The following is an 86,336-nucleotide window of genomic DNA, read 5'->3' on the forward strand; positions in this document are numbered from 1 at the left end:
GGCAGGAGCAGCGCTACTCCTACCAGGAGGAGACCGGCCAGGGCCCCGCGCTGACCTGAGGCCCCCCCCCCCGGCCCCCCCGCCCCGGAGAAAGGCCCCCCCCCCCCGGGTGGGGGGGGGGGCCCGACGCGCGTCACGCGGTGGGAAACGGCGCCTCGGGCAGCTCGCGCGCCACCCGGGCGGCCAGCGCGCGCACCGCCGCGTCCGCCGGGAAGGCGCCCACCAATGCCTCGACGGTGCGCCGCAACCGTACGATCAGTCGCTCCGAGCGCACTTGGAAGGCGATCTCCAGGGCCGCCGCGGCCTGTTCCACCGCGGCCCCCGGGTTGCGCTCGATCAGGAACACGGTGGCCAACCCCACCCGGGCGAGTGCCAGGCTGCGCACGTACTCGTCGGTGCCCATGAGCAGCCGCACCGCCTCGCCCAGCCGCTCCTTCGCCGGGGCCACGAACTCCGGCCTGGTGTAGGCGAGATCCCGGAACGCGTGACCGCTCTCGGCGAGCAGTTCGGCCCGGTCGAAGTAGCGGATCCAGTCCGGCTCGAACTCCGCCCTGGTATCGGCCAGCGCCTGCTCGGCCAGCCCCAGCGCGCGCCGACATCGGTCCGCGTCGCCGAGCGCGGCATACGCCCGGCCCTCCAGCGCGTACAACATCGCCTGGAGCGCGGTGCCGCCGGTGTCTCGGCTGCCGTACTGCGCCAGGTGGATCAACTCCAGTGCGTCCTCGGACAGTTCGTAGTGGATCATCTGCCGCGACATCACCCCGAGCACATTGGCCCCGAACGGCGCGTCGTCGCACTCCTTCGCGGCGTGCAGCGCGAGCACCATGTACTTCTGCGCGCCCGGCTGCAGGCCGGTGTCGTAGGACATCCACCCGGCCAGCAGCGCGAGTTCGGCGGTCAACCCGAGCAGCCGGGCGCGCACGGCGGGCGGATGTTCGTCGCGCAGCAGGTCGGTGAGCCCGTTGAGCTGCCCGATCACCGCCTTGCGCCGCAGTCCGCCGCCGCCCTGCATGTCCCAGCGCCGAAACAGCCGGACCGTCTCGTCCAAGTGCTCGGTCGCACCGGCCGGCAGCCGCGCGAAGCGCCTCGGCCTCGCGCCCCGCGCGCTCCCCGGGCGGCCCGGGACCACGGCGGGGAGCGATACCGGCAGCGGTGCCGACCAGCGCTGCAGCGGCTCGACCAGGTCCCGGCCCGCGGCCAGCCGCAGCGCGGGGCCGACGAACTCCTGGCGGCCCAGCAGCAGATCGCCGCGCGTGTACTCGCCGAGGATGTCCACCACCGTCTCGAAGGTCCACGGCAGGTCCACGCCGAAGTCGCCGTGCGGCTCGTCCGGCTCGCGCAGCCCGAGTTCGTCGATGCTGACCACGCGCCCGAAGCGCCGGGTGAACAGCTCGGCCAGGATCTGCGGTATCGGCTCGCGCGGCTGCTCGCCGTCCAGCCAGCGGCGCACCCGCGAGGTGTCGGTGCTGACGTGCGGGGCGGAGATCGCCTTCGCGTGGCGGTTGACCTGGCGCGCCAGTTCGCCCTTCGACCAGCCGCTGCGCGCGAACCAGGCCGCGAGCCGATCGTTGGGCTGCCGCCCGCCGTCCGGCTCGGGTTCGTCGGCGCACCCGCCGTCCCGCGCTCGCGTCGTCGCCACCGCATCGCCCCCATGCCCTCAGCGGTCCGGCCGGTCAGGCGTCGGGCCCCGATGGGAAACCGTACGCGCAGGCCCGTTCGCCGAACGTATTCCGACTCGCGCGCAGGTGTCGGTCGATACCGCAAACGCCACGCTTCGCCACCCCGCGCGCCCGGGACGCGCTACGGGGGAGGCCGCGTTTGACTGATCGGCGACGCGGTGTCACCGACGGCTGCCCGTTGCCGCCGTTCATATCGCGCGGACACCACGATCGTCGAGGTGACCTTATGCGATCACAGCGTAACCAAAAGTAATGAGTGCCGTTGGGGAGGACATGGACATCATGCTCGGATCGCGCCGGCGCACGCGGGCCGCACTGTGGCAGGCGGTGGCCGAGTTCGCGGAGGAACGCGGCTGGCCGGTGGCCCAGGGGGCACATCTGGTCCGCGACGGACGCGGCACCCACTGTTCGTGCGGCCGCCGTACGTGTGCCGCGCCGGGCATGCACCCGGCCGACCCGCGCTGGTCCGAACGGGCCACCGCGTCACCGGCGGCGGTGCGCTACCTGTGGTCGCAGTGGCCGGACAGCACCGTGGTGGTCCCCACGGGTCGGGCCTTCGACGCGATCAGCGTGCCGCGCGCGGCGGGCGCGAGGGCGCTGGTCCGCCTGGAACGTATGGGCACCCCGCTGGGCCCGGTCCTGGCCACCCCGACCGGCCGGCTGGCGTTCCTGGTCGCCCCCGGAGCCGCCGCCGAACTCCCGCATCTGCTCTACCAAATGGGCTGGGACGACGCCGACCTCGACCTACGCTGCCACGGCACGGGCGACTACGTCTTCGCCCCACCATCCCCCATGGGCCTGCTCGGCCCGGTCGAATGGATCCGCCCCCCATCCCCAGGCACCCCAGTCCTCCCCGAAGCCCGCCTGCTCCTGGGCACCCTCGCCTACACCTGCCACCGCCAGGACACACCCCCCACAGGCCGATCCCTGTGGCTGGCCTCCTAACCAATCCAGCCCACCCGGCACTTGAGAACACCCGGCCGGAGACCACCACAAACGGCAGTCTCCGACACCCAAAACACCCGGCCCCTCAGCCCGTCCGGCGCTTGAGGACACCGGGCCGGAGGCCACCACCCAACCGCCGCCTCCGGCGCAAACGGCACCCGAACCATCCAGCCCGTCCGGCGTTCGAGGACACCGGGCCGGAGGCCACCACCCAACCACGGCCTCCGGCGCAAACGGCACCCGAACCATCCAGCCCGTCCGGCGTTCGAGGACACCCCGGCGCGGGCGAAGCCCAACCGCAGCCCGAAGACCCGCGCGCTCCGCGCCAAACCGCGCCTACTCCCCAATGAGCGCGTCCACGAACGCCGACGGCTCGAACGGCGCCAGATCGTCCGGCCCCTCCCCGAGCCCGATCAACTTCACCGGCACGCCCAACTCCCGCTGCACCGAAACCACGATGCCCCCCTTGGCGGTCCCGTCCAGCTTCGTGAGCACGATGCCGGTGATGTCCACCACCTCCGCGAACACCCGAGCCTGGACCAGCCCGTTCTGCCCGGTCGTGGCATCCAGCACGAGCAGCACCTCGTCCACCGGCCCGTGCTTCTCCACCACTCGCTTGACCTTGCCCAGCTCGTCCATCAGCCCGGTCTTGGTGTGCAGCCGCCCGGCGGTGTCCACGAGCACCGTGTCCACGCCCTCGGCGATGCCTTCCTTGACCGCGTCGAACGCGACGCTGGCCGGGTCCCCGGCCTCCGGCCCCCGCACGGTACGCGCGCCCACCCGCTCGCCCCACGTCTGCAACTGGTCGGCCGCCGCGGCCCGGAACGTATCCGCCGCGCCCAGCACCACGCTGCGCCCGTCGGCCACCAGCACCCGGGCCAGCTTGCCCGTCGTGGTGGTCTTCCCGGTCCCGTTGACGCCCACCACCAGCACCACGGCCGGCCGGTCGCCCGCCTCTCCCCCGGTGTGCCGGGCGGTCTTCAGCGTACGGTCCAGGTCCGGCCCGACCAGCGTGAGCAGCTCCTCGTGCAACAACGCCCGCAGATCGGCCGGCGTCCGAGTACCGAGCACCTTCACCCGGGTACGGAGCCGGTCCACCAGCTCCTGCGTGGACGCGACGCCGACGTCGGCGGTCAGCAGGGTGTCCTCGATCTCCTCCCAGGTGTCCTCGTCCAGGTGCTCGCGCGCGAGCAGGGCCAGCAGCCCTTTGCCCAGCGAGGTCTGCGAACGGGCCAGCCGGGCCCGCAGCCGGACCAGCCGGCCGGCGGTGGGGTCGGGAATCTCCAGCAGCGCCGGTTCCGGCTCGGCCGGCACCACCACCGTGGTCTCCGGCAGGTCGACCGTGGCGACGGTACGCCGCGGCGCCTCGACGCTCGGGGCGGCCTCGTCACCGACACCCGGCTCGACCGGCGTGCGCGGCGGCGCCGGCGGGACGCCCTTGCGGCGCGAGCCGACCACGAACCAGCCGGCGGTGCCGAGGACGACAAGGGCAATGACGACGATCAGGATCACAGTCTCCATAGGACCTCCAGTCTCCCAGACCACCCGGTGGCGAACCGCGACCGGCCGCCTCCGGCGGGTCCTCGCCCGGCGGGCGCTGCGATCACCCGGAGACCGTTGAATCCTGACACTGCGTCAGATAGCTTGCCGATGCCAAGCACCGTCCGGCCGACGACACGTGTCCGAGACGGCTCGGCCCGACCCGGAAGGTGTTCACGGTCCATGGCTGTCACGAATCTGCGGTTCAACCAGGTGCTCCCCGGTCTCGACCGGCAGGAGATGTCCGCCCGCTATCGGGCCACCGTCGAGATGGCGGCCTTCGCGGACAAGAACGGGTTCGACATGATCAGCCTGGAGGAGCACCACGGCGCGGACAACGCCTGGAGCCCGTCACCGCTGAGCACCGCGGGCGCGATCTTCGGCGCCACCGAGCGCATCGGCGTGATCGTCTGCGCGCTGCTCGCCCCGCTCTACGACCCGATCCGGCTCGCCGAGGACATCGCCGTCCTGGACAACATCAGTGGCGGCCGGCTCTCCCTCGTCGCGGGCATCGGCTACCGGCCCGAGGAGTACGCGGCGCTCGGCAAGGAGTGGAAGCGACGCGGCAAAATCCAGGACGAGGTCCTGGAGACCCTGCTCAAGGCCTGGACCGGCGAGCCGTTCGAATACCGCGGCACCACCGTACGGGTGACCCCGAAGCCGTTCACCGACCCGCACCCGATGGTCATGGTCGGCGGCACCGCGAAGGCGTCCGTGCGCCGCGCGGTCCGGCTGCGCCTGCCGTTCTACGCGGCGGCGCCGATCCCGGAGCTGGAGCAGTACTACTACGAACTCGCCGCGGAGGAGGGCTTCGAGGGCGGCTTCGCGATCCTGCCGCCGGTGAAGACCCGGATGATCCACTGCACCGAGGACCCGGACAAGGCGTGGGCCGAGTACGGCGAATACTTCCTGCACGAGGCCACCACCTACGCCGGCTGGCAGACCCCCGACATCGCCTCCGTCGTCGAGTCGTCGGCCACCACCGTGGCGGCGCTGCGCGAGGAGGGCATCTATTGCTGCCTCACCCCCGACGAGTGTGTCGAGATCGGGCAGGTCGGCGGCCTCACCGACGCGCTGATCCTGCACCCGCTGGTCGGCGGCCTGCCGATCGACGCGGGCTGGGCCAGCCTGCAGCTGTTCAACGACAAGGTCATGCCGCGCAACGTCCCGGCGTGACACCCACCGAGGGCCCCGCTCCACCCCGGAGCGCGGCCCTCGTCCGGTCCGGGCCCGTCCGCACCGCCCGGGTGTATTTCAGCGCACCGCCCCGCTCATCGGCTCGGCGTGCTCCGTCGCCTCCCGTCGGTCCTCCTGCCGCAACCGCTGGCTGATCACCGTCGTCACGCCGTCGCCGCGCATCGAGACGCCGTAAAGCGCGTCGGCGACCTCCATCGTGCGCTTTTGGTGGGTGATCACGATCAGCTGCGAACTCTCCCGCAGCTCGGCGAAGATCCCGATCAGCCGCTGGAGGTTCATGTCGTCCAGCGCCGCCTCGACCTCGTCCATCACATAGAACGGACTGGGCCGGGCCTTGAAGATCGCCACGAGCAGGGCCACCGCGGTCAGCGAACGTTCGCCGCCGGACAACAGCGACAGCCGCTTGACCTTCTTACCCGGCGGCCGAGCCTCGACCTCGATACCCGTGGTCAGCATGTCCTCCGGGTCGGTGAGCACCAACCGCCCCTCGCCGCCGGGGAACAGCCGGGCGAACACCCCCACGAACTCCCGCGCGGTGTCGTGGAAGGCCGCGGTGAAGACCTGCTCGACCCGCTCGTCCACCTCCTTGACCACGGTCATCAGATCTCGGCGGGTCTTCTTCAGATCCTCCAACTGCTCGGTCAGGAAGTTGTGCCGCTCCTCCAGCGCGGCGAACTCCTCCAACGCGAGCGGATTCACCTTGCCGAGCTGTACATGCGCCTTCTCCGCCGCGCGCAGCCGCTTCTCCTGCTCGGCCCGGACGTACGGACGCGGCCGCGCCTCGGCCGAATCCGGATCGCGCGTCTCGCCCTCGGCGGGCAACGACGCGGGCACGAGGCGGTCCGGGCCGTACTCGGCGACCAGCCCCTCCGCCTCGATCCCGTACTCCTCCAACGACCGGGCCTCCAACTGCTCGACCCGCAACCGTTTCTCCGCCCGCAACATCTCGTCCCGGTGCACCGAGTCGGTCAACTTCTCCAACTCGGCGGCGAACTCCCGGGACCGACCCCGCTCGCGGGCCAGATCCGCCTCGCACGCGGCCCGCGCCGCCTCCGCCGCCTCGCGCTCGCCGCCGGCCCGCGCCAACGACGCCTCGACGTGGCGCAACAGCGTCTCCGCGCCCACGAGCACCGCCCGCGCGATCCGCGCCTCCACCGCCAACCGCTCCCGGCGCCGCGCGGCCGCCGCGCGCGCCTCCCGCTCCGCCCGCGCGCCGCGGTCCAGCGCGTCGGCCCGACCCGCGAGCGAGCGCACCCGCTCCTCGTGGGTGCGCACCGCGAGCCGGGCCTCCATCTCGGCCTGCCGCGCGGCGCTCGCCGCGCCCGCGAGCCGATCGCGCTCGGCGTGGTCCGGCTCCTCATCGCCCTCGGCCGCGTTGTACTCCTCGGCGCTCTCCAGCCGGGCCGCCAACTCCTCGGCCTTCGCCTCCTCCTGCTCCCGCGCCGCCTCGGCCGTGGCCACCGCGCCCGCCAACCGCTCGGCCTCACCCGCCGCCGCCCGGGCCTGTCCGCCGAGCCGACCCAGCTGCTGCGCGGCCGCGGCCGCCCGGCGCTCCGCCTCGCGCCGCTCCGCCCGGGCCCGCTCGACCGCCGCCGCGGCCTCCCGCCGGCCCGCCACCGCGTCGGCCAGCGCGTCCTTGGCCGTGGCGCACCCCCGGGCCAACACGTCCAGCCGCGCGACCGCCTCGTCCACCGCGGCCTGCACCTCCAGCAGGCTCGGCGCACCGGCCGACCCGCCGGACGCGAAGCCCTCGCCGACCAGATCCCCGTCCCGGGTCACCGCCCGCACCCCGGGCACCGCCCGGACCAGGTCCGCCGCGGCGCCGAGGTCGTCGACCACCGCGACCCGATCGAGCAGCACGGCCAGCGCCCCGCGCAACGCCTCGGGAACGACCACCAACCGCGTCGCGTACACCGCTCCCGCCGGCAGCGCGGGCCACCCGTCCGGCCCCCCGGCCGCCGGCTCCTCCGCCGCGGCCCCGGCGAGCACCAGCGCCGCCCGCCCCGCGTCGTCCTTGCGCAGCAGCCGCAACGCGTCCACGGCCGGCTCCACGCCGTCCACCGCGACCGCCTCCGAGGCCGCCCCCAGGGCCGCCGCCACCGCCTGCTCGGCGCCGTGCTCCACGGTGATCAGCGCGGCCACCGTGCCGAGCACGCCAAAGAGCCGGTCACCGGCCGCGAGCAGCGCACCGCTACCGTCCCGGCGGCGCAACGCCGGCTCCAACGCCTCCTTGCGCGCGGTCACCGCCGACCGCTCCCGCTCCACCGCCTGCTCCGCGTCACGCGCCCGGGCCAACTCCTCCTCCGCGGCGGCCAGCGCCTCCTCGGCCGCCGCCAACCGGGCCTCGATCGCGGCAAGCCCGGACCCGCCGGCACCGTCCTCGGGCGAACCCTCGACCCCGAGCCGCAGCTCCTCGTACTCCTCGCGCGCCGCGACCGCCCGCTCCCGCGCCTCGTCCCGGGCGCCCGCCAGCCGTCCGATCTCGGCCTCCGCGGCGGCCACCCGGCTGCGCGCGGCGCCGACCTGTCCGACCAGCCGGGCCAGTCCCTCCCTGCGGTCCGCGAGCGCCCGGGCGACCACCTTGAGCCGGCCCTCCTCGGCGACCAGGGCCCGCTCCAGCTCGCCGCGGCGCTCCACCGTCTCGGCCAGTTCGACCTGCGCCGACTCCAGCGCGGCGGCCAACTCCGCCTCCTGCTCGCGGATACGCTCGGCCTCGCGCTCCATCTCCTCCGGGTCGCGCCCCCGCCGCTCGTCGGCCGGCGCCGCGCTCGCGTGCCGCAGCCGCTGGCCCGCAAGCCCCGCCGTCCCACGCACCCGTTCGGCCAGCGCGGACAGCGTGTACCAGGTCTCCTGCGCCCGGGCCAGGCGCGGCGCCATCGCCCGCACCTCGGCCTCCAGTTCGGCCTCCCGGGCCTGGACCACGCCCAACTCGCGCTCGACCACCGTGCGCCGCTCGCGCAGCGCCGTCTCGTCGGCGACCTCCTCGGCCAGCGCCCGCCGCAGTGCCACCAGGTCGTCGGCGAGCAGCCGCAGCCGCGCATCCCGCAGATCGGCCTGGATCGCCGCCGCCCGCCGGGCCACCTGGGCCTGCCGGCCGAGCGGCTTGAGCTGCCTGCGCAGCTCGCCCGTCAGGTCCTGGACCCGGTTCAGGTTCACCTGCATCGCGTCCAGCTTGCGCAGCGCCTTCTCCTTGCGCTTGCGATGCTTGAGGACGCCCGCGGCCTCCTCGATGAACGCGCGGCGCCCGGTGGGGTCGGCCTGCAACACGGAGTCGAGCCGGCCCTGGCCGACGATCACGTGCATCTCCCGACCGATCCCGGAGTCGGAGAGCAGTTCCTGGATGTCGAGCAGCCGACAGGTGCTGCCGTTGATCTCGTACTCGGAGCCGCCGTTGCGGAACATCCGCCGGGTGATGGTGACTTCGGCGTAGTCGATGGGCAGCGCGCCGTCGGTGTTGTCGATGGTCAGGCTCACCTCGGCCCGCCCGAGCGGCGGCCGGCCGGCGGTGCCGGCGAAGATGACATCCTCCATCTTGCCGCCGCGCAGCGTCTTGGCGCCCTGCTCGCCCATCACCCACGACAGCGCGTCGACCACGTTCGACTTGCCGGAGCCGTTGGGCCCGACCACGCACGTGATGCCGGGCTCGAAGCGCAGCGTCGTCGCCGACGCGAAGGACTTGAAGCCACGCAGGGTCAGACTCTTGAGGTGCACGCGACAAAAGGGTAGTCGGCGGTGCCCACACGATGGCCGCGCTCCGTCGACGGGACGGCGTGTCGAGTGCCCCGTATGGGGGTATCAAACGCTGGAAGCGAGCGGGTGGGCGGGCAAGGGGGATCGGCGGGGACAACACACGGGGCGGTTGGCGAAAACACCGGGCGCGCGAATCGGCGGGCGCGCCGCACACGGGTCGCGCGGGGACCGAAGGCACAGCGAACAAGGCACAGCAAGGCACAGCGAACGGGGTCGGAAACGACAAAGGGACGCCTGAAGGCGTCCCTGGTTATCGGTTACGGACCTACGCTCGCGACAGCGCGGGTTCCGCCGTGGAGACGTCGAAGCCGGCAAGCAGCTCGTCCGAAGCGGCGGCGTTGAGCGCGTCGTTGCGCTCCTGGGCACGGACAAGTTCCGTTTCCAGGTCACGAACACGCTGCTGGAGCCGTCGATTCTCGGCGAGCAGTCGGGGATCGGGGCCACCGACGTAACCGAGAAGCGCCTTCGCCATGAGAGGGTCCTCCACGCTGAAAATGAATGACCACGCAGATTCGCGGGTCTAAATGTGGCACCCGGCCGCAAGGCTCCTGATAGGGTGCGCGGGCTTCCAGCGTCGCACCAAAAGCGCAGGAGGTCAATATCATAACGGCACGATAACGGGACCTTCACCCGATCAACGCAGTTTTCCTGCGGACTGGGGCGACGGTCGTCGTGCTGGGTGTACGAGATCATCTTTCGACGCCGGCGTCAAGAAGATTGCGGTTGTCCGCCAACTCCCGACAGCCGTGCCCTAGAGTCACACCGGCACCACACCCGTTCGGGTGAATCGACCTCCCCCTGCCGGAAGGTGACTCGACCCTCCATGGCCCGGCACAGTCGCACTCCGACGTCGGCACGCCCGCATCGACGACGCGCGAGGTCGCGACGGCGACGACTCGCGCCCCTGCTCGCCCTGTTGGCCGTACTCGCCGTGGGCGGCACGGTGGCCGGCATGGTCGTCTCGGAGCACGCCGGCGAGTCCTCCACGCGGCACGCGAGCGGCCCCGACGGCGACCGCGCCGGGCGGCCCCTCGACGGATCGGGGCCGGCCGGCCTCGCGGGAGCCGACCGCACCGGCGACGAGGCGTCCCGCAGCCTGCTGCCGGGCGCGGCGACCACCGGCCGCACCGCCCTGCCGGATCCCGGCGCCGGCACCGCCCCCACAACGACCGCGCCGCCGAGCACTCCGAGCACCGCCGGCACCGGTACCGGCACGCCGAGCCCGAGCACCCCCACGCCGAGCAAGCCCGCGGCGACGCCGTCCACGAGCGCGCCGAAACTGCCGAGCGACCCCGAGGAGCGGGTGCTCGCGCTGGTCAACGACGAACGGGCGAGCGCGGGCTGCGGCCCGGTCAAAAACGACGCGAAGCTGGTCGCGCTGGCCCGCGCGCACAGCGCCGACATGGCCGCCCGCGACTACTTCGACCACAACACGCCCGACGGGCAGACCCCGTGGGACCGGGCCGAGAAGGCCGGCGTGAGCTACCTGGGCGCGGAGAACATAGCGCGCGGCCAAAAGACCGCCGACGCGGTGATGCGCGCCTGGATGAACAGCCCGGGCCACCGCCGCAACATCCTCGACTGCTCGCTCACCAAACTCGGCGTCGGCATCCACGAGGGCACCGGCGGCCCGTGGTGGACCCAGGAATTCGGCCGCTGACCCGCTCCGCGCACCCCGACACCTCAGGGCACCCCGTTACCGCGGGCTCCGGTCAGCAGGGGCCCACCCCGAGTCGATCCGCCAGCAGGCCGAACACGCGCAGCCCCGACTCGCCCTGGTTGCGCGCGAGTACCCCCTCGATCGCCGGCCGGGTGGTGGGCCGACCCGCCGCCCGGGCCCAGCGCACCGCCGCCGCGGCCACCTTCGGCCGGGCCCGGACGAGCACCTCGGCCACCTCGTCGCGCAGTTCGGCGTAACGCGCCGGCCGAAGCAGGTCGCCGTCGCCGTCGAAGACGTCGTCGCCGGTGCGCGCCGCCTCCAGTTCGAGCCGACTCATCGCCAGATGCGCCGCCGCCTCGCCGGGGTTGAGCCAGGCCTCCCACTCCCCGGCCTCGCTCACCCCCTGGACGTGCGCCACGTGCGTCTCGAACACCCAGCACACCAGCACCGGCGAGTCGGCCTTGGCCGCCAGCGCGGCGACCCACGGCCGCTCGAACGCGAACGGATCGTCGTCGTGCCGGACATGCGTCGCGGTCCAGCCGTCCGGCGACTCCCACATCGTTCGGGCCGGGTGCGCCGCGACGTCCACGTGCGGCGCGAACTCGGACAACGGTCGTGCCCCACGCACGACGACGATGTCCCCGTTGAATGCCATGACACGCTCCCTGACTACCGTGCCTACGCCCCGACCGTCGCCCTGCGTGGCGCGCGCTGACAGGACGGACAGAAGTAACTGCTGCGATTCATGAACGAGATGCGCCGGATCGGCGTCGCGCACCGGTTGCACGGCTCACCTTCGCGGCCGTAGGCGTCCAGGCCGCGGGAGAAGTAGCCGCTCTCCCCGTTCACGTTGACGTACAGACTGTCGAACGAGGTGCCGCCCGCCGCGAGCGCGTCGTTCATCACGTCGCGGGCCGAGGCGAGCAGCAGTGTGGTCTGCGCGAGGGTCAACCGTCCGGTCGGGCGCGCGCCGTGCAGTCGACTGCGCCACAGCGCCTCGTCGGCGTAGATGTTGCCGATGCCGCTGACCAGCGACTGGTCCAGGAGCGCGCGCTTGACCTCGGTATTGCGCCGGCGCAGCGCGGCGTGGAAGAGCGCGTCGTCGAACAGCGGATCGAGCGGGTCGCGCGCGATGTGCGCCATCGAGGGCGGCAGTTCGGCGCCGCCGCGCTCGACCGCGAGCCCGCCGAACGTGCGCTGGTCGACGAAGCGCAACTCGCGCCCGCCGTCGGTGAAGCCGAAGCGCACGTGCAGGTGTTTCTCCCGGGGTGCCTCGGCCGGTTGCACGAGCAGTTGGCCGCTCATCCCCAGGTGCGCCAGCAGCGCGTCCTCGGGCTCGTCGGCGCCGGGTGCCACCAGCGGCAACCACAGATACTTGCCGCGCCGGCGCGCGGCGTGCACGCGGGTGCCGACCAGCGCGTCGGCGAAGTCCGCCGAACCGGCGAGATGGCGGCGGATCGCCCGCTCGTGGGTGACCTCGACACGTGCGATGGTGCGGCCCACCACCCACGTCTCCAGTCCGCGACGGACGACCTCGACCTCGGGCAGTTCGGGCACGTGGGCACTCCCCCTGGAGACGGCGCGACTGAGGAAGCCGGACCCGATGGGGCCGGTTCGGGAATGCGAAAATGCCTGCCGGTAGGTGAGGTCGTGCCGGGCGACCACGGGGGTCGTCGACCGGTTCGAACTTACCTATCGGCAGGCATTGGCTCGGAGACTAGGCGGTGGCCGGCGGGGTGCCGGAACCGTCTCCGTACTTGGCGCGGATCGAGTGCCAAGCGCTTTCGGCGGCCTGCTGCTCCGCCTCCTTCTTGCTCCGTCCGACGCCGGTGCCGTAATCGACGCCGGCGACCCGGGCCAGGGCCGTGAAGGTCTTCTCGTGGTCGGGGCCGGTCTCGGAGACCACGTACTCGGGGACTCCGATGCCCGCCGCGGCGGTCTGCTCCTGGAGGCTGGTCTTCCAGTCCAGGCCCGCGCCGAGATTCGCCGACTGCTCGATCAGCGGATCGAACAACCGGTGGATCAGCTCGGTCGCCGCGTCCAGGCCCTGGTCCAGGTACACCGCACCGAGGATGGCCTCGAGCGTGTCGGCCAGGATCGAGGACTTGTCCCGCCCGCCGGTCCCCACTTCACCGCGGCCGAGCCGGATGAAGGCGCCCAGGTCCAGTCGCCGACTGACGCCCGCGAGGGCGCGCGAGTTGACGACCGCGGCCCGCAACTTCGCGAGCTGGCCCTCGGGCAGGTCGGGGTGCCTGCGGTAGAGCGTGTCGGTGACGACGAGGCCGAGCACCGAGTCGCCCAGGAACTCCAGGCGCTCGTTGGTCGGCAGCCCGCCGTGTTCGTAGGCGTACGAACGATGGGTGAGGGCGCGTTCCAGAAGGGCGGCGTCGAGCGACCAGCCCAGCCGCCCTTCCAGATCCGCGTACTGCGCGAGTGATTCCGTCACCGGAACTACCACCGGCCTGATCAGACGTCGAGGACCTGGCGGCGGTTGTAGGTGCCGCAGCTCGGGCACGCGATGTGCGACAGCTTGGGCTCACGGCAGCGCTCGCAGGTCACCAGGTTGGCGGCAGTGGCCTTCCACTGGCTCCGGCGGTGCCGGGTGTTGCTGCGCGACATCTTCCGCTTCGGAACAGCCACGGCTACTTCTCCTGGTTCTCGTCGGCGCCGGAGGCGCCGTCAACGTCGGCTTCGGCGGAAGGTCCGTCGAAGATGCTGGTCAGCTTCGCCCACCGGGGGTCGGCGAGCTCGTGACTGTGGTCGGGGTCCTCCGCGAGCAGCGCTCCGCATTCGGAGCACAGACCCGGGCAATCCTCCCGGCACAGCGGCGAGAGCGGCAGTGCGAGCACCGTCGCGTCCCGCAGGACCGGCTCCAGGTCGAACAGGTCGTCCTGCAGCCGGAGGGCGTCCTCGTCGGCGTCCGTGTCCGGGTAGACGTACAGCTCCTGGAAACGCACCGTGAGCTCGCGCTCGAGCGGTTCCAGGCACCGGACGCACTCACCGGTCAGCGGCACCTGCGCGACGCCGGTGACCAGCACACCCTCCATGACCGCTTCCAGCCGGACACCCAGCCGGATCGGGACACCTTCGGGAGCGCCGATCACATCCGCCACACCCATGTCCACCGGGGCCGGCACGGTGCGGGACACCTTCAGCATGGATCCAGGCCGGCGCCCCAGCTCGCGTGTGTCGACGACGAGCGGTTTGCGGTGATCCAAGCGGTCCAGGGTGTCCTACCTCATGCAATGCCACCTCCCGTCGCCGGGAGGCTCGAATGGTCAGGGTGCCGACCCTCGGGGCACGCGAAAAACACGCCTCGGGCAGGGTCGGTCCGTAAGAGTATCGCAGCCCGCGCGCCAGGCCCCAAACGGGGCCATTCGAGCGGGCCGCGCAAAGCGCCGGACCGGGTCGGGCGAGCCGGCTACTGCCGGCCGCCGTCCTGCTGGAACTGGCGCACGTCGATCAGGCTCGTGTCGAAGAAGCTGGTCTCGTCCAGCGACTGGCCGTAGCCGCCCTGCGGGTCGTAGGCGGGCTGCTGTCCGGTGTTCGGCCCGGCGTGGTGTTGTGCCTGGTCGTGCGGGCCCGGATACTGCGGCTGCCCGTGCTGATCGTACTGGCCCATGTCGTACTGGCCCTCGTAGCCGCCGGCGTAGCCGTTGTCGACGCCCGTGCCCTGCGCGTAGGCGGGCTGTCCGTAGCCGGGCTGCGCGTAGGTGTCCTGGCCGTAGGGGCCGGTCTGCGCGGGCACGGTCGGCGCGGCGGGCGGCCCGCTCGGGTACTCCGGCCGGCCGGGCTGCTGCGGCTGTTGCTGCTGCGGAGCGGCGAAGGTCTCCTCGTGGCCGTCGAGCTGGGCCTGGAGGCTGCCGGGGCGGGCCTTGGCCTGCGCGTCGGCCAGCTCCTGCGCCTGCATGTACTCGCCCAGCTCGTCGGAGGGGCGCCGGCCGCGCATCTTGTCGCGGCCCCGGCCGATCGCGCCGAGCGTCTTGGTGAGCACCACCTCGAAGTTGGCCAGCTTCTGGTCGACGTAGTCGTCGGCCTCCTCGCGAATGCGCTGGGCCTCGCGGCGGGCCTCGGTCAGGATCCGCTCCGCCTCGCCGTACGCCTCGCGCGCCACCTCGGTGTCGGCGACCAGCGAACCGCGCTCCTCGCGCGCCTTGGCCAGCACCCGCTCGGCCTCGCGGCGCCCCTCCTCGATCACCGACTCGCGGTCGCCGAGCACCCGGCGGGCGTGCTGGAACTCCTCGGGCAGCAGGTTCTTGAGTTCCTCGAGCCGGGCCACCACGTCCGCGCGATTGACCACACAGGACGCCGACATCGGCATCGAGCGGGCGTTCTCCACCAGGGCGATCAGTTCATCGAGCTTGGGCTGCACGTCCACGGGCTTGCTCTCTCTCCTCAAACCGACGGTAGCCGTCGTGTTCGCCGGCATCGCGTGACGGACCGACTCGCCCCGGGCGGTCGGCCCGGTGACGAGGCACGTGCCGCGTCAGCCCTGCGCGAGCCGCTCGGTGAGCCGACGTAGCACCGTCTCCGGCACCAGGCCGGACACGTCGCCTCCGTACGTCGCGACCTCTTTGATGAGACTCGACGACAGAAAGCTGTAGAGGGGGTTCGTCGCGACGAACAGGGTCTCCACTTCGGTAAGACCGTAGTTCATCTGGGCCATCTGCAACTCGTAGTCGAAGTCGGTGACCGCGCGCAGCCCCTTGATGATGGCCGGGATCTCGCGCTCCTTGCAGAAGTTGACCAGCAACCCCTCGAACGCCTCGACCCTGACGTTCCCGTACTGCTCGACCACCTCGTGGAGCATGTCGATGCGCTCCTCGATGGTGAACAGACCGGAGCGTTTGGCGCGATTGAAGCCGATCGCCACGTAGACCTCGTCGTAGAGGCTGGAGGCCCGGCCGATGATGTCCAGATGACCGTTGGTGACCGGGTCGAACGAACCGGGGCAGACGACTCGACGCAACGGAGGTTCCCCTCGAAATCGGGTGCCGGCGGGTGCGGACCCGACGGTCCGGCCGCCTGATCAGGCTTGCGCGGCGCGACCGTACCAGAGCGTTCCCTCGCCGTAGCGACGGGATCTGATCTCGACGAAATCGGCGGGCCACGCGAATGGCCCACCGCGCGTGGCCCGTTCGACCGCGATCAGCGCATCGGCCGCCAACCAGCCGTGTTCGGCGAGCGTGTCGAGCAGCGCGCCCACCTCACCGTCGGTGACCGCGTACGGCGGATCGAGGAAAACCACGTCGTACGGCTCGCCGGGGCACGGCGTGCCGGCCGTCTTCTCCGCCCGGGCCGGCCGCAGTTCGGCGCCGGGCAGGCCGACCAGGCGGATGTTCTCCCGGACCACGCCGGCCGCCCTGGCGTCGGACTCGACCAGGAGGGCGTGCGCGGCGCCGCGCGACAGCGCCTCCAGGCCGACCGCGCCGGAGCCGGCGAACAGGTCGAGCACCCGCGCGCCGTGCATGGTGCCGCGCAGCGACTGGAGGGTGGAGAACAGCCCCTCGCGGGCCCGGTCCGAGGTCGGTCGGGTGTTCTCCCCCGGCGGGGTACCGAGCCGGCGACCGCGCGCCGCGCCGGCGATCACCCGGGTCATCCGCGCGCTCGCGGACGGGCGACGGCCGTGTGGGCGGCGACGGGGACGGGTTCGGCGTACGTATCCGGCATGGCGTCCACGCTATCGACTGGTCGCGACCGGCGGCATCCGGGCCCGAACACCGTGCGTGACGTGTCATACACGCAGGGGTTCCCGATCGTATCGTGGCGAGCGTCGCGACCGGGCGCGGCCGGGGGCGGGCGTGTCCCCTCCCCCGGCCGCGTCCGGCCCGTGCCCGGGCGGCCCCGGCTCACGTGCAGTCCGGGACCTCGGTCTCGTTGCGGGTGCGCACGCCGGGCAACCAGCCCTCGGCGCCGGTGCCCAGGACCACCACCCGGTACCAGTGCCGGGAGGCGACGCCGGTCTCGTCGGTGACGCGCGGGCCGTCGGCGAGCAGGCAGACCAGGAGCACCCGGTCGCCGTGCCAGACCCGTTCGGCCAGGTCGGCCGTCCGCGACGACAGGGCCGGTTTGTGGAAGACGCCGAGCGAGCACTCGATCGTGCGCAGCGCCCGGCACGGCTCCTCCGAGTTGTACACCTCGCCCTGCACGCTTGCCGCACGCGCGGCGGGCGGCTTGGGAGTCGGCCGCTCGGCGGGGTTGTGCCGGCCCGCCAGGAACGCGCTCAGGCCGACCACGGCGACCACCACGACGGCCGTGAGCACCGTCGCGAACACCCCGCGCCACCTCGGGCGCGGGGCCGGCCGGCGCGTCACCCGCGCGGCGAGGCCGGGCGGTTCGACGCAGTCCGCGTCCGCGTCGCGCAGCCGGACGCGCAGTTCGCGGACCGCGTCGTCGGGGTCGTCGAGGTCGGGGGGCGACGGATTCACCGGGTCACTCCTTCGTGCCGATCCCGGCGGCGGAACCGGCCGGTGGGGCCGCCCAGGCCGGCGCGCAGTCGGGTCAGGGCGCGCTCGCGCGAGCGGGACACCGTCCCGCGGTGCACGCCAAGGATCTCGGCGGCCTGGTCGATCGTGTAGCCGTCCAGGTCGACCAGCAGCACCGCCGCGGCCTGTTTGGCGGGCAGCGAGCCGAGCATCCGCACCGCCTCCCACTCGGCCTCGCGCCGGGCGATCGGGTCGGCGGCGCCCGCGTGCGTGTGCTCCGGTTCGGGCGGTTCGGCCAGCAGCACCTGTCGGCTGCGCACCCGCCACATGTCGCGGGTGACGCTGACCAGCGCACGGAAGGCGTACGCGTACGGCTCCGGGTGGCCCAGGAGCCGGTCGGGTCTGCGGGCCAGTTTCAGGTAGGTCTCGTGCACCGCGTCCTCGGCGCCGCCCTCGCCGGCGAGCAACACGGCCCGTCGGTACAACCGAGGGAGCAACCCGCAGAAGAGCGCGTCGAAGCCCTCGTCCCCCGTACGTGCGTCCATGGCCCATTGGTAACCAACCGACCGGGCGTCGCGCGTGCTCCGAACGGGTGATCGCGGGGGGCGCGTCGGAGCGGAGCGAGGGCGGTCAGCCCTTGTCGAGGTACTCCGCGCGCTCGTCGTCGAGGATGCTGGCCAGCGCGCTGCGCAGGTCGGGGTGCTCGGTCAGGTCGGGGTCGGTCGTCACGATCGAGCTCGCCTCCTCGCGGGCGGCCACGATCAGCTCCTCGTCCCGGACCACCTCCAGCATGCGCAGCGAGGAGCGGGAGCCGGACTGCGCGTCGCCGAGCACGTCGCCCTCACGGCGTTGTTCGAGGTCGATCCGGGACAGCTCGAAGCCGTCCAGGGTCGCCGCCACCGCGTCCAGGCGCTCGCGCGCCGAGGTGCCGCCGGGCATCTCGCTGACCAGGAGGGTCAGTCCGGGGGCGCTGCCCCGGCCGACCCGGCCGCGCAGCTGGTGCAGTTGGGAGACGCCGAACCGGTCGGCGTCCATGATCACCATCGCGGTCGCGTTGGGCACGTTGACGCCGACCTCGATCACCGTGGTCGCGACCAGCACGTCCACCTCGCCGGCGGTGAACCGGCGCATCACGTCGTCCTTGTCCTCGGGCGCCATCCGGCCGTGCAGCACGGCGATCCGCAGACCGGCCAGCGGGCCCTGGCCGAGCGCGGCCGCGACGTCGAGTACGGCCAGCGGCGGCCGGCGCTCCTCGGCCCCGCCGTCGGCGTCGGCGCCGATGTCCTCCGGGTCGTCCAGGTACGCCTCGGCGGGCAGGTCCTCGTCCCGCTTGCGGGCGCCCTTCCGCGCGGCCTTCGTCCCGGCCTTCTTCTTCGCCTTCGGGTCGTCCTCCTCGTCACCGATCCGCGGGCAGACCACGTACGCCTGATGGCCCTTGCCCACCTCCTCGCGCACCCGCTCCCAGGCGCGGTCGAGGAAGTGCGGCTTCTCCTTCGCCGGGACCACGTGGGTGGCGATCGGCGAGCGTCCGGAGGGGAGTTGGGCCAGGATCGAGGTCTCCAGGTCGCCGAACACGGTCATCGCCACGGTGCGCGGGATCGGCGTCGCGGTCATCACCAGCAGGTGCGGCGGCCGTTTGCCCTTGCCGCGCAGCGCGTCGCGCTGCTCGACGCCGAAGCGGTGCTGTTCGTCGACCACCACCAGGCCCAGGTCGTGGAACTCGACCTTGTCCTCGATCAACGCGTGCGTGCCGATCGCGATCCCGGCCTCCCCGGTGACCAGATCGAGCAGCGCGGCCCGGCGCGCGGCCACCCCCATCGACCCGGTGAGCAGGGTCACCTTGGTCCCGACCTCGGATCCGCCCAGCATCCCGGCACCCTCGGCCAGCGGCCCGAGCATCTCCACGATCGACCGGTAGTGCTGCTGGGCCAGCACCTCGGTGGGCGCCAACAACGCCGTCTGCCCGCCGGCGTCCACCACGGTGAGCATCCCCCGCAACGCCACCAACGTCTTCCCGGCCCCCACCTCGCCCTGGAGGAGGCGGTGCATGGGGTGTTCGGTAGCCAGGTCGGCCTCGATCTCGGCGCAAACGTCCTTCTGGCCGTCGGTGAGTTCGAACGGCAGGCGGGCGTCGAAGGCGTCGAGGATGCCGTCGGCGCGGCGGGGGCGGGCCACCGCGGACTGGGCGCGGGCGTCGCGGCGGCGGCGGGCCAGGGCGATCTGCAGGACGAACGCCTCGTCCCACTTGAGCCGGTCCTTGGCCGCGGCGACGTCCTCCCAGGAGGTGGGGCGGTGCACCCGGACCAGGGCCTCGGCCAGGCCCGGCATGCCGCGCCGGGTGCGCATCTCGACGGGCAGCGGGTCGCCGATCTCGCCGAGCGTGTCCAGCGCCATGCCGACGCACTGGGCGATCTTCCAGGACGGCATGCTCGCCGCCGCCGGGTAGACCGGGATCAGCGCGCCGGCGAACAGGTTCGCCACGCCGTCCTCGTCGTCCTCGCCGATCAGCTGGTAGTCGGGCTGGCTGAGCTGGATCACGTTGTTGAACCGGCCCACCTTGCCCGCGAACAACCCGCGCCGGCCGGGCCGCAGTTCCTCCTCGCGCCAGGCCTGGTTGAAGAAGACCAGGGTGAGTTTGCCGCGCCCGTCGGTGACCTCGACCTCGAGCAGATTGCCGCGCCGATTGCGGAACTGGCGCTTGGTCACCTTGGCGATCTCCGCCATCACGGTGACGTGCTCCTCGGGCTCCAGGCGCGAGAGGTCGGTCAGGCGCCCGCGCTCCGCGTAGCGCCGGGGGTAGTGGCGCAGCAGATCTCCGACGGTGTCCAGCTTGAGGGATTTGGCCAGCACCGTCGCCGTGCGGTCGCCGACGAGTTTCTTCAGCGGTTCGTCAAGGCGCGACATGCCGCCCAACGGTACTGGGCGGTGGTGTCATCGACATGTTCCAACCGCCGGGTGGGCGCCTACTCGACCCCGATCAGCAGCGGATACACCTCCTGGCCGCCCTCGTAGACCATCACGTCCACGCCGAGCCGAGTGGCCCGCAGGTGGCGCTCGATCGCGGCGGCCAGGCCCGGCGGGCAGGCGCTGCCGGTGACCAGGGTGACCAGTTCGCCGCCGCCCGCGAGCATCCGGTCCACCACCACGGTGCCGGTCTCGCGCTGGTCCTGGCCGATCACCGCGATGTCGCCCTCGATCACGCCGAGCACGTCGCCCGCCTGGCACACGCCGGCCATGGTCCACGACTCGCGGACGGCGACGGTGAGCGCGCCGTAGCGGGTCGCGCCGGCGGCCGAGGTCATCCCGACGATGTCTTGGTCGAAGCGCCGACCCGGCTCGTGCACGGCGAGCGCGGCCAGGCCCTGGACGGCCGCCTTTGTCGGGATCACCTGGACCCGCACCCCCGCCGCCTGGGCCTGCTGGGCGGCCACCCCGGCCACCGCGTGGCAGTCGGCGTCGTTGGGCAGCAGCACCACCTCGCGCGCCTCGGTCCGCCGGATCGCGTCCACCAGCACGCTCGTGGACGGCCCCCGGCCGGGCCCGGCCTGCACGACGTGCGCGCCGTTCTCCGCGAACAGCGTGGCCAGGCCGTCGCCGTGGGCGACCGCGACGATCCCGCGCGTCGGCGCGGGTTCGGGGGCCGCGGTGCCGACGAGCACCCGCTCCAGGTGGGTGATCCGGATCCGGTGCGGGCGGCCCGCGGCGATGCCCGCCTCGACGGCGGCGCCCGCGTCGTCCACGTGCACGTGCACGTTCCACAACCCCTCGCCGCCGACCACCACGAGCGAGTCGCCGAGCGCGCCCAGCCGCTCGCGCAGCGCCGGCAGCGCGTCGTCGGGCGCGTCGAGCAGGTAGATCACCTCGAACCCGGGCCCACCGCCGGCGTCCTCCTCGGATCCGACGGGGTCGGCGTACGGGACCGGGACGGGCGTGTGCACCTGGTGCGGGTGGATCCGGTACGCCGAGCGCTCGCCGGTGACCACCGCGAGCAGCGCGTCGAGCAGCACGGTCAGCCCACGCCCACCGGCGTCCACCACACCCGCCCGGCGCAGCACGTCCAACTGCTCGGGGGTACGCGCCAGCGCGCCGCGGGCGGCGGTCGCGGCGGCGCGCACCACCGGTCGGATCTCCTCGCCCGCCCCGGCGGCGGCATCGGCCGCGGCCCGGGCCACGGTGAGCATGGTCCCCTCGACCGGCCGGGCCACCGCCGCGTACGCGGCGTCGGCGGCGGTGCGCAGCGCGTGCGCGAGGGCGAGCCCGGCGGGCACCTCCCGGCCACTCGCGCGCGCCGCGACCTGCTCGGCCTCGAAGCGCTCGGCCATGCCGCGCAGGAGTTGGCTGAGGATCACCCCGGAGTTGCCGCGCGCGCCCATCAGCGCACCGTGCGCGAGCGCCCGGAAGGCGGTCGGCAGATCGGGTTCGGGCAGGTCGGCGCCGAACAGCGCGTCGACCTCGGCGGTTCCCGATTCAAGGGTCAGGAACAGGTTCGTGCCGGTGTCGCCGTCGGGCACGGGATACACGTTGAGCGCGTCGATCTCCTCGCGCGCCCGGCCCAGCAACTCCAGTGCGACGCGACCCCAGCGGCGTACCGCCGGACCGTCCAGCTCTCCCAGCAGGCCCTGCACGCCCACCTCCTGTACGAATCCGATTGTGCGCGTCCCGTTCGCCGGCAGGCTATCGAGACGGGGAGCGGTGAAGCGGCCGACCCGGATGGGTTAGGCTTGGCGGGAAGCATGGCGAGATCGACCGATTGCCCATGCCCGGATCATCCCGGGTTCGCGCATCGCCTGGTCCGTCGGTTACTCTTCTGCGGTTGTCCGGCATTCGCCGGCACGCGTTCGTACGCAATTCCCATTCGTCTTTGGAGTGTTCCCGTGGCTGCCAACTGCGACGTCTGCGGCAAGGGGCCGGGCTTCGGCAACAGCATTTCGCACTCTCACCGCCGGACGCCCCGTCGCTGGAACCCCAACATCCAGACGGTGCGTGCGAAGGTCGGTGCCACGCCGAAGCGCCTCAACGTCTGCACCTCGTGCATCAAGGCGGGCAAGGTTTCCCGCTAGTCGCGCGACTGCTCGACTTCTCGAAGGGCCGGTTCACCTCTGGGTGGACCGGCCCTTCGGCATGTCCGGGGCGGGTCGCTACGGGACCGGGGATCGGCCGTGCCCCCGGGCCCGTGCGTCGCTCAGAACCGGTCGCGCCACCGCCAGGCGTGGTCCACCGGACCGATGCCCTCGCCGAGCGGGAAGCCGGCCCGGATCGCGCCGGTGACGTACTCCTTCGCCGCGGCCACCGCGTCCGGCACGGTGTCGCCGAGCGCGAGCCGCGAGGCGATCGCACTGGCCAGCGTGCAGCCGGTGCCGTGGGTGTGCCGGTTGTCGTAGCGCGGGCTGGTGAACCACCGCTCGTCGGTGCCGTCGAAGAGCAGGTCCGCGGCCTCGCCTTCCAGGTGGCCGCCCTTGACCAGGACCCAGCTCGGGCCGAAGCCGAGCATCGCCTCGGCCGCGCCGCGCATGTCGGCACGCTCGCGCACCTTGTGGCCGGTGAGCAGCTCGACCTCGTACAGGTTGGGGGTGACCAGCGTGGACACCGGCAGCAGCCGGGTGCGCAGGGTCTCCAGCGCGTCGTTGGCGAGCAGCGTGTCGCCGTGCTTGGACGAGGCCACCGGGTCGACCACCACCGGCACCCGTACGTCGCCCAGCAATTCGGCGACCACCGCCACCAGGTTCGGCGACGCGAGCATCCCGGTCTTGATCGCCTGCACGCCGATGTCGTCCACCACACTGCGGAACTGGGCCCGCACCGCCTCGGCCGGCAGCTCCCAGTAGCCCTGGACGCCGAGCGAGTTCTGCGCGGTCACCGCGGCGATCACGCTCATCCCGTGCACGCCGTGGGCCAGCATCGTCTTCAGGTCGGCCTGGATCCCGGCGCCGCCGCCGGAGTCGGAGCCGGCCACCGTCAGCACACGCGGAGGAGTCTGCACCATGCCGTGCAGCCTATCCGCGCCCGTTTCCGGCCCACTTTCCCGCCCCCGACGGCCCCGACCGATCTTCGACCCACGACCCTCAGCCGCGGTCGAAGTGATCCCACCCGCCGGCGACGTCGGGGTCGCGCCCGTCCACGGTGACCCCCGTGCCCGTGTGCACCCGTCCGATCACCCGCCAGCGCGCCGGCAGCGCGGTGCCCGCCGGGAAGGTCGCCGCGAGCGCGTGGTCCTCACCGCCGGTGAGTACCCAGTTGAGCGGATCGGCGCCGAGCGCACGCGCCACGTCGCGCATCTGCGCCGGTACGTCCAGCCGGTCGGACAACACGTCGATCCGCACCCCGGACGCGCGCGAGACGTGGCCCAGGTCGGCGAGCAGACCGTCGCTGACGTCGATCATCGAGGTCGCGCCCAGGACCGCCGCGCCGGGCCCGGCGTCGTAGGGCGGCTCGGGCCGGCGGTGCGCCTCCACGAACGCGCGCGGCGCGCGGTGCCCGTGGCCCAGGATCGCCAGCCCCGCCGCCGACCAGCCCAGCCAGCCGGCGACCGCGACCACGTCGCCCGGTCGGGCCCCCGAGCGCACGACCGGGGCGCGCCCCTGGAGGTCGCCGAGCGCGGTCACCGCGACCGTGACCGTGTCGCCGCCGACCACGTCGCCCCCCGCCACACCCGCCCCGACCACCGCGCACTCGTCGCGCAGGCCGTCGTACAGCTCCAGCGCCCACCCGGTGGGCAGGTCGGGCGGCCCGCACAGCCCGATCAGCAGCGCGGTCGGCACCGCGCCCATCGCCGCGACGTCCGCCAGATTCTGCGCGGCGGCCTTGCGGCCCACGTCGTACGCGGTCGACCAGTCGCGCCGAAAGTGCCGACCCTCGACGAGCAGGTCCATGGTGGCCACCACCCGACCGTCGGCGGCGGCGACCACGGCGGCGTCGTCGCCCGGCCCCAGGGACACGTGCGGCCCCGTCGGCACGCGCGCGACCAGCGCCCCGATCAGGCCGAACTCGCCGAGATCGCCCAGCGTCCCGCTCATCGCCGCTCTCCTGCCATGCCCATCAGCCCTGATCCGCCTCGTCGACGATGTTTGTTCCGGGTGTGTCTTCGGGATGCCTGTTCGAGATGCCGGTTCGGGATCCGGCACCTGTGATGCATCGGCTACCGCTGTGGTCGCCGAGCCCCGCCGGGCCGACAATGGTCGCAGCAGCGGGGATCCCGTCAAGATCCCATCATCCTGCGCGCCGGGAGGCCGTGGTGGTACAGGCATACATCCTGATCCAGACCGAGGTCGGCCGTTCGGCGTCGGTGGCCAGAGCCGTCGCCGCACTGCCGGGGGTGACCCGGGCGGACGACGTCACGGGCCCCTACGACGTGATCGTGCGGGCCGAGGCCACCGACGTGGACCAGTTGGGCCGCCTGGTGGTCGCCGAGGTGCAGCGCATCGACGGCATCACCCGCACCCTGACGTGTCCGGTGGTCAATCTGGGCTGACCCCGACGAAGGAGTGCCGCACCCGACGCGCCCGGGCCCTGTCCGGCGGCCCTGTCCGGCGGACCCGCCGAGATCCGCCGGACAGGGCCTAGGATCGAGGGCGTGCTCTCTCCCCATGTTCTGGCGTGCCTGTTTCCGGTCCTCGCGCTGACCGCGACGGGATGCGGCGACGGGTCGGGGCGGATCGAGGTGACCGCGCCGACGCCGGCGCCGGGGGCGGCGACCGAGGCGTGCCGGGCCCTGCACGACGCGCTGCCGAGCAAGGTGATGAACGCCGGGCCGCGCGAGGTCTCGCCGAAGTCCCCGCTGATCGCCGCGTGGGGTGATCCGGCGATCGTGCTGCGCTGCGGGGTGGGGTTGCCCGCGTCGATGCGGGTGAGCGACCCGACCAAGGTGAACTCGGAGCCCGCCGACTCGGTCGAGGTGAACGGGGTGACGTGGGCGTTCTCGAACTACGCCGGCGGAGTGCGCTTCACCACCGTCTACCGTCGGGCCAACGTCGAGGTGTCGGTGCCGAAGAAGTTCGCCGAGCCGGCCGCGCCGCTGGTCGACGTCGCGGACGCGGTCAGCCGCGCGGTGCCGGCCACGCTGGACCTGTCGGAGCAGTGAGCGGCGACCGAAGCGTCGGCCGCCACTCACGTCTCGGGTCCTAGCGCAGCAGCGAGTTCGGGCGGCGCAGTGCCGCCGAGATCAGCCGGTCGACCAGTTCGGGGTAGTCCACGCCGGTGGCCCGCCACATGCTCGGGTACATCGACACCGGCGTGAAGCCCGGCATCGTGTTCACCTCGTTGATCACGAACTGCCCGTTCTCCAGCAGGAAGAAGTCCACCCGGGCCAGGCCCTCGCAGGACAGCGCCTCGAAGGCGGCGATCGCGAGTCGCTGCACCTCGGCGGTCTGTTCCTTGGTCAGCGCCGCCGGCACGTCCAGTTCGGTGCCGTTGTCGGGCAGATACTTGGCGGCGAAGTCGTAGAACTCGTGGTCGCCACCGACCCGGATCTCGGCGGGCAGACTCGCCCGCGGTCCGTCCTCGAACTCCAGTACGCCACACTCGATCTCACGGCCCGTCAGCATGCCCTCGACGACCACCTTGGGGTCGTGCCGGCGGGCTTCCTCGATCGCCGCGTCCAGGTCCTCGATCCGGTGCACCTTGGTGATGCCCATGCTGGAGCCGGCCCGGGCGGGCTTGACGAACACCGGGAAGCCCAGCGAGGACACCGCCTCGCGCACGGCGGCCGGGTCGCGCTCCCATTCCCGGGGGCGGACCGTGGCATACGGGCCCGAGGGCAGGCCGAAGCCGGCGAACAGGGCCTTCATGTATTCCTTGTCCATGCTCGCCGCGCTGGCCAGCACACCCGACCCGACATAGGGCACCTGGGCCATTTCCAGGAAGCCCTGGAACGTGCCGTCCTCGCCGTAGGGGCCGTGCAGGAGCGGGAAGACCACGTCGATCTCGCCCAGCAGCTTGGGCAGCATGCCGGGTTCGAGCACGGTGATCTCGCGCGCCGTGGGGTCGGCGGCCAGGACCAGCGTCGCGTTGGACTCCGCGACATCGGTGACCTCGGGCAACCGGTCGCCCCGGATCGCCAGCCGGGTCGGATCGTCCCCGACGAGCATCCAGCGCCCGTCGGTACCGATCCCGATCGGCAATACGTCGTACTTGGAGCGGTCGATCGCGGCCAGCACACTCCCTGCGGTGACGCAGGAGATCGCGTGCTCGGAGCTGCGGCCGCCGAAGACGACCGCGACGCGGGGGCGCGAGGAGAAGTGGGGGGTGCCCGAAAGGTCGTTCATGGTCGAACAACCCTATCCCGGCGCGCGTTCGAGCGCAGGGACGGCCCGCCGCGACGACGCCGACCGGACCGCGACGAAGGTGCCCCGACCCGGTCGACGCCGCCGGTCACGACTCGTAGCGTTCCGGCTTGGCGGAGCGGGAGAGCAGGGCCATGCCGACCGTCGGGGGCTTGCCGCCGTGCATGATCGACACGACCACGTCGGTGATCGGCATCTCGACGCCGTACCGACGGGCCAACATCTGTACCGATTCACAGGACTTGAAGCCCTCGGCGATCTGCCGGCTGTCCCGGACCGCCTCCTCGATCGGCGTGCCGCGGCCGATCTTCTCGCCGAAGGTGCGGTTGCGCGACAGTGGCGAGGTACAGGTCGCCACCAAGTCGCCGAGACCGGCCAGGCCCGCGAAGGTGTGCGCGTCCGCGCCCATCGCCGCACCCAGGCGGGCGGTCTCGGCCAGACCGCGGGTGATCAGCGTCGCCTTGGTGTTGTCGCCCATGCCCATGCCGTCGGCCATCCCGACGGCGAGCGCGATCACGTTCTTGACCGCGCCGCCGAGTTCGCAGCCGACCACGTCGGTGTTGGTGTACGGGCGGAAGTAGGACGTGTGGCACGCCTCCTGAAGTCGCCGGGCGACGTCTTCGTCGGTGCACGCGACCACACTCGCGGCGGGCTGGCGCTGGGCGATCTCCATCGCCAGGTTGGGGCCGCTGACCACCGCGATCCGACCCTCGGGCACACCCGCGACCTCGCGGATCACCTCGCTCATCCGGTTCGCGGTGCCCAGTTCGACGCCCTTCATCAGGCTGACCAGGATCGCGTCTTCGGACAACAACGGCGCCCACGCGGTGAGGTTGCCGCGCAGGGTCTGCGACGGCACCGCCAACACCACGAACTCCGCGCCCTCGGCGGCCTTGGCGGGATCGGTGGTGGCCTCGATGCCGACCGGCAGCGCGATATCGGGGAGGTATTCCTCGTTCTCGTGCCGCGTATTGATCGCATCGGCCTGCTCCGGGCGCCGCCCCCACATCACCACGTCGCACCCCGCCTCGGCGAGCACGATCGAGAAGGCAGTCCCCCAGGACCCCATGCCGAATACCGCGCAGCGCGTCATGCGCGACCGCCCGCGGTGCCGGCGGTGCCGTCGGTCTCGGTGTCCGTCGGCTTGGCGTCCGTCGGCTCGACCTCGACTCCCTCGACTCCCTCGGCGCCCTCGGCGCCCTCGACCGCACCCTTGCGGCCCGGTCCCCGGCGCACGCCGGCGTTCGGCGGGGCCGGTTCGTCCCGCAGCTTGACCAGCAGCTCGGTGATCGACTCCATGATCCGGTCGGTCGCGCCGCGCAGTACGTCGGCGGTCAACTCGCGCCCCCGGAACTCGTCCAGGTCGACCGGCGGGCCGGCCAGCACGTGCATCGTCTTGCGCGGCAACAAGCGGGGTCGTTTCGTGTACGGCGGCAACAACTCGTGCGCGCCCCACTGCGCGACCGGAATCACCGGCGCACCGGTGGTCAGCGCGATCCGGGCCGCACCGGTCTTGCCGAGCATCGGCCACAACGTCTTGTCCCGGGTGATCGTGCCCTCCGGGTAGACCGCGACGCACTCGCCCTTCTCGACCGCCTCCACGGCCGCGCGGAACGCGAGCGCGGCGTCGGCGGAGTCCCGGTACACCGGGATCTGCCCGGCGCCGGCCAGCACCCGCCCGACGAACGGGATCTTGAACAGGCCGGATTTGGCCAGGAAGCGCGGCACTCGGCCGGTGTCGTACTGGAAATGCGCGTAGGTCAGTGGGTCGACATAGGAGATGTGGTTCACCGCCGTGACGAACCCGCCCGACGTCGGGATGTTCTCGGTGCCCCGCCAGTCGCGTTTGGTGAACAGCAACAGCAGGGGCTTGACCACCACGACCGCCAGGCGGTACCAGAAACCGATCCTTCGGCGGGCCACCGGCGTTCCTCCCGTTCATGTGGTTCAAATTCGTAAGTGTGTCGGCGCGGACGCACACCGCGATGTTCCGCGGCCGTGTCGCTCCTCACACCATCGACGTTCCCCGCGTGCGGCGTGGAACATCGATGCTGGCGGAACATCGATGCTGTACGGCGGACCCCATAGTTTCCCCTGGGCCTTCCGCATTGTCGAGAAACGTCCTCGTCGACCGATGAGGATATGGGCTTACGGTACGGATGCGAGGATCTTGCCGATGTCCCCCGCCACGGATTCCACCGCCCCGCGCCGCGCCGCGGACCCCGGCGACCACGTCCGCTCCGCCCCGCCCCGATGGCGGCTCGTGGTGCCGGTGAAGCCGCTGTCGATCGCCAAGAGCCGCCTCGCCGGCGCGATCGGTCCCGGCCATCGCCCCGAACTCGCCCTCGCCTTCGCGCTCGACACCGTCCGCACCGCGCTGACCTGCGACCGGGTGCACGGGGTGCTCGTGGTCACCGACGACGACCGGGTCGCCGCGGCGATCCGGGGGCTGGGCGCCGACGTCGTGGCCGATGTCGGCGGCGGGCTGAACGCCGCGCTCGCACACGGGGCCCGGATCGCCGGCGCGGCCCGACCGCGCACCGGCGTCGCGGCACTGTCCGCCGACCTCCCGGCGTTGCGGGCCGAGGAGTTGGATCGGGTGCTGGCCGCCGCGACGGGTGTGCGGCGGGCGTTCCTGGCGGACACGGCGGGGGTGGGCACCACGTTGCTCGCGGCCGCACCCGGGGTGGCGTTGGCGCCGGGCTTCGGCGGCCCCTCGCGGGCCCGTCACCTGGCCTCGGGTGCGGTCGAACTCACGCCCTACGACGTGGATTCGGTGCGCCGGGATGTGGACACCGGCGAGGATCTGCGGGCCGCGATCGGGCTCGGGGTCGGCGCGGCCACCGCCGCGGTGCTCCCGTCCGTGCCGTTTTCGCCGCGTGCCGCCGCCTCCTGACGCCGCGTCGGTTCCGCGGCGGGTCGGACGGCGGTGACAATGGGGGTATGCAGGGCACCGTGTACACCTTCGAGACCGACTCGCGTGAGGGCGTCGTGCTGCTCGACGACGGCTCTCCCGTGCCCTTCGACGCGGCGGCGTTCGACGCCGGCGGGATGCGTTTCCTGCGCCCCGGCCAGCGGGTTCGGATGACCCTGGACCCGGCCGGCGGACGGGTGGTGCTGGTGACGCTGTACACGCTGCCGGATCCGCCGCGCTGACCTCGCCGGCCGCACCGCCCGCGACCCGCGCCGACGGACCGGACCACGATCGAACATACGGCGACGGGCCGAAACCCCGGGGTGGGGTTCCGGCCCGTCGCCGTCGTACATCTACCGCCGGCTCACGAAGTCCGTCGCGTCAGGCCTTCTTGGCCGCGCGCTTGGTCGCGGTCTTCTTGGCCGCGGGCGCCTTGGCGGCGGCGGGCTTGGCCGCGGCCGGCTTGGCGGTCGCGGCCTTCGGCGCGGCCTTGGTCGCCTTCGCCTTGGTCGTCGGAGCCTTGGCCGCGGCCGGGGTGCTCTTGACGGCCTTGGTGGTGGTGGCCTTGGTGGTGGTCGCGGCCTTGGCGGTGACCTTCTTCGCCGCGGCCGGCTTGGTCGCCGCCTTGGTCGCGGGCGCCTTGGTCGCCTTCTTGGCGGCGGGCTTCGCGGTCGCCGGGGTCTTGGCCGCGGCCGCGGTCTTGCGCGTGGTGGCGGCCGGGGTCTTGACCGCGGCGGCGCGCGAGGTCGCCGGCTTCGCCGACGCCTTGGTCGTCGCGGTGGTCTTGCGAGTGGTCACCTTCGCGGCGGGCGCCGCGGCGTCCGTCGCGACCACGCGCGGAGTGGGGCTGCTCTTGGCAGCCGCGCTCTTCACGTTGGGCTTCGGAAGCTTCTTCGTCCCGCTGGTGTAGTCCTTGAAGCCCTGGCCCGCGCGGAAGCGCGGCACCGAGGTCTTCTTGACGCGCACCCGCTCACCGGTCTGCGGGTTGCGGGCGTATCGAGCCGGACGGTCCACCTTCTCGAACGAGCCGAAGCCCGTGATGGACACCCGGTCTCCCGCCGTCACCGCACGAACGATGGTGTCGAGGACGGCATCGACTGCCTCTGCGGCGGCCTTGCGGCCACCCAGTCGGTCAGCGACCGCCTCGACGAGCTGCGCCTTGTTCACGTCTTCCCCTTCGGAAACCGATGCCGGGACAGTTCAGCCGGCATTGGGCACGCTAAGCATCCAAAAGTGCCGAAGCAATTACCGAACGGGCGAATCACCCTTGTGTCGCAACGGATTCAGGCTTCGGCGGTGTCCCGCGAACTCGCGGGCCCCGCGTCCAACTCGTCCATCAACTTGGTCAGTCGCCGGTCGGCGTCCGCCAAATCATGCTTTGCCGCGTCGGTGATGACCAACAAGCGGCGGATTAGCGCCACTTTCGCCTCGTTCGGTAGTCGGAGCCTACGCACCCGGGCGTGGGCGACCTTCAACCGGGTGGCCAGTTCGGCGAAGAGTTCCACTTCTTCGAACTCGTTCACGTGTCGGCCTTGGTGCTCCACACCGCAATTGTGACAGCTCATCCGGCTATGGGCACAACGGGGCGGCCATTGGGGCGAATCCCGAACACGCGAACGGCGGGACGCAACCGCGTCCCGCCGTTCATTTTCGGCCGATCGGCCTATTTTGCAAGGGAGTTCGTGATCAACCCACCGGCTGGGTGCGCGGCAGCCAACTCGGTCGGTTCGCCTCGAACGAGGTGATGTCCTCTTCGTGACGCAGGGTCAGACCGATGTCGTCCAGCCCCTCGAGGAGGCGCCAGCGGGTGTAGTCGTCGATCTCGAAGTCGGCGACGATCTCGCCCGCGCGCACCTGACGACCCACCAGATCGACGGTGATCTCGGCGGTCGGGTCCGCCTCGGTCAGCGCCCACAGGCGTTCGACGGTCTCCTGCGGCAGTACCACGGTCAGCAGCCCGCCCTTTTGCGAGTTGCCGCGGAAGATGTCCGCGAAGCGCGCCGAGATCACCGCCTTGAACCCGTAGTTCTGCAGCGCCCATACGGCGTGTTCCCGGGAGGACCCGGTGCCGAAGTCGGGACCGGCCACCAGGACCGTGGCGCCGGCGCGCTCGGGCCGGTTCAGCACGAACTCCGGGTTCTTGCGCCAGGCTTCGAACAGACCGTCCTCGAAACCGTCGCGGGTGACCTTCTTGAGCCAGTGCGCGGGGATGATCTGGTCGGTGTCCACGTTGCTCTCGCGCAGCGGGACGGCCGTTCCGGTGTGGGTGGTGAAGGCTTCCATGGCTCAGACTCCTGCGGTGCTCAGGTCGGCGGGGGCGGCCAGGTGGCCCAGCACGGCGGTCGCGGCGGCGACCTGCGGCGAGACCAGGTGGGTACGGCCGCCCTTGCCCTGCCGTCCCTCGAAGTTGCGGTTGGACGTGGACGCGCTGCGCTCGCCGGGGGCGAGTTGGTCGGGGTTCATGCCCAGGCACATCGAGCAGCCCGCATAGCGCCACTCGGCGCCGAACTCGGTGAACACCTTGTCCAGGCCCTCGGAAACGGCCTGGAGCGAGACCCGCACCGAACCCGGAACGACCAGCATCCGCACACCGTCGGCGACCTTGCGGCCCTTGACGATGTCGGCCACCTCGCGCAGGTCCTCGATCCGGCCGTTGGTGCACGAGCCGACGAAGACCGTGTCCACCGCGATGTCGCGCAGTTTCTGGCCAGCCGTCAGACCCATGTACGCGATGGCCTTCTCGGCCGCCGCACGCTCGACCGGGTCCACGATCGCGACCGGGTCCGGCACCGACTCGGCCAGCGGCGCGCCCTGGCCGGGGTTGGTCCCCCAGGTGACGAACGGCGAGAGTTCGGCCGCGTCGATCACCACTTCCTTGTCGAACACCGCGTCCTCATCGGTGACCAGGCTCCGCCAGTACGCGACGGCGGTGTCCCAGTCGGCGCCCTGCGGCGCGTGCGGGCGGCCGTCCAGGTACGCGAACGTGGTCTCGTCCGGGGCGATCATGCCCGCCCGGGCGCCGGCCTCGATCGACATGTTGCACACGGTCATCCGGCCCTCCATCGAGAGGTTGCGGATCGCCTGACCGCGATACTCGATGACATAGCCCTGACCGCCGCCGGTGCCGATCCGCGCGATCACCGCGAGGATCAGGTCCTTGGCACCGACCCCCTCGGGCAGCGCGCCCTCGACGGTCACCGCCATCGTCTTGAACGGCGCCATCGGCAGTGTCTGGGTGGCCAGCACGTGCTCGACCTGGCTGGTGCCGATGCCGAACGCCAGTGCGCCGAACGCGCCGTGGGTCGCGGTGTGGCTGTCCCCGCAGACCACGGTCGTGCCCGGCTGGGTCAGCCCGAGCTGCGGGCCGACCACGTGCACGATGCCCTGTTCCACGTCGCCCAGCGAGTGGATCCGGACCCCGAACTCGGCGGCGTTCTTGCGCAGCGTCTCGATCTGGGCGCGCGAGACCGGGTCCGCGATGGGTTTGTCGACGTCGAGCGTCGGCGTGTTGTGGTCCTCGGTCGCGATCGTGAGATCGGTGCGCCGGACCGGGCGGCCGGCCTGACGCAGACCGTCGAACGCCTGCGGACTGGTCACCTCGTGCAGCAGGTGCAGGTCGATGTAGAGCAGGTCCGGCTCGCCCTCCGCGCGACGCACCACGTGTGCGTCCCAGACCTTCTCCGCGAGTGTCCGTCCCATCGCTGTCCCTCCGGCCGGCGCCATTGCCGGCGCTGTGTGTCCCTCGTGTCGCGCGGGTGCGGCTGATTCCGTATCCGCGATCGACGCCCTGACGCGTGCCCACGTCCCGACGCTTCCCGGCTGTTCTCCGGTGGTCGGCTCGGCGCGTTGCGCCACTGTGCCGGCACCGGGCCCGAGGGTGGACTTGCGTCTCGTAATCCGAGACGGCAATATCAAGGCATGGACAATTCTAGCGGAGTCGGCGTTCTCGACAAGGCCGCTGTCGTGCTGGCCGCGCTCGAAGCCGGTCCCGCCACGCTCGCGGGACTCGTCGCCATAACCGGTCTTGCCCGGCCCACGGCGCATCGACTCGCGGTCGCCCTGGAGCACCACCGTCTGGTCGCCCGCGACATGCAGGGTCGCTTCGTGCTCGGCCCGCGGCTGGCCGAGCTGGCCGCCGCGGCCGGCGAGGACCGGCTGCTCGCCGCCGCGCACCCGGTGCTCGCGCACATGCGCGACATCACCGGCGAGAGCGCGCAGCTCTACCGGCGCCAGGGCGACATGCGCGTGTGCGTGGCCGCGGCCGAGCGGCTCTCCGGCCTGCGCGACACCGTCCCCGTCGGCAGCACGCTGCCGATGAAGGCCGGTTCGGCCGCGCAGTGCCTGCTCGCCTGGGAGGAGCCGGAGCGGCTGCACCGGGGTCTGCAGGGCGCGCGGTTCACCGCCACCACGCTCTCCGGCGTGCGGCGCCGCGGCTGGGCGCAGAGCATCGGCGAACGTGAGCCGGGCGTCGCGTCCGTCTCCGCCGCCGTGCGCGGCCCCAGCAACCGCGTGGTGGCCGCGGTGTCCGTCTCCGGCCCGATCGAGCGGCTGACCCGGCACCCCGGGCGGCTGCACGCGCAGGCCGTGATGGAGGCCGCCGCCAAGTTGTCCGACGCACTGCGCCGGGCCCAGGTGGAGGTCTGACCCCCGTCGACCCCGGACGCCGCCGAGCGTCCGGGCCGGCGCCGCCGGGGCGATCGCCGACGCGGCCCGCGCGGGGTGTACCCCCGACCCTCCGCGTCGGCACCCACATCGGCGCCGCGTCGGCACACCGTGCCCGGGAAACAAAGAAGACCTCCCGCGAGTGCGAGAGGTCTTCTTCTTCGAGGTAGCCCCGACGGGATTCGAACCCGCGCTACCGCCTTGAGAGGGCGGCGTGCTAGGCCACTACACAACGGGGCCTCGTATTGCCGGTGTTGCTCCGAGCCGCCTGCGAGGCGACACGGTGACGATCTGGTAGCCCCGACGGGATTCGAACCCGCGCTACCGCCTTGAGAGGGCGGCGTGCTAGGCCACTACACAACGGGGCCAGATCGCAATCATCAACTCTTACCAGCGACATCGCCCGAAGGCGATGCAGCTGGGGTACCAGGACTCGAACCTAGACTAACGGAACCAGAAACCGTCGGGCTGCCAATTACCCCATACCCCAATGCTCGGTCCTTCGCCTTACCCGGGGGTTTTTGCGAGGACTTCGCTCCGCGCTGCTCCCTTGCGGGGCGGCACGAGAAGAACTTTACCCGATGAGGCGCGCGTGACCAAAACGGGTTACCGGTCCCCCGTTCGAACCACCACAAGTCCGGCCGGCCCGCCCACGACGTGCGCGGAAGACCCGTTCAGCCGCGCTTGACCACGGTGTTCGTGAGGGTGCCGACGCCACCCACGGTGACCGAGACCCGGTCGCCCACGTGCAGTGGTCCGACCCCCGCCGGCGTGCCGGTCAGCAGCACGTCGCCGGGCAGCAGCGTCATCGCCTGGGTGACGTGCACGATCAACTCGGTGACGGTGCGGATCATCTGCCCGGTGCTGCCGGCTTGGCGCACCTCGCCGTTGACCGTGCACGCCACGGTCAACCCCTCGCCCTCGGTGACCTGGTCGAGCGTGATGTCGGTCTCCACCCAAGGGCCCAGCGGGCAGAAGGTGTCCATGCCCTTGGCCCGGCCCCACTGGCCCTCGGTGCGCTGCAGATCGCGCGCGGTCACGTCGTTGGCGCAGGTGAAGCCGAAGATCACCTCCGCCACCCGCTCGGCGGGCACGTCGCGGCACATCCGGCCGATCACCACGGCCAGTTCGGCCTCGTGGTGCACCTCGTCGGAGATCTGCGGGTACGCGATGCCGTCGCCGTGTCCGATCACGGACGTGGACGGCTTGAGGAAGGTGATCGGCGCGTCCGGGAGCGCACTGCCCATCTCGGCGGCGTGCGCGGCGTAGTTCTTGCCGATCGCCACCACCTTGCTGGGCAACACCGGCGCGAGCAGGCGCACCGAGGACAGCGCGTGTTGCGCGCCGGTGGGCCGCAGTTCGCCGAAGGGGTGGCCCGCGAGGGCGTGTACGACCAGTGACTCGGGTCGGTCGGCGTCGCCGGTCACCACCCCGAAGGAGACGGAATCGTCGGTGGAGAACCTGGCGATGCGCACGATGGGGTCACCCTTGCCGGAGAGTCACGAACGAGACGTGCCCAAGGCTACGCGGGCGCGACCCGGGTCGGCGTCGCGCCGCGGCGGATGCGCAGGTGACGGGCGTGACGGGGGAAGGGTGCGAGGGGCGTGCGGCCGGCGGTGGATCCGGGACGTCGGCGGCTCAGGCCGAGGTGTCGGCGTCGGTCGGGACGTCCATCAGGTTCGTCCGCCGGGGGTTCGCGGTGCGCACCTCGGCGATGACCGACCGGGCGGCCTCTGTCGTGCGCTGACGCGGTAGCACCGCGTCGACCTGCGTACGCCTGGGGTTGGCCGTGCTGGGGCGGTGCGTGCTGATGGTGTCCACGGTTCCCGGTTCTCGCTGTTCTCGCTCGTTCTCGTCCACAGATGCGCGCGGGGTGCGATGTCGTGCACCCTGTGCAGTCTTGCCCGCCAAGATTACCCGTGGTTACGTCGGGGGTGGTCACGGGTCACCCACGGCTGCTGCTCACCGACCGCACATCACGGTTTACACCAGGTGTTCGAGCCGGCACATCAATATGTGATTTTCACCTCCCCGGAACCTCGACAAACGTATGGCATTTTGCCCCTGATCGTCCGTTAATACCGGCTGAATGCCGCCCGAAACGGCTTAATCGCCGAGATCGGGTTGAATCACGGTTTGTCCGGACCCCGCTATCTTGTTGCGGCCCCGTGGCTGTGCTGAAATGCCTGCGACCACGGGGGTGGTTCCCAACAAGCGGAGTTCCTTCACCTTGTCGCGCGAGCGCGACGGAGGTGCCCTGGGAAGAACGCGAATCCAGGGATTTACGCGCACACGAGCCTCGCCTTACCGGCGGGTCTAACGACTGGTCACAAGAGGTTGCGACGCTAGTGCAGGGACGTCGGAAGAAGCAGCACGACTCCGCAGGGGCCCCGGCCACGGCCGGCCCCGCCACGCCGGAGGTGCGAGCCCCGCAGCAAGCCAGCGGACCCCAGGACGCCAACGAGACCCCCGACTCCGTCGGGGACTCCCTAGCCGGCGCCGGGGCAGCCCGGCCCGCCGGGACGGCACCGTCCCGGCTCAAGTTGCTGTTCTCGATCAGGAACTGGCGCATCCGCACCCGGATCACCGCGCTGCTCCTGCTCCCGGTCGTGGTCGCCGCGTTGCTCGGCGGCCTGCGTATCCAGTCGTCGATCGACAAGACGCAAGAGATGGACACGGTGCAAAAGGCATCGGCCATCATCGACCAGGCGTCGACGCTGGCCGCGTGGCTGGAGCAGGAACGCGACCTGCTCGCGCAGGCGAGCGTGGCTCCGTCGGCGGATCTGACGGGCGAGGTGAACAAGGCCAAGAAGACCACCGACGACCAGGTCACCGTCTACAACGCAAGCGCCGCGAAGCTGAACACCGACTCGATGCCGGTGCTCGGTGCCACGCTCAAGGACATCGGCCACTCGCTGACGGAGTTGAACCGCACCCGTCAGGACGCCTTCAAGACCAGCACCCGCAGCACCATCGACGCCTACAACAAGATGATCCTGCAGCTGCTGCAGATCAACCAGGAGGCGCCCGAGGTCACCCGTGACGCCGACCTGATCCAGGGCGCCCGCGCGCTGGGTTCGTTCGGCGAGGCGAAGGCGTACGCGTCCTCGCAGCGCGCCGCGGTCGTCGCGTACGCGCTCAAGCCGAACGACCTCCCGCTGGAGGCGGGCGAGACGCTCGCGCGACTGAACGAGGGCGAGCAGAACGCGATCCGCGCGTTCATCAGCGTCGCCCCCGCCGACTGGAGCGCGCTGTACAAGTCGGGCGTCAGCCGGGACAAGATCACCCTGGTCGAAGAGGCCTTCCAGCAGTTCAAGGGCATGGTCGGCGCCGCGGTGTCCGCTCCCAAGCCCGGCGGCAACGCCAAGCTGGACAACATCGGCGAGTTCAACCAGCAGACCTGGTGGACGCTGTCCACGGACAAGATCGGCGCGCTCGGTCAGGTCGAGGCCCAGCTGGGCAAGAAGCTGACCGCCACCGCGAAGGACCTGCGCGACCAGGCCCGTACCGACGCCCTGGTCAACACGATCCTCGTCGTCGGCGCGCTGTTGATCACCATCCTGCTCGGTGTGATCGTGGCCCGTTCGCTGGTGCGTTCGCTCAACACGCTGCGTCGGTCCGCGCTCGAGGTCGCCGAGGAGCGGCTGCCCGAGACGGTGCGCCGACTCTCCGAGTCGGACCCCGGCGACGTGGACCTGGCCATCGAGCCGATCGGCGTGTTGTCCCGGGACGAGATCGGCCAGGTGGCGCGCGCGTTCGACGCGGTGCACGCCGAGGCCGTACGACTCGCCGCCGAACAGGCCCTGCTGCGTGGCAACGTCAACTCGATGTTCGTCAACCTCTCGCGCCGCAGCCAGAGCCTGATCCAGCGTCAGCTTGCGCTCATCTCCGACCTGGAGAACCGCGAGGCGGACCCGGACCAGCTGGCCAACCTGTTCAAGCTCGACCACCTCGCCACCCGCATGCGCCGCAACGGTGAGAACCTCCTGGTGCTCGCGGGCGAGGAGCCGGGCCGGCGCTGGACCCGACCGGTTCCGCTGGTCGACGTGCTGCGCGCCGCGGCCTCCGAGGTGGAGCAGTACGAGCGGGTCGAGTTGGGCGCGCTGCCCACCACCGACATCGCCGGCCGCGCGGTCAACGACCTCGTGCACCTGCTCGCCGAGTTGCTGGAGAACTCCACCACGTTCTCCAGCCCGCACACCAAGGTCCGCGTCACCGGCCACATCCTTCCCGACGGCCGGGCGCTGATCGAGATCCACGACAACGGCATCGGGCTCACCGGCGACGACCTCGCCGACGCCAACCAGCGGCTGGCCCGTCCGCCGGTGGTGGACGTGTCCATCTCGCGTCGCATGGGTCTGTTCGTGGTCGGCCGACTGGCCACCCGCCACGGCATCCGCGTCCAGCTCCGGCCGGGCGAGGGTGGCGGTACCACCGCGCTGGTCATGCTCCCGATCGAGCTCATCCAGGGCGACCGCCCCGGGGGCGGCGACGGGTGGAGCAAGGGCGGCGACAAGACCGCGGCCGCGGTGTCCGGCTGGAGCGAGGAACTGCCCTCGGCCACGCCCGCCGCGCCGGCCCTGCCCGGTCCTCGGGTCGGCAGCCGGGCCCAGGAGCGCAACCGGCGGCGCGAACTGCCGCAGCGCAGCGCCGAGACGCCGGTGCAGCCGGTCAACCAGCCGCCCCAGCCGACGCCGGCCGCGGACAACCGGCCCGCCCAGGCGCCGGTGCAGCAGGAGCCGTCCTACGGCAGCACCCAGTCCTTCGAGGCGCCGTCCTTCCAGGACGCCTCGACCGGGCAGGACACGCCGTACCCGGGCACGGTGAACCCGTTCGCGAGCGAGCCGGGCGTGCACAGCACCGGTGCGCACCGCGCCCCGAGTTCGCCGCCGCCGGCCACGCCCGGTCGGGACAACCCGTTCGCCCCGGTCGGGCCGTCGGCCCAGGACACGGGCGCCTTCCCGGCCGCGCCGCCGGCGCCGATGTTCGGCACCGCCGAGGACCACCTCGGAGCCGAGGCACAGCAGGCGCAGTTCGGCACGGACACCGGGTCCTTCCCGGCCGCGCCGCAGTTCGGCGACGGCACCGTACGCGCGGGTGACACCTCGCAGTTCGCGTCACCGTTCGGATACGCGGACGAGCCGCGTCCCGAGGCCGACATCGACCCGCTCGACCCGCTCGGCTACGAGCAGTCCGGGCAGTTCGGCGGCCCGGGTGCGGAGCTCGCACCGCGCCGGGACGAGCCGCAGCGCCCGACCTGGGGCACCGAGTACGACGAACTCACCCCGGTGGCGCCGCTGCCGCCGATCGAGCCCGTCGCGCCGCCGGCCGAGGTGCCGTCCGGCTACGACGCGCCGCGCCGGGAGGAGTTGACCCGTCGCGACGAACTGCCGCAGCGGGCGCCCGAGTCCGGAGACGAACTCGGGATGGACACCGGCGACGCGCTGCCCGTGCTGCGCGGTCCGGCGCAGACGCGTCCCCTGCCGGTGCGGTCGGAGCAGGACGAGCACGCCAGGGCCGAGCAGGTGCGCGGCCCGCAGGGCGATGTGCGTCCGGCGGTCTCACCGTTCGAGCCGGCCGGTCCGGGTCGTTCGGAAACCGGTCCGTTCGCGCCCGTCGGTGCGCAGGAAATCGCCGAACAGGTGCCTGCTCCGTCCGAGTTGGACATGAGTGCGCCCCCGAGCACCGGGGACGACGGTAGGCTTCCCATCTTCGACACACTCGAGTCGGACTGGTTCCACCGCCAGGGCAACCGCGGCGGTCGGATGCGTGCCGCGCAGGTCCGTTCCACGCCGCGAGGCGGGGAGCGAGCCGTACCGGCAGGCGAGCAGGCGCTCCCGGATCCGGGTCCGTTGGGCGATCTCGATCGTCGGGTGCCGATGGCGACCAATCCGCCGCAGGCACCGGCCGAGCCGGCACCGGCGTTCGGCGGTGGGCGTCAGCAGCCCGCCACCGACATGTTCGGGACGCCGACGGAGCCGGACGAGGTCGTCGAGCAGTCCGCCGCGGTCTCCCCCGCCGGCGGCCCGCAGGGGCCGCAGTCGGGTTGGTACTCCGCGGGTGACGACGGTTGGCGCGCGGCCGAGGCCGCTCGTGAGCCGTCCTCGGGTGGCACCACCGGAGCGGGCCTGCCCCGACGTGTGCCCCGCGCCAACCTGGTGCCGGGCGGCGTCGAGCAGTCCGGCGGGGCTCAGGCCCCGGGTCACACGGGTGCGGGCTCTGCCGCGGCCGGGTCCCGTCGGGAGCCGGGTCGACCGACCGCGCCGAGCGGGCCGGGCCTGTCCCGGTCGCCCGACGAGGTCCGTGGACGGCTGACCAACTTCCGCCGGGGCATCCAGCAGGGTCGCACCGCCGGGGCCGGGGGATCCGCCCCTCGACCTCGTGACGAGAACAACCAGGAGCAGGCATGACTGAGAAGTCGTTGAGCCAGGCCGCGCAGAACCTGAACTGGCTGATCACGAACTTCGTGGACAACACCCCCGGGGTGTCGCACACGGTCGTGGTCTCCGCGGACGGCCTGCTGCTCGCCCTGTCCGAGGGCTTCCCTCGCGACCGGGCCGACCAGCTCGCCGCCGTCGCATCGGGTTTGACCAGCCTGACCCAGGGTGCGTCCCGTATCTTCGAGGGCGGGCACGTCACCCAGACGGTCGTGGAAATGGAACGGGGTTTCCTCTTTATCATGTCGATTTCGGACGGCTCCTCGTTGGCCGTGCTGGCGTCGCCGGAGTGCGACATCGGCCTGATCGGCTACGAGATGGCCCTGCTCGTCGATCGCGCGGGCGCCGTGCTCACGCCGGCGCTGCGCGCCGAACTCCAAGGTGCACTGCCGCGATGACACCTTCGGATATGTCCGATCACGGGGACCAGGAGTTTCACGAGACCCTGGTCCGCCCGTATGCCATGACCGGTGGTCGTACCCGGCCTCGCTACCAGCTCGCGCTGGAGGCCTTGGTCACCACGACACCTCAGGTGGCCAATCCACCCGGCCTGTTGCCCGAGCACCAGCGCATCTGCGCGCTGTGTCGGGAGGTCAAGTCGGTAGCCGAGATCTCGGCTCTGCTCACCATCCCGCTCGGTGTCGCCCGCGTCCTCGTCGCGGATCTCGCCGAAGCCGGCCTGGTGGTCATCCACCAGCCCGGGAACGACCAGGGGCAGCCGGACGTCACGCTGCTCGAAAGGGTGCTCAGTGGACTTCGCAAGCTCTAGCCCGGGCCCGGTTCCCGCCAGGTCCTCCACCACGTCGGCGAAGATCGTCGTCGCCGGCGGATTCGGCGTGGGCAAGACCACGCTCGTCGGTGCCGTCTCGGAGATCGCTCCGCTGCGTACCGAAGCGGTCATGACGTCCGCGAGCGCCGGGGTCGACGACCTGTCGGCGACGCCGGACAAGCAGACCACCACGGTCGCGATGGACTTCGGTCGCATCACGCTGGACGAGGATCTGATCCTGTACCTGTTCGGTACTCCGGGTCAGCACCGATTCTGGTTCATGTGGGACGACCTGGTCCGCGGCGCGATCGGCGCCGTGGTTCTGGTGGACACCCGCCGACTCGCCGATTGTTTCCCCGCGATCGACTACTTCGAGAACAGCGGTCTGCCGTTCATCGTCGCGTTGAACTGCTTCGACGGATTGCAGACCCACCACGCGGAGGATGTCCGCGAGGCATTGCAAATAGGGCCCGACACCCCGATCGTGAGCTGTGACGCACGGCGCCGCGAATCGGCCAAGTCGACCCTGATCACGCTGGTCGAGCATGCTCTGATGGCTCGCCTGCGCTGACCTTCGGTACACGTTCCACCTGTTTTTTTCGTATTTTGCACCAGCACACCTCAGGCGAATCCCATTGCGGGGTTCGCCTGAGGTGTTGTCGCCGTGCGAACGGCCCGGGGAGGATTCCCGAGGGTTGTACGGGGAATTCGACAAACGTGTGACAGGACGCGGCGACATGCCCGGCCGAGTCTCCGCCTCGGCCCACACATTGCTAGGGTCCTTCCATAGCCATCTGTTGCCCAATTGATATCAGAACGTTTTGAGGCGCAGGCCCAACAACGAACCGAGGTGGGGTTCGGTGGACGACAACAGCAGGCGCGCGGCACAAGCGGCCCGCCTTCCGATGGTCGACGGAACGACCGAATCGGGGCTGCCGCGAAGGCCCCCGCAGGCGAACCTGCTGCCGGGCGCGGCGGCCGAGGAGTTCGGCCTCGATCGGGAGCTTTCCGTCTCCCGGGAACCGGAAGAGGTCCGGGGGCGCCTGGAACGCTTCGCCGTCGGACGCGAGTTGGCACGTCTCGAGGAGAGCGAACCGCTGCTGCCGCCGAACCCGATGACCGCGGCCAGTCCGCTGGCCTCCTCCCCCGTGCGTCCGCCCGCCCCGCCGGCTCCGCCTCAGCCCCGGACGGTGACGCCGGCAACTCCCGTGCCGCCCACCGCTCCACCCACCCCGCCCGCTCCGTCCGTGCTGCCGGCCCCGCCGCCGGGAGCCCTGTCGCCGCTGCCGGCGGGTTGGGACGAACCGTGGGGCGACGGGTGGCGTTCGTTCCGCCCCGGCCGCCCCTGACGGTTCGTCACATCGGCCGCTACGCGCCGTCCGGACCCTCGGTGTGTCGTACACCGGGGGTCAGGCCCGCCTTGAGCAGTCCGTAGGTGTACGCGTCCTCCAGGGCCTGCCAGGACGCCGCGATCACGTTCTCCGCGACACCGACGGTGCTCCACTCCTGCTTGCCGTCGGTGGTCTCCACCAGCACGCGCGTGATCGCGTCGGTGCCGTGGCGGCCCTCCAACAGTCGGACCTTGTAGTCCATCAGCTCGAACGTCGCGAGCTGCGGGTAGATGCGCTCCAGGGCCAGCCGCAGCGCGCGGTCGAGCGCGTTGACCGGGCCGTTGCCCTCGCCGGTCGCCACGATCCGCTCGCCCTTGGCGTACAGCTTCACCGTCGCCTCGTTGACCGGGACCCCGTCGCCGCGCTGTTCGCTGATCGCGCGCCACGACTCCAGGGTGAAGAACCGCGCCCGGCCCAGGCTTTCATCGCGCAGCAGCAGTTCGAACGACGCGTCGGCGGCCTCGTAGGTGTAGCCCGCCGCCTCGCGCTCCTTGACTTGGTTGACCACCCGGCCGACCAGGTCCTTGTCGTCGGAGAGGTCGTAGCCCAGCTCGCGGCCCTTGAGTTCGATCGAGGCCCGGCCGGCCATGTCCGAGATCAGCATGCGCATGTCGTTGCCGACCCGGGCCGGGTCGATGTGCTGGTACAGGTCGGGGTCGACCTTGATCGCGGACGCGTGCAGACCGGCCTTGTGCGCGAACGCGGACACGCCCACGTAGGGCAGGTGGGTGGACGGGGCGAGGTTGACCACCTCGGCGATCGCGTGCGAGATCCGGGTCATCTCGCGCAGCTTGCCCTCGGGCAGCACGCGCATGTCGTGCTTGAGTTCGAGGTTGCCGACCACCTGGAACAGGTTGGCGTTGCCGACCCGTTCGCCGTAGCCGTTGGCGGTGCACTGGACGTGCGTGGCACCGCCCTCGACGGCCGCGAGGGTGTTGGCCACCGCGCAGCCCGTGTCGTCCTGCGCGTGGATGCCGAGGCGGGCTCCGGTGGCGGCGTGCACCTCGGTGACGATCTCGCGGACCCCGGTGGGCAACATGCCGCCGTTGGTGTCGCACAGCACGACCACCTCGGCGCCCGCGTCGTGCGCGGCGGCGACCACGCTCAGCGCGTACCCCGGATTGGCCCGGTAGCCGTCGAAGAAGTGCTCGCAGTCGACGAACACCCGGCGGCCCTGCGCACACAGGTGCGCGACGGTGTCCCGGACCATCTCCAGGTTCTCGTCGAGCGTGGTGCGCAGCGCGAGCGAGACGTGTTTGTCGTGCGACTTGGCCACCAGGCACACGACCGGCGCGTCGGAGTCCAGCAGTGCCTGCACCTGGGGGTCCGCGGCAGCGGTGGTACCGGCCTTGCGGGTCGAGCCGAAGGCGACCAGGACGGCGTTGACCAACTGCAGTTCGTCCTTGGCCCGGCGGAAGAACTCGGTATCGCGCGGCACCGCGCCGGGCCAGCCGCCCTCGATGAAGCCGACGCCGAAGTCGTCCAGATGGCGGGCCACGGTGAGCTTGTCGGACACCGTGAGGTTGATGCCCTCGCGTTGTGAACCGTCCCGGAGCGTGGTGTCGAAGACGTGGAAGGCGCTCGGGTCGGTCGTCGTGGGGTGCATGGGTTCTCCCATCGGTCAGAAATGGCGGGCCCGCGCGCGGGTGCTCACCGCGTGGATGGTGCGGCAAACAAAAAGACCCCTCGCGGTCGCGAGAGGTCTGCGTGCGGGCGGTGGGCGGTTCGCTCACCCCTTGTGGGGGGATCGGCCCGTTGCCGGCACGCTGCGGCTAATAATGAGCCACTGCTGCATGGTTCCGATTTTGGCATACTCGGCGGCGCGTGGTCGGGCGGTCTCACTATGTGGTCGGTGCGGATTTTTGTATACCCACCCGCTCCACCCGTTGCGTCGGGTGGACGAGCTGCGGACTACTGCGAGGCGCGGGCGCGCGGGCCCCGGAGGCCGCTGCGGATCCGGCCGCTCCCCGGCGCGTCGGCGCCCACGATGTGATCGTCGACCGGTGATCGACGAGCGTGCGAGGAGAGCGGCCGGAGGCCGCTGCGGCGTAGCCGCACCGCGCGAAGCGCGATTTACCGGAGCGGCCGGAGGCCGCTGCGGCGTAGCCGCACCGCGCGAAGCGCGCGTTCCGGAGCGGCCGGAGGCCGCCTAGATGTTATGCGTCCAGCCGTGCACGTCGTCCGCACGGCCCGTTTGGATGTCGACCAGGGCCTTGCGGAGTTCCATGGTGATCGGGCCTGCCTCGCCCGTGCCGACGGTCCAGTTCGCGGTGGTGGACTTGACCGAGCCGACCGGGGTGATCACCGCGGCGGTGCCGCAGGCGAAGACCTCGGTGAGGGTGCCGTCCGCGTTGCCCTCGCGCCAGTCGTCGACCGAGATCTGCGCCTCCTCCGCCGCGTAGCCACGGTCGGCGGCCAGCCGCAGCAGCGAGTCGCGGGTGATGCCGGGCAGCAGCGAGCCGGTCAGGCGCGGGGTGACGATCCGCGCGTCCTTGCCCTCCCCGTACACGAAGTACAGGTTCATCCCGCCCATCTCCTCGATCCAGCGACGCTCCACCGCGTCCAGCCAGACCACCTGGTCACAGCCCTGCTCGATGGCCTGGGCCTGGGCGACCAGTGACGCGGCGTAGTTGCCGGCGCACTTGGCCGCGCCGGTGCCACCGGGCACCGCGCGCACGTACTCCTGCGAGAGCCAGACCGAGACCGGCTTGACGCCGCCCGCGAAGTACGGGCCCGCGGGCGAGGCGATCACCACGAACAGGAACTCGTTCGAGGGACGCACGCCGAGTCCGACCTCGGTGGCGAACATGAAGGGCCGGATGTACAGGCTCTCCTCGGGCGCGCCGGGCACCCAGGCGATGTCCTGGCGGATCAGCGCGTCCACCGCGGCCACGAACAGGTCCTGGGGCAGCTCCGGCATGGCCAGGCGGCGCGCGGAGTGCTGGAAGCGCTCGGCGTTGGCGTAGGGCCGGAAGGTGGCCACGCTGCCGTCGGGGCGGCGGTAGGCCTTGAGCCCTTCGAAGATGGACTGCGCGTAGTGCAGCGTCATGTTCGCGGGGTCGATGTCCAGGGACGCGTAGGGGGTGAGCTGCGCGTCGTACCAGCCGCGTCCGGCGCTCCACTTGATCGTCACCATGTGCTCGGTGAACACCCGGCCGAAGCCCGGGTTCTCCAGACGCGTGGCGCGTTCGGCGTCGCTCAGCGGATGCGAGGTGGGCTTGAGGTCGATCGACAGGGGTGCCTGGAGGGAGGGCTCCTGCGGGGCGGCAGTCGTCATGGCTGGTTCTCGTCCTTCACCGTGGAGTATGGCGGGGCCGGGGCTGCGAGTACCCGGCTTCCCGCACATGGACGTACTGGAAGTGTCCCGGGAACCGCACCCGCGTTCCACCCGGTGAGACGTTAACGCAGTCGACCGGGATCCCGACAGGCGCGGCCCCCGTCCCGCCGAACGACCGATTCGCCGGTCCGGCAGGGGGCACGCGTCGACGGTCCCGGTCGACGGACGTGGTGGTGGCCGGCGAATCAGCCGGCTACTCGGGCGGCGAGCGCGTCGCCGATCTGCGACGTGGTGCGCGCGCCGAGGGTCGCCCGCTCGGCGAGGTCGGCGTACACGGCGGCCTCGACCCGGCGGGCCTCCTCGGTCCGGCCGAGGTGTTCGAGCAGCATGGCCACCGACAACACCGCGGCGGTGGGGTCGGCCTTGCCCTGGCCGGCGATGTCCGGCGCGGAGCCGTGTACCGGCTCGAACATGGACGGGAACTCGCCCGACGGGTTGATGTTCCCGCTGGCCGCGAGGCCGATGCCGCCCGCGATGGCGGCGGCGAGGTCGGTGATGATGTCGCCGAAGAGGTTGTCGGTGACGATCACGTCGAAGCGCTCGGGCTGGGTGACCATGAAGATGGTCGCCGCGTCCACGTGCAGGTAGTCGGTGGTGACGTCGGGGAAGTCGGCGGCCACGGCCTGGAAGATCCGCGTCCACAGGTGTCCGGCGTGGACCAGCACGTTGTTCTTGTGCACCAGGGTCAGCTTCTTGCGCGGCCGGGCCTGGGCGCGGGCGAACGCGTCGCGCACGACCCGCTCGATGCCGAACGCGGTGTTGACGCTGACCTCGGTGGCCACCTCGTGCTCGGTGCCGGTGCGCAGCGAGCCGCCGTTGCCGGTGTACGGGCCCTCGGTGCCCTCGCGGACCACCACGAAGTCGATCTTCGCGTCGGGTCCGAGGGGTGAGACGACGCCCGGCGCCAGGCGGGCCGGGCGCAGGTTGACGTGGTGGTCGAAGGCGAAGCGGAGCTTGAGCAGCAGGCCCCGCTCCAGGACCCCCGAGGGCACGCTCGGGTCGCCGATGGCGCCGAGCAGGATCGCGTCCCGGTCGCGCAACTCGGCGAGCACGCTGTCGGGCAGCGTCTCTCCCGTGCGGTGGTACAGGCGGGCACCGAGGTCGTACTCGGTGGTCTCCACCTTGACGTCGGCGGGGAGTACGGCGCCGAGGACCTTCAAACCCTCCGCGACCACTTCCTGGCCGATGCCGTCACCGGGAACCACTGCGAGACGAATGCTGCGAGACATGCGGGGACCCTACCTTTCGTCCCATGGGCCGACATGCGGCGTCCGGATGATGGGACGCTCAGCGCTCCTCGTCGGCCGGGCCTCCGTTGTCGCGCCGGTCGAGGGCGCGCTGGAGGGCTCGGGCGGCGTTGCGGCGCGTGGTTTCGTCCATGACTGCACTTCCTTCACAAGGCCGGTGATTACACGGTGTGCGACGGACACGTGCGAGGGCCTTGTGGGCGTGCCGAAATTTCCTGCCGTACGGGGATTTCCGGAAACGGAAGGAGCCGTCTTCCTTCACGGTAGGCGACGAACGACATCGATGTCTGCAATTTACTCGGAGTTCCTACTATCTGAGACCGACAACCCCCACCCGGCGTAGCGGAACGGCGTCGGCGCACCGAGGCGCGTCGACAACGAGGAAGGGCCCGGGCACCCCTTGGGGTATCCGGGCCCTTCCTCATCGAGTCCGCCGTGTCGCTGGACCGGTTTCGTCCGGTCGACCGGACGAAACTCAGTCCTCCAGGTTCACCGAGCGCACGAACGCGGCGCCGATCTCCTCGGCGATGGCGTTCAGGATCTGCGGCTCGACCGTGGTGTCGACGGTCAGCGCGACCAGCGCCTCGCCGCCCTTGGCGGCGCGGGCGACCTGCATGCCGGCGATGTTGACGCCCGCCTCGCCGAGGTGGCGGCCGATCACGCCGACCACGCCGGGCTTGTCGGCGTAGCGCAGGAAGACCATGTGCGCGGTGAGCACCAGGTCCACGTCGAAGCCGTGCACCTCGACGATCTTCTCGATGTTCTTGGGGCCCGCGAGGGTGCCGGAGACCGAGATCTCCTCGCCGTCGGCGAGCGTGCCGCGCACGGTGACCAGGTTGCGGTGGTCGGGGCTCTCCGAGCCGGTGGTGAGCCGGATCTCCACGCCGCGCTCCTGCGCGAGCAGGGGGGCGTTGACGTAGGAGACCGATTCCTCCACCACGTCGGCGAACACGCCCTTGAGCGCCGCCAGCTCCAGCACCTTCACATCGTGCTGGGTGATCTCGCCACGCACCTCGACGTCGAGGCGGACCGCGACGCCGCCGGCCAGGGCGGTGAAGATCCGGCCCAGCTTCTCGGCGAGCGGCAGGCCCGGACGTACGTCCTCGGCGATCACACCGCCCTGCACGTTGACCGCGTCCGGCACCAGTTCGCCGGCGAGCGCGAGCCGGACCGACTTGGCCACCGCGACGCCGGCCTTCTCCTGCGCCTCGTCGGTGCTCGCGCCCAGGTGCGGCGTGGCCACCACGTTGTCGAACTCGAACAGCGGGCTGTCCGTGCACGGCTCCTTGGCGAACACGTCGAGCCCGGCGCCGGCGACCCGGCCCTCCTTGAGCGCGGACGCCAGCGCGACCTCGTCGACGATCCCGCCGCGCGCGGCGTTGACGATCCGCACCGTCGGCTTGACCCGGCGCAGCGCGTCCTCGCCGATCAGGCCCAGCGTCTCCGGGGTCTTCGGCAGGTGCACGGTGATGAAGTCGGACTGCTCCAGGACCTCGTCCAGGGTGAGCAGTCGCACGCCCATCTGCGCGGCGCGGGCGGGCTGCACGTAGGGGTCGTAGGCCACGATGTTCATCCCGAACGCGGACATGCGCTGCGCGACCAGGACGCCGATCCGGCCCAGGCCGACCACGCCGAGGGTCTTCTCGGACAGCTCGACGCCGGTGTACTTGCTGCGCTTCCACTCGCCGTTCTTGAGCGCGGCGCTGCCCTGCGGGATGTTGCGCGCGACCGAGATGATCAGGCCGCAGGCCAGTTCGGCGGCGGTGACGATGTTCGAGGTGGGCGCGTTGACGACCATCACGCCGGCCTTGGTGGCGGCGGGGACGTCGACGTTGTCCAGACCCACGCCGGCGCGCGCGACGACCTTGAGCCGCCGGGCCGCGGCGATCGCCTCGGCGTCCACCTTGGTGGCGCTGCGGATCAGGATGGCGTCGACGTCGGCGATCGCGGACAGCAGCTCACCGCGGTCGGCACCGTCGCAGTGGCGGATCTCGAAGTCGGGTCCGAGGGCGTCGACGGTGGCCGGCGACAGTTCCTCGGCGATCAGAACGACGGGCTTGCTCACGGTTTTCCTTCGCCTGCTGCGATGACGGATGGTCGCGCGCGAAGCCGCACGACGGGTGGCCTGACGCGTGGCCGATCCTACCGCCGCCTTGTGAAGGACTTCACAGATGTCCGATGTGTGGACGCAGGCGTGCGAGGCACGGTTTCTGACGATCAGTCAGGTACAGGTGCCGATCGGCGGCCTCCCCGGGCGACCCGGGGCGGTGCTCAGTCGGCCGCCAGGAACCAGCCGATGGTGACCCGGCGCTGCCCGTTGAGGTCGAGGATGACCACCTCGCCGGACCCGGGCCGGGGCAGCGGCGCGGTGCCGCCGTAGGGCAGCAGGCGCGCTTCGCCGTCGTCGACCTGTACCTCGGCCACCGGCGCGTCCTGCGAGCCGCGCCGCCAGGTGACCCACCAGACGCCGTCGTCGCCACACTGGAATTCGAGATGCACCCTGGACACGAACAGCCAGTCGGCCGGTGTCACGAGGTGGCAGCGGGTCGCGTCGCGACCGACCGCCAACGTCGCCCCCGGCCGGCTCGGCGCGCTTGCCATCAGCATGGCAACCGTCGCCGCGTCGTCCGCCCCCGACGTCGACGCCATGTTGAGATCGAGCACCGGTTCCTCCCCCACGCTCCTGGTCGTCAGATCCTCGGTCCGTCCCCCGTGCCGTCCCACCCCTCGGGCCGGCCCGCCGTTCAGTCGATCGAACCGCCGCGCCGGGCGCACGGGCACGGTTCGCCACCCACAATGCCGCAGACGACCGCGGTCTGCGCGATCAGGTCCCACCCGCCGTGGACGTGCGGCGTGGTGTCCAGGTAGTCGGGTCCCAACAGATGGTTCAGCTCGGGGCAAAGCTCCGAACTGTAGAAATCCCTGCGCAATTCGGTCTTGCAGCGCTCGACCGTGGCCTTGGCCATGTACAACATCTCGCACAACTCGTCGGTGGTGCGCGGACGCTTGGTGGCCCGGCCGTGGATCCAGTCGCACGACATCGCCGCCAGCACCTCAAGACGCACCCCCTGCAGCTTGGCGCGCAACTGATCCGGGCCCACGTCGATCGTGTCCTGGATGCCGCCGAACCCGATACCGCCCGAGTCCGACGGCCGGATCGGCTGCATCGCGCGCCACGCGAGCACCACGCTGCGTCGGCGGGCCAGATCGCTGACCAGGATGCTGCCGCTGGTCCGCGCCGGCAGCGGCAGGATCGCACCGTACGGCATGTCCTGCGAGGTCTCGCCGCGCTTGATCCGCACGATCGCCACCGGTGTGTCCCGTGTCCCGCGCGGCCATTCCACCGTCCAGCCGCGGTCCTCGCTGTACTCGAACACGAGGTGCTTGCGGGAGACGAACAGCCAGTCGTGCGGGGTCAGCAGCGGTCGACACGTGCTGGGATCGCGGCCCACGAACACCCGCGCGCCCGCCACGGCGGGCGTGCGCACGCTCTTGGGGCTCGGCAGCGGATCACGTTCCGCCTCGCGGCCGTCCTGCAACGCCGTGAACGACATGTTCAGTTCGAGCATTTTCCCCTCGCCCCCTCCCGGGTCCCACCGCTCACCTGGTACCCGCGTGCGGGGCGTCGGCACCACACGGACACGGACCGCGTCCCGTTATTCCGTGGGTGACCGCCGTCTGCGCTATCAGGTCCCAGCCGCCGTGCACGTGCCGCACGGTGTCGAGGTAGTTCGGACCGAGCAGGGAGTTCAACTCCGGGCACAGGCCGGAGCTGTAGAACTCGCGACGCAACTTGGTCTTGTACCGCTCGACCGTGGCGGCGGACAGGTGCAGCAGGTCGCACAGTTCCTTGGTCGACTTGGCGCGTTTGACCGGACGGCCGTGCACCCAGTCGCAGGACAGCGCGGCCAGCACCTCCATCTCCGTCTCGGAGAGGCGGTTCTGCAGCACGAACGGCGCGACGTCCTGGGTCTCGGGCACGCCGACGTCCGGCTCGGTCGGCTCCTCGCCGGGGCGTTGCGGCAGGGACACCCGCCACTCCACCAGGACCCGGCGTCGCCGGGCGAGGTCGGTGACCACCACCCGGCCCGGGCGCAGCGAACCCAGCGGCAGCGTCGCGCCGTAGGGCACCGGTTCGGACACGCCCTCGCGGTCGATCTGGACCAGCGCCACCGGGCGCGGATGCGAACCCTGGAGCCATTCCACGCTCCAGCCGCGTTCCAGGGAGTAGACGAACTCCAGGTGCACGCGCGATACGAAACGCCAGTCCTTCGGCGTGACCAGGCCACAGCGCGACGGGTCCCGGCCGATCGCGATCTTCTTGCCGGGCTCGCTTTGCACCTTCACCGTGCGCGGCCGGGCCAGGTCCGACTCCTGCTGGTCGGCGTCGTCCGACGTCGCCACGGTGAGGATCAGTTCGAGCATCGCCATCCGTCCGGTCTCGTGCCCCGCCCTGGGGCATCGCCCATCTTCGCCCGGTGAACCGTCACCAGGCCGTTCCGCCGTCCGACCGTAGGGCCCCGGGGGTACCCGACGCATCCTCCGATTGTTCCCTGGGGTCGGCGCCGGAGCGATGACCTTCCGGAACGGGCAGTGCGTCGCATTCGACCACGACCGCCGTGGCGTCGTCGTCACCGCTCTCGACGGCCGTCCTGGTCAAGGTCGTTGCGGCGTGGAAGGGGTCGCCGTGCACCAGGTCGGCGACCGTTTCGTCGGGTAGGTGGCCGACGCCGTCCGTGGCGAGGACCACACGGTCCCCGGGGTGCAGTTCGATGCGTTGCAATTCGGGTTCGGGCGCCTGGGAGCCGCCGAGGGGGGTGGAGGTGAGCAGCCAGGGGCGGCCGAACTCCGCGGCGTTGCCCTGTTCGGTGAGCCGGAACGCCCGACCGCCGCGGACCAGCCAGCACACGCTGTCGCCGCAGCCGGCCAGGTGCAGCCGGCCGTGTTGCAGGACGGCGGCCACCACGGTGGTGCGCATGCCCTCGTACTGCGCGACCCCGTGCCGGCGCACCGCCAGGTCGGCCACCGCGATCGCCGCGCCGAGCCGGTCGCTCCAGCCCGCGGCCAGGTCGGCGGCGGCGAGTTCGGACACCAGGGTGCGGACCGCGACGTCGGCCGCGTACCAACCGGCGGGGTGGCCGCCGAGGCCGTCGGCGACGATGAACACCTCGCCCGTCGCGGCGTAGCGGTCGTCGTTGTCCCGGGCGGTCAGCTCCGGGCCCAGGCCGCGCCGTTCGCGGCGGGCGGCCCGGCGGCGGCCGGGGTGGGAGGAGGTGGACCAGGCGGACGCCTGCACGCCGAGCGGCGGCCCGCTGCGGGCGCGGATCTCCTCCTCGGTCGCCTCGGCGCGGCGCAGGCTGTCGCTGCGCGAGGTGGTGGGCACGTCGAGTTCGTCGGGCTCCTCGACGGCGTCGGCGGCGGGCACGGCGACCGGTAGCAGTTCGGTCTGCGAGTCGGGCGTCGGGGCCGCCTCCGGAGCGTGGGGCGTTTCGGGTACGCGCGCCGCGTCGGGTGCGTAGGGCGTCTGCGGCACGCGGGCCGCCTCGGGCGTGTGCGGCGGCTCCGGCACGCGCGGCGGCTCCGTGGGCATCGGCGGCACCGAGGGCGGGGGCGGCACCGCGTGCGCGGCGGGGACCGTGGTGTCGGTGGAGCCGGCGGCGGCGATCGTGGGCGGCGGGGGCACCGCCGCGGCCCGGGACTGCGCGCCCACCGCGGGCGGGGTCACCGTGTGCGGCACCGGGTCGGGCGCGGGCTCGGCGGCCTCCCCCTCGGCCTCGAAGGTCTCGGCCGGTCGGGGCGCCCGGTCCCACGGGGATGCCGCCCGCGCCGCGCCGTCGTGCTCGCCGACCGCGGTCGGCGCGTGGTCGGGATCCGGCCGCTGCGCCGGTTCGGCGTCGTGGTCGAATTCCGGCCGGTCCGCCGGGGCCGGCGGATCGTCCGTCCCGTCCGCGAAGGTGTCGTCGAACCCCCGCGGCGCCCGTGCCTCGACGACCGGTTCGGCCGCGGGCTCCGGTGCGACCGGCGCCCGGGTCGGCGCGTCCTCGAAGTCGAGGTAGAGGTCACCGAAGATGTCGTCGTCGACCACGGCCGGCCGCTCCGCGCGCAACTCGTCCTGCCGCAGCGTCCGTTCCGGGAAGCCACCGCGAGCCGGCACGGTCGTCTCCCGACCCGAGTCCCCTCTGCCCCTCATGTGTCTCACGCTCCACGATGTCGGACCGGAACGGCAAGTCCGGTGCGGCGATAGCACTGCCTCGTTCAAGCATGCTGCCTCGAATGCACCGGTGGCATGTGAACCGGAGGCCAATTCCTTCGGGTTTCCCGGATCCGCCGGCTTCGACGCATCCGGATCGCGCGGGCGACGGTCCCCCGCGCGCGCCCCGGCACGGCGCCCGGCCGGCGCGCACCGACACCCGACGCGCACACGGGTTCGACGCGGGGTTCGCACACGAGTTCAGGAAGGCCCGGTCCGGACCGCTTCCGAGCCGTCCGCGAGCAGCCCCGCGAGCGCGGCCCGGCCGCGCGAGAGGCGGGCCTTGATGGTCCCCTCCGGCGCCCCCTCGTGCGCGGCGATCTCGGCGACCGACAGGCCGCCCATGTGGTGCATCACCACCGCGCGCCGCTGCGCCTCGGGGATCTGCCGCAACGCGGTGACCAGCGCGACCGATTCGGGGCCCGGCGCGGGCAGGTCGCGGTCCGGACCGTGCCGGATCCAACTCTTGAGCGCGGTCCGGGTGCGCCGCCAGCGGCTGACCGCAATGCGCTGGCCGACGAGCCTGATCCAGGCGACCGGGTTCTCGTACGAGCTGATCCGGTCCCAGTCCTTCCAGGCCCGGATGTAGGCCTCCTGCGCGGCCTCCTGGGCCTCGCCGAGATCCCCGGTCAGCGCGTACAGGTGGGCGACCAGGGCGCCGTGGCTCTCCGCGTAGAACACGTCGAAATCGGGGCGATCGCCCTTGTCCCGTCCCATTGTGTTCCCCCGCGTCCCGTCGCGGCGTGTTTCGTCCTGCCGTGACCCGGTACTTTATCCGGCCCCGGGCGGGCATCCGATCCCGGTTCGGGTCGCCGAATCCCCGGCCCGGGTTTCTCTCCCCCACCCACGCACGCGAAGCAGTGATCGGTTCCGTGTACCGGCCAACCGAGTCCCGGCGAGGCATACCAGCGTCACCGTCAGACCGGCGCCGAACAGCGCCCGGCGCATGCGCCTGCGCCGGGCGCACAGCGTCCGGATCGAGGGGCGCCCGGCGCCCGGAGCGGCGGCGAGGAGGCGACCCACATCACGTTCGAGCGCGCCGAACACACCGGCGATCGCCTCCTCCTCGGTCATGGTCGCGCATCCCCCGTCACTCACCCTGCCGGGCCGTGTGACACGTCCGGTACGGTGCACACGCGCGCCGGCGCGCGGGGGTTGCGCCCGGGCGCGCGGTCGCGTGGTCGGTCGGGCGGATCGCCCTCACGGCCGGCCCATCGCCTCCCTGGCCCGGTCCTTGCCGACGGTGAAGTTGACGTTCGAGGTGGTGTCGTAGCCGGGCAGTTCGTGGTCCCGACCGTGTGTGTGCGCCCAGTCGGCGGCGATCTGCTGCATGTAGCCGCGCCCCCACGCGTGTTGGTCGGCGATCTCGCGGTCGGCCTGTGCCGAGGTGTCCACCTCGCTGTGCTGCGCGGCGTAGTCGGCGGTCAAGGTGACCACCCGGGACAGCGGCTCGGCGACCATGGTCGGCAGCGGGCTCATCTTGACCGCGCCGGCGACCACGTTGGCGGCGCCCTTGCCGGTCCAGGTGGTCTGGTCGTTGTACTCCTTGTCGCCGACCACCTGCTGGTGCCGCATCGCCTCGGTGCGCACCTCGTCCAGCATGCCGACCACCTGGGCCGAGTCGGCCAGATGTTGGTCGGCGGAGATGCCGGCGGGCGGATTGCCGGTCGAGATGCGTTCCAGGCCGACCGCGATGAAGGCGTGTTCGGCGTCGGCCATCTGCCGGAACGCCCTGGGGTCCTCGGCGAGGACCGCCATGGTGCGCATCAGGTCGTGGTCGGGGGTTCCGCCGAGGAACACGGCCCGAGCCTCGCCCGAGTTCGGGAACAGCGGGTCCGGGCCCGAGGATCCGCCCGCGCGGTCGTTGCGCAACTCGTTGTGGATGTCGGGCATGTACGAGGCCACCGCGTTGGTGACACTGTCCCGGTAGTCGGCGAAGTGCCCGCCGGGGCCCTCCTGACCCACGGTGTGCATCGCGTCGGCGAAGATCCGCGCGCCCGCCTCGGTGTGCGCGCCGCCCGTGGTCGTGCCCGCCGGATGCCCGGTGGTGGCAGCCTCGAACGCCTGGCCGAACAGGTCGGCCGGCGAGCCGGGCCCGGTCTCGTTGCCCCAGTCCCGCTGCTTCATCAGGTAGTGCAGGTTGTCGCCCGACTTCGGGTCGAAGACCTGCTCGGCGGCGCTCGGATCGCGCCCGAGCGCGTGCATCAGACCGGACAGCTGATCGAGGTCGTGCCCGTCGGGTCCCATCGCCGCGGCCAGTACCGGGAAACGGTCGGACGTCAGCGGGACGGGCTCGTGCGGGTGGTAGCCGTCCCGGTCGAAGGCGACCATGTCCTTGCCCACGTCGGCGAGGAACCGCGTGTCCCAGTCCCCCTGGTGCAGCCAGTTGCCGATCAGCTGGTATCCGGCGAGGTGGTGCTTGGGGATGTCCCGGAGTTCGTAGGACTTGCGGCCGGCCGCCTTGAGCCCGTCGATCCAGGTCTGCGTCACGTGCGGCTGACCGGTGGACTGCGTGGCGGTGGCCAGGTTGGCACCCAGCGAGTCCTGGATCGCGCGCAGTTTGGCGATGGTGGATTCGGGAATGTTGACGCCGGTCCCGTTCCGGCCCTTGTTCACCACGTCGGTCTCGAGCTGCAACAGCCCTTCGGGGCCCAGGGTGTTCAGCAGGTTGGTGGCGAAGATCGACGACTTCTCGTTGCCGTGCAGGAGGTTGCGCAACTCCTCGATCTCCTCCGGCGTCAGCGAATCGACCCGCTTGGCCAACTCCGCGGCACGGATCGAGTCCGGCAGTTCGCCGCCGCCGACCGCGTTCGCGTTGAACGAGGTGCCGCTGGTACCGATGTCGCCCTTGAGCGCCGAGGCGGCCCGCGCGTCGGCGTCGGTCGCGTCGTCGAGCGCGCTCTCGAACCTGTGCCGGAACTCCTCCGCCAGTCCCCGCATCCGGTTCGTGTGCGCCTCGATGTCCTGCGGATCCGGCTGGTGCCCCTGCGCCTTGAGCGGTCCCCACGTGAGCGAGCCGTCGTTCGCCACCGTCAACTCGTGTGCCTGGGCGTCGGCGATCGCGTCGGTCAGCCGCTTCTTCGCCCCGCCGATGTCGTCCGCCGCGTCGCGCAGGATCGCACAGATCGCCCGGAGTTCGGTCTTGCCGCCCTCGAACACCTCGTCCAGGCCACGGTATCGGGCCAGCGTGGCCTTGGCGGAGGGCCCGTCCCACTCACCGGTGACCGTCAACGCCCTCGCGTCGACCCGGATCAGCTGCTGGTTGTGGTCCAACCAGGACGCGAAGTCGTAGAACTCCTGGGCCGATTCGCGTAGCGCCTCGGTCCGCAGGTCGCGCAGCTGGGCAAAGCCGACCACGGTCAACTCACCTTCCCGGCAAGGGAGATGGTGACGGCGTGCTCGTTGCGGTCGTAGTTTTCGGCGATCGAGTACAGCCCGTCGGAGATCTCGCCCAGATCGGCGGTCAGCCGCGTGATCTGGTCCTTCCACCGCGCGGTGGTCAGCGGGGCGGCCAACTGCCACCCGGCAAACGCGGTCCTGGCACTCAGTGCGTCCGGCACCGACCGTAGGGTGTTCACCTCGCCGGCGGCCACGTGCAACGTCTTGGCGGAGGCCCGCAGTTGTCCCGCCTCGACCTTGGTCTTGTCGTTCGGACCGGTGGTGCCGCCGTTGCCGGGCGGGATCACGCTCTGCGGCATATCGGGGTTCAGTACGGTGCGGATCTTCGAGGGATCACTCATGATCGCCGAGTCAAGCGATCCCCGGATGGCGCTCGAAACCGACGCGTGGTGAAGCCCGCGTGAACGGCGAGGGCCCGATCCGGAAAGTGCCCCGGACCGATCCGGTCCGGGGCACCCATGCCGCCGTGTGGCGGGCAACTCGTCGAGGATCAGGCCTCGTTGGTCACCCAGCTCATCATCTTGCGCAGCTCCTTGCCGGTGGTCTCCAGCTTGTGCTCGGCGTCCGCCTTCACGTACTCCTTGTACTTGGGCAGACCCGCCTCGTACTCCGCCATCCACGCGGTCGCGAACGAGCCGTCCTGGATCTCGGCGAGGACCTTCTTCATCTCCGCCTTGGTGTCGGCGGTGATGATCCGGGGGCCGGTGATGTAGTCGCCCCACTCGGCGGTCTCGGAGACCGACCAGCGCATCTTCTCCAGGCCGCCCTCGTACATGAGGTCGACGATCAGCTTCAGCTCGTGCATGCACTCGAAGTAGGCGATCTCCGGCTGGTAGCCGGCCTCGACCAGGGTCTCGAAGCCCGCCTTGACCAGCGCCGAGGCGCCACCACAGAGCACCGCCTGCTCGCCGAACAGGTCGGTCTCGGTCTCCTCGGTGAAGGTGGTCTTGATCACGCCGGCGCGGGTGCCGCCGATGCCCTTCGCGTAGGAGAGCGCGAGCGCGAGGGCCTGGCCCGACGCGTCCTGCTCGACCGCGACGATGCACGGCACGCCGCGACCCTCTTCGTACTGCCGGCGCACGAGGTGGCCCGGGCCCTTGGGGGCGACCATGCACACGTCGATGTTGGCCGGCGGCTTGATGAAGCCGAACCGGATGTTGAAGCCGTGCCCGAAGAACAGCGCGTCGCCGTCCTGGAGGTTGGGCTCCACGGCCTCCGCGTAGACCTTGGCCTGGACCGGGTCCGGGGTGAGGATCATGATGACGCTCGCCTCGGCGGCGGCCTCGGCGGGGGTGACCACGCGCAGACCGGCCTCCTCGGCCTTGGTCCGGCTCTTCGAGCCCTCCAGCAGACCGACCCGCACGTCGACGCCGGAGTCCCGCAGGGACAACGCGTGGGCGTGGCCCTGGCTGCCGTAGCCGAGCACCGCGACCTTGCGGTTCTGAATGATGGACAGGTCGGCGTCGTCGTCGTAGAACAGCTCGGCCACTTCGGGGTTCTCCTTCAAGACGGGTGTTTCCGGGGGCCACGCCCCGCTCGTCATCTTCCCAAATCACGAGCGGGCCGCGGGTCCGCGGTCTGCAATGTGGACCGTGCCGGACCGGGGGTTGGGGGGTCCGGCCGAGCCGGTGTCAGGCCGAGCGCTCCACCGACCGCAGCGAGCGGTCGGTGATCGAGCGGCCGCCGCGGCCGATGGCCACGACGCCGGACTGGACGAGTTCCTTGATGCCGAACGGCTCCAGCATGCGCAACATCGCGGCGAGCTTGTCGGGGCCGCCGGTGGCCTCGACGGTGACCGCCTCCGGCGAGACGTCGACCGTCTTGGCGCGGAAGAGCTGGACGATCTCCACCACCTGCGAGCGGGTCTCGTGATCGGCGCGCACCTTGACCAGCAGGAGTTGGCGCTGCACCGACGCGGGCGGGTCCAGCTCGACGATCTTGAGCACGTTGACCAGCTTGTTCAGCTGCTTGGTCACCTGCTCCAGCGGCAGTTCCTCGACCACGCTGACCACGATGGTGATCCGGGAGATGTCCGGATGCTCGGTGGTGCCGACCGCGAGCGAGTCGATGTTGAAGCCCCGACGCGAGAACAGGGCGGTGATCCGGGCGAGGACACCGGGCTTGTTCTCGACGAGGACCGAAAGGGTGTGCTTGGACATGATCGCTGGACTCCTATGCCTTCCTGATGCCCTGTCGGCCTGTTCAGTCGTCCGAGTCGCCGAAGTCGGGACGCACGTCGCGCGCCGCCATGACCTCGTCGTTGGAGGAACCGGCCGCGACCATCGGCCACACCATCGCGTCCTGGTGGACGACGAAGTCGATGACCACGGGCGCGTCGTTGATCGACATCGCCTTGTGGATGGTCTCGTCCAGCTGGTCCGGGCTCTCGCAGCGCAGTCCGACGCAGCCCATCGCCTCGGCGAGCTTGACGAAGTCGGGCAGCCGGCGGCTCTGCAGGTCGGTGTTGGAGTAGCGCTCGTTGTAGAAGAGCGTCTGCCACTGGCGGACCATGCCCAGGGTGCCGTTGTTGATGATGGCGACCTTGATCGGGATGTTGTTGACCGCGCAGGTGACCAGTTCCTGGTTGGTCATCTGGAAGCAGCCGTCGCCGTCGATCGCCCACACCGTGGTGTCCGGCATGCCGGCCTTGGCGCCCATCGCGGCGGGCACCGAATAACCCATGGTCCCGGCGCCGCCGGAGTTGAGCCAGGTGTACGGCTTCTCGTAGCGGATGAACTGCGAGGCCCACATCTGGTGTTGCCCGACGCCGGAGGCGAAGATCGTGTCCGGCCCGGAGATCGCGCCGAGGCGCTCGATCACCAGCTGCGGCGACAGCGAGCCGTCGGCCGGCAGGTCGTAGCCCAGCGGGTAGGTATCGCGCCAGCGGTTCAGCGCGGTCCACCATTCCTGGTAGTCGCCGAACCGGCCGGCCTCGTGCTCGGCCTGGACCGCGACCACCAGGTCGGCGATCACCTCGCGGGCGTCGCCGACGATCGGCACGTCGGCGGTGCGGTTCTTGGAGATCTCGGCGGGGTCGATGTCGGCGTGCACGATGGTGGCGTGCGGCGCGAAGGTGTCCAGCCGGCCGGTGACCCGGTCGTCGAAGCGGGCACCCAGGGCGAAGATCAGGTCCGACTTCTGCAGCGCGGTGACGGCGGCGACGGTGCCGTGCATCCCGGGCATGCCCAGGTGTTGCGGGTGGCTGTCCGGGAACGCGCCGAGCGCCATCAGCGTGGTGACCACGGGCGCGCCGGTCAGCTCGGCGAGGATCTTCAGCTCGGCCGACGCGTGTGCCTTGAGCACGCCGCCGCCGACGTACAGGACCGGGCGCTTGGCCTCGCTGAGCAGCCGGGCGGCCTCGCGGATCTGCTTGGCGTGCGGCCGGGTGACCGGGCGGTAGCCGGGCAGTTCGGGGGTGCCGTTCCAGACGAAGTCCGTGGTCGCCTGGAGGGCGTCCTTGGAGATGTCGACCAGGACCGGGCCGGGCCGGCCGGTGGAGGCGATGTGGAACGCCGCGGCGATCGTGGGCGCGATCTCGGCCGGGTCGGTGACCAGGAAGTTGTGCTTGGTGATCGGCATCGTGATGCCGCAGATGTCCGCCTCCTGGAAGGCGTCCGTACCGATCGCGGCGCTGGCCACCTGGCCGGTGATGGCGACGATCGGGACCGAGTCCATGTGCGCGTCGGCGATCGGGGTCACCAGGTTGGTCGCGCCGGGGCCCGAAGTGGCCATGCACACCCCGACCTTGCCGGTGGCCTGGGCGTATCCCTCGGCGGCGTGGCCGGCACCCTGCTCGTGCCGGACCAGGACGTGGCGCACCTTCGTCGAGTCCATCATCGGATCGTAGGCGGGAAGAATCGCGCCCCCGGGAATGCCGAAGACCGTGTCCACCCCTGCGGCTTCCAGGGAGCGGATCAGCGCTTGGGCTCCTGTCACCTGATCGGTCATGCTGTCGTCTCTTCTCGATCTGAAGTCGGCATATCGAGTGGGGCGCGAGGCCCGGACCCGTCGGACTGCAACAAAAAACCCCCCGTGCCGTTAGGCAAGCGAGGGGGGCGCGCGAACCGACTCGGTGGTCAGTTCACGCGCTTCTCAAGTACGAGGATTCGGGTCTGCATGCCCGCGACTCTCCCTCTGCGCCGGTATACGTGTCAAGCCGAGCCCTCGCACGTCTCACTATCCGAGACGCGTTGTCCAGATTCGATCAAGCCCGCAGGCGAGCGAGGGGCATGGGCGGCGGGACGCGGGGTGGTGGTGGGTGGGTCAGGGTTGGGGGCGGGGGACTTGTAGGGGGAGGGGTGTTCGGGCTTCCGGGAGGGGGTCGGGTCTGGGGCCTCGGACGGCGCTGTTGCCCAACGGGGTTTGGCCCAGGACTTCGAAGATGGCGTCGCCCGGGACCGCCGGGTGGAACCACGTGCCCTGGCCCTGTTGGCAGCCCATTTCGCGGAGTATGTCGACCTGGGCGTGGCTGTCGATGCCCGCCGCCACCAGGGTCAGCCCGGATTCCAGGCCGAGCCGCACGATCGTCGAGGTGAGCACGGTCAGATGCGGACACGTGCCGACCTCGGCGACGAACGAGCGGTCGATCTTGAGCGCGTCCACCGGCAGTCGGCGCAGGTAGGTCAGCGACGAGTGCCCGGTGCCGAAGTCGTCCAGCGACAACCGCACGCCCAGTCGCCGCAACACCGCGATCCGGCCGAGCAACAACTCGTCGCCGTCGGGCAGGACGTTGTCGATGATCTCCAGGGTGAGCGCGGTGGCCGGCAGATCGGCTGCGTGCAGCGTCTCCTCCAGCACCTCCAGGAAGCCCGGACCGGTCAACTGGCGGGCTGCGAGCCCGACCGTGACACCGATGTCGTGGCCGCCCGCGCGCCAGGTCGCGGCGGCGAGCGCGCTCTCCTCGAGGAGGCGGCGGCCCACCGGTGACAACCGCCCGTCGACCCCCGCGGTCAGCCGCACGTGGTCGGCCCGGGCCGGCACCGCGCCGTCCTCGACCCGACACAGCGCCGCCTCGACGTCGCGGACGCGCCCGGTGTCCAGGTCCACCACCGGCTGGTACGACACGGCCAGCCGCCCGTCGCGGTCCACCCGTCGGCGGCCCGCGGCCCGGGCCGCCCGGCGTTCGACGTCGGCGTCCATGTCCGGGGTGTAGACCTCGACGCGGCCCTTGCCGCCGTCCTTGGCCCGGTACATCGCGGCGTCGGCGTGCCGCATCAGGTCGGCCGGGGCGATCCCGGGCGCGGAGAAGGCGATCCCGATGCTGGCCGCGACCCGGACCTCGCCGTCGGCGATCCGGTACGGCGCGGACAGCGTGGACAACAACCGCTCGGCGATCTCGCGGATCGCGCGCGGACTCGGGTCGCCGACCAGGAGCGCGGCGAACTCGTCGCCGCCGAACCGGGCCACGGTGTCGCCGATCCGGACCGCGTGTTCCAGCCGGCGCGCGGCCTGGACGAGCAGTTCGTCCCCCGCGGTGTGCCCGTAGTTGTCGTTGACCGCCTTGAACCCGTCCAGGTCCACGAACAACACCGCGATGGTGGGGGTGACCCCGCGCCGCTGGGCCAGCGCGTGCTGGATCCGATCCTCGAACAGGGCCCGGTTGGGCAGATCGGTGAGCCGGTCGTGGAAGGCGTCGTGTTCGAGCTGGGTCTGCAACTTGATCCGGTCGGTGACGTCGCGGCTGTTGAAGATCAGCCCGTCGCCGTAGCGGTTGACCGCCGACTCGGTGTGCAGCCAGGTGCCGCCCGCCGAGCGGATCCGGCACTCCACCCGCACCATCGCCGGGTCCGCCTCGCCGGCCGGCAGCGTGCCGTCCAAAAACGCCCGCAACTCGCGCTGCACCCGGGCGCTCTCCTCCGGGTGGATGAGTAGTTCGAGCCGGGTGCCGACCAGTTCCTCGGGCTCGAACCCGTACACCCGGCGCACCGCGTGGCTGACGTACTGGAGCACGCCGTCGCTCGCCGCGATCATGATCACATCGCTGGAGCCCTGGACCAGGGAGCGGAAGTGGCTCTCCTTGGCGGACAACTCCTGGGCCATGAAGACGTTGTCGACCAGCGTGATGCCCTGCCGCAGCACCAGCGTGACCAGCACGGTCGCGCCGACCCCGAGCACCACCTTGTCGGGCGCGTGGCCGGCCACCGCGCCGCCGAGCACACCGGCGGTACACACCGCGGCGGCGATGTACGGGGTGAGCGCGGACAACATCGAGATGGTCCGGTGCCGGGGCCGCTCGTGCGCCTCGACCTTCTGGCCCGTCCACGGCGCGATGGCGAGCAGCAGGCTGCCCGCGAACCAGCCCGCGTCGAGCAGGCCGCCGGAGCGATATCCGCTGTTCAGCCCGGGGGTGGTCCACAGCGCGTCGCTCATCACCGTGACCGCGAGGCCGACCAGGGCCAGATTCAGCGCCGCGCGATCTCCGGAACCCGCCCGAAAACGCAATCCGAGGACCATGCTGATCATCAGGATGTCGAGCACCGGATAGGCGAGCGTGAGCACGATCTTGATGATGTCCGAGCGGTCCCCGCTGGTACTGCGGGCCAGCGCCAGGCTCCACCCGAGGGTGAACAGCGAGCCCGCGATCAGCCAGCCGTCCAGGGCCATGCAGGTCCACGCGGCGATCCCGCGCGGGCGTTGCGCGACGAGCAGCAGGCCGACGATGGTGGGCGGCGCGAACAGCAGGAAGATCACGTCGGTCGGCCCCGGCGTGGGCACCGGGACGCCGAGCACGACCTCGTACCAGCCCCAGATACCGTTGCCGAGCGAGACCATCGTGGCGGAGAACGCGAACAGCGCCCAGGACAACCGGGCCCGGCCGGCCTCGTGCACGGCCTTGAGCGCACACGAGACCGCCGCCACGGCCGCGGCGGCGGCCAGGCCGAAGTCGCCCATCGCAAGCGACAGTGTCGGATTGCCCCAGCCCTGGAGCGCACCGATCGCATACACGAGGCACAGCGGCACGATCAGGTACTTCAACTGCCGCTGCGCAGGGGTGTCGGCCAAGATCAGCAGCCGCACCGGGTCGTCGTGGCTCGGCCACTCCGGCAGTGGTCCCCCGGCATTCCGCACTCCCCTCTGCCCGAAGTCGCCGCCACGGCGCTTCACGGCACACCACCGGCCCTCACACCCAGCCGTGAGGCGGGGCGGTCGGCGCCGGCGCGACGGGGGTGCGACACCCGACCGTGCGCGTCTCTCAACGCCCCACGACTCGGACGATACACCAACCCGTCACTGTGAGCTTGTCCTTCTCAACACAGAGTAACTAATGATGCCCAGCATGGGAGTCCCTTCCCGTGCATTTGTGACAAAGTCCCGACACTGGGCGGAAAGAGGGGCTCTGATCAGGGCAAACCTGGGAGTTTCAGGGAGCGCCCGGGGGCCGTCGCGAGCCCCGAGAGGGCATTCGGAGCCCTCCGGAGGGCATGGCGGTGCTCGATCGGGACCACCGATCGATGCCCGAACCGGCGACCGGCGGCGCGGCGGGAGAACTCGGACGGCGGAGCGCGGAACCGGCGCGGACGGGCGCGGAGGGCTCACGGGCGGAGCGGGACGGGGGCTCGCGCAGGCTCGTCGGCCGGCCCGGGCCTCAGTTCCGCTTGAGTAGCACCGCGCCCGGCTCCCTGGCCACCTCGGTGAACCCCTGCCCGATCAGGTAGGCGATCCAGTACCGGGCCCAGTCCTTGTTGTCGCCCCACACCTCGATCGCCGCATAGCCCGGACCGGGCAGGATCGTCGGGAAGTCGGTCACCCGCGCACGTGCGGTCAACTGCGGCGAGAAGCTCATCGTCGCCGACACCGTCGCGTCGTCCGGGACCCGGTCGAGCACCTTGTGCGCGGAGTGCACCCGGTCCTGGACCATCCAGGTGCGCTTGTGCAGCAGGTCCATCAGCGGGAAGTCGCGCGCGAACGCCATCGACACCGCCAACGGCACGATCGCCGCCTTGACCGCGTAGCGACGCAGCCAGTCCACATGCGACGCGCGCAGTTTCACCACGCCGTCCACGAACGCGGCGAACACGATGGGCATCAGTACCGCGCTGTAGTGGAAGTAGGTGCCCCAGTAGAAGGTGTTGCTGGAGGTGAACCGCCACAGGATGGTGGGCGCGAGCATCGCCACCAGCGGCGAACGCAGCGCGATGAACCCCGTGGGCAGCAGCAGCATGAACAGCGTCATCCACTTGACGCTGGGGAACACCATCGACTTGGGCAGTTCGATCACCAGATCGGTGAGCGGTACCTGGCTCAGCGAGGTGGACGGGTCGGCCGCGCCGGAGCGCTGGGACGAGTCGAGATTGCCCCAGAACGCGTAGGTGTCGTTGGGATTGATCGCCGGCAGCAGGACGAAGATCGCCAGCGCGAACGCGGTGACGCCGATCAGCACGTGTACGAGGGCCAACTTCCACCGGCGCAGCACCAGCAGCGGTACGGCCGCGGCGGCCAGGGTCAGCCCCAGGTCCTCCTTGACCAGGACCAGCGGCAACCACCAGGCCAGCGCCTGGATGTGCCGGCCGAGCAGGAACCGGTCGAGGCCGAAGGCGAGCAGCGGCACCGCGAACGCGATCTCGTGGAAGTCGAAGGAGATCGCCGACTGGATGCCCCAGGACAGCCCGTACGCGATGCCCACGCCGGCGGCGCCGAGGCCGCCGAACGCGCGCGCGGCGATCCGGGTGATCGGGACCACCGAGATCGCGACCAGGAACGCCTGGGCCACCAGCAGCGTGCCGGGGCCGGGGAAAATCCGGTAGATCGGGCCGAGCAGGGCCAGGATCGGGTGGAAGTGTTCGCCGAGCACGTTGAACCCGGGCGCGCGGATGTCCGACACCGGCGCCTCGAAGTGCGCGTAGGACCGGACCACCTGTTCGAACAGACCCAGGTCGTACGCGTGCGTCTCCATCCGGCGGTGGCGCAGCAGCGAGTGGGTCGTGTAGATCGCGAAGAAGAGCGCGGCGAGCAGATACGGGAGGCCGCCGGGGCCGATCCGGTCCCGGGCGCGCTCGACCACGGTGCGAAGGCGGAGGTCGTGTTCACTCGATCGGGGGGCGATGATCGCCCCCTCCGCGACCGCCGGGGCGGTTGGCGCATCGCCCGGCGCGGCCGGTCCCGAGGCCCCGAACCGCTCGTGAACAGCGCCGTGCGCCATCCCCCTGTCGTCCATGTCTCTCCGTCCCGGTCGCGTGCGCGGGGCACACCGTATCGGTGCCGGCCCCACGCCCCAGCAGAGCGCGACCGGACGGTTTTGGTTGCTCAACGACGCACGATGTTGACCGGAGTCACCCCTTCGGACCAGCGTTCGAGCTGCCCGCGGATCAGTCGCAGGGCGCGTGGCAGGAAGGCGGACGAGCTGCCGCCGACGTGCGGGCTGATCAATACGCCGGGGGCGAAGCGCAGCGGGTGGTCGGCGGGCAGCGGCTCGGGGTCCGTGACGTCCAGGGCGGCCCGGAGCCGCCCGCTCCGCACCTCGGCGAGCAGCGCCTCGGTGTCCACGACGGGGCCGCGCGCGACGTTGACCACCAGCGCGCCGTCGGGCAGTCGGGCCAGGAAGTCGGCGTCGACCAAGCCGCGGGTGTCCTCGGTGAGCGGGACGGTGAGGATGATCACGTCGGCGTGCGGCAGCAGGTCGGGCAGTTCGCTCATCGCCCGGACCGGTCCGTGTACGCCGTCGCGCGGGGTGCGCGCGACCCGGACCACGTCCACCTCGAAACCCTGGAGCCGGCGGTCGACGGCCTCGCCGATCGCGCCGTACCCGAGGATCAGCACCCGCTTGTCGGCCAGCGCGGGGTAGAACCCGGCGCGCCACTCCCCCGCGTCCTGGCCGCGGACGAAGCCCGGGATGTCGCGCAGCGCGGCGAGGGTCAGGGCGAGGGCGAGTTCGGCGGTGCTGGTCTCGTGGATGCCTCGGCCGTTGCACAGCAGTACGCCGGGCGGCAGGTACGGCAGCACGTGCTCGTAGCCGGCGGTGAGCGTCTGGATCATCCGGAGGCGGGGCATGTCCGCGATCCGTTCCAGCGTGTGCGGGGCGAACGTGTAGGGCAGTACGTACAGCTCGACCTGGGCGGCGGTGTCGGGGATCGGGCCGTCGGCGCCGTCGTAGACGTCGATGCGGGGGCCCGTGCCGCCCGCGCCGCCGTCGCTGCCTTCGCCGCTCAGCGCGGCGGGGATGGGGGCGAGTTGTTCGAGGCTGTAGGGGACCCAGATCCTGCCGTCGCTGACCATGGCAGGAACTGTAGATGTCGGGCGGCGATGCATCCGCCGGGGGGCGGGGGGCGCATTAGGGTCGAGGGGTCCCGAGATGGTGGGTGGTGTTTCCGGTGCGCAGTAGGCGTCCGAGGGCCGGCTGGTCCTCCCTCGTGCTCGTCGTCGCGCTGGCGACCGGGCTCAGCTCGTGTGGGGGCGGCGGCGAGTCGGCCGATCACCAGGCCACGCCTGTGCGTTCGGCCACGCCCGGGACCGGGGCGCCGAACGTGCCGGCCGGGCCGACCGCGGCCAAGCCGCCCGAGCCGGTCGTCGCCGGGGAGTTGGCCCGGGACCTGAACACGCCGTGGGGTGTGGCGGTGCTGCCGGATCGGGACGCGCTGGTTTCTTCGCGCGACACCGGGACGATCACCCGGTTCGGGCCGGGCACGGTGCCGCCGGTGTCGGTCGGGACCGTGCCGGGCTCGGTGCATCGTGGGGAGGGTGGTCTGCTCGGGATCGCGGTGTCGCCGAAGTTCACGACCGATCACCTCCTCTACGCGTACCTCACCACCGATCGGGACAACCGGATCGTCCGGATGACCTACGTGCCGGGGCAACCGCTGGGGCAGCCCGAGGTGTTGCTCGACGGGATCCCGGCCGGCTCGAACCACAACGGCGGCCGGATCGCGTTCGGCCCGGACGGCATGTTGTACGCGGGCACGGGCGAGGCCGGGCACAAGGAGGCGGCGCAGGACAGGTCGTCGCTCGGCGGCAAGATCCTGCGGTTGACTCCCGAGGGCAAGCCGGCGCCCGGCAACCCGTTCCCGAACTCGCCGGTGTGGAGCCTGGGGCACCGCAACGTGCAGGGCCTCGCCTGGGACTCCACCGGGCGACTGTGGGCGAGCGAGTTCGGCCAGGACACCTGGGACGAGCTCAACCTGATCCGTTCCGGCGCCAACTACGGCTGGCCGGAGGTGGAGGGCGCGGGCGATCGGCCCGAATACATGAACCCGGTCGCCCAGTGGGCCACCGACGACGCCTCGCCGAGCGGCATCGCGATCCTGGGCGACGTGGTCTACCTGGCCGGCCTCAAGGGCGAACGGTTGTGGCAGGCCCCGATCCTGGGCTCCACCGTGGGCGAGCCGAAGGCGTATTTCCAGGGCAAGTACGGCCGGTTGCGCACGGTGGTCACCGTGGGCGGCGAGTTGTGGTTGGTCACCAATATGACGGACGGCCGGGGCACGCCCCGGAAGGGCGACGACCGAATCCTGCGGCTGGTGCTGAGCTGAGGATCGGCCGGTGGGGCGCCTCGGGTCGGCGTCCGAGGCGGGCGTTAGCGTGTGCGCCCGAGGGAGGACATACATGGACCGGGGCCTGGTGTTGGTGCTGCGTGAGCTGTCCGAAGCCGACGCGGCGGGAGTCTTCCCGCGCTTGGCGGGGCTGCGCGGGATCGACGCGATGATGCCGAACGAGGTGTGTCTGTCGGACGCTCTGGTGGCCGAGATCGCCCGGGTCGGCAGCGGCGCGGAGCTGGTACGGGCCGCCGCCAACCCACGCTTGACGGCGAGTCAGCTGTGCCGGCTGATCGAGGCGGGGGGCGACGCGGTGGTGACGGGGGCCTTTCCGCCGGACGTCGAGTCGTCGGACGTGGAGTCGCCGGGGGGTGGGGCGCCTGGGGGTGGGGCGTCGGCCGGTGCGGGTGGCGAGGGCTCCGTGGGCGACGGTTCGGCGGAGGTGCTCGATCGGGCGCGGGCGGAGCTGCGGCGACCCGGCACATCCGCCGAGCGGGCCGTCGAGTTGGTGCGCGCCCATCCCGTTCTCGCGCACACCGCGCGCCAGGCCGGCAGCGTGCGCCTGTTGCACTCGCCCGACGCGCCGGTGACCCGTACCGAGGCCCTGGACCAGGCCGGATCGGCTTTGCGGGCCGGGGTGTTGGCGCCGCGCGAGATCCTGCTCCGGATGCGGCCGGCCCGGGTCGCGGCCCAGGTGCTCGCGGTGGTTTCGCGCGAACACGCCTATGTCACCGGTGAGATGGCCGTGCACGAGCTGCTGCGTCCCGCGATCGTGGCGACCCTGGGCACGAGTTCGGCCGCGTGGGCACATCTGGCCCGGGCACTCGGACGGTTCACGGGCACGCTGCCCGAGCTGTTCGCCGAGTCGACGGCACACACCGGAGAGGCCGCGATCCGGGTGCCGGCCGCTGTACGCCCCTCGGTGGGCTTCCTGCTTCGCCGCCTGAACGAGGACGAACTCACCGCCGTCATACCACACTTGGACGATGCGACGGCCGTCGCGCTGCTCCCGGGCAACGTCCCGCCGCCGGCCCACGTCGCCGAGGCGACGCTGCGGTGCGGCCACCCCGCGCTGTTGGCCGCGTTGGCCGAACACCAGCATGTGGGACGGCAATACGCGAGCCGCCTTCGCGACCTCGGCGACGACGGCCTCGACCTGCTGCTGGTGAACAACGACTCGGGGGTCACCGCCGAGCTGCGCCGGGAGATCTACACCGGCCGGCGACCCGGGCGGCCCGTCGCCCCGATGCACCCGGAGCTGCGCATGCGGCTCATGGAGACTCCGGCCTACAGCGCCGAGTACGAGGCGATGGCCCGGTCCGGCGATCCGGCCGTGGTGGACTTCGCGCTGCCGCGCTGCGAGGCCCGCAAGCTGCGGCGCATCGACTGGATCGACGTGGTGCTGAACCTGTGGGAGCGCGCCGACCCCCTGGTCACGCGCGATGTCCTCGCCCGCCACCGCGACCTGTTCCCGGACCGGATCCGGACCACGGCCGAGGCGGCCCTGGCTGCCGAAGACCCCACGGCCCTGCGGGAGTTGCGCGCCAAGTGGGACCGAGGCCCACGCACCGAACCGCCCGTCCCGGAATACCGCCGCCCACCGGGCGAGCGACTGCGGGACAGCCCCCTCGAACAGTGGCACTCCTGGCTCGTCACGGCCGCCTCGGACGGCGACGTCGACTGCGAGGAGATCGTCCAACACGCCCGCCCGGTCCGCTTCGCCCTCCAAGCCCTGGTCTCCGTGGACACCAACCACTGGTCCAAGGCAAACCCCCGCCCGGCCCTCGCGCGACTCGCGAAACGAATCGGCCCCAACCCGGAGGCATGGGTCGTGTTGGCGACCCTGACCCCCGACTTCGAGGGCACCCTGACCGAACTCGCCGACGTCTGCGCAGCGGCAGCGGGTTAGGCCACAGCGCACACCGAAGCCCCGTCGTAGGAAGGGGACGGGCCTCAGCCCGTGCGCAGCCTTGCCGAGCGGGTCGAGTGCTTTCGGCGGGGGTTGCGCTTTGGGTTGCGGGTGGCCGGTGCGGGGCTGGTCCGAGTCGGTGGTGGGCCGCCGGCGGCATGCGGGGCTCCGAGACCTCGAGGTCCCGACGAGACGGGCGTGTCGGTCGGCGAAAAAGCGACCGGCAGCGGCGGGCGGGGAGGGTGCTCGGGTCGGGTTCGCCGGGCGTGCGTTCCCGGGTGGGCCGGGTGTTTTCGGCGCGCGTTGCGCTTGTGGTCGCGGGTGGCTGGTGCCGGGTTTGTCAGAGTCGGTGATGAACCGCCGCCGGCGTGCGGGGCTCCGAGACTTCGGGCTTCCGGCGAGGCGGGTGTGTTGCTCACGGAAAACCGGCCGGCAGCGAGGGAGCGGGTGGGTGCTCGGGTCGAGTCTGTCGAGGGGCCTTTCGGGGCGGGTTGGTGCGTTTTGGTGGTGTTGGGGGAGGGGTTGGGGTTCGGAACCGGATCTCGGTGGGTGCTTGTGGGCTTCGGGCTTCTGTGACGCCTCACTGCCGGCCGGTTTTCGCCGACCAACGCACCCGTCTCGTCGGGAGTTTCGGGCCTCGGAGCCCCGCACGCCGCCGGCGGCCCACCACCGACTCCGACCGGCCCCGGACCAGCCCACGCAGCCAAGAGCCCGTCTCGCCGGAAGCCCCCAGTCTCGAAGCCCCGCACTCCGCCGGCGGCGCGAACGGCTCGGCCCGTCTGTGGCTGGGCGGCCATCGCGGCGCGGGCGGCGCCCTCCCGTGATGCCGCTAGCCGTCGACCAGGTGCAGTCGGTGCGCCACCGCCGCTGCCTCGCCTCGGCCGGTGACCTGGAGTTTGGCCAGGATGTTCGAGACGTGGACGCTGGCGGTCTTGGCGCTGATGTACAGCTCCTCCGCGATCTGGCGGTTGCTGCGGCCGTCGGCGACCAGCCGCAGGACGTCGATCTCGCGTGGGGTCAGGGTCGGCAGCGTCGTGTCGGACTCGCCCTGGGTGGGCGGGCCGACCCTGGCTCGGCGGCTGAGCAGGTCTATGTGTTCGCGCAGGGTCCTGGCGCCGAGCCGGGCGGCCGTTTCGGCGGCTTCGGCCAGGCGGCGGGCGGCGGCGTCGCGGTTGCCGGTGGCGAGCAGGGTTTCGGCGTGGCGGAAGCGGACCCAGGCGGTGCGGTAGGGCTGTTCGGTCAGCTCCCAGGCGGCGGCGGCCAGGCCCCACAGTTCGGCGTCGTCGGTGCCGGCCGCCCGGGCCGACTCGGCCCTGACCAGCGCGGCGTAGGCCGCGTCGAGCGGGCAGTCGATCGCGAGCGACGCGGCCATCGCCGCGATCCGGTCGGCGATGTCCTGGCGGGTCTTCAGCTCCGATTCGCGTGGGCGCACGGTCGAGGTGCGGGCGTCGGCCTCGTTCGCGGCGGCGTCGGCGAGCAGGGGCCACATGTAGCGCTGGTGGCCGGGTGGGCAGCCGGCGGCCAGTGCCGCGACCAGCGCCTCGCGGGCCTCGTCCAGCCTGCCCTGCGCCTCGGCCACCCGGATCTCCGCGCGGGCCAGCGGGATCGCGTATTGCGCCTCGACGTAGCGCGAACCGGCGGCCAGCCGGGACCGCCGCAGGTGCGCCTTGGCGCCCCGCACGTCGCCCCGGGCCAGGCACAGGCCGACGAGTTGCAGTTCGAGGTGGCGGGTGGTCTGCGGGCCCGGATCGAGATCGAGGGTCTTCTCCACCAGCGTCGCCAGATCGGCCCAGTCGCCGACCGACAGCAGCGACTCGGCCAGGTTGCCCAGTGCGAACGAGCCCGACGTGCGGGTGAGTCCGCGTTCGGCGGCCAGCTCCATCGCGAGTCGCGCGGCCACCGTGCTCTCCCGGTGCCGGCCCAGGCCCTCCAGGAGCGATGCCTTGTTGCTCAGGATGTGTACGCGACTGTCCGGCTCGCTGCTGCGGATCGCGGTCTCCTCGGCGAGGGCCAGCTGCGCCATGCCCTCCTCGACCCGGCCGATCTGTACCAGGCCGCAGGCGAGCGTCTTGCGTGCCTCGGCCTCGATGTCGGGGCTGCCCACGAGCTGCGCGTGCTCCAGCGCGATCATCGCGTCGGCGACCACCTCCCCGCCCTCGCCGTCGAGCATCCGGTCCCGGGCGATGTGCGCCAGCACGCGGGCCTGTTCCTTCGACGGTGGCAGCCCGTCCAGGATCTCCTTGGCCCGGTTCAGCTCCGGCCGGCCCGACGAGCGGCACATGGTGCGCAGACCGCGGGCCTTCTCCCGCCACAGGAACGCGGCCAACTCGGGTTCGGCGACCGGGTCGACCAGTTCGATGGCGCGCTTGCAGAAGTGGATGGCCAACTCGCGCTCGCTGCCCAGCCGGGCCGCGGTGACCGCCTCGATGTAGATGTCGAGCAGCCGGCGACCGCTCAACCGCTCCGGATCGGGCACCTGCTCCCACAGCAGCAGGGCCCGCTCGAGCAGCCGGGTGCGCTCGTCGAAGGCATAGCGCTCACGCGCCGCCTCGGCCGCCGCGAGCACCGCCGGCAGCGCCTTGACCGCCTTGCCGGCGTGGAACCAGTAGGTCGCGATCCGTCCGCGCAGCTCGTCGGCGCCGACCAGGTCGGGGCAGCGCTCCAGGGCCTCGGCGAAGGTCGCGTAGAGCCGGACCCGCTCGCCCGGCATCAGGTCCTCCCGGACGGCGGTGCGCACCAGCGCGTGCCGGAACTGGAACTCGTCGCCCGTCGGCACCAGGACGTGCGCGGACACCGCCGTGCGCAGCGCCTCCTCCAGCCGGTCGGGGTCGAGCCAGGAGACCTCGGTGAGCAGCCGGTGGCCGACCGTGACCCCGCCGATCGCGGCGAGCCGGATCACCTTCTGCGCGTCCTCGGACAACTCCTCGATCCGGATCAGCAGCAGGTCGCGCAACGTGTCGGAGATGCCGGTGAGCTGGCCGTCGCGGATGCTGCACGCCAGCTCTTCGACGAAGAAGGCGTTGCCCTCCGATTTCTGGAAGATCTGCCGGATCAACCGGCGCGGCGGCTCCTCGCGCAGGATGCCGCGCAGCTGGTCGCCGACCTGGGCCCGGGTGAGCCGGGACAGGTCGATCCGGGAGACGTTGTGCACCCGGTCCAGCTCGGCCAGGAACGAGCGCAGCGGGTGGCGGCGGCCGACCGCGTCGGCGCGATACGTACCGATGATCAGGATGCGGCCGGTGCGCAGCAGGCGGAACAGGAAGCCGAGCAGTTCGCGCGTGGACGAGTCGGCCCAGTGCAGGTCCTCGATCGCGATCACCAGGGTGCGGTCGGTGCCGAGCCGCTCCAGCAGGCCGAGCATCAGCTCGAACAGGCGGACCCGGTCGAACTCGCCGTCGCGCGTGATGGTGCCCGGCGCCAGATCGGGCAGCAGCCAGGCGAGGTCGCGCTCACGGCCGGCGGCGGCCTCGGCCAGCTCGGGGCCCATCCGGCGCGAGAGGGTGCGCAGCGCGGCCGAGATCGGCGCGAACGGCAGGCTCTCCGCACCCAGTTCCAGACAGCCGCCGACGGTGGTGACCGCGCCCTGCTCCTCGGCTCGCTGCAGGAACTCCTGGAGCAGCCGGGTCTTGCCCACGCCGGCCTCGCCGCCGACGAGCACCACACCCGGCGTGCCCTCGTCGGCTTCGCGCAGGGCCGTGCCGAACCGCGCCATTTCCAGGGACCGGCCTACGAACACGGGAGAAACCGAAATACTCGCCACGATGCCGAGCATGTCACGTCCCTCCCCCTCGCAGCGGGGTATTTCACGCCCGGCGAAACCCGTTTGCGCAGGTCAGCCGCAGGGTTCCGCCGGGCGTGGCCGGCGTCACGTGCCTGCCTCGCGTCTCTCGCGCTTCTACCGCGCGAACAGGCGCAGATGGGATATCCGCCACCCCGATACGCCGCGATCGGAACTGAGACCGCCGGCACCGTGACCGCTTCGCCGCTCCTCGCGCCGGGCCGCCCGCGCGGCCTTGGCCGCCAACCGGCTCGTGCGCAGCGCCTCGCGGACCACGCGGTCCCGCTCGGCAGTGGCGCGCAGTTCGAGTTGGCGGGTGCGGAAGAGTTCGTATTCCAACATGGTGTTCGACCTCCGGGTCACCGAGCCGGTCCGTCCGGCTCGTGGTACGAGCTTCGCGTCCCAGGGGGGCTGCGGACATCGGTCGGATGCCGCATCCGGGATCACTCGGCTCGCCCGCTACCGATCTAAGGCGCCTCGGAAGAACCCGATAAGGGGGTCGAACAGACCTAGGGAGAACCCCGGTGGAACTTCAGGCACACCGAGGTACTTTCCGACCACGGACGGTGAAGAGCGGCTGAACGGAGGCCAACGGGCGCCGAACACCGGCCCCTGACCGGAAATCGGGACGCCGAAGACCGGCGGACACCGCAGCCTCGGGTCGGTCGGCGAAGGCCGGCCACAGACGCCGAAGAGCCCCCGACCGCGCGCGGCGGTCGGGGGCTCTCGGCACCATCCAAGAAGGCGGCCCGGTCAGGACACGCCCAGGCGCTCCAGGATCAGCTCCCGTACGCGCGCCGCGTCGGCCTGCCCGCGCGTGGTCTTCATCACCGCGCCGACCAGCGCGCCCACCGCCTGCACCTTGCCGCCGCGGATCTTGTCGGCGATGCCCGCGTTGGCCGCGATCGCCTCGTCCACGGCCGCGCCGAGCGCGGAGTCGTCCGAGACGACCTTGAGCCCGCGCGCCTCGACCACCGCGTCCGGCTCGCCCTCGCCGGCCAGTACGCCGTCGATCACCTGGCGGGCCAGCTTGTCGTTCAGCTCGCCGCCCTTGACCAGCGCCGCCACGCGGGCGACCTGGGTCGGGGTGATCGGCAGCGTGGCCACCTCGACGCCGCGCTCGTTGGCCCGCCGGGACAGCTCGCCCAGCCACCACTTGCGCGCCGCGTCCGCGTCGGCCCCGGCGTCGATCGTCGCCAGGATCACGTCGAGCACGCCCGCGTTGACCATCGACTGCATCTCGAAGTCGTTGACGCCCCACTCGGCCTGGAGCCGGGCCCGGCGCAGCGACGGCAGTTCCGGCAGCGTGCCGCGCAGCTCCTCGACCCACTCGCGCGAGGGCGCGACGGGCACGAGGTCGGGCTCGGGGAAGTAGCGGTAGTCCTCCGCCTCCTCCTTGATCCGACCGGCGGTGGTGCTGCCGTCGTCCTCGTGGAAGTGCCGGGTCTCCTGGATGATGGTGCCGCCGTCGGAGAGCACCGTGGCGTGCCGCTGGATCTCGAACCGGATGGCCCGCTCGACCGAGCGCAGCGAGTTGACGTTCTTGGTCTCGCTGCGGGTGCCGAACTTCTCCCGCCCCTTGGGCCGGAGCGACAGGTTCGCGTCGCAGCGCATCTGGCCGAGTTCCATCCGGGCCTCGGACACCCCGAGCGCGCGGATCAGCTCGCGCAGTTCGGCCACGTACGCCTTGGCGACCAGCGGGGCCAGCTCGCCCGCGCCCTCGATCGGCTTGGTGACGATCTCGATCAGCGGGATGCCGCACCGGTTGTAGTCGAGCAGCGAGTAGTCGGCGCCGTGGATGCGGCCGGTCGCGCCGCCCATGTGCAGCGACTTGCCGGTGTCCTCCTCCATGTGCGCGCGCTCGATCTCGACCCGCCACGTCTTGCCCTCGACCTCGACGTCGAGGTAGCCGTCGAACGCGATCGGCTCGTCGTACTGCGAGGTCTGGAAGTTCTTCGGCATGTCCGGATAGAAGTAGTTCTTCCGGGCGAAGCGGCACCACTCGGCGATCGAGCAGTTGAGCGCGAGGCCGATCCGGATCGCCGACTCGACCGCGGTCGCGTTGACCACGGGCAGCGCGCCGGGCATGCCCAGACACGTCGGACAGACCTGGCTGTTGGGCGCGGCGCCGAACTCGGTCGAGCAGCCGCAGAACATCTTGGTCGCGGTGCCCAGTTCGACGTGGACCTCCAGGCCCATCACCGGGTCGTAGGTCTCCAGCGCGTCCTCGTAGGACATCAGGCTGGTGGTACTCACAGGGCGTCGGCCTCCGTCAGCTCGTCGTCGGTCTCGCGCATCGCCCGGATCAGCAGGGCGAAGCCGGTGACGACCGCGGCGGCGCTGATCACCGCGTCGGCGAGTTCGAGCTTGTCGTTCTTGCCGCGCGCCTCCTTGATCTGCTTGATCACGCCGAAGGCGCCGACGAGTTGCATGCCGACGCTGAAGACCTTGCCGATGTTGCTCTTGGGGGCTTTCTTCTTCTTGGCCATATCGACTCCTCGAAAAGTCGCCGGGAAAGTCGGGAAGGATCAGAGCGCGGGCGCGCGGTCGAGCAGCGGGGCACCCCAGCGGGAGAGGTAGCCGGCCTCGACGGCGGCACCCACCTTGTACAGCCGATCGTCGGCCATCGCCGGCGCGATGATCTGCAGACCCACCGGCAGGCCGTCCTCGTCCGCGAGCCCGCACGGCAGCGACATCGCGGCGTTGCCCGCGAGGTTGGACGGGATGGTGCACAGGTCCGCGAGGTACATCGCCATCGGGTCGTCCGCGCGCTCCCCGATCGGGAAGGCGGTGGTCGGCGTGGTCGGCGAGACCAGGACGTCGACCTGTGCGAACGCGGCCTCGAAGTCGCGCGTGATCAGCGTGCGGACCTTCTGCGCCTGGCCGTAGTACGCGTCGTAGTAGCCGGAGGACAGCGCGTACGTGCCGAGCATGATCCGGCGCTTGACCTCGGCGCCGAAGCCCGCCTCGCGGGTCAGCGACATGACCTCCTCGGCGGAGTGCTCGCCGTCGTCGCCGACCCGCAGGCCGTAGCGCATGGCGTCGAAGCGGGCCAGGTTGGAGGACGCCTCCGAGGGCGCGATCAGGTAGTAGGCCGGCATCGCGTAGGTGAAGTTGGGGCAGGAGATCTCGACGATCTCCGCGCCCAGCTCGCGCAGCAGTTCGACGGCCTCGGCGAAGCGCGCCAGCACGCCCGCCTGGTAGCCCTCGCCGGCGAACTCCTTGACCACGCCGACGCGCATCCCGCGCACGCTCCCGGAGCGGGCGGCCTCGACCACGTTCGGCACCGGGGCGTCGATCGAGGTCGAGTCGAGCGGGTCGTGCCCGGCGATCGCCTCGTGCAGCAGCGCCGCGTCGAGCACGGTGCGCGCGCACGGGCCGCCCTGGTCGAGCGAGGAGGAAAAGGCGACGAGGCCGTAGCGGGAGACCCCGCCGTAGGTCGGCTTGACGCCGACCGTGCCGGTGAGCGCGGCGGGCTGGCGGATCGAGCCGCCGGTGTCGGTGCCGATCGCCAGCGGCGCCTGGAAGGAGGCGATGGCGGCGGCCGAACCGCCACCGGAGCCGCCGGGCACCTTCGTGGTGTCCCACGGGTTGCCGGTCGGGCCGTAGGCGGAGTTCTCGGTCGAGGACCCCATGGCGAACTCGTCCATGTTGGTCTTGCCGAGGACGACCACGCCCGCGTCCTTGAGCCGGCGGGTCACGGTCGCGTCGTACGGCGGCCGCCAGCCCTCCAGCATCCTCGACCCGCAGGTGGTCGGCACGCCCTTGGTGGTGAACACGTCCTTGAGCGCGAGCGGTACGCCGGCCAGCGGGCCGAGGCGGTCGCCGCGCGCGCGGGCGTCGTCGACGGCCTTGGCCGCGGCGAGCGCACCGTCGGCGTCCACGTGCAGGTAGGCGTGCACCTTGGCGTCGACGGCCTCGATGCGGTCCAGGTGCGCCTGGGCGACCTCGACGGCGGTGACCTTGCCGTCGGCGATGGCGGAGGCGGTCTCGGCCGCGGTCCAGCGGATGGTCTCGGTCATGGCCGTCACTCCTCTCCCAGGATCCGGGGCACCCGGAAACGCTGCTCTTCGGCGGCCGGCGCACCGGACAGCGCCTCCTCGGGGGTGAGCCCGGGGCGGACGACGTCCGGCCGCATGACGTTGGTCAGCGGCAGCGGATGCGAGGTCGGCGGGATGTCGTCGGCTGCGACCTCGGCGACGCGGGCTACCGCGCCGATGATGTCGTCGAGCTGGGCCGCGAGGTGGTCGAGCTCCTCGGCCCCGAGCTCCAGGCGCGACAGCCGGGCGAGGTGGGCGACCTCCTCGCGCGTGATGCCAGGCATGCAGGCGGGTTCCTTCGGTTTCGTCGGGTGTGGGGGCCAAGTCTATGGCGAAGCGGAAACGGATTCCGTGACGGCCGGACGGGCCGGCGGCGCGGTCCGGCGGCGGGGTGGTCCACCGCCCGACGGCGGGGTGGTTCACGCGGAGTACGGCCGGCTCGGCGGGGCTGGGCGGGTGCGCGAACGCGCGCCGAGGGCGCCGCGGGGGGCGTGGCGGGGGTGTGGCAGGGGTGTGGCGGCCCCGGGCAGGTGCGAATATTTCCGGCCGGATGGCACATCTCGTCGAACAACCCGGAAGTAACTTCACTCAAATGCCAACTTCCGTTACCGACTGGGTAAGAGAACCTTGCGAAGCCACTCTCCGGTCTGCGTCCCCCCGCGTCGATCGGCCCTTCGCACAACTCTTGGGCCCGGCGTCCGAGAGCGCGCTCGTCAAGGACTCGGGGCTTGGGAGGGGACACGATGGCCGCCATCGTGCTGGTACACGGGATCGCGCAGGAATACAGGTCGGCCCACACGCTCGAGGAGGAGTGGGTCCCACGACTGGCCCGGGGAGTGAAGGCCGCAGGTTTTCCCGAGGTCGCGGACCGTCTGTGGAAGTACCGCCACACCCGTCGCGGGATCGACGCGCGGATGGCGTTCTATGGTGATCTGCTCCGCCGGCACCCGTCGCAGAGCGAAATGATCGACGAGGACACCCAGCACGAGGTGACCGCGCGGATAGGCCGCGAATGGCTGGATCGTGCCGCGGTTCGCGGCTCGGTACCGCCGGAACGGCAGCGCGCGGCACGGGAGATCGCCCGCCTGGAGGGCGGGCCCGGGGAGACGGGACGCACCGTCGTGCTCTCCCCCACGTGTGGACTCGCGGGGCTGCGCTGGTTCGCGGCCGACGGCCCGGGCTCGGCCGGCGGATTCGTGAACAAGGCGCTCACCCAGCTCACCCGCTATCTGACGGACGATCAGACCCGGAATCGGGTGCTGGACCGGGTCGGTGCCGAGATCGGCTTCGACACCAAGGTGGTGATCGGGCATTCGCTCGGGGCAGTGGTCGCGTACGAACTCGCGCACCGCTTGCGCAGACCGCTGCCGCTGCTGATCACGCTCGGGTCGCCGCTCGGCCCGGACACGGTGGTCGACTCGTGGGTGCGGCCGCAGCCGGCACAGCCGCCGGCGTTCGTGGAGAACTGGGTGAACCTCGCCGACCGGGACGATCTCGTGGCGGCCGATCCCACGTTGGCCCGGATGTTCCCGGTGCCTACGGAGGGCGGGCCGGTGCTTCGGGGTGGGTACACCGGGGAGCATGGGGCGGAGCCGCACAAGGCGTGTTTCTACCTGCAGCGGCGGGAGATAGGGCGGTCTGTGGGGTTGGCCTTTGGGGTTTAGGTCTCCTTGGGCGGGGCTTGGTTGTTCGCGGTGCGGATGGGCTGCGGCCGGCTGGTCTGGGGCGTGGTCGGGCTGCGGCGCGGCTGTTCGCGCCGTGGCGGCCGGCCTGCGGCCCGCTTGTCCTCAAGCGCCGGACGGGCTACTTGGCCTCAAACGCCGGCCGGGCTGGATGTCGCTCGGTCGGCGTTTGAGGTTGGCGTTTGAGGTCGGGATTGAGGTTGGTGTTCGAGGTCGGCGTTCGGGATCCGTGCCCGGGAGTTGGGTCCGGTCCACGATCGAGGTCGGGGGTTGATTCGGCTCGGTTTGCGATTCGGGCCGGCTATCGACTCGTGGGTCGGGAGTTCGGCTTCCTTCGCGGGCTGCGGCGATGATCGCGGTCACCGCCGGGGTCAGGTCGTTGTCGACAGGATGTCGTGGACTATCGGGCCGGCGGAGCCGCTGCCGGTGATGCCGCCTTCGACCAGGCAGGCGATGGCTACGTTGCCTCGGTAGGCGACCAGCCAGCCGTTGTTGGGGCCGGTCTCGGTCACCTCGGCGGTGCCGGTCTTGGCGCCGACGTCGCCGGGGAGGTCGGCCAGGATCTTGGCGGAGCCGTCGGTGACCGTGGCGCGCATCAGGCCGCGCAGGTCGGCGACCACCGACGCGGGCAGGTCGCGGCCCTTCGCGGTGGGCCGTTGGCCCTTGATCACCACCGGCTGGCGGAACTTGCCGGACACCGCCGTCGCCGTCGCCGACGCCATGACCAGCGGGTTCGCCTGTACCGTGCCCTGGCCGAACATCGCCGCCGACTTGTCGGTCTCGTCCACCGGCAGCGGCACCTTGCCGTCGAACGAGGCGATCCCCGTCTTCCACTCCTGGCCGATCCCGAAGTGGTCGTTCGCGAATCGGCTCAGCTCGTCGTTGCCGAGTTTGCCGCGCAGCGAGACGAACGCCGTGTTGCACGAGTGCTTGAAGTCCTCGCGGAACGTGGCCCCGCGGATCTCCGACGTCTCCACGTTGTGGAACTGCTTGCCCACGGTCAGGTACTTCGGGCAGTCCACCACATCGCTCGGCTGCACCGCGCCCTTGCTCAGCAGCGCCGCGGTGGTGATCACCTTCATCGTCGAGCCGGGTGCGTACCGACCCATGAAGGCCCGATTCATGCCCGTGGTCGGCGCGTTCGCGAGCGCCAGTACCTCGCCCTTGTCGATGCTCACCGCGACCAGGCCGACCAGCCGCCCGTTGGCGTGCTTCGCCACCGCCGCGTCCGCCGCGCGCTGGAGCCTCGGGTCGATCGTGGTGGCCACCGGGCCGCCGCCCGGGGCCGGCTTGGTCGCGCCGAACTCGGCCTCGGTCGAGACGACTTCGCCGGTGGCCCGGCTGATCAGCTGTACCGATCCGCCGCCGGACCCGGCCCCGCCGCCGGCGGCGAAAATCGGGGTCAGCGACGGGTGGTCGGCCGGGGACAGGACACCGCCGTTGCGGTCCAGCACCTTCGCCGCCGGCGCGCCCGCCGCACCCTTGGCCAGCCGGAACTTGGCCTCGGCGCCGAGCTTGGGGTGGACCAGGGCCGGCTGCCACTTCACGATCCAGCCCCCGTCGCCCTTGGCCAACGTGAGCGTCGAGTCGTAGTTCCAGGCACCGAGTCCGGCCACCGGCATCGCCGCACCGAACGGCACCGTGACCGCTCCGGCCGCCGCCCGGGCCGGGCCGGGAGTGAACGTGGGCTCGGTGATCTCCAGGCCGACCGTGAAGCTGCGCAGCGTGGTCTCGGCGGTCGGCGGATCGTCGGTCAGCCGCGCCGCCTCCGCCCAGCGGCCGGCGGCCCAGTGGTCGAGGAAGGTACGCGCGGCCCGGTCCGCCTCGCCGCTCGCCGTGCCCCGCGCCCCGGCCGGGCCGAGCCGGTCGTCGTCCCCGCCCCCGAGCCGGCGATCGACGGCGGCCCAGCCGGTGCCACCGAGGACCAGCGCGCCCGCGACCACGAGGGCCCAGGCGCGGCGGGGCCGCCTGGGGCGGCGCCTGGCTCGGGGCTCCGGTCCGGGTGACCCTGGCGATCCCGGCGACCCGGGTATCGCGTTCACTCCGTGCGTCATCTGCGTCCTCCCCGATCTGCGCGTGCCTCGACAGGAGAACAGGGATTCGACCGGGAGGTCCAAGAGTGTGATCGCACCGGGGCTGATAGCCCGATGGCTATCATTGCTGGTCATGGACCTCCTTCGGCATCTCCGGTACTTCCGGACCGTTGCCGAGGAAGGACACGTCGGCCGGGCCGCCGAGCGACTGCGGGTGGCCCAGCCGTCCCTGTCGCAGCGCATCCAGCGGCTCGAACGCGAACTGGGCGTGCGCCTGTTCGATCGCAACAGCCGGGGGGTCGCGCTGACCCCGGCGGGCCGGGTCGTCCTGGCCGAGGCGGGCGCGTTGTTGGCCGCCGCCGATCGGCTCGGCGCGGCCGTGGCCGGGTTGCGCAGCGGGGCCACGGGCGCGATCCGGGCGGCCGTGCCGCCGGACCTGGGCGGCGCGGCCGTCGCGGCGATCCTGACCGGGTTTCGGGACCGCTCGCCGGGCGGCACGTTGGAGCTGCGCGAGCTGACCACCGCCGGGCAACTGCGCGAGTTGGCGGCCGGCACCCTCGACGTGGGCGTACTGCGCCACCCATGCGCGGTGGCCGACCTGGAGCTGGGGCCGATGTCGTACCAGCCGCTCGGGGTGCTCCTGGCCGCCGGGAACCCGCTCGCGGATTCGACCGAGATCGGGCTCGCCGACCTGACGGGGTGTGAGCTGGTGCTGTTCCCGCGGGAGTTCGCCCCGGCGCTGTACGACGAGACGCTGACCGCATGCGCCCGGCACGGCTGTACGCCGGCGGCGGTGCACGACGTTCCGGCCGGCGACTTCGCGCGGGCGCTGGTGTTGTCCGGCGCGGCGGTGGCGCTGATGCCCGCGACGGCGCCCGAACCGGGCACGGTGTGGCGGCCGTTGGCCGGGACGCCGCTCGCGTGGCGTACCTCGACGGCCTGGCCGCGCGGCGCCGACGGGCCGGCCGTGCGGGCGTTCACCGAGACCGCGCAGGACGCGCTGCGGCGCCACGCCGGGGTGCTCGCCGAACGTCCCGGCCGACCGCTCTTCCCACGCCCTGCCTCGGAGTTCCCACTGTGACCGATCCCCGCACCGCACCCGACGGCGGCCCCGGCGCAGGTCACCCGAGCCCCGGCGCCTCGTCGCCGCGCGTCCTGCGCACCGTCCGGGGGCGCATCACCGCCGCCTTCGCCGACGCCGGCGTCACCGGTGCGCTGCACGCGGTCGACATCGACACGGGTCGCGAGGTCGAGGTGGGTGCGGACACGCTGTACAGCACGGCGAGTCTGCACAAACTGTGCCTGGTCACCACGCTGTTCCGGGAGGCGGCGGCGGGCCGGGTGGAGCTGACCCGGCGGATCGAACTGCCTGCGGGCGCCGGGCGTTCGCCGGGCGGTACCGGCGTGGCCGCGATGCTGGATCCGGTCACGATGTCGCTGCGCGACCTGGCCTCGCTGACGGTGGCGGTGAGCGACAACGCGGCGGCCGACGCGCTGTGGGACGAGCTGGGCCTGGACACGGTGAACGCGACCATGGTCGAACTGGGCCTGACCCGGACGGTGGCGATCGAACCGCTGCGCGAGCTGTACGCGGGCATGCGGGAGGACGCCGGCCCGAACGGCCCGGCGGCGCTGGTCGACCCGGCCGTGGTTGCCCGGCTGCGGGCCCTCGATCCGAACCGCTCGAACCGGGGCACGCCGCGCGACCTGACCCGGCTGCTTGCCGCGATCTGGCGGGACGAGGCGTGCGGGGGCGAATTCGGGGCGGGGCTGCGCCGGGTGCTCGGCCTTCAGGCATGGTCGCACCGGCTGGCGTCCGGTTTCCCGTTCGACGACGTCCGGGTCTCCGGGAAGACCGGGACGCTGCCGACGATGCGACACGAGGCCGGCGTCGTCGAATACCCGGACGGTGGCCGCTACGCGATCACGGTCTGCACCCGCTCGGCGGACACGGCGGCCGCGTTGCCGGCCGCGGACGCGGTGATCGGGACGGTGGGGAGGTTGGCGGTGGATGCGCTGAGGGTGCGGTGAAGGGTGCGGTGAGCGGGAGAGGTCCCGCCGGTGAGGGCGGCTTCGCCGGTCACTCGTCGAGCAGCGTCGCCCAGCGCGCGACGCCGGGGGCGGCGGCCTTGTCCCCCATGAGGTCGATCTCCTGTCGCTGCCGGGCCGCGACGAAGGCGCACAGCGCGGCGCGACCGGCGCGCCGCCACACGGGGAAGCGATTCAGCCAGGCCCGGGCCGACTCGGGAGTGTGGCCACGAAGGAGCAGCCGGTCGTAGAGCCCGGCATACTCGGCCCACGCCGGCCCGATCGCCGCGCGGCCCCAGTCGAGCAGGTACAGCCGGCGGCCGTAACCGGCGTACCTGATCATCAGGTTCTCCGGGTCCAGGTCCGTATGCACGAGCGTGTCGCCGGCCAGCAGGGAACGCTCGTCGCCGGTGAGGTACTTCTCCCATCGTTCGGCGAGGAGCGGCAGTTCGACACCGGGCGGCGGGTCGATGGTCTGTACGTCCTCCAACGTCTCGGCCAGCACACCCAGTTCGCCGGAGCCGGGCGAGAGGTCGAGATGCGTCCCGTCGACATACTCGAACACGAGCACGCACCACCCGTCGACGGCGATCTCCCCGAGCAGCGTCGCCGCGAACCGCCCCACGATCGGCGACACCACCGCCTCCCGCCGCAACCCCTCGGCCACGTCGGTGTCCCCGATCGGCGCACCCTTGGCGAACGCACGGCCGCCTTCCGCGGTGGCCAGCGTCGCCACGAACGGCGACGTGTAGCACGTATCCGGACTCTCGGCCCCGACCACCGTCCCCACGACCGACTCGACGCCCCGCCGAACGGCGCCGGGCAGGTCATCCCATACGTAACGCGTAGTCATGCACATGCCTCTCGATTCGTTCACGGGATCGTGGGGATCACGAGGGTCGCGGGGCCCTCGACCCCGGCGGGGCGGGGCCCGCGGGGGATCGCCCCGCGGGATGGCCATCACCGCTCGTGATCACCGCCGGGTCCCACCGGTGACCGCACAGCCGTCGCCATCACGCCCCACACCCTCCGCCCGCGTAATCGGCGCCCCACTCCCAAGACTTGAGCCCAGACGCCGATCCGTGGGCGACCGCGCGAAGGACCCGGCTACACCGGGAGGTTCACCGCATCGGGCAATCCGGCGAGCACCGACACGGCGGATCCGGGGTGGGCCACGGATCCCGCGCCGAACGCTTGTGCCGCTCGCGCGGCACGACTGGGCGGGTGTGTTGGTCGGCTTAAAAGCGGCCGGCAGCGGCGGACAGGGTGGATGCTCGGGTCGGGTTCGCCGGGCGTGCGCTCCCGAGTGGGTCGGCTGCTTCCGGCGGGGGTTGCGCTGGTGGTTGCGGGTGGCCGGTGCGGGACCGGTCGGAGTCGGTGGTGGGCCGCCGCCGGCGTGGGGGCTCCGAGACTTCGACGTCTCGGCTGAGCGGGTGTGTTGGTCGGCTTAAAAGCGGCCTGCAGCGGTGGGCGGGGTGGGTGCTCGGGTCGGATTCGCCGGGCGTGCGTTCTTGAGTGGGCCGGGTGGTTTCGGCGTGCGTTGCGCTGGTGGTTGCGGGTGGCTGGTGCGGGGCGGGTCTGAGTCGGTGGTGGGCCGCCGCCGGCGTGCGGGGCTCCAAGAGTCGGGGCCCGACGAGACAGCCCCGTTGCTCGGGAAAAACCGGCCGGCAGCGGCGGGCAGGAGGGTACTCGGGTCGAGTCCGCCGAGGAGCCTTCCCGAGTGGGCCGGGCGTTTCCGGCGTGCGGTCGGCGTGTGGGTGACGAGAGTTCACGAAACCGGACGGCGTGGGGGGCCGTGGCCTCGGCGTGAGGGAAAACCGCAGGTCAGCGCGAAGAGGGGAGCGTTTGAGGTGCCTCGGGATCCGGTTTCGACCCTCACTGGGCACTTCCGGTCCTCTCGACGACCCCCGCAACGCCGCAGCGCTCGAAGCCGGCTCCGACCAGGCACATTCGGTCTCCACGCTCGCGTTGAGGGGGTCGGAGCGCACGAAACCGGCACTCGCCACCCGACTTTCCACCCCGACCCCGCAAAACCGCAGGTCACAGCAACTCGAAGTCCACAATCACCCGCCGAGATCCGGTTCCGGACGCCAACCTCTCCCTCAACGCCCCCGAAACGCACCAACCCACCCCGGAAGGCTCCTCGGCGGACTCGACCCGAGCACCCTCCCTGTCCGCCGCTGCCGGTCGCTTTTTCGCCGACCAACACACCCGCCCCGCCGCAAGCCCCAAGTCCCGGAGCCCCGCACGCCGGCGGCGGCCCACCACCGACTCAGACCCGCCCCGCACCAGCCACCCGCAACCAGAAGCGCGACGCGCGCCGGAAACACCCGGCCCACTCAAGAACGCACGCCCGGCGAACCCAACCCGAGTACCCACCCCGCCCGCCGCTGCCGGCCGCTTTTCCGCTGACCAACACACCCACCTCGCCGCAAGCCCCAAGTCCCGGAGCCCCGCACGCCGGCGGCGGCCCACCACCGACTCAGACCCGCCCCGCACCAGCCACCCGCAACCAGAAGCGC

At 71.7% G+C, this 86,336-nt stretch carries 70 protein-coding genes, 3 tRNA genes and 1 pseudogene; 19 read left to right on the top strand and 55 right to left on the bottom strand.

The annotated features are described in order from the left end of the window. Positions 1–133: 133 nt before the first annotated feature. Entirely contained in the window at positions 134–1,639 is a 1,506-nt protein-coding gene (locus ACWGR4_RS37635) for a hypothetical protein (RefSeq protein ID WP_379995259.1), read from the bottom strand. Positions 1,640–1,931: 292 nt separating this feature from the next. Here ACWGR4_RS37635 and ACWGR4_RS37640 point away from each other — a divergent pair, with 292 nt between their 5' ends. Continuing rightward, positions 1,932–2,624, top strand: coding sequence for a bifunctional DNA primase/polymerase (locus ACWGR4_RS37640; protein WP_379995257.1), 693 nt, complete (start codon positions 1,932–1,934; stop codon positions 2,622–2,624). A gap of 336 nt (positions 2,625–2,960) precedes the next feature. Here the strand turns inward: ACWGR4_RS37640 and ftsY are convergent, their stop codons facing one another. Further along, on the bottom strand, positions 2,961–4,145 hold the full coding sequence (gene ftsY, locus ACWGR4_RS37645; RefSeq protein WP_452132237.1) for a signal recognition particle-docking protein FtsY: 1,185 nt from the start codon (positions 4,143–4,145) through the stop codon (positions 2,961–2,963). 201 nt (positions 4,146–4,346) lie between these two features. Between ftsY and ACWGR4_RS37650 the strand changes: the two genes are divergently transcribed. Next, entirely contained in the window at positions 4,347–5,339 is a 993-nt protein-coding gene (locus ACWGR4_RS37650; protein WP_379995253.1) for an LLM class flavin-dependent oxidoreductase, read from the top strand. Positions 5,340–5,417: 78 nt separating this feature from the next. Here ACWGR4_RS37650 and smc read toward each other — a convergent pair whose 3' ends face one another. Together smc and ACWGR4_RS37660 are read right to left on the bottom strand one after the other, a co-directional pair. Next, the gene (smc, locus tag ACWGR4_RS37655; RefSeq protein ID WP_452132238.1) at positions 5,418–9,071 is read right to left on the bottom strand and encodes a chromosome segregation protein SMC; all 3,654 of its coding nucleotides are present in this window, start codon (positions 9,069–9,071) and stop codon (positions 5,418–5,420) included. Between the two features lie 304 nt (positions 9,072–9,375). After that, positions 9,376–9,582 carry a hypothetical protein gene (locus ACWGR4_RS37660; RefSeq protein WP_379995249.1) on the bottom strand — a complete coding sequence of 69 codons (207 nt, stop codon included), beginning with the start codon at positions 9,580–9,582 and terminating at the stop codon, positions 9,376–9,378. Positions 9,583–10,026: 444 nt separating this feature from the next. On the opposite strand from ACWGR4_RS37660, the gene ACWGR4_RS37665 reads away from it, so the two are divergent. Further along, positions 10,027–10,770, top strand: a complete 744-nt coding sequence (locus ACWGR4_RS37665; RefSeq protein WP_379995247.1) for a CAP domain-containing protein — start codon at positions 10,027–10,029, stop codon at positions 10,768–10,770. Positions 10,771–10,822: 52 nt separating this feature from the next. Here ACWGR4_RS37665 and ACWGR4_RS37670 read toward each other — a convergent pair whose 3' ends face one another. The 12 genes from ACWGR4_RS37670 to ACWGR4_RS37725 all read right to left on the bottom strand — a co-directional run bounded on the left by ACWGR4_RS37670 (position 10,823) and on the right by ACWGR4_RS37725 (position 21,826). Then, positions 10,823–11,425, bottom strand: coding sequence for a hypothetical protein (locus ACWGR4_RS37670; RefSeq protein ID WP_379995245.1), 603 nt, complete (start codon positions 11,423–11,425; stop codon positions 10,823–10,825). A 23-nt stretch (positions 11,426–11,448) separates the two neighbouring features. Further along, positions 11,449–12,327: a bifunctional DNA-formamidopyrimidine glycosylase/DNA-(apurinic or apyrimidinic site) lyase gene (mutM, locus tag ACWGR4_RS37675; RefSeq protein WP_379995243.1), complete on the bottom strand. Its 879-nt coding sequence runs from the start codon at positions 12,325–12,327 to the stop codon at positions 11,449–11,451. A gap of 160 nt (positions 12,328–12,487) precedes the next feature. Further along, a complete protein-coding gene (gene rnc, locus ACWGR4_RS37680) occupies positions 12,488–13,228 on the bottom strand; it encodes a ribonuclease III (protein WP_020553268.1) in 741 nt (246 codons plus the stop codon). A gap of 8 nt (positions 13,229–13,236) precedes the next feature. Then, complete coding sequence (rpmF, locus tag ACWGR4_RS37685; protein ID WP_026218805.1) at positions 13,237–13,410, bottom strand: 50S ribosomal protein L32; 174 nt, start codon at positions 13,408–13,410, stop codon at positions 13,237–13,239. 2 nt (positions 13,411–13,412) lie between these two features. Next, a complete protein-coding gene (locus ACWGR4_RS37690; protein ID WP_246127283.1) occupies positions 13,413–13,928 on the bottom strand; it encodes a YceD family protein in 516 nt (171 codons plus the stop codon). 263 nt (positions 13,929–14,191) lie between these two features. Continuing rightward, positions 14,192–15,148 carry a cell division initiation protein gene (locus ACWGR4_RS37695; RefSeq protein ID WP_379995240.1) on the bottom strand — a complete coding sequence of 319 codons (957 nt, stop codon included), beginning with the start codon at positions 15,146–15,148 and terminating at the stop codon, positions 14,192–14,194. 108 nt (positions 15,149–15,256) lie between these two features. Continuing rightward, positions 15,257–15,739, bottom strand: a complete 483-nt coding sequence (gene coaD, locus ACWGR4_RS37700) for a pantetheine-phosphate adenylyltransferase (RefSeq protein ID WP_078975266.1) — start codon at positions 15,737–15,739, stop codon at positions 15,257–15,259. Positions 15,740–15,799: 60 nt separating this feature from the next. After that, positions 15,800–16,369 carry a 16S rRNA (guanine(966)-N(2))-methyltransferase RsmD gene (rsmD, locus tag ACWGR4_RS37705; RefSeq protein WP_452132239.1) on the bottom strand — a complete coding sequence of 190 codons (570 nt, stop codon included), beginning with the start codon at positions 16,367–16,369 and terminating at the stop codon, positions 15,800–15,802. A 250-nt stretch (positions 16,370–16,619) separates the two neighbouring features. After that, positions 16,620–17,198, bottom strand: a complete 579-nt coding sequence (locus ACWGR4_RS37710) for a hypothetical protein (protein ID WP_452132240.1) — start codon at positions 17,196–17,198, stop codon at positions 16,620–16,622. After that, positions 17,195–17,740 (bottom strand): RNA polymerase sigma factor, encoded by a 546-nt coding sequence (locus tag ACWGR4_RS37715; RefSeq protein WP_452132241.1) that lies wholly within the window; start codon positions 17,738–17,740, stop codon positions 17,195–17,197. Before ACWGR4_RS37715 ends, ACWGR4_RS37710 begins: the two co-directional genes overlap by 4 nt. Before the next feature lie 85 nt (positions 17,741–17,825). Beyond that, positions 17,826–20,099 (bottom strand): ATP-dependent DNA helicase RecG, encoded by a 2,274-nt coding sequence (recG, locus tag ACWGR4_RS37720; protein WP_452132242.1) that lies wholly within the window; start codon positions 20,097–20,099, stop codon positions 17,826–17,828. A gap of 59 nt (positions 20,100–20,158) precedes the next feature. Beyond that, positions 20,159–21,826, bottom strand: coding sequence for a DAK2 domain-containing protein (locus ACWGR4_RS37725; protein WP_395788030.1), 1,668 nt, complete (start codon positions 21,824–21,826; stop codon positions 20,159–20,161). Positions 21,827–22,069: 243 nt separating this feature from the next. Here ACWGR4_RS37725 and rpmB point away from each other — a divergent pair, with 243 nt between their 5' ends. Then, positions 22,070–22,255 (top strand): 50S ribosomal protein L28, encoded by a 186-nt coding sequence (gene rpmB, locus ACWGR4_RS37730; protein WP_078975273.1) that lies wholly within the window; start codon positions 22,070–22,072, stop codon positions 22,253–22,255. A gap of 122 nt (positions 22,256–22,377) precedes the next feature. Here rpmB and thiD read toward each other — a convergent pair whose 3' ends face one another. Beyond that, entirely contained in the window at positions 22,378–23,178 is an 801-nt protein-coding gene (gene thiD, locus ACWGR4_RS37735) for a bifunctional hydroxymethylpyrimidine kinase/phosphomethylpyrimidine kinase (protein WP_379995228.1), read from the bottom strand. Between the two features lie 79 nt (positions 23,179–23,257). Continuing rightward, a complete protein-coding gene (locus ACWGR4_RS37740; protein WP_452132243.1) occupies positions 23,258–24,208 on the bottom strand; it encodes a thiamine-phosphate kinase in 951 nt (316 codons plus the stop codon). Between the two features lie 218 nt (positions 24,209–24,426). On the opposite strand from ACWGR4_RS37740, the gene ACWGR4_RS37745 reads away from it, so the two are divergent. Continuing rightward, complete coding sequence (locus tag ACWGR4_RS37745; RefSeq protein ID WP_126642809.1) at positions 24,427–24,663, top strand: Lrp/AsnC ligand binding domain-containing protein; 237 nt, start codon at positions 24,427–24,429, stop codon at positions 24,661–24,663. A gap of 102 nt (positions 24,664–24,765) precedes the next feature. Beyond that, a complete protein-coding gene (locus tag ACWGR4_RS37750) occupies positions 24,766–25,272 on the top strand; it encodes a DUF3515 domain-containing protein (RefSeq protein ID WP_452132244.1) in 507 nt (168 codons plus the stop codon). A 40-nt stretch (positions 25,273–25,312) separates the two neighbouring features. On the opposite strand, the gene ACWGR4_RS37755 is transcribed toward ACWGR4_RS37750, so the two are convergent. The 3 genes from ACWGR4_RS37755 to ACWGR4_RS37765 form a co-directional block, all read right to left on the bottom strand. Beyond that, positions 25,313–26,455, bottom strand: a complete 1,143-nt coding sequence (locus tag ACWGR4_RS37755) for a D-alanine--D-alanine ligase family protein (protein WP_379995222.1) — start codon at positions 26,453–26,455, stop codon at positions 25,313–25,315. A 106-nt stretch (positions 26,456–26,561) separates the two neighbouring features. Next, positions 26,562–27,566 (bottom strand): NAD(P)H-dependent glycerol-3-phosphate dehydrogenase, encoded by a 1,005-nt coding sequence (locus ACWGR4_RS37760; RefSeq protein WP_452132245.1) that lies wholly within the window; start codon positions 27,564–27,566, stop codon positions 26,562–26,564. Further along, positions 27,563–28,396: a lysophospholipid acyltransferase family protein gene (locus ACWGR4_RS37765; protein WP_452132246.1), complete on the bottom strand. Its 834-nt coding sequence runs from the start codon at positions 28,394–28,396 to the stop codon at positions 27,563–27,565. Before ACWGR4_RS37765 ends, ACWGR4_RS37760 begins: the two co-directional genes overlap by 4 nt. A gap of 253 nt (positions 28,397–28,649) precedes the next feature. Between ACWGR4_RS37765 and cofC the strand changes: the two genes are divergently transcribed. Beyond that, positions 28,650–29,369 (top strand): 2-phospho-L-lactate guanylyltransferase, encoded by a 720-nt coding sequence (gene cofC / locus ACWGR4_RS37770; protein WP_452132247.1) that lies wholly within the window; start codon positions 28,650–28,652, stop codon positions 29,367–29,369. A 47-nt stretch (positions 29,370–29,416) separates the two neighbouring features. After that, positions 29,417–29,629, top strand: a complete 213-nt coding sequence (locus tag ACWGR4_RS37775; protein WP_379995214.1) for a hypothetical protein — start codon at positions 29,417–29,419, stop codon at positions 29,627–29,629. A 139-nt stretch (positions 29,630–29,768) separates the two neighbouring features. Here the strand turns inward: ACWGR4_RS37775 and ACWGR4_RS37780 are convergent, their stop codons facing one another. From ACWGR4_RS37780 to leuC, 4 genes are all read right to left on the bottom strand, one after another. Beyond that, complete coding sequence (locus ACWGR4_RS37780; protein ID WP_452129448.1) at positions 29,769–30,554, bottom strand: HU family DNA-binding protein; 786 nt, start codon at positions 30,552–30,554, stop codon at positions 29,769–29,771. 116 nt (positions 30,555–30,670) lie between these two features. After that, positions 30,671–30,931, bottom strand: a complete 261-nt coding sequence (locus tag ACWGR4_RS37785) for an SCO5555 family protein (RefSeq protein WP_371863149.1) — start codon at positions 30,929–30,931, stop codon at positions 30,671–30,673. 142 nt (positions 30,932–31,073) lie between these two features. Next, positions 31,074–31,670, bottom strand: coding sequence for a 3-isopropylmalate dehydratase small subunit (gene leuD, locus ACWGR4_RS37790; RefSeq protein WP_379995210.1), 597 nt, complete (start codon positions 31,668–31,670; stop codon positions 31,074–31,076). A 3-nt stretch (positions 31,671–31,673) separates the two neighbouring features. Beyond that, on the bottom strand, positions 31,674–33,086 hold the full coding sequence (leuC, locus tag ACWGR4_RS37795) for a 3-isopropylmalate dehydratase large subunit (RefSeq protein ID WP_452129447.1): 1,413 nt from the start codon (positions 33,084–33,086) through the stop codon (positions 31,674–31,676). 219 nt (positions 33,087–33,305) lie between these two features. Here leuC and ACWGR4_RS37800 point away from each other — a divergent pair, with 219 nt between their 5' ends. After that, positions 33,306–34,031 carry an IclR family transcriptional regulator gene (locus ACWGR4_RS37800; protein ID WP_026218813.1) on the top strand — a complete coding sequence of 242 codons (726 nt, stop codon included), beginning with the start codon at positions 33,306–33,308 and terminating at the stop codon, positions 34,029–34,031. Between the two features lie 185 nt (positions 34,032–34,216). Here ACWGR4_RS37800 and ACWGR4_RS37805 read toward each other — a convergent pair. The 5 genes from ACWGR4_RS37805 to ACWGR4_RS37825 all read right to left on the bottom strand — a co-directional run bounded on the left by ACWGR4_RS37805 (position 34,217) and on the right by ACWGR4_RS37825 (position 35,870). Next, positions 34,217–34,289, bottom strand: a tRNA-Glu gene (locus tag ACWGR4_RS37805). Positions 34,290–34,341: 52 nt separating this feature from the next. After that, positions 34,342–34,417, bottom strand: a tRNA-Glu gene (locus ACWGR4_RS37810). Positions 34,418–34,467: 50 nt separating this feature from the next. Next, positions 34,468–34,539 (bottom strand) — tRNA-Gln (locus ACWGR4_RS37815). A gap of 184 nt (positions 34,540–34,723) precedes the next feature. After that, positions 34,724–35,524, bottom strand: a complete 801-nt coding sequence (locus tag ACWGR4_RS37820; protein ID WP_379995206.1) for a fumarylacetoacetate hydrolase family protein — start codon at positions 35,522–35,524, stop codon at positions 34,724–34,726. Between the two features lie 163 nt (positions 35,525–35,687). Next, complete coding sequence (locus tag ACWGR4_RS37825) at positions 35,688–35,870, bottom strand: hypothetical protein (protein ID WP_452129446.1); 183 nt, start codon at positions 35,868–35,870, stop codon at positions 35,688–35,690. A gap of 527 nt (positions 35,871–36,397) precedes the next feature. Between ACWGR4_RS37825 and ACWGR4_RS37830 the strand changes: the two genes are divergently transcribed. From ACWGR4_RS37830 to ACWGR4_RS37850, 5 genes are all read left to right on the top strand, one after another. Next, positions 36,398–40,459 (top strand): sensor histidine kinase, encoded by a 4,062-nt coding sequence (locus ACWGR4_RS37830; RefSeq protein ID WP_379995202.1) that lies wholly within the window; start codon positions 36,398–36,400, stop codon positions 40,457–40,459. Beyond that, complete coding sequence (locus ACWGR4_RS37835) at positions 40,456–40,884, top strand: roadblock/LC7 domain-containing protein (protein ID WP_020553297.1); 429 nt, start codon at positions 40,456–40,458, stop codon at positions 40,882–40,884. Before ACWGR4_RS37830 ends, ACWGR4_RS37835 begins: the two co-directional genes overlap by 4 nt. Then, complete coding sequence (locus tag ACWGR4_RS37840; RefSeq protein WP_371863148.1) at positions 40,776–41,255, top strand: DUF742 domain-containing protein; 480 nt, start codon at positions 40,776–40,778, stop codon at positions 41,253–41,255. The genes ACWGR4_RS37835 and ACWGR4_RS37840 overlap by 109 nt, the downstream gene beginning before the upstream one ends. Further along, complete coding sequence (locus ACWGR4_RS37845) at positions 41,236–41,826, top strand: GTP-binding protein (RefSeq protein WP_078975288.1); 591 nt, start codon at positions 41,236–41,238, stop codon at positions 41,824–41,826. The genes ACWGR4_RS37840 and ACWGR4_RS37845 overlap by 20 nt, the downstream gene beginning before the upstream one ends. Before the next feature lie 289 nt (positions 41,827–42,115). Continuing rightward, complete coding sequence (locus ACWGR4_RS37850) at positions 42,116–42,604, top strand: hypothetical protein (RefSeq protein WP_379995198.1); 489 nt, start codon at positions 42,116–42,118, stop codon at positions 42,602–42,604. Positions 42,605–42,623: 19 nt separating this feature from the next. Here the strand turns inward: ACWGR4_RS37850 and cimA are convergent, their stop codons facing one another. From cimA to ACWGR4_RS37935, 17 genes and pseudogenes are all read right to left on the bottom strand, one after another. Beyond that, positions 42,624–44,252 carry a citramalate synthase gene (gene cimA / locus ACWGR4_RS37855; RefSeq protein ID WP_452129445.1) on the bottom strand — a complete coding sequence of 543 codons (1,629 nt, stop codon included), beginning with the start codon at positions 44,250–44,252 and terminating at the stop codon, positions 42,624–42,626. A 543-nt stretch (positions 44,253–44,795) separates the two neighbouring features. Next, a complete protein-coding gene (locus ACWGR4_RS37860) occupies positions 44,796–45,923 on the bottom strand; it encodes a branched-chain amino acid aminotransferase (protein WP_452129444.1) in 1,128 nt (375 codons plus the stop codon). A 245-nt stretch (positions 45,924–46,168) separates the two neighbouring features. After that, positions 46,169–47,212: a 3-isopropylmalate dehydrogenase gene (locus ACWGR4_RS37865; protein WP_078975292.1), complete on the bottom strand. Its 1,044-nt coding sequence runs from the start codon at positions 47,210–47,212 to the stop codon at positions 46,169–46,171. A 493-nt stretch (positions 47,213–47,705) separates the two neighbouring features. Next, entirely contained in the window at positions 47,706–49,295 is a 1,590-nt protein-coding gene (gene serA / locus ACWGR4_RS37870) for a phosphoglycerate dehydrogenase (RefSeq protein WP_379995192.1), read from the bottom strand. Between the two features lie 206 nt (positions 49,296–49,501). Then, on the bottom strand, positions 49,502–49,894 hold the full coding sequence (locus ACWGR4_RS37875; RefSeq protein ID WP_379995190.1) for an FHA domain-containing protein: 393 nt from the start codon (positions 49,892–49,894) through the stop codon (positions 49,502–49,504). 80 nt (positions 49,895–49,974) lie between these two features. Next, on the bottom strand, positions 49,975–50,799 hold the full coding sequence (locus ACWGR4_RS37880; RefSeq protein ID WP_379995188.1) for an FHA domain-containing protein: 825 nt from the start codon (positions 50,797–50,799) through the stop codon (positions 49,975–49,977). 31 nt (positions 50,800–50,830) lie between these two features. After that, positions 50,831–51,661 (bottom strand): hypothetical protein, encoded by an 831-nt coding sequence (locus tag ACWGR4_RS37885; RefSeq protein ID WP_078975295.1) that lies wholly within the window; start codon positions 51,659–51,661, stop codon positions 50,831–50,833. Between the two features lie 55 nt (positions 51,662–51,716). Next, on the bottom strand, positions 51,717–53,420 hold the full coding sequence (locus ACWGR4_RS37890; RefSeq protein ID WP_452129443.1) for a protein phosphatase 2C domain-containing protein: 1,704 nt from the start codon (positions 53,418–53,420) through the stop codon (positions 51,717–51,719). Between the two features lie 261 nt (positions 53,421–53,681). Beyond that, the gene (locus ACWGR4_RS37895) at positions 53,682–54,197 is read right to left on the bottom strand and encodes a SigE family RNA polymerase sigma factor (protein ID WP_379995184.1); all 516 of its coding nucleotides are present in this window, start codon (positions 54,195–54,197) and stop codon (positions 53,682–53,684) included. A gap of 483 nt (positions 54,198–54,680) precedes the next feature. Beyond that, positions 54,681–56,837, bottom strand: coding sequence for a hypothetical protein (locus ACWGR4_RS37900; RefSeq protein WP_452129442.1), 2,157 nt, complete (start codon positions 56,835–56,837; stop codon positions 54,681–54,683). A 2-nt stretch (positions 56,838–56,839) separates the two neighbouring features. Further along, positions 56,840–57,220, bottom strand: a complete 381-nt coding sequence (locus ACWGR4_RS37905) for a WXG100 family type VII secretion target (protein ID WP_452129441.1) — start codon at positions 57,218–57,220, stop codon at positions 56,840–56,842. 149 nt (positions 57,221–57,369) lie between these two features. After that, positions 57,370–58,368: a ketol-acid reductoisomerase gene (gene ilvC, locus ACWGR4_RS37910; RefSeq protein WP_078979205.1), complete on the bottom strand. Its 999-nt coding sequence runs from the start codon at positions 58,366–58,368 to the stop codon at positions 57,370–57,372. Between the two features lie 142 nt (positions 58,369–58,510). Continuing rightward, on the bottom strand, positions 58,511–59,038 hold the full coding sequence (gene ilvN / locus ACWGR4_RS37915) for an acetolactate synthase small subunit (protein WP_020556335.1): 528 nt from the start codon (positions 59,036–59,038) through the stop codon (positions 58,511–58,513). 43 nt (positions 59,039–59,081) lie between these two features. Then, positions 59,082–60,854, bottom strand: a pseudogene (locus ACWGR4_RS37920) (acetolactate synthase large subunit); the annotation flags it as partial. Between the two features lie 288 nt (positions 60,855–61,142). Then, on the bottom strand, positions 61,143–63,896 hold the full coding sequence (locus ACWGR4_RS37925; RefSeq protein WP_452129440.1) for a putative bifunctional diguanylate cyclase/phosphodiesterase: 2,754 nt from the start codon (positions 63,894–63,896) through the stop codon (positions 61,143–61,145). A 568-nt stretch (positions 63,897–64,464) separates the two neighbouring features. After that, positions 64,465–66,033 carry a DUF2079 domain-containing protein gene (locus tag ACWGR4_RS37930; RefSeq protein ID WP_379995176.1) on the bottom strand — a complete coding sequence of 523 codons (1,569 nt, stop codon included), beginning with the start codon at positions 66,031–66,033 and terminating at the stop codon, positions 64,465–64,467. Between the two features lie 89 nt (positions 66,034–66,122). Then, on the bottom strand, positions 66,123–67,091 hold the full coding sequence (locus tag ACWGR4_RS37935; RefSeq protein WP_452129439.1) for a 2-hydroxyacid dehydrogenase: 969 nt from the start codon (positions 67,089–67,091) through the stop codon (positions 66,123–66,125). 95 nt (positions 67,092–67,186) lie between these two features. On the opposite strand from ACWGR4_RS37935, the gene ACWGR4_RS37940 reads away from it, so the two are divergent. Continuing rightward, positions 67,187–68,341 (top strand): PQQ-dependent sugar dehydrogenase, encoded by a 1,155-nt coding sequence (locus ACWGR4_RS37940; protein ID WP_452129438.1) that lies wholly within the window; start codon positions 67,187–67,189, stop codon positions 68,339–68,341. 73 nt (positions 68,342–68,414) lie between these two features. Then, a complete protein-coding gene (locus ACWGR4_RS37945; protein ID WP_452129437.1) occupies positions 68,415–70,253 on the top strand; it encodes a hypothetical protein in 1,839 nt (612 codons plus the stop codon). Positions 70,254–71,082: 829 nt separating this feature from the next. Here ACWGR4_RS37945 and ACWGR4_RS37950 read toward each other — a convergent pair. The 6 genes from ACWGR4_RS37950 to gatC form a co-directional block, all read right to left on the bottom strand. Beyond that, positions 71,083–73,989, bottom strand: a complete 2,907-nt coding sequence (locus tag ACWGR4_RS37950) for a helix-turn-helix transcriptional regulator (protein WP_452129436.1) — start codon at positions 73,987–73,989, stop codon at positions 71,083–71,085. 159 nt (positions 73,990–74,148) lie between these two features. Next, positions 74,149–74,373 carry a hypothetical protein gene (locus ACWGR4_RS37955; RefSeq protein WP_379995166.1) on the bottom strand — a complete coding sequence of 75 codons (225 nt, stop codon included), beginning with the start codon at positions 74,371–74,373 and terminating at the stop codon, positions 74,149–74,151. Positions 74,374–74,784: 411 nt separating this feature from the next. Beyond that, positions 74,785–76,269: an Asp-tRNA(Asn)/Glu-tRNA(Gln) amidotransferase subunit GatB gene (gatB, locus tag ACWGR4_RS37960; RefSeq protein ID WP_452129452.1), complete on the bottom strand. Its 1,485-nt coding sequence runs from the start codon at positions 76,267–76,269 to the stop codon at positions 74,785–74,787. Between the two features lie 14 nt (positions 76,270–76,283). Beyond that, a complete protein-coding gene (locus ACWGR4_RS37965; protein ID WP_078975311.1) occupies positions 76,284–76,520 on the bottom strand; it encodes a hypothetical protein in 237 nt (78 codons plus the stop codon). A gap of 39 nt (positions 76,521–76,559) precedes the next feature. Continuing rightward, positions 76,560–78,053, bottom strand: coding sequence for an Asp-tRNA(Asn)/Glu-tRNA(Gln) amidotransferase subunit GatA (gatA, locus tag ACWGR4_RS37970; RefSeq protein WP_380037625.1), 1,494 nt, complete (start codon positions 78,051–78,053; stop codon positions 76,560–76,562). Positions 78,054–78,058: 5 nt separating this feature from the next. Next, entirely contained in the window at positions 78,059–78,355 is a 297-nt protein-coding gene (gatC, locus tag ACWGR4_RS37975; protein WP_078975313.1) for an Asp-tRNA(Asn)/Glu-tRNA(Gln) amidotransferase subunit GatC, read from the bottom strand. Positions 78,356–78,814: 459 nt separating this feature from the next. On the opposite strand from gatC, the gene ACWGR4_RS37980 reads away from it, so the two are divergent. Further along, positions 78,815–79,735 carry an alpha/beta fold hydrolase gene (locus ACWGR4_RS37980; RefSeq protein ID WP_452129435.1) on the top strand — a complete coding sequence of 307 codons (921 nt, stop codon included), beginning with the start codon at positions 78,815–78,817 and terminating at the stop codon, positions 79,733–79,735. A 389-nt stretch (positions 79,736–80,124) separates the two neighbouring features. Here ACWGR4_RS37980 and ACWGR4_RS37985 read toward each other — a convergent pair whose 3' ends face one another. Next, positions 80,125–81,807 carry a penicillin-binding transpeptidase domain-containing protein gene (locus tag ACWGR4_RS37985; protein ID WP_452129434.1) on the bottom strand — a complete coding sequence of 561 codons (1,683 nt, stop codon included), beginning with the start codon at positions 81,805–81,807 and terminating at the stop codon, positions 80,125–80,127. 112 nt (positions 81,808–81,919) lie between these two features. On the opposite strand from ACWGR4_RS37985, the gene ACWGR4_RS37990 reads away from it, so the two are divergent. Both ACWGR4_RS37990 and ACWGR4_RS37995 read left to right on the top strand, forming a co-directional pair. Continuing rightward, a complete protein-coding gene (locus ACWGR4_RS37990; protein ID WP_452129433.1) occupies positions 81,920–82,867 on the top strand; it encodes a LysR family transcriptional regulator in 948 nt (315 codons plus the stop codon). A 74-nt stretch (positions 82,868–82,941) separates the two neighbouring features. After that, positions 82,942–83,817, top strand: coding sequence for a serine hydrolase (locus ACWGR4_RS37995; protein WP_452129451.1), 876 nt, complete (start codon positions 82,942–82,944; stop codon positions 83,815–83,817). A 49-nt stretch (positions 83,818–83,866) separates the two neighbouring features. Here the strand turns inward: ACWGR4_RS37995 and ACWGR4_RS38000 are convergent, their stop codons facing one another. Then, complete coding sequence (locus tag ACWGR4_RS38000; protein WP_452129432.1) at positions 83,867–84,667, bottom strand: phosphotransferase; 801 nt, start codon at positions 84,665–84,667, stop codon at positions 83,867–83,869. Between the last annotated feature and the right edge of the window lie 1,669 nt (positions 84,668–86,336).

It is taken from the genome of Embleya sp. NPDC055664, from assembly GCF_053618075.1.

Coding starts and splice junctions, on each gene's coding strand:
- ACWGR4_RS37800 (WP_026218813.1), top strand. CDS start 33,306: ATGGACAATTCTAGCGGAGTCGGCGTTCTCGACAAGGCCGCTGTCGTG.
- leuC (WP_452129447.1), bottom strand. CDS start 33,086: ATGGGACGGACACTCGCGGAGAAGGTCTGGGACGCACACGTGGTGCGT.
- cimA (WP_452129445.1), bottom strand. CDS start 44,252: ATGCACCCCACGACGACCGACCCGAGCGCCTTCCACGTCTTCGACACC.
- ACWGR4_RS37670 (WP_379995245.1), bottom strand. CDS start 11,425: ATGGCATTCAACGGGGACATCGTCGTCGTGCGTGGGGCACGACCGTTG.
- ACWGR4_RS37755 (WP_379995222.1), bottom strand. CDS start 26,455: ATGAACGACCTTTCGGGCACCCCCCACTTCTCCTCGCGCCCCCGCGTC.
- recG (WP_452132242.1), bottom strand. CDS start 20,099: ATGTCGCGCCTTGACGAACCGCTGAAGAAACTCGTCGGCGACCGCACG.
- cofC (WP_452132247.1), top strand. CDS start 28,650: ATGTCCCCCGCCACGGATTCCACCGCCCCGCGCCGCGCCGCGGACCCC.
- ACWGR4_RS37930 (WP_379995176.1), bottom strand. CDS start 66,033: ATGGACGACAGGGGGATGGCGCACGGCGCTGTTCACGAGCGGTTCGGG.
- ACWGR4_RS37895 (WP_379995184.1), bottom strand. CDS start 54,197: ATGGGACGGGACAAGGGCGATCGCCCCGATTTCGACGTGTTCTACGCG.
- ftsY (WP_452132237.1), bottom strand. CDS start 4,145: ATGGAGACTGTGATCCTGATCGTCGTCATTGCCCTTGTCGTCCTCGGC.
- ACWGR4_RS37690 (WP_246127283.1), bottom strand. CDS start 13,928: ATGCTGAAGGTGTCCCGCACCGTGCCGGCCCCGGTGGACATGGGTGTG.
- ACWGR4_RS37955 (WP_379995166.1), bottom strand. CDS start 74,373: ATGTTGGAATACGAACTCTTCCGCACCCGCCAACTCGAACTGCGCGCC.
- ACWGR4_RS37715 (WP_452132241.1), bottom strand. CDS start 17,740: ATGGACGCACGTACGGGGGACGAGGGCTTCGACGCGCTCTTCTGCGGG.
- ACWGR4_RS37985 (WP_452129434.1), bottom strand. CDS start 81,807: ATGACGCACGGAGTGAACGCGATACCCGGGTCGCCGGGATCGCCAGGG.
- ACWGR4_RS37965 (WP_078975311.1), bottom strand. CDS start 76,520: ATGGCCAAGAAGAAGAAAGCCCCCAAGAGCAACATCGGCAAGGTCTTC.
- ACWGR4_RS37885 (WP_078975295.1), bottom strand. CDS start 51,661: ATGGCGATGCTCGAACTGATCCTCACCGTGGCGACGTCGGACGACGCC.
- ilvN (WP_020556335.1), bottom strand. CDS start 59,038: ATGTCCAAGCACACCCTTTCGGTCCTCGTCGAGAACAAGCCCGGTGTC.
- ACWGR4_RS37890 (WP_452129443.1), bottom strand. CDS start 53,420: ATGAGGGGCAGAGGGGACTCGGGTCGGGAGACGACCGTGCCGGCTCGC.
- ACWGR4_RS37760 (WP_452132245.1), bottom strand. CDS start 27,566: ATGACGCGCTGCGCGGTATTCGGCATGGGGTCCTGGGGGACTGCCTTC.
- ACWGR4_RS37640 (WP_379995257.1), top strand. CDS start 1,932: ATGAGTGCCGTTGGGGAGGACATGGACATCATGCTCGGATCGCGCCGG.
- ACWGR4_RS37990 (WP_452129433.1), top strand. CDS start 81,920: ATGGACCTCCTTCGGCATCTCCGGTACTTCCGGACCGTTGCCGAGGAA.
- gatC (WP_078975313.1), bottom strand. CDS start 78,355: ATGCCTGGCATCACGCGCGAGGAGGTCGCCCACCTCGCCCGGCTGTCG.
- ACWGR4_RS38000 (WP_452129432.1), bottom strand. CDS start 84,667: ATGACTACGCGTTACGTATGGGATGACCTGCCCGGCGCCGTTCGGCGG.
- leuD (WP_379995210.1), bottom strand. CDS start 31,670: ATGGAAGCCTTCACCACCCACACCGGAACGGCCGTCCCGCTGCGCGAG.
- ACWGR4_RS37935 (WP_452129439.1), bottom strand. CDS start 67,091: ATGGTCAGCGACGGCAGGATCTGGGTCCCCTACAGCCTCGAACAACTC.
- gatA (WP_380037625.1), bottom strand. CDS start 78,053: ATGACCGAGACCATCCGCTGGACCGCGGCCGAGACCGCCTCCGCCATC.
- thiD (WP_379995228.1), bottom strand. CDS start 23,178: ATGGTGCAGACTCCTCCGCGTGTGCTGACGGTGGCCGGCTCCGACTCC.
- ACWGR4_RS37865 (WP_078975292.1), bottom strand. CDS start 47,212: ATGTCTCGCAGCATTCGTCTCGCAGTGGTTCCCGGTGACGGCATCGGC.
- rsmD (WP_452132239.1), bottom strand. CDS start 16,369: ATGACCCGGGTGATCGCCGGCGCGGCGCGCGGTCGCCGGCTCGGTACC.
- ACWGR4_RS37980 (WP_452129435.1), top strand. CDS start 78,815: ATGGCCGCCATCGTGCTGGTACACGGGATCGCGCAGGAATACAGGTCG.
- ACWGR4_RS37740 (WP_452132243.1), bottom strand. CDS start 24,208: ATGAGCGGGACGCTGGGCGATCTCGGCGAGTTCGGCCTGATCGGGGCG.
- ACWGR4_RS37835 (WP_020553297.1), top strand. CDS start 40,456: ATGACTGAGAAGTCGTTGAGCCAGGCCGCGCAGAACCTGAACTGGCTG.
- ACWGR4_RS37650 (WP_379995253.1), top strand. CDS start 4,347: ATGGCTGTCACGAATCTGCGGTTCAACCAGGTGCTCCCCGGTCTCGAC.
- ACWGR4_RS37775 (WP_379995214.1), top strand. CDS start 29,417: ATGCAGGGCACCGTGTACACCTTCGAGACCGACTCGCGTGAGGGCGTC.
- ACWGR4_RS37860 (WP_452129444.1), bottom strand. CDS start 45,923: ATGACGACTGCCGCCCCGCAGGAGCCCTCCCTCCAGGCACCCCTGTCG.
- ACWGR4_RS37945 (WP_452129437.1), top strand. CDS start 68,415: ATGGACCGGGGCCTGGTGTTGGTGCTGCGTGAGCTGTCCGAAGCCGAC.
- ACWGR4_RS37905 (WP_452129441.1), bottom strand. CDS start 57,220: ATGAGTGATCCCTCGAAGATCCGCACCGTACTGAACCCCGATATGCCG.
- ACWGR4_RS37880 (WP_379995188.1), bottom strand. CDS start 50,799: ATGCTCGAACTGAACATGTCGTTCACGGCGTTGCAGGACGGCCGCGAG.
- gatB (WP_452129452.1), bottom strand. CDS start 76,269: ATGTCCTACGAGGACGCGCTGGAGACCTACGACCCGGTGATGGGCCTG.
- ACWGR4_RS37660 (WP_379995249.1), bottom strand. CDS start 9,582: ATGGCGAAGGCGCTTCTCGGTTACGTCGGTGGCCCCGATCCCCGACTG.